Genomic DNA, 112,705 nt, shown 5'->3' with positions numbered 1-112,705 from the left:
TGTTCAAACAGTACGAGTTCAAACGCTGGCTGGCAGACGTGGAAGCCGGCGTCTGGCTGGAACACAAGAAAGGCGCGGGTGCGAAAGCTGCCGGCGCCGCCAAACCGGCTGCCGCCGTGGAAGCGCCGAAAGCCTTGGCGGAAGCCAAGCTGTCCCAGGATGGGTATGTCACTATCCTGGACGAAGCGACCTTTACCGACTGGCTGGCGCGGCTGAAAAAGGCTGACGTATTTGCCTTTGATACCGAAACCGACGGTCTGGATACCCTGACCGCCAACCTGATCGGCCTGTCCTTCGCGATCGCGCCGGGCGAAGCGGCTTATTTGCCGGTGGCGCACGATTATCTGGATGCGCCGGCGCAGCTGGATCGCGCTTATGTGCTGGAAGCGCTCAAGCCGCTGCTGGAGGACGAGAAGGCGCTCAAGGTCGGGCAAAACCTGAAGTTCGACATGAGCCTGCTGGCGCGCTACGGCATCGAGATGCGCGGCATCGCCTACGACACCATGCTGGAGTCCTATGTGCTGGACAGCGTCGGCGGCCGTCACGATATGGACAGCCTGGCCGATCGTTATCTGGGCCACAAAACCATCACCTTTGAAGAGATCGCCGGCAAGGGCAAAAACCAGCTGACGTTCAACCAGATCGCGCTGGAGCAGGCGGCGCCTTACGCCGCTGAAGACGCCGATGTCACGCTGCAGCTGCACCTGGCGATGTGGCCGCAGCTGAAACAGAGCGCGGAACTGCTGACGGTATTCAATGAGATTGAAATGCCGCTGCTGCCGGTGCTGTCGCATATCGAACGCACCGGGGTGCTGATCGATCCGGCCATTTTGTCGGCCCACTCCCAAGAGCTGGCCAAGCGTCTGGCTGAGCTGGAAGCGCAGGCCCACGAGCTGGCGGAAGAGCCGTTCAACCTGGCCTCGACCAAGCAACTGCAGGCGATCCTGTACGAAAAACAAAAGCTGCCGGTGCTGAAGAAAACCCCGGGCGGGGCGCCGTCCACTAACGAAGAGGTGCTGGCCGAGCTGGCGCTGGACTACCCGCTGCCGAAGGTGATCCTGGAATACCGCGGCCTGGCGAAGCTGAAGACCACCTATACCGACAAGCTGCCGCTGATGATCAATCCGGTCAGCGGGCGGGTGCATACCTCGTACCATCAGGCGGTGACCGCCACCGGCCGCCTCTCCTCGAGCGATCCGAACCTGCAGAACATCCCGGTGCGCAACGAAGAAGGGCGGCGCATTCGCCAGGCCTTTATTGCGCCGGAAGGTTACCGCATCGTCGCGGCCGACTACTCGCAGATCGAGCTGCGCATCATGGCGCATCTGTCACAGGATGAAGGGCTGCTGAAGGCCTTTGCCGAAGGGAAAGACATTCACCGCGCCACGGCGTCGGAAGTCTTCGGCGTGCCGCTGGATAAAGTGACCGGCGAGCAGCGCCGCAGCGCCAAGGCGATTAACTTTGGTTTGATTTACGGCATGAGCGCTTTCGGACTGGCGCGTCAGCTGGGGATCCCGCGTGGGGAAGCCCAGCGCTATATGGATCTCTACTTCGAGCGTTACCCGGGCGTGCTGGATTACATGGAGCGCACCCGTCAGCAGGCTTCCGAACAGGGCTATGTCAGCACGCTGGACGGCCGCCGTCTGTATCTGCCGGACGTCCGCTCCAGCAACGCCATGCGCCGCAAGGCGGCCGAGCGCGCCGCCATCAACGCCCCGATGCAGGGCACGGCGGCCGATATCATCAAGCGTGCGATGATCGAGGTCGACGCCTGGCTGCAGGGGCAGGAGAAGCCGTTGGTGCGCGCGATCATGCAGGTGCACGATGAATTGGTGTTCGAGGTGCATGAATCGGTGATCGACGAAGCCAGCCAGCGCATCCGCCAACTGATGGAAGGCAGCATGACGCTGGCGGTGCCGCTGAAGGTCGATGTGGGCGTCGGCATGAACTGGGATGAGGCGCACTGATCGCCGGGTTATCGCCGTATGCGCTAACTGGCGATAACCTAAGCACTTTTCGTAATTAAGCTACAAGATGCGGCGATAGTTTCCCCAACTTCGCCATTCTTGCGCCGCAAATTGTGTAAGTAAACTACAAAAAATTCTTTTGCCCTGCGAAAAAATGATGTAGAGTTACAGGCGTAGGGTACAGAGGTAAGATGTTCTATCTTTCAGACCTTTTACTTCACGTAATCGGATTTGGCTGAATATTTAGCCGCCCCAGTCAGTATTGACTGGGGCGTTTTTTATTGTAAAAACAGCAGCAAACCATACGTTTTTCCTATCGCTCGGCCCCGCTTTTCATTTCAGCTTCCGCTCCCTCAATCCGCGTAATTCGGCGAGACAAGCCCGTTTTGGCAATAAGTCTTTATGATGGCTTTATTTCAAAAATGTAATTAGATAACGAAAAATCCCGCCTGCGGCCGATCTGCGGGCATAAAAAAGCCGATGCGGCGAGGCATCGGCTCAAACGTGCGATCAGGGCTTATTCGCCGATGTCCTCTTCCGGCAGCACTTCCGGCGGGATCTCGTTAAACCAGGTGTCCAGCTTCTGGCGCAGCTTGTCGACGCCGATCTTTTTCAGCGATGAGAAGGCTTCGACCTGGATATCCCCCATAAACGGCAGCACCGCTTCACGCACCATGTTGAGCTGCGCCTTGCGTGCGCCGGAGGCCAGCTTGTCGGCCTTGGTCAGCAACACCAGCACCGGCGTGCCGACGTCGACCGCCCACTGGATCATCTGCTGGTCGAGATCTTTCAGCGGATGGCGGATATCCATCAGCACCACCAGCCCTTTCAGGCTGTTGCGCATCTGCAGGTATTCGCCCAGCGCGCGTTGCCATTTGCGCTTCATTTCTTCCGGCACTTCGGCGTAGCCATAACCCGGCAGGTCGACCAGACGAATGCCGTCTTCCACTTCGAACAGGTTGATCAGCTGGGTGCGCCCCGGCGTCTTACTGGTGCGCGCCAAGCTTTTTTGATTGGTCAGCGTATTCAGCGCGCTGGATTTACCGGCGTTGGAACGGCCGGCAAAGGCGACTTCAATTCCTGCATCCCCCGGCAGATGGCGAATATCGGGTGCGCTGGTGACGAAATGGGTCACATGATAGTTGTAGTTCTTGCTGGTCAAAATTTTTCGTCTCCGTGAGGATGGCTAACTGGTTGGCGATTATAACTGCATCAGCGGTAAAAATGGCGTGTTTCTCCGTTTTTAAGCGGCGGGGCGCGATAAAACGGCAGTTATGCCGACCGTACGTTGTGAGACATTTGCCATTCGAATCGCGGGTAATGTCGCTTTATTCGAAAGCGATATTTCTGTTTCTATTTTAAAAACAATGTGTTGTTTTTTCGTTGTGTGGAAATGTCAGTCAAATCGGCGTCAGGTGCCTTGAGCCTTCGCAACAATAACGTAAAGTACTCGTTAACGCAGGGTTGCGCAGGATTAGGGAACATCCGGGAAGGATGACAAATCTTAGGGAATGCACAGGGCGTGCAATGAGTGCCAGGATGAACGCAAAAGGAAGTGACCCTTTCGCACCGGAATAGGCGGCAGGCACATCGGATGGTGAAGTATCGGCAGTTTGGATGCCCGCAGGAAGCACGCTCGGGAAGAGCGGATGCGAATGGATTGCGCCATGGACGATTTTCCTTTCAGGATGAAGGACGTAGTGGCAGGGAATGCGGTTATAGCAGAAGGAAAAACCGGGATGTTGCATGTACGCAAGGAGCGCGTAACAGGAATACCCTTCGCAAGAAGGTGCGAAATAGGCGGCAGGTTTAACCTGCCGCCTTTTTTCTTTGTCCGCTTTCTGCTAGATTCCGCCGCAATTCTATACTGAATCTACATACCTAAGAGCACACGCTATGAACCAGCCATCAAAAGCACCTCGCGGCAGCGCGGCGAAGTCAAAAACGAAAAAGAAAAGCCGTATGGAGCTCGATCAGGAAGCGCGCGAGCGCAAACGCCTGAAAAAGCGCCGCGGCCACGCTTCCGGTTCACGCACCCAGGTTGAGTCCGGCAGCCAAAAAAACAAATCGGCGGCGGAAGCCAAAGATCCGCGTATCGGCAGTAAAGTGCCGGTTGCGCTGGTGGTCGACGAAACCAAAGTGAAGGCCAAACCGCAGCCGAAGCCAAAGGCCGAAGCGAAACCGCGCCTGTCGCCGGAAGAAGAGCTGGCGAAGCTCGAAAATGACGAACGCCTGAACGCGCTGCTGGATCGCATCGACGATGGCGAAACGCTGAACGCGCAAGAACAGGCGTATGTCGATAAGACGCTGGATCGTATCGATGTGCTGATGGACGTGCTGGGCATCGAGCTGGGCGATGAAGACGACGAGGAAGAAGAAGAGAAGCAGGAAGATATTCTGAAGCTGCTGAAAGGCGGCAACCCGAAAGACGCCTTTTAACGCGCCATGTGGCTGATCCCGACAATAGCCCTACTCTTGATGTGTTATCTGCTGTGGTTATTCGGTAAACTATGGCGGCTGTCTAAGCGCAAAGCGCGTTTTCGCAGCGCTTCCGTGGCCAGACAGCGCAGACAACCGCCCCTCTCCCGGCCCGGTAGAAAAAGATATCGGAAGGAGTGAGCATGTCAGAGCAGACGATTGTCTGGGATTTGGCCCTGATCCAAAAATATAACTACTCAGGGCCGCGTTATACCTCATACCCCACGGCGCTGGAGTTTAACCAGCGCTACGACGAAGCGGCGTTTCAACGCGCCGCGGCGCGCTACCCTGAGCGGCCGCTGTCGCTGTACGTGCATATCCCTTTCTGCCATAAGCTTTGCTATTTCTGCGGCTGCAACAAGCTGGTGACGCGCCAGACGCACAAGGCCGACGAATACCTGAACGTTTTGGCGCAAGAGATCGCCAGCCGTGCGCCGCTGTTCGCCGGCCGCAAGGTTGGCCAGATGCACTGGGGCGGCGGTACGCCAACCTACCTGGACAAAGCGCAAATCAGCCGGCTGGTGGCGCTGCTGCGCGAACATTTTGATTTTCTGCCCGATGCGGAGATGTCGATCGAAGTCGATCCGCGCGAGATAGAGCTGGATGTGCTCGATCATTTACGCGCCGAAGGCTTTAACCGTTTGAGCATGGGGGTGCAGGATTTCAACAAGCAGGTGCAGCAGTTGGTCAACCGCGAGCAGGACGAAGCCTTCATCTTCGCTCTGATCGAACGGGCCAAAGCGCTGGGCTTTCGCTCGACCAATATCGATCTGATCTACGGCCTGCCGAAACAGACGCCGGAAAGCTTCGCTTTCACGCTGCAGCGGGTGGCCGAACTGAATCCCGATCGCCTCAGCGTGTTCAACTACGCGCATATGCCGAATTTGTTCGCCGCCCAGCGCAAAATCAAAGACGCCGATCTGCCCAGCGCTCAGCAGAAGTTGGATATCTTGCAGCAGAGCATCGCGTTCCTGACTGACGCCGGCTATCAGTTCATCGGTATGGATCACTTTGCACATCCGGACGATGAGCTGGCGATCGCCCAACGCGAAGGCAAACTGCACCGCAATTTCCAGGGCTACACCACTCAGGGCGACAGCGATCTGCTGGGGCTGGGCGTGTCGGCCATCAGCATGCTCGGCGACAGCTATGCGCAGAACCAGAAAGAGCTGAAGCATTACTATGACAGCGTATCTGCGCAGGGCAACGCCCTGTGGCGCGGGCTGGCGCTGACGGATGACGATTGCTTGCGGCGCGATCTGATCAAAACGCTGATCTGCAACTTCCGGTTGGCGTATCAGCCGCTTGAACGGCAATACGGCATCGATTTCACCGCCTATTTCGCCGAAGACCTGCAGCTGCTGGCGCCGTTTGAACGCGATGGGCTGGTGGAGCGCGATGAGCAAGGCATTCGCGTTACGCCGCGCGGGCGCCTGCTGATCCGCAATATCTGCATGTGTTTCGACCGCTATCTGCGGCAACAGGCGCGCAGCCAGCAGTTCTCTCGGGTGATCTGAGGATGAAAAAACAGCCGCTGATGCGGCTGTTTTTTTAACTGAAGAAGTTAATCAGCGCGGCGCACAGCACCGCGGCGACCGCCGCCTGCGGAGTGTGGCTGGCGGCGGAGCCCAGCTCCGCGCCCTGAGAAATGAATGCGATGAATGAGTCCAGCATCGTCAACCTCCAGAGTGTGCGACACGATCATACTGCGCCCGCACCGGCTGTAAAGCCTGCGGTTGGCGTTTTTTTGTGCGCCGGACTGCGTTTTTCATCATCCATCCCCGTTCCTATTCCATGCCCAGCTCTTTAAGCTTGCGGGTGAGGGTATTGCGCCCCCAGCCCAGCAGGCGCGCGGCTTCCTGTTTGTGCCCCTGGGTGTGGCGCAGGGCGGTGGTGAGCAGCGTGCGCTCCATTTCCGGCTGGGCTTCCGATAGCAGGTTTTGATGACCGGAACGCAGCGCGCGATCGGCCCACTGCGCCAGCAGCGTGGCCCAGCTGTCCGGCAGACTGTGGCTGGGGCTCTCCGGCGCGGCGGTTTCGAACAGCTCACCCGGCAGATCCTGAATCAGCACTTCCTGGCCGGCGGCCATCACCGTCAGCCAGCGGCAGGTGTTCTCCAACTGGCGCACGTTGCCCGGCCAGGGCAGGCGAGTCAGCGCAGTTTCGGTTTCCGGATGCAGGTTCTTGGCCTCGACGCCCAGCTCTTTGGCGGCGATCTGCAGGAAGTGGCGCGCCAGCCGCGGGATGTCTTCACGGCGCTCGCGCAGCGGCGGCAGGTGTACGCGGATCACGTTCAGGCGGTGGAACAGATCCTCGCGGAACTTGCCTTCCTGTACCCGCAGCTCCAGGTTCTGGTGCGTGGCGGCGATGATGCGCACGTCGACCTTCACCGGCGCATAGCCGCCGACCCGGTAGAACTGGCCGTCCGCCAGCACCCGCAGCAGGCGCGTTTGCACGTCGAGCGGCATATCGCCGATCTCGTCGAGGAACAGCGTGCCGCCGTCGGCCTGTTCAAAGCGCCCCTGGCGGATTTGGTTCGCGCCGGTGAAGGCGCCTTTCTCGTGGCCGAACAGCTCGGACTCGATCAGATCCTTGGGAATAGCGGCCATGTTCAGGGCGATGAACGGTGATTTGGCGCGCGGGCTGTGGCGGTGCAGCGCATGCGCCACCAGCTCTTTACCGGTGCCGGATTCGCCGTTGATCAGCACGCTGATCGACGAACGCGAGAGCCGGCCGATGATGCGAAACACGTCCTGCATCGCCGGCGCCTCGCCGATGATGTCCGCCGCCGGATCGCTGGCCGGCTGGCTGCGCACCGGCTGCTGCTGTTCCTGATAATGGCTGATGGCGCGATCGACCAGCGCCACCGCTTCGTCGATGTCGAACGGCTTCGGCAGGTAGTCGAAGGCCCCTTGCTGGTAAGCGCTGACGGCGGCGTCCAAATCCGAATGCGCGGTCATGATGATCACCGGCAGCATCGGGTGACGCTGTTTGATCTGCTTGAGCAGCGCCAGACCATCAATGCCCGGCATGCGGATATCGGACAGCAGCACGTCGGGAGTTTGCGTGGCCAAGGCTTCCAGCACGTCATTGCCGCCTTCGAAGGTGGCGCAGCTCAGGCCCGCGCCGGTGAGCGCGCGCTCAAGCACCCAGCGGATGGAGCTATCGTCATCGACGATCCAGACTATCCCTCGTTGCATTGCAAACCTCACTGACGAATGGGCAGGTAGACCGAGAATTCGGTATGACCTGGCCAACTGTTGAATTCAATTTTTCCGCAATGCTGATCGATCAGATTGCGGGCGATGGATAATCCCAGGCCGGTACCGCCTTCACGGCCGCTGACCATCGGGTAGAACAGCGTGTCCTGCAGCTGCGCCGGCACGCCGGGGCCGTCGTCTTCGACGTCGATGCGCGCCGCCAGTCGGTAGCGGGTGCCGTGCAACGTAATCTGAAACGCGGTGCGGGTGCGCAGCGTGATGGTGCCGCCCGCCTCGCCCAACGCCTGCAGCGCATTGCGGGTGATGTTCAGCAGCACCTGTTCTATCTGATCCGGATCGTGGGCCATTTCCGGCAGGCTCGGATCGTAGTCGCGCACCAGCGTGACGTTATCCGGCATTTCCAGCGACACCAGTTGGCAGACGCGCTCCGCGACCTGATGGATGCTTTGGGTGATGTGCTGGCCGGGCCGTTGCGGCCCGAGCAGGCGATCCACCAGATTGCGCAGCCGATCGGCCTGCTCAATGATCACCTTGGTGTATTCGGTCAGCGCCGGATCGGGCAGCGCCTTGGCCAGCAGCTGCGCCGCGCCCCGCAGGCCGCCCAGCGGGTTTTTGATTTCGTGCGCCAAACCGCGCACCAGATCGCGGGCCGCCACCTGTTGGGCATGCTGCAGCTGTTCCTGGCTCAGGCGGCGCTGATTGTCCATCGGCGCCAGTTCGACCAGGATATAGCCTTCCGGCAGCGCCTGAGCGGTCAGGGAAAGGATATGCGCGCGGCCGTCGACCACCAGGGTCACTTCGTTATCGGTGAAGCCCTGCCCGGCGCGCAGGCTTTCGCGCATCAAAGAGACGTTCAGCGAAAAATAACCGAGCAAATCGGGCAGCGGCGTACCGAACAGCTTGCGGGAGCTTTGCGCCAGCAGCTGCTGTGCCGCCGGGTTGGCGTAGTGAACCGCCAGTGAGTCATCCAACAGCAGGATGCTGTTGATGAGTGAATTGAGGATCTGCCCAGCATCGGGCAGCTTGCCAGTTGCCATACAGCAGACTCCTGCACCTTTTTAGTGCATCTATCCTACTCCATCCGGGATCGACACGGTATGGAATAGTTTTGCAGAAAATACGGTGGAGAAAAAAACCCATCCGAAGATGGGCTGAAAGTTTCCACGGCAACAAAAAAGCGATAACAAAAATTGTGGGCGCCATCCGCCAGGGCAGACGGCGCGGGTAGAACTTAGACGCTGTAGTACAGTTCGAACTCGACCGGGTGTGGCGTCATGCGAATGCGGTCCATCTCTTCTTTGCGCAGTTCGATGTAGGCATCGATCGCATCGTCGGTGAACACGCCGCCGCGGGTCAGGAACTCGCGGTCTTCGTTCAGTGCGGCCATCGCCTCGTCCAGCGAGCCGGCCACTTTTGGGATCTCGGCTTCTTCTTCCGGCGGCAGGTCGTACAGGTTTTTGTCCATGGCGTCGCCAGGGTGGATCTTGTTGATGATGCCGTCCAGGCCGGCCATCAGCAGCGCGGCGAAGCACAGGTATGGGTTAGCCGCCGGATCCGGGAAGCGGGCTTCGATGCGGCGCGCTTTCGGGCTGGCGACCACCGGGATACGGATGGACGCGGAGCGGTTACGGGCGGAGTAAGCCAGCATCACCGGCGCTTCGTAGCCCGGCACCAGACGTTTGTACGAGTTGGTGGTCGGGTTGGCCAGCGCGTTGATCGCCTTGGCGTGCTTGATGATGCCGCCGATGTAGAACAGCGCGGTTTCAGACAGGCCGCCGTATTTGTCGCCGGCGAACAGGTTGGTACCGTTCTTGGACAGCGACATATGGCAGTGCATGCCGGAACCGTTGTCGCCGAACATAGGCTTCGGCATGAAGGTCGCGGTTTTACCGAAGGCGTGCGCCACGTTGTGCACTACGTACTTGTAGATCTGAATTTCGTCGGCTTTCTTGGTCATGGTGTTGAAGCGGGTCGCCACTTCGTTCTGACCGGCGGTCGCCACTTCGTGGTGGTGCGCTTCAACCACCAGGCCCATCTCTTCCATGGTCAGACACATGGTGGAACGCAGATCCTGCGAAGAGTCGACCGGTGGAACCGGGAAGTAACCGCCTTTCACCGCCGGACGGTGGCCTTTGTTGCCGCCGTCGTATTTTGTGCCGGAGTTCCAGGCGCCTTCGATATCGTCGATCGCCACGTGGGAACCGCGGATGCTGCTGCCGAAGCGGATGTCGTCGAACAGGAAGAACTCAGGCTCTGGCCCGAACAGCACGGTGTCCGCGATGCCGGAGGAGCGCAGGAAGTCTTCGGCGCGTTTGGAAATGGAGCGCGGGTCGCGATCATAGCCTTGCATGGTGCCCGGCTCGAGAATGTCGCAGCGAATGATCAGCGTAGGTTCTTCGAAGAATGGATCCAGAACCGCCGTGCTGGCGTCCGGCATCAGCACCATGTCAGATTCGTTGATGCCCTTCCAACCACCGATAGAGGAGCCGTCAAACATTTTACCTTCTTCGAAGAAGTCGGCGTTTACCTGGTGAGCCGGGATAGTCACGTGCTGTTCCTTACCCTTGGTGTCAGTGAAACGCAGGTCTACGAATTTCACTTCATGCTCATTCAGCATCGTCAAAACGTGTTCAGCGGACATACTTAACTCTCCCGGTTTATCATTGTCGTCGTCGTGGAACGAATCTGTGGAACTGGCTTTTTTCGCCTTGAAAAGACTAAAGCGAAAAGCGTGCCAACTTTTAAAAAAGGCTTTCATCGCCTTTCTGCGCGGGTTTTACCCAACCCCAGTATGCACCATCAGTGATAAATTGCACCGAAATGGTGCAGTTGGAGTGAGCGAGGGCACTGAAATGGTGCAAAAGTGCAACGATTGCGGCTTTTTGCACCGTGAAAGGGATCACAAACTGACCGGTACGCGGTTGTTTATAAGAGATGGTTGTGATCTTGTTTAGTCCCTCGCTTAATACGTGTACAATAGCGCGCTATTTCTAATGCCCGAGGCAAAGCTGTGATCGAAAATTTGCGTAACATCGCCATTATTGCCCACGTTGACCATGGTAAAACCACCCTGGTTGATAAGCTGCTGCAACAATCCGGTACTTTCGGAGAGCGTGCGGAAGCCACCGAACGCGTAATGGACTCCAACGATTTGGAGAAAGAGCGTGGGATTACCATCCTCGCAAAAAACACCGCCATTAATTGGAACGGTTACCGTATCAACATCGTGGATACCCCAGGACACGCCGACTTCGGCGGCGAGGTAGAGCGCGTGATGTCGATGGTTGACTCGGTGCTGCTGGTTGTGGATGCAATGGATGGCCCTATGCCGCAAACCCGCTTCGTGACCAAGAAGGCCTTCGCCAATGGTCTGAAGCCGATCGTGGTCATCAACAAGGTTGACCGTCCTGGCGCGCGCCCTGACTGGGTTGTGGATCAGGTGTTCGACCTGTTCGTGAACCTCGACGCGACCGACGAGCAGCTCGACTTCCCGATCATCTACGCTTCTGCGCTGAACGGCATCGCCGGCGTCGACCACACCGACATGGCGGAAGACATGACCCCGCTGTATCAGGCGATCGTCGACCACGTGTCTGCGCCGCAGGTTGAGCTGGAAGCGCCATTCCAGATGCAGATCTCCCAGTTGGACTACAACAACTACCTGGGCGTTATCGGCATCGGCCGCATCAAGCGCGGTAAAGTGAAGCCGAACCAGCAGGTCACCATCATCGACAGCGAAGGCAAAACTCGCAACGGTAAAGTGGGTAAAGTGCTGGGTCACCTGGGTCTGGAGCGTATCGACAGCACCCTGGCGGAAGCGGGCGACATCATCGCCATCACCGGCCTGGGCGAGCTGAACATCTCCGACACCATCTGCGACACCAACGCCGTAGAAGCGCTGCCGGCGCTGTCCGTCGACGAACCGACCGTCACCATGTTCTTCAACGTCAACACCTCGCCGTTCTGCGGTAAAGAAGGCAAGTACGTGACGTCGCGTCAGATCCTTGACCGTCTGAACAAAGAGCTGGTACACAACGTGGCGCTGCGCGTTGAAGAAACCGACGATGCGGATGCCTTCCGCGTATCCGGTCGTGGCGAGCTGCACCTGTCGGTGCTGATCGAAAACATGCGCCGTGAAGGTTTCGAACTGGCGGTTTCCCGTCCGAAAGTTATCTTCCGCGAAATCGATGGCCGCAAGCAGGAGCCATTCGAGAACGTGACGCTGGATATCGAAGAGCAGCATCAGGGTTCCGTGATGCAGGCGATGGGCGAGCGTAAAGCCGACCTGAAAAACATGGATCCGGACGGTAAGGGCCGCGTGCGTCTCGACTACGTGATCCCAAGCCGCGGTCTGATCGGCTTCCGTAACGAATTCATGACCATGACTTCGGGTACCGGTCTGCTGTACTCCACCTTCAGCCACTACGACGACGTGCGTCCGGGCGAAGTGGGCCAGCGTCAGAACGGCGTGCTGATCTCCAACGGCCAGGGCAAAGCGGTCGCGTTCGCGCTGTTCGGCCTGCAGGATCGCGGCAAGCTGTTCCTGGGCCACGGTGCGGAAGTGTATGAAGGCCAGATCATCGGTATTCACTCACGTTCCAACGACCTGACCGTAAACTGCCTGACCGGTAAGAAGCTGACCAACATGCGTGCTTCCGGTACTGACGAAGCGACTACCCTGGTTCCGGCCATCAAAATGACCCTGGAGCAAGCTCTGGAGTTCATCGATGACGACGAACTGGTAGAAGTGACGCCAACCTCGATCCGTATCCGTAAGCGTCACCTGACGGAAAACGATCGTAAGCGTGCCAGCCGCGGTCCAAAAGACGCTTAATCGCTGATTGAGTGTCTCATGCTTAGGGCGCGGTTCTCGCGCCCTGAGTTTTTTCCTCTGTTGTTCCCCGTTTGTGCGGCGCGCTATGCGCTTTTCCGTTCGCTCCCTGTTCAGCTGTTCCTTTTCCCGCTACAGTGAAATCTCACCGGCCCATCAGGAGAGGACTATGCTGTATATCTTTGATTTAGGTAATGTGATCGTCGATATCGATTTCAAGCGTGTGCTGGGCGTGTGGAGCAATTTGAGCGGCACGCCGTTGGCGGTGCTGTCCGATCGTTTCGCCATGGGTGAGGTGTTCCAGCAACATGAGCGCGGTGAAATCAGCGACGAAGACTTCGCCGGCAAGCTGTGCGATGAAATGGGCATCGCGCTCAGCTTCGAACAATTCGCCACCGGCTGGCAGGCGGTATTCGTCGCGCTGCGTCCGGAAGTGATCGACATCATGCAGCGCCTGCGCAACGAAGGCCACCGGGTGGTGGTGCTGTCGAACACCAACCGTCTGCACTGCAACTACTGGCCGCAGCACTATCCTGAAGTGGCCGCCGCCGCCGATCATCTCTATTTGTCGCAAGATCTCGGCATGCGCAAGCCGGAGGCCGATATCTATCAACATGTGCTGGCCGCGGAAAACACCGCCGCCGCCGACGCGGTGTTCTTCGACGATCACCCGGCGAACGTCCTCGCCGCGCAGGCGCTGGGGATCAAGACGGTGCACGTCACCGATCGCGACGTGGTGCCGGCCTATTTTGCCCAATGAGCGCAGGGCGCGTTAAGCTTAAGGCGTATCAACGGACATCAAGGAGTGACCATGTCGTTTTTCCGCCGCAAGAAGCTGCCCCCTGCGATTAAGCCCGGCGTTACTTTTGGGCGTTTGCTGTACCAGCGCATCGACAACGATGGCCTGACGATGCTGGCGGGCCATCTCGCCTATGTTTCTCTGCTGTCGCTGGTGCCGTTGGTCACCGTGGTGTTCGCGCTGTTCGCCGCTTTCCCGATGTTTGCCGACATCAGCGAACAGCTGAAGCGCTTTGTTTTTGCCAATTTCGTGCCGGCCGCCGGCAATGTGATCCAGAACTACCTGGAGCAGTTCGTCGCCAACTCCAACAAGATGACCGCCGTCGGCACCTGCGGGCTGATTGTTACCGCGCTGTTGCTGATCTCCTCGGTGGACAGCGTGCTGAACACCATCTGGCGCAGCAAGAACAAACGGCCGATCGTCTTCTCCTTCGCCGTGTACTGGATGGTGCTGACGTTGGGGCCGCTGCTGGTGGGCGCCAGCATGGCCATCAGCTCCTACCTGCTGTCGCTCAACTGGCTGGCGCAGACCGGGGTTAACGGGCTGGTGGATCAGGTGCTGCGCATTTTCCCGCTGATTTTGTCGTGCATCTCCTTCTGGTTGCTGTATTGCATCGTGCCGACGGTGCGCGTGCCGCCCAAAGACGCGCTGATCGGCGCGGTGGTGGCCGGATTGCTGTTCGAGCTGGGCAAGAAGGGATTCGCGCTGTACGTCACCATGTTCCCTTCCTATCAGCTGATTTACGGCGTGCTGGCGGTGATCCCGATTTTATTCCTGTGGGTCTACTGGAGCTGGTGTATCGTGTTACTCGGCGCGGAAATCACCGTGACCATCGGCGAATACCGCGACTACCGCCGGCAGAAGGCGGAGCAACAGGAACCAAAACCAGAAGGGCAGCAGGAATGATTGCGTTGATTCAACGGGTGTTAAACGCCAGCGTCACGGTGGGTGGCGAGACGGTAGGCAAGATTGGCCCCGGTTTGTTAGTGTTATTGGGCGTGGAGCAGGGCGATAACGAGCAAAAAGCGCAGCGCTTGTGCGAACGCGTGTTGGGATACCGCATTTTCGGCGACGAGAACGACAAGATGAACCTCAACGTCCAGCAGGCCGGGGGCAGCGTGCTGGTCGTTTCGCAGTTCACCCTGGCGGCGGACACCCAGAAGGGCATGCGGCCCAGCTTCTCGCGCGGCGCCGCGCCTTTGGTCGCCGATCGGTTGTATCAATATTTTGTTGGCCAATGCCGCGAACGCGGCGTAGAGACCCAGACCGGCGAGTTCGCCGCCGACATGCAGGTGGCGCTGGTCAACGATGGTCCGGTGACATTCTGGCTACAGGTCTAAGCATTCGGAGAACAGGCGTCTATGTATCACCTACGAGTACCCGTAACAGAGCAAGAACTGAAGGAATATTACCAGTTTCGCTGGGAAATGCTGCGCAAGCCGCTGCACCAGCCGGTGGGTTCGGAAAAGGATGCCTATGACGCCATGGCCCATCACCAAATGGTGGTGGACGAGGCCGGTAAAATCGTCGCCATCGGGCGGCTGTACATCAATGCCGACAACGAGGCGGCGATCCGTTTTCTGGCGGTAGACCCGACGTTGCAGGATAAAGGGCTCGGGACGCTGGTAGCGATAACGCTGGAGTCCGTCGCGCGGCAGGAAGGCGTGAAGCGGGTAGTGTGCAGCGCCCGTGAAGACGCGGTGGATTTCTTCGCCAAGCTGGGGTTCGTCAATCAGGGCGAGATCACCGCGCCGCAGACCACCCCGATCCGTCACTTCTTGATGATTAAACCGGTGGCGACGCTGGACGATATCCTGCATCGCCCCGACTGGTGCGGCCAATTGCAGCAGGCCTGGTATGAACATATCCCGCTGAGCGAAAAGATGGGCGTGCGCATCAGCCAATACACCGGCCAGCGCTTCGTCACCACCATGCCGGAGATCGGCAACCAGAATCCGCACCATACGCTGTTTGCCGGCAGCCTGTTCTCACTGGCGACGCTGACCGCTTGGGGGCTGATTTGGCTGCTGTTGCGCGAGCGCCATCTCGGCGGCACCATCATTCTGGCGGACGCGCACATTCGCTACAGCAAACCGATCACCGGCAGGCCGCGGGCGGTGGCGGATCTCGGTTCGCTGAGCGGTGATTTGGCGCGTCTGGCGCGCGGCCGCCGCGCGCGCGTGCACGCCGAAGTGCATCTGTTCGGCGATGAGGATAAGGGCGCGGTGTTCGAAGGCACTTACATGGTGCTGCCGGCCGAGCCGGATGTACCGCTGGATCAGGGCGGCTCTGAAGCGCTGGAGGAGTAAGGCGGCGGCCCTGCCTGAGGGCGGGCCGCGCAGTGCATTACGGCAGCTGTTGGTTCACCGTCTGGCCGTCGCCGGCGGTGGCTTGCAGAGTCCCCTTCAATGAAGCTTTGAACGGCCCGTCGCTGTTCAGCAGCCCTTTCAACTGCAGCTCAAGGTTGCCGTCGCCCGTCAGCGGCACCGGCTGCCATCCCCATTGCTGCAAGGTATTGAGCGGTACCGAGCGGCCGTGCAGCATCAGCTGGAACGGCTTGCCCGGCAACTGATCGACGGTCGCTTTGGCCTCAAGCAACCCATTAGGCATGAAGGCGCTGAGTTCGGTGACGGCGATCTGGCTGGCGTCGGCGTTCAGCGCCAGCGAAGGGCGCCGCACGTCGATCTTGTTGAAGGTCGCCTCGCTGCCGTTCAGGTTCAGCGAACCGGACCATATGCCCCACTGGTGGTCGCGCGCCAGCAGCAGGTTGCTGCCATAACCGTCCAGCGCGGTGATCTGGAACGGGAACGCCGGGTTGATGTCGATGATCAGATTGCGGTTGGTGGTCAGCTTGGTGACGTACACCTCGGCCAGCCAGTCCGGCAGCGGTTTCAGCCACAGCTCGCGCCAGTCGATAGGCAGGGTGTACTCCAGCGCCGCCATGGCCACTTCATCCAGCTGCAGGCGTTTGCCGGCGCGCAGCCAATTGCCGGAGGTGCGCAGCAGCCCGCCTTCCCAACGGGTGGTGAACTGCTGAATGGCGATGCCGGCGGAGGAGAGGCGCAGGGTGGCGATCGGGTCGATCAGGTGGAAACCGCCGTTGATCACATCACTGGCATTGGCGTTGAGCGAGCCGTCTTCGCTGCGCCAGTCGCCTTTTTCGATGCTGACGTTTTGCAGCGACAGATCGAGATCGTTAAACGCCCACGCCTTGCCTTCCAGGCGCGCGTCGATCAGATCGAAACGCTTGAGGGTGACCGGCGGCAGGGCGGTAAAGCGCCGCATGAATTCCGCCAACGTCATCGGGGTCTGCAGGCGCACGCCGCTCAGCCGCAGGCGATCCACCTGCCAACTGCCGTCGGTGGCGCGGCTGGCTACGCCGGTCAGGTCGCCCTGCGCCAGATCGGCGCCGAAATTGTTCAACAGCAGCTGACCCTGCTTTTGCTCCCCCTGCACCAACACCTTCGAAGCGGGGATGCCGTTCAGCGTCATCGAACCGGCGCTGAACTGGAACTGATTGTTGTCCCCCAGCAGATGGCCGGCCAGCGGGCGCCACGGCGTGATGCCGGCATTGACCTGCTGCGCGTTGAGCTGCCACGCGTTATCGTTGGATTGCAGCGCCATGTTGCTCAGTTGCAGCACGTCGGCCTGTACAGGCAGCGCCGCAGTCTGCGGCTGCACGTTCAGCGTGCCGTCACGCAGCGTGACGCTGTGGAAATAGCGCGGTTCGGTGATTTGGCGCAGGCTGAGGCCGAGATCGACGCGTTTGGCGGCCAGCGCCTGCGGCTGGCCGCTGCGCGCCAGGTGCACGTCTTCCAGAGCGATCTGGTCCGGTTGGCGCCACGAATGGGTGATTTTTCCTATCGACAGGCGGTATTCGCTGTTGTCGCTGATCCAGGCGCTCAGGCGGCCTGCCGCCCAGCGGGTTTGCCCGACCAGGTACAGCAGCACCACCGCCAGCACGATCAGCAGCAGCAACGTCAGCAACAGCTTTCCGATAAATTTCATCGTCTACATCCGCATCGGTCAAAAAAGATACCCTGTTTATGCCGCAATTGGCTGGGCATCTCAAGGGCAATGGTCTGATAGACAATAAAAAACGGCCGCAAGCGGCCGTTTGAACGCCAATGGGCGGGTTACTTTTTCTCGTGTTCCTGCGGGAACACCAGGTTCAGCACGATGGCGGTAATGCCGCCGGCGGCGATGCCGGAAGAGAGCAGGGTTTTCAGCCAGTCCGGCGCGAACTGCAGGATCAGCGGCTGCTGGGAGACGCCCATGCCGACGGCCAGCGACAGCGCCATGATCATGATGGCGCGGCGGTTCAGGCGCTCGCGCGACACGATGCGCACGCCGGAGGCGGCGATGGTGCCGAACATCACGATGGTCGCGCCGCCCAGTACCGGCTCGGGGATGTGCTGCACGAAGCCGGCCACCGCCGGGAACAGCCCCAGCGCGATCAGCATCAGCGCCACCACGAAGCCGACATAGCGGCTGGCGACGCCGGTCAGCTGGATCACGCCGTTGTTCTGGCCGAAGCAGGAGTTGGGGAAGGTGTTGAATACCGCCGACAGCATCGAGTTCAGGCCGTTGGCCAGTACGCCGCCCTTCAGGCGCTTCATGTACAGCGGCCCGCTGACAGGCTGCTCGGAGACGTCGGAAGTGGCGGTGATGTCGCCGATGGTTTCCAGCGAGGTGACCATAAAGATCAGCATCAGCGGCAGCAGCAGGTTCCAGTCGAAGCCCAGGCCGTAATAGAGCGGCGTGGGGATGGTGATCGCCGCCGTTGGAGCTGCCGGTGCGTCGGCGGGCAGCATGTCCATCGCCCAGGCCAACAGATAACCGACCGCCATGGCGATCACCAGCGAAGCGACGCGCAGGTAAGGGTTGCGCTGGCGGTTCAGCAGGATGATGACCGCCAGCACCGCGCCGGCCAGCAGCAGGTTTTTCGGTGAGCCGAAGCTGTGATCGTTCATCGCGGCATAACCGCCGCCGATCGAGGTCAGACCGACCTGAATCAGCGACAGGCCAATGATCATCACCACGATGCCGGAAACCAGCGGGGTGATGATGCGGCGCGCCAGATGCAGCACGCGCGACAGTAAAATTTCGGTGCAAGAAGCGACCATCAGGGTGCCGAACAGCGCGGCCATCATGGTCGGCACGTCGGCGCCGCCGTTTTTCAGCGCCAGGCCACCCATGATCAATGGCGAAACGAAGTTGAAGCTGGTGCCCTGAATCGACAACAGCCCGGAGCCCACCGGCCCCCAGGTTTTGATTTGCAGAATGGAAGCCAGACCGGAAGCGAACAGCGACATGCTGATGATGTGTTGGGTATCCTGCGCCGGCAGACCCAGCGCCTGGCAGATCAGCAGCGCCGGAGTGATCACCGCAACGAACATCGCCAACAGGTGCTGGCCGGCGGCAAACAGCGTTTGCGGCAGCGGCGGGCGGTCTTCGAGGCGATAAATCAGTTCGCTGGCGCGGGGTTCAGAGGCGGTTTGGCGTGCGGCATCAAGCTCGGAGGATGACATGCTCATGGTGTGGCGTTTCCAGATACGGCAAAGCAGGCATTTTAATGCGCCGCCCCGCAAAAGCAAACGGTTGCGCCTAAATATTATGTTGCCGGCTTTCTCGTTTATGTCGCATTTTCATTCATTTTTTCTTGTCATCTCAGCGTTTTTTACTTCTAATCCTGCACTCATCAAGTTTAAAAACTAAGTGGTTTTCTATAACTTATTATTTTTATTTGGATCTTTTCCCTTACATGGAGTACCTGGATGTTTCATCTTGATACTTATGGCACGTTAGTCGCGGCGACGCTGGTTTTGCTTCTCGGAGGCAAGTGCGTCAGAAGCATTCCCCTGCTGCGAAAATATACCATTCCCGCTCCCGTCGCCGGCGGTTTGCTGGTGGCCCTCCTGCTGTTAGCCCTGAAAAAGTTCGCCAACTGGGAAATCAGCTTTGACATGTCGCTGAAGGATCCGCTGATGCTGGCCTTCTTCGCCACCATCGGCCTGAACGCCAACCTGGCGCGGTTGCGCGCCGGCGGCAAGGCGCTGATGGTATTCCTGTTCGTGGTGCTGGGGCTGCTGCTGGTGCAGAACGCCATCGGCATCGGCATGGCGAAAATGCTGGGGTTGGATCCGCTGATGGGCCTGATCGCCGGGTCGATCACCCTGTCGGGCGGCCACGGCACCGGGGCGGCCTGGAGCAAGCTGTTCATCGAGCGCTACGGCTTTGAAAACGCGACGGAAGTCGCCATGGCCTGCGCCACCTTCGGCCTGGTGCTGGGCGGCCTGATCGGCGGCCCGGTGGCGCGCTATCTGGTCAAACACTCCTCTACGCCGGAAGGCACCCCGGAAGACAGCGTGCAGCCGAGCGGTTTCGAGAAGCCGGAAAGCGGTCGCCTGATCACCTCGCTGGTGATGATCGAAACCATCGCCATGATCGCCATCTGTCTGAGCCTGGGGCAGCTGATTGCCGGCCTGCTGAACGGTACGGTGTTTGAGCTGCCTAACTTCGTTTGCGTGCTGTTCGTCGGGGTGATCCTCAGCAACACCCTGGCCTTCACCGGTTTCTATACCGTGTTCGAACGTGCGGTATCGGTGCTGGGTAATGTCAGCCTGTCGCTGTTCCTGGCGATGGCGTTGATGAGCCTGCGCCTGTGGGAGCTGGCTTCGCTGGCGTTGCCGATGCTGGCGATCCTGGCGGTGCAGACGCTGGTGATGGCGCTGTACGCGATCTTTGTTACTTACCGGGTGATGGGCAAGAACTACGACGCGGCGGTGCTGGCCGCCGGCCACTGCGGCTTCGGCATGGGCGCCACGCCGACGGCGATCGCCAACATGCAGGCGATCACCGATCGCTTCGGCCCGTCGCATCTGGCGTTTCTGGTGGTGCCGATGGTGGGGGCGTTCTTTATCGATATCGCCAACGCCATCGTCATCAAGCTGTATCTGCTGCTGCCGGTGTTCCCGGCGGTGGGGTGATATCGCGAGTCATCACGAAAAGGGCGCCGCAGGCGCCCTTTTTTATGCGTTGGAGTAGCGCGCCTTCTCCGGCAGCCAGCGTTCGATCAGCGCCTGGGCGTGTTCCGGATAGTGCTGATGGAGATGGCGAGCGACGCGCTGCACTTCGGGGATCATCGCCTGGTCGCGCAGCAGATCCGCCACCTTGAATTCGGCGCTGCCGGTCTGGCGGGTGCCCAGCAGCTCGCCCGGGCCGCGGATCTCCAGATCGCGCTGCGCGATGACGAAGCCGTCGTTGCTGTCGCGCAGCACTTGCAGGCGTGTTTGCGCGGTTTTGCTCAGCGGCGTTTTGTACAGCAACACGCAGTGTGAGGCCACGGCGCCGCGTCCTACGCGGCCGCGCAGCTGGTGCAGCTGCGCCAGGCCCAGCCGTTCCGGGTTTTCGATGATCATCAGGCTGGCGTTCGGCACGTCGACGCCGACTTCGATCACCGTGGTGGCGACCAACAGCTGCAGCTCGCCCTGTTTAAACGCCTGCATCACCGCCTGCTTTTCCTGCGCTTTCATGCGGCCGTGCACCAGCGCTACCTTCAGCTCCGGCAGCGCGGTTTTCAATTCTTCCCAAGTGGCTTCCGCCGCCTGCGCTTCCAGCAGCTCGGACTCTTCGATCAGCGTGCACACCCAGTAAGCCTGTCGCCCCTCTTCCAGACAGGCGCTTTTCACCCGCTGAATGATGTCGGCGCGGCGGGTATCGGGAATGGCGACAGTGGTCACCGGCGTACGGCCCGGCGGCAGCTCGTCGATGACCGAGGTATCGAGATCGGCGTAGGCGGTCATTGCCAGCGTGCGCGGGATCGGCGTGGCGGTCATGATCAGCTGATGGGCGTGGAAGCCTTGCTCTTCGCCTTTCTCCCACAGCGCCAGCCGCTGATGCACCCCGAAGCGGTGCTGCTCATCGATGATCACCAGCGCCAGGCCGTTGAACTGCACCTGCTCCTGGAAGATGGCGTGGGTGCCGACCACCATCGACACCTGGCCGCTGGCGATGGCTTCCTGCTGTGCAATGCGCGCCTTGCCTTTCTGCTTGCCGGCCAGCCAGCCGACTTCCAACCCCAGCGGTTCGAACCACTGGCGGAAGTTGTTGGCATGCTGTTCGGCCAGCAGCTCGGTCGGCGCCATCAGCGCCACCTGCTTGCCGTGCGCGATGGCGCGAAGCGCCGCCAGCGCCGCCACCAGCGTTTTGCCGGAGCCGACGTCGCCCTGCACCAGCCGCATCATCGGGAAGTCTTTTTGCATATCGGCTTCGATGTCGGCCACCACGCGCGTTTGCGCGCCGGTCGGCGAGAACGGCAACTGGGCGAGAAAACGGTTTTTCAGCCGATCGTCCGGCAGCAGCGGCTGCGCCTGATAGCTCTGCGCGCCGGCGCGCACCGCCAGCATGCTGAGGTTATGCGCCAGCAGCTCTTCGAGGATCAGACGCTTTTGCGCCGGGTGTTTGCCCAGCTCCAGATCCGCCAGCTGGATGTCCGGCGGCGGGCGGTGCAGGGTGTGCAGCGCCTGCGGCAGGCTCATCAGGCCGCCGCTCAGCTCCGGCGGCAGCAGCTCGGCGATGGCGCAGGTATCCAGCAGCGCCAGCGCCTGATCGGTCAGCTTGCGCAGCGTGGCCTGCCGCACCCCTTCGGTGGTGGGGTAAACCGGCGTCAGCGACTCCTGCAGCTCAACCTCGCTGGTTTCGCCCTGAATACGGTATTCCGGATGGATGATCTCCGCGCCGTGGTTGCCGCGTTTGATCTCGCCGTAGGCGGTCACGCGGCGGCCGGTGGCCAGGCTGTTTTTCATTGCGGCGTTGAAGTTGAAGAACCGCATGGTGAGGATGCCGGTGCCGTCGCTGATCTGGCAGGTCAGCATGCGGCGGCGGCCGAAGCTGATGTCGCTGCGCAGCACTTCCCCTTCTACCGTGGCGTAGATGCCCGGCAGCAGATCGTTGATCGGGTAGAGGCGGGTGCGGTCTTCGTAGCGCAGCGGCAGGTGCAGCAGCAGATCCTGAATGGTGTCGAGGCCAAGCTTGGCCAGTTTGCCCGCCTGGCTGGCGCCAACCCCGGAAAGCGTGGTGAGTGGGACAGCATCCAGCAGGCGGCCTTTCATTTGCGCACCGTCGCCTGCATGGCCGCCCACCATTCGGCGCTGGCGACCACCTGGCCCTGTTCGTCGATCTGCGGACGCGGCAGCCCCTTGCGCTTGGCCACGTTGGCCAGCACCGGATAGCCGCCTTCGAACAGCAGACGCTGCTGCTCTTCTTCGTCCAACATGCTGTTGTCGCGGCGGTACAGGCCGGCGTTTTGCCGCTGGCGCTGCGCCTCATACAGGATCAGCGCCGAAGCCACGGAGACGTTGAGCGATTGCACCATGCCGATCATCGGAATGACGATGTCTTGATCGGCGAGCGCCAGCGCTTCTTCGGTGATGCCGGTTTTTTCCTGGCCGAGCAGCACGCAGGTTGGCCGGGTGTAGTCCACCTCGCGGAAATCGACCGCGCGCGCAGACAGGTTGGTGGCCAGAATTTGCATGCCCTGCGCTTTCAGGTGACCGACCGCGTCGCCGATGGTGGGATGGGTTTTAACGCTGACCCAGCTGTTGCTGCCGGCGGCGGAGGAAACCAGGGTGCGCATGCGGGTGGTGGGCCACACGGCGTGGACCTGATGCACGCCGACGGCGTCGGCGGTGCGGATAATGGCGGAGACGTTATGCGGCTTGTGCACCTGCTCCAGGCAGACCGTCAGATCCGGCTGCCGGGTCGCAAGCATTTCACAAATCCGCGCATAGCGTTCAGGACTCATAAGCGCTAGTTTCGGTTGCGGTTAACTTTGATCACATCCGGCATGATACGGATTTTACGCATAATGTTTGCCAAATGGATGCGATCGCGGGTGGTCAAGCGGATAAAGGCGCTATAAACCCGACCGTCTTTCTCTTCGGTGTTCAGGCTCTGAATATTGGACTCGGCCGCGTTGATCGCCGCCGTCAGGTTGGCCAGCGCGCCCTGGTGGTTAAACATATCCACCTTGATCTCGGCGATGAACTCCTGCTCGGTCTCTTTATCCCACTCAACCGCCATGAACTTCTCAGGCTCTTTCTGATAGCCGCGAATATTGCGGCAAGATTCATGGTGGATCACCAGCCCTTTGCCCGGACTGACGTGAGCGATAATCGGGTCGCCCGGAATCGGACGGCAGCACTTGGCGAAGGTGATCAACACGCCGTCGGCGCCCTTGATGGCCAGGTTACGCACGCCGGAGGTGGTGCCTAGGCTGGACTGATCGCCCTGCAGATTCTTCGCCACCACCACGCTCATGGCGTTGCCGAGGCCGATTTCCGCCAGCAGATCGTCCAGCGTTGCCAGCTTCATGCGGTCCAGCTCGTGCTGAATGTTTTCCTGCGGGATTTCGGCCAGCTTGCGGCTGCCGCCCAACGCATGGTTGAGCAGACGGCGGCCGAGGCCAACGGAGTCATCGCGCTTGAGGTTCTTCAACATCTGGCGAATTTTGGCGCGTGCTTTCGAGCTGACCACGAAGTTCAGCCAGGCGGCGTTGGGCCGCGCGCCCGGTGCGGTGATGATCTCGACGGTCTGGCCGCTGGTCAGCGACTGTGACAGCGGGTATGGCTGACGATCGACGCGCGCGCCGACGCAGGCATGGCCGATATCGGTATGCACCGCATAGGCGAAGTCGACCGGCGTGGCGCCGGCGGGCAGCTCGACGATGCGGCCTTCCGGGGTGAAAACGTAAATCTCATCCGGGAACAGATCGGATTTGACGCTCTCGATAAATTCAAACGAACTGCCGGCGCTTTGCTGCAGCTCCAGCAGGCTTTGCATCCAGCGTTGGGCGCGGATCTGCGCCGTGGTGCCGGTTTCGCCCTGTTCTCTTTCCTTGTAAGCCCAGTGCGCGGCCACCCCCATCTCAGCCATCTGGTCCATGTCTTCGGTGCGGATCTGCACTTCGACCGGTACGCCGTGCGGGCCGATCAGCGAGGTATGCAGCGATTGATAGCCGTTGGCCTTGGGAATGGCGATGTAATCTTTCACCCGCCCCGGGCGCGGTTTATACAGGCTGTGCACCTGGCCGAGTACGCGGTAGCAGGTATCGACCTCTTTCACGATCACCCGGAACGCGTAGATATCCATGATGGAATGGAAACGCTGTTCTTTCAGGTGCATCTTGAGGTAGATGGAGTAGAGGTGTTTTTCCCTTCCGCTGACGCGGCAGGCGATGCCGGCCTCGGTCAGCCGCCCTTCGATCTCGGAGAGGATTTTTTGAATCATCTCTTTGCGATTGCCGCGCGCGGCTTTCACCACTTCCTTGATCACGCGATAGCGGTTTGGGTACAGCGCCTCGAAGCCCAGCTCTTCCAACTCGGTTTTCAGGTGATGAATACCCAGACGGTGGGCGAGGGGGCTGTAGATTTCCAGGGTTTCACGCGCGATGCGCCGGCGTTTGTCGGGGCGCAGCGAACCGAGGGTGCGCATGTTGTGCGTACGGTCGGCCAGCTTGATCAGCACGACGCGGATATCCTGCACCATCGCCATGATCATCTTGCGGAAGTTTTCCGCCTGCGCTTCTTTCTTGTCCTGGAACTTCAGTTTGTCGAGCTTGGAGACGCCCTCAACCAGTTCGGCGACGCTCTTGCCGAACAGCTGTTCCATATCTTGATAGGTGGCCGGGGTGTCTTCGATGACGTCGTGCAACAACGCCGCCATCAGCGTCTCGTGGTCGAGACGCATTTCCGCCAGGATGCAGGCCACGGCGACCGGGTGAGTAATGTAGGGCTCACCGCTGGAGCGTGTCTGGCCCTCGTGCGCGTCGCGCGCGACGAGGTATGCCTGTTTGAGGCGCTTAATCTGCTCCTCGGGCAGGTAACGTTGAATCAGCAGATTCAGGCTTTCAAACAGGTACAAGGCGGACTCGCTGTCTAATTAACGACGACCTTCAGCAATCGCGGTAACCGCTTGAATCTCTGCGGCTTCCTGCTCTTGCTGCTCCTGGCGCTCACGCACGTCGAGGATCTGGCTGGTGATCAGGCCTTCTTCGATTTCGCGCAGGGCGATAACGGTGTACTTGTCGTTCTCTTCCGGAACCAGTGCATCTTTGCCGCCGGTCTGGATCTGACGCGCCCGACGAGCAGCGACCAACACCAGGTCAAAACGGTTACCAATTTTCTCTACAGCGTCTTGAACAGTTACGCGTGCCATATTTGTGCTACTCCACAGGTGACGAAAAGACTGGGCATGATACTGAAACTGCCTTCAGTCTGCCAATAGTTTGCTGATTAAAGCGTCATGCCGCAGCAACTGGCGGCCCAAACGCAGGCGTTCGGCGCGAATGATGGTCTTCAGATCGGACAGCGCCAGATCGAAGTCATCGTTCACGATCAGGTAATCGTACTCCGCGTAATGCGTCATTTCCGCCACGGCCTGAGCCATGCGTTTGGCGATCACCTCTTCGGAGTCCTGCCCGCGCCCGCGCAGGCGACGGCCCAGTTCCTCCTTCGACGGCGGCAGAATGAAGATGCTGCGCGCCTGCGGCATTTTGGCGCGGATTTGCTGCGCGCCCTGCCAGTCGATATCCAGAAACACATCCACGCCGGTCGACAAGACTTGTTCGATGGCGGCGCGCGAGGTGCCGTAATAGTTGCCGAACACTTCGGCGTGCTCAAGAAACGCATCCTGCTCGATCATCCGGCGGAATTCGTCTTTCGAGACGAAGAAATAGTGCTCGCCGTGATTTTCACCCGGGCGGCTGTCGCGCGTGGTGTGCGAAACCGAAACCTGCGTGTCGTACAGCGGTTGCGTCTTTAACAAAGCCTGAATCAGACTTGATTTACCTGCGCCACTGGGAGCAGAGACAATATAAAGCGTGCCTTGAGCCATGATGATGTTCGTTGATAACGGTTGATATGCCAAAAACAGCGGATGTGTATTTTCTCCGCACAGTATACACGGCTAACGCGCCGGGTGCAGCGTTAGCTCGCATTTTGCCCGCGGCTTTGCGTGGAAAAAGCGTCGAATGAGCGAATATGCGCGCTGAAGAGCGACATTTTTGCAGTTTTGGCCTCGGCGGCGGCGCGTTGCCGCCCCGAGATCAGTGATCCGGATGCTGGTAGTTGAACACCGGCAGGCCGAGGCGGAAGCGCAGGGCGATCAGACGCGCGCTCAGGCCGGCGACCAGCGTGAGGATCACCACCAGATTGTGCGGCAGGCTGAGGTGCTGCAGGCCGATATACAGCCAGGCGGCGCTGAAGGAGATGCCGGCGTAGATCTCTTTCTGGAAAACCAGCGGGATGCGGTTGCAGAACATATCGCGCAGCACCCCGCCGAAGACGCCGGTGATCACTGCGGCGATGGCGGCGATAATCGCGCTGTGCCCCATATCCAGCGCCACCTGGGCGCCGATGATCGAGAAAACGATCAGTCCGACGGCGTCGAGCACCAGGAACAGGCGGCGCAGATGGCGCATCAGGGGAGCCACCCAGGTGGTGACGATCGCCGCTATCGCGACGATGACGATGTATTCCGGGTGTTTGACCCAGCCCAATGGAAAATGCCCGAGCAACATATCGCGCACCGACCCGCCGCCGATTGCGGTGACAGAGGCGATGATGATCACGCCGAACATGTCCATTTGGCGGCGGCCGGCCGCCAGCGCGCCGGTCATGGCTTCGGCGGTGATGCCGATGATATAAAGGATGCTCAGTAACATAAGGGGTTCACAGCGTACTTGCGTCAGAATGATGGCCGGCAGGGTAATCGCCGCCGAGGACGCGCGCCACTGAGTTTTTTTCACCGATGGCGTTTCGGATTAATATAGCTAATCCAAACTCCGTTTTTATTGCCGATAACCAGCCTTTTTTAACATCTGGCTGTTAATGAAAGCATTAGAAATTTCGCGCTAATTTCCATCGCTGACTATGATTTTTGCAGCGAATTCTTCAACCGAAAAATCGAGATTGCAGATGAAAAACTCCCCGAGACTGGCCGCCGGCGCCGTGGTGGCCGCCCTGCTGCTGAGCGGCTGCGTGGCGCCAGGCCACCAGGCAACGTCACCCGCCCCGGTTTGCCGCACCGGTGATCCGCTGGTGCAAACAACGCTCTACTTCGGCCTGAACCGCCCTGCGGGGCCGGCGATCACCGCCGCCGAGTGGCAAACCTTCGTCGATAGCCAGGTGACGCCGCGCTTTAAAGACGGGCTGACGGTGTTTGATGCCAAAGGCCAGTGGCTGGGCCACGACGGCAAACTGGCGCGCGAGAACAGCAAGGCGCTGCTGTTGATCCATGCGCCGGGCAAAGAGAGCGAGGCGAATATCGAGGCGCTGCGCAGCGGCTATAAGCAGCAGTTTGCGCAGGATTCGGTAATGCGGGTGGATGCGCCGGTGTGCGTGGCGTTTTAAAGCGAACTCCCGGCCCTGTGGCCGGGAGTGGGGATTACAGCACCAGGCCGGCGATGGCCGCCGACAACAGGCTCACCAGCGTCGAGCCGTAAACCAGCTTCAGGCCAAAACGGGAAACCACGTTGCCTTGCTGCTCGTTCAGCCCCTTGATGGCGCCGGCGACGATGCCGATGGAGGCGAAGTTGGCGAACGACACCAGGAACACCGACAGAATGCCCAACCCGCGCGGCGACAGCTCCGCCGCGATCTTCTTCAGCTCAATCATCGCCACGAATTCGTTGGCCACCAGTTTGGTCGCCATGATGCTGCCCGCCTTCAGGGCCTCCTCCGCCGGGATGCCGATCAGCCAGGCCAGCGGATAGAACACGTAGCCGAGGATTTGCTGGAAGCTGATGCCGAGCACTGCCGAGAACAGCGCATTGACGGCGGAGATCAGCGCGATAAAGCCGATCAGCATCGCCGCGATGATCATCGCAATTTTGAAGCCGGCCAGAATGTACTCGCCCAACATTTCGAAGAAGCTCTGATCTTCGTGCAGCTTGTTCAGCTTCAGCTCCGGCTCGTCTTCGACCTGATACGGGTTGATGATCGACAGGATGATGAAGGTGCTGAACATATTAAGGATCAACGCCGCTACCACGTACTGCGCGTCGATCATCGACATGTAGGCGCCGACGATGGAGAGCGATACCGTCGACATGGCGGTCGCGGCCATGGTGTACATGCGGCGCGGCGAGATGTCGCCGATGATGCCCTTGTAGGCGATGAAGTTCTCCGACTGCCCCAGCACCAGCGTGCTGACGGCGTTGAACGATTCCAGCTTGCCCATGCCGTTGACCTTGGACAGCAGGGTGCCCACCAGACGGATGATCAGCGGCAGGATGCGGAAATGCTGCAAAATGCCGATCAGGGCGGAAATAAAGATGATAGGGCACAAAACGCCGAGGAAGATAAACGCCAGGCCATCTTTGCTCATGCCGCCGAACACGAACTCCGACCCTTGGGCGGCGTAGGCGAGCAGGGTGTCGAAGAAGCCGGCGACGTGCTTGATCACGCTGAGCCCGCTGGCGGAGTGCAGGAAGAAATAGGCCAGCGCGCCTTCGATCACCAACAGCTGGATGATATAGCGCAGGCGGATTTTCTTGCGATTATTGCTGACCAGCAGCGCTAGGGCGACGATCACCACCAGGGCCATAATAAATTGCAGAATTTGTGGCATAAACGGTCCGTACGGTTCACGGGCAGGAAAAAAACACATTTAGCCACAGCATCGCCGTCCTTTCATTACCTTGCGTGATAATTAGAACAAAATACTTATGGCATGCGGGATATCTTGCCGATTGTCATCCGCACGCGCTGCTCGGCAGTTTTTCATAAGCCCCCGACGTTCCTTAGTGGGCTGTCTTCCATGATGCCTGCCGGCTCGCAGCCTGATGCAACCACCGTCCCGCACGTTCAGGCGCCCGGAATCTGGCTCGCAATGGGCGATTTTTCCCGGCGCAAAGCGTGGTTTTCTCGGCTAAGGCGGAGAAACATGTTTGGGCAAGGCGCCGCGACCGGCGCGCATTTTATCGAACAAGGAGGCGAACGATGAATACCGGTATGTTGCTCAGGGCGCTGGCCAACGGCGTTAATCCCGACACCGGCGAGCTGTTGAAACCGGCTTCAGCGGCCTGCGCGCCGGAGGCTATCCGGCTGCTGTTCGCATTGGCCAGCGAGTTCGACGGCGAATCCGAACTGCAGAAAAAAGCCAGGTTGACGCCGGAGGAGAAGCGGCAGATGAATCTGGCCGAGGGCCGGCCGGCCAATGCCTGCTTCCCCTGGTCGGAAGAAGAAAAACTGCGGCTGCGTGAGAGCCATGCGGCTGGGGCGACGCTGGAAGCGCTGAGTGATGAGTTTGAGCGCTCAACCTGGAGCATTGCGGTGCAGCTGCAGAAAATGGGGCTGATGGAGGAAGAGCAGGCGGCCGCCTATCGCTGATCTGCAGCCATAAAAAAGCCCGCTTGGCGCGGGCTTGATGGCGTGCGGAGCGGGATCACTCGATGTTCTGGATCTGCTCGCGCATTTGCTCGATCAACACCTTCAGCTCGATGGCGGAGGCGGTGACGTCGGCATTGATTGACTTGGAGGCCAGGGTGTTCGATTCGCGGTTGAACTCCTGCATCATAAAGTCGAGGCGGCGGCCGACGGCTTCTTTCTTCTTCAGGATGTTGTGCGTCTCTTTCACGTGCGCTTCCAGACGATCCAGTTCTTCGGCGACGTCGATGCGCTGCGCCATCAGCACCAGCTCTTGCTCCAGGCGGGTGTTTTCCAGCTGCACCTGCGCCTCTTCCAGCTTGCTGACCAGGCGCTCGCGCTGCCATTGCAGGATGTTCGGCATCTGGGCGCGCACTTTGACCACTTCGGCGCTGACGCCGTCGAGGCGCTGTTCGATCAGCGTTTTCAGCGCGGCGCCTTCGCTTTCGCGTGCGACGATAAAGTCATCCAGCGCGCCGTCCAGCGCCTGCATCAGCTCGGCGCTGATGGCGTCCAGATCCTGCTCCTGCGCGGACATCACGCCCGGCCAGCGCAGCACGTCGATCGGGTTGATTTCCCCTTCGTCGCTCTGCATTTTCACCCAGTTGGCGGCTTCGACCAGCTGTTTGGCCAGTTTTTCGTTCAGGATCAGCGAGCTTTGCGCGCTTGGATCCAGTTCGAAACGTAGGTTGCATTCGACTTTGCCGCGGGTCAGGCGGCCACGGATACGTTCACGGATCACCGGCTCCAGGCTGCGGAATTGTTCCGGCAGGCGGATGTAGGTTTCTAAGTAGCGCTGGTTAACGGAACGCAGCTCCCAGGCTGCGCTGCCCCATTCACCCTTGATTTCACGCCGGGCGTAGGCGGTCATGCTGCGGATCATTGATGCGTACCCGTAATAGGAAAAGATGAGGCGATTATAGCGTCGCGGCTGCGGGCAGGATAGGCATTACGTCACGAAGCCCGTATAATGCGCAGCCAATAGTTGATTTGAAGCCGGAGAGAGCCCATGCGTCCTGCAGGCAGAGCACCACAGCAAGTTCGCCCCTTGACACTGACCCGTCACTATACCAAACACGCTGAAGGTTCAGTGCTGGTTGAGTTTGGCGATACCAAAGTCTTGTGCACCGCCACGGTAGAAGAGGGCGTTCCGCGCTTCCTGAAAGGCCAGGGGCAAGGTTGGATCACCGCCGAGTACGGCATGCTGCCGCGCTCCACCCACAGCCGCAACGCCCGTGAAGCCGCCAAAGGCAAACAGGGTGGCCGCACGCTGGAGATCCAGCGCCTGATCGCTCGCTCGCTGCGCGCCGCGGTGGATCTGAAAAAGCTCGGTGAATTCACCATCACCCTCGACTGCGACGTACTGCAGGCCGACGGCGGCACCCGCACCGCTTCCATCTCCGGCGCCTGCGTGGCGCTGGCCGACGCGCTGAACACGCTGGTGGCCAACGGCAAGCTGAAAGCCAATCCGATGAAGGGCATGGTGGCGGCGGTTTCCGTCGGCATCGTCAATGGCGAAGCGCTGTGCGATCTGGAGTATGTGGAAGATTCCGCGGCGGAAACCGACATGAACGTAGTGATGATGGAAGACGGCCGCATGATTGAAGTGCAGGGCACCGCCGAAGGCGAGCCGTTCAGCCACGATGAGCTGTTGGCGCTGTTGGCGCTGGCCCGAGGGGGCATCGAAACCATCTTCCAGGCGCAGAAAGCGGCGCTGGCGGACTGATTTTTCAAGGCGACTGAGAAGTCGCCTTTTTTATGCCCGGCGATCGGGCGGCAGTAATGACAAGACCCAAGCAGATTCAGACGAGGAGAAGCAGTAATGAAAGCCTATCAGCGCCAGTTTATCGAGTTCGCGCTTAACAAGCAGGTATTGAAATTCGGCGAGTTCACCCTGAAATCCGGCCGCACCAGCCCGTATTTCTTCAACGCCGGCCTGTTTAATACCGGGCGCGATCTTGCGCTGTTGGGGCGCTTCTACGCTGAAGCCCTGATGGATTCCGGCATCGATTTCGATCTGCTGTTTGGCCCGGCCTATAAAGGCATTCCTATCGCCACCACCACGGCGGTGGCGCTGGCGGAACACCATGAGCGCGACGTGCCTTACTGCTTTAACCGCAAGGAGGCCAAGACTCACGGCGAAGGCGGTTCGCTGGTGGGCAGCCCGCTGCAGGGGCGCGTGATGCTGGTGGACGATGTGATCACCGCCGGCACCGCGATCCGCGAGTCGATGGAAATCATCGGTGCCAGCGGCGCTTCGCTGGCGGGCGTGCTGATCTCCCTCGACCGTCAGGAACGCGGCCGCGCGGATATCTCCGCCATTCAGGAAGTGGAACGCGACTATCACTGCAAGGTGATTTCAATCGTCACGCTGAAGGATCTGATCGCCTATCTGGAAGAGAAACCGGAGATGGCGGACCACCTGGCGGCGGTACGCGCTTACCGCGAGCAGTACGGGGTATAAATAACAACGCCGGGCATGCCCGGCGTGTTCGTTATTGCAGCTGTGCCGCCAACAGCGGCCAGCGGGCGTCGAATTCCTGTGTGGGGCGATAGCGGAATTCCGAACGCACATAGCGCGACAACATGCCTTCGCAGAAGGCCAGCAACTGGCTGGCCAACAGCGTTTCATCGACGATAAAGCCTTTGCCTTCGCGCAATTTGCGCTCTTTCAGCACCTGACGCAGCTGCGCCTCGATGCGTTCGAACAGCTGGTTGATGCGGCCCTGCAGGCGATCCTGTTCAAACATCAGCGCGTGGCCGGTCATGATGCGCGTCAGCCCCGGGTTGCGTTCCGCAAAGCCCAGAATCAGCAGTAAAATCAGGCGCAGACGATTGAACGTCTCTTTCTCGTCCTGCAAGATCAGGTTGATGCGGGTGATCAGGCTGTCTTCGATAAACTCGATCAGACTGTCGAACATCCGTGTCTTGCTGGGGAAATGCCGGTACAGCGCAGCTTCAGAAACACCCACGTTTGCGGCGAGCTTGGCGGTGGTGATGCGTTGGCTGCCGTCGCTGGATTCCAGCATCTGGGCTAACGCCTGCAATATTTCCTCGCGCCGATTCCTTTTCGTATTTTCTTTTTCTGCCATGTCTGATTAGACCCTTGCTAAAACTTAACTGACGGAAACCCGGGCACCGGCCGCTGCAGAGCAGGCTCTGTGCGGCTTATGTGATAGCTTTTTTACGATGCTGGGGTCAGCGGCCTTAACGGCCTTTTTCCGCGCTGCCTGGTGTGCGCTGCAATTGTCGCGGTAAAACCTTGCCGCAGAGACATCCCTCTCCCCGGAAAGCAAGGTTCAGGCGACGTTTCCCTGCCGGCCCTCGTGCATTGGGTGGCGCTTAGTGGCGCCCCGAGTGGCCGAAGCCGCCTTCGCCGCGTTCGCTGCTGTCGAACTCTTCTACCAGGTTGAATTCGGCCTGCACCACCGGCACGAAGACCATCTGCGCGATGCGTTCGCCCGGCTCGATGGTGAAGTGCTTCTGGCCGCGGTTCCAAACGGACACCATCAGCTGGCCCTGATAATCGGAGTCGATCAGGCCGACCAGGTTGCCCAGCACGACGCCGTGCTTATGGCCGAGGCCTGAGCGCGGCAGGATCACCGCCGCCAGGCCGGCGTCGGCGATGTGGATCGCGAGGCCGGTAGGCAGCAGCGTGGTTTCACCCGGCGCCAGCTCTACCGCGCTATCCAGGCAGGCGCGCAGGTCGAGACCGGCGGAGCCCGGCGTAGCGTAGGTCGGTAGCGGGAAATCCTGACCGATGCGCGGGTCGAGGATCTTAACGTCGATTTTTTTCATCATAACGGCTGACTATCTCGTCTATTAAACGTTGGCCAAGGAGTGCCTTGTCGCTCAGCGCCAGGCGCTTTTCTCCATCCTGCCAAAAAAGGTGCAGGGCATTGGTGTCGCTGTTGAACCCGTGCTCTGCAAGCGAAACATCGTTAGCGCAAATCAAATCCAGCTTCTTACGCGCCAGTTTTTGCCGCGCGTATTCTTCCACATTCTGGGTTTCGGCGGCAAACCCCACGACAAACGGTCGATTTTTGGTCATCGCCGCCACGCCGGCGACGATATCGGGGTTTTTTACCATCTTGAGGACGATTTCATCACCCTGTTTTTTTATTTTTTCATCGGCGATCCGCTCGGGACGGTAGTCAGCCACGGCGGCGCAGGAGATGAAAATCTGCTGCTGCGCGGCGCGCTGTTGCACCGCCTGTTCCATCTCCAGCGCGCTGGTGACGTCCACGCGGGTGACCGATGGCGGCGTCGGCAGGCTCACCGGCCCGGCGATCAGCGTCACCTGCGCGCCGCGGGCGGCGGCGGCGCGGGCGATGGCGAAACCCATTTTGCCGGAGCTGTGATTGCTGATGAAACGCACCGGATCCAGCGCTTCGCGCGTTGGGCCGGCGGTGATCATAACCTGCAAATGTTGCAGATCCTGCGGGGCGGAGAAATGACCGTTCGCCAGCTCGACGATGTCCAGCGGATCCAGCATGCGGCCCGGGCCTACGTCGCCGCAGGCCTGGCTGCCGCTGTCCGGCCCCCAGAGCAGCATGCCGCGCGCCTGCAGCGTTTGCAGGTTGGCCTGCGTGGCGGCGGCGCGATACATCTGCTGGTTCATGGCGGGGGCGGCGGCGATAGGGGCGTCGGTCGCCAGGCAGACGGTCGTCAACAGATCGTTGGCCATGCCGGCGGCGACGCGCGCCAGCAGATCGGCGGTTGCCGGCGCCAGAATCACCAGATCCGCCCATTTGCCGAGTTCGATGTGGCCCATGGCGGCTTCGGCGGCGGGATCCAACAGATCGTCGGACACCGGGTGGCCGGAAACGGCCTGCAGCGTCAGCGGCGTAATGAACGCCTTGGCGGCGTGGGTCATCACCACGCGCACTTCTGCGCCCCTGTCGCGCAGGCGGCGCACCAGCTCTGGGCATTTGTAGGCGGCGATGCCGCCGCTGATGCCAAGCACAATATGTTTGCCGGAAAGTCCCGTCATCATCATTGTCCGATTGAAAGCCGAAAGATGCGCCATTTTAGCATATCCGCCGTTCAGGTGAGTGATTCCGCAATGGCTGCAGGGCGTTACATTGTGCTTTGCGAAACACTTCGCAATGTTATCAAACACCTGTCGAACGCGCCGGGCGGCGCGTGGCATGCTGTAGCCCTTTCAGGGAGGAACACGATGAGCAACCCGACTGTGGCGTGCTGGCCGGGCGCGCTGGCGCCGCGTGAAAAGCTGTTGATGCAGGGGGCCGCGGCGCTGTCCGACGCGGAGCTGTTGGCCATTTTCTTGCGCACCGGGTTGCCCGGCGTGCACGTGATGCAGCTGGCGGAGCAGCTGCTGCGCCGGTTCGGCTCGCTTTACCACCTGATGTCGGCCGATCATCAGGCGTTTTGCAGTCAAAAAGGCCTGGGCGACGCCAGCTATACGCAGCTGCAGGCGATTGCCGAGCTGGCGCTGCGCTTCTTTTCCAGCCATTTGTCGCAGGAAAACGCCATGCTCAATCCGCGCGTCACCCAGCATTATCTGCAAAGCCTGCTGGCGCATCGCGAGCGAGAGGTCTTTTTGGTATTGTTTTTAGACAATCAGCACCGGGTTATTCGCCATCAGGAGATGTTTGCTGGTACCATCAGCAGCGTCGTCGTCTACCCGAGAGAAATTGTGCGTGAAGCGTTGAAGGCTAATGCCGCCGCGCTGATTCTCGCGCATAATCACCCTTCGGGTAAGGCTGAACCCAGTCATGCCGACCGTTTAATAACGGAACAGGTGGTGAAAGCCTGTCAGTTATTGGAGATCCGAGTGCTTGATCATTTGGTGATCGGTCGGGGTGAATGCGTCTCTTTTGCCGAGCGCGGATGGCTTTAAGCGATTTTTTCGCGATCCTTGTGGGATCTTTAGCTGTTCGGGACTTGAGCACTTACGCTTCAGAGCGTATACTACGCCACCTTTGAGAATCTTGGGTTTGGCGCAAGAGCCTATCTCAGCAGGTTTCTGACCTGATGTGTGGTTTCTACCTGATGACGAGAGTCTCCTCAGTATGAAGTTTGCTGAGATGGGCTCTAAAAGCCTGACGAGGCGGCCATACCCTATACGAAGCTCGAGCTGATTTGATTTTTGGAGAATAGACATGTCCCGAGTCTGCCAAGTTACTGGCAAGCGCCCGGTGAGCGGTAACAACCGTTCCCACGCAATGAACGCGACCAAACGCCGTTTTCTGCCTAACCTGCACTCACACCGTTTTTGGGTTGAGGCTGAGAAGCGCTTTGTAACTCTGCGTGTATCTGCTAAAGGTATGCGTGTTATCGATAAGAAGGGTATTGAGACGGTTCTGGCCGATCTGCGTGCCCGTGGTGAGAAGTATTAAGGAACTGAATCATGGCTAAAGGTGTTCGCGAGAAGATCAAGCTGGTTTCTTCTGCTGGTACTGGTCACTTCTATACCACCACGAAGAACAAGCGTACTAAGCCGGAAAAATTGGAACTGAAGAAATTCGATCCAGTTGTCCGTCAGCACGTAGTATACAAAGAAGCTAAAATTAAATAATTTTAGTGGATTAATGAAAAACCCGGCCTTGGCCGGGTTTTTTGTTTTATAAAGGGTAGAAAACGTCGGAGGGGAAGCCAGATGCCTGAATTACCGGAAGTTGAGACGAGCAGACGCGGTATAGAGCCTTATCTTGTCGGCCACAGCATTCAGTATGCGGTGGTGCGCAACGCGCGCCTGCGCTGGCCGGTTTCCGAACAGATCCTGACGCTGAGCGATCGGCCGGTGCTCAGCGTGCAGCGCCGGGCCAAATACCTGCTGATCGAGCTGGAGAACGGTTGGATTATCGTGCACCTGGGCATGTCGGGCAGCCTGCGAATGCTGCGCGAGGAAAACGAAGACGAGGCCGGCAAACACGACCACGTCGATCTGGTGATCAGCAACGGCATGATCCTGCGCTATACCGATCCGCGCCGTTTCGGCGCCTGGCTGTGGTGCGAAGACCTGGCGACCAGCAGCGTGTTGGCGCATCTGGGGCCGGAACCGCTGAGCGAAGCGTTCAACGGCGACTACCTGTATGAAAAATCACGCAATAAGCGCACGCTGATCAAACCGTGGCTGATGGATAACAAGCTGGTGGTCGGCGTCGGTAACATTTACGCCAGCGAATCGCTGTTCAGCGCCGGGATCCTGCCCGATCGTCCGGCGGGCTCGTTGAGCAAAGCCGAAGCGGAACTGCTGGCGAAGACCATCAAGGCGGTGTTGCAGCGCTCTATCGAGCAGGGTGGCACGACATTGCGCGACTTTTTGCAGTCGGACGGCAAACCGGGGTATTTCGCGCAGGAGTTGCAGGTTTACGGGCGGGCGGGAGAACCTTGCCGCGCGTGCGGCACGCCGATCGAATCCGCCAAGCACGGGCAGCGCAGCACCTTCTTTTGCCGGCGCTGCCAGCGCTGAGCATCACTCGGCGGCGAGCTTCGCCATCAGCGCTTGCGTCACCACATCAGGCAGGAAAGGCGCAATATCGCCGCCGTGACGCGCGACCTCCTTCACCAGTGAGGAGGAGATGAACGACCACTCTTCTGAAGGCATCAGGAACACGCTTTCCAGCGTCGGCATCAAATGGCGGTTCATGTTCGCCAGCTGCAGTTCGTATTCAAAGTCAGACACCGCACGCAGGCCGCGCACCAGGATGTTGGCATTCTGGTGAGCGGCAAAATGCGCCATCAGCTCGCTGAAGCCCAGTACTTCCACATTGTCCAGATGCGAGGTGACCTGCGTCGCCAACGCCACGCGCTCATCCAGGCTAAACAGCGGCTTTTTGCTTGGGCTGGCGGCGATGGCCAGAATCACGTGATCGAACATCAGCGACGCGCGCGTCACTAAATCCAGGTGGCCGTTGGTCATGGGATCGAACGTCCCGGGATAGATGGCTTTGCTGGTCATGATTCACTTCTCTGAGTAGTTGCGGCCCAATGCCCATAATGCGGCATATTTATTGAAGGTATATTGCGCGTTGACCACCGCCAACAGCAACCCCTGTTTGCCATCCAGGAAGCCGGCGCGCAGCAGCCAGGTTTTGACGAAGGCGCCGAGTGTGTGGGTCAGGATAGACAGATAGCCGCAACGCTTGCCGGCTCGATGACGCTGTGTGGCCCACTCTTCGGCATAGCGCAGCTGTTTGCGCTGGAAGGCGAAGAAGTCGCGGCAGGTCAGGTGTAGCATATCGCCGCTGAGGGGGATGACTTTAGCGTCGCCGATGTTCAGCGACTCGTGCACCAGATCGTCGTTATAGCGATAGCGTGGGTTGGCGTACAGGCGGTTGACGCGGTCGGGATACCAGCCGCTGTGGCGCATGAAGCGGCCAAGGAACAGGTTGCGCCGCGCACAGCTGTAGACGGCGCCGTCGTCCGGTGCGTTCAACACCCGTTCGATGGATTGCCGCAGTTCGGGCGTGACGCGTTCGTCGGCGTCGATCATCAAAACGTAGTCATGGCTGGCGTAGCTTTGCGCCAGCTGACGCTGCTTGCCGAATCCTTGCCAGTCGGTGTGCGTGAAGACTTTGGCGCCCAGGCTTTCGGCGACGGCGACGCTGTCGTCCTCGCTGCCGGAGTCCAGCACGATGATTTCATCGGCCCACTCGACCGAGCGCAGACAGTCCGGCAACAGCCCGGCTTCATTTTTGGCGATCATCACCACCGACAGGCTTTTGCGGCTGCTCATTCAGTGGCTCCGGGGCGGCAGATGCGGTTCAAGCAGCTGCAGCAGGCGCTGCAACGCTCCCTGATTCTGATACAGCACTTCCACCGCATGGCGGCCGTAGTAGCGACGGTAATCTTCGTCAGTCAACAGGGTTTCCACTTCCTTCACCAGCGAATCCACGTCGGCCACGGTGATCAGGCCTTCGGCCTGCGAGAGCTTGGCGCAGATGTCTTTAAAGTTGAAGGTATGCGGGCCCATCAGCACCGGGATGGCGTGCGCGGCGGCTTCCAGCGGGTTGTGCCCGCCGCGTTCCACCAGGCTGCCGCCGACAAAGGCCAGATCGGCGATGCCGTACAGCAGCATCAGTTCGCCCATGGTATCGCCGATCACCACTTGGGTGCTGCCAGACGGGATTTCGCCGCTGCTGCGCAGGGTGTAGCTGAAGCCGGCTTTCTGCACCAGCTCCTTGGCGGTCGGGAAGCGTTCCGGGTGACGCGGCACCAGGATCAGCAGCAGGTCGGGGTGTTTTTCCAGCAGCTTGCGGTGCGCTTCCAGCAGGATGGTTTCTTCACCGTCATGGGTGCTGGTGGCGATCCACACCGGGCGGCGCGGCGCCCATTGGCGGCGCAGCGTAACGGCGCGGGCGGCCAGTTCCGGGGTGACGGAGATATCGAATTTCAGGCTGCCGGTTACGGCCAGCTGCGAGCGTTTCAGGCCCAGTTCGATAAACCGATCGCCGTCTTCCTGGTTCTGTGCGGCGATCAGCGTAATGCGGCGCAGCATATCGCGCATGAATCCGCCAATTTTCTTATAGCCGGCGGCGGAGCGGGCCGACAGGCGCGCATTGGCGATCACCAGGGGGATTTGCCGCTGATGCAGCGCGTTGATCAGGTTAGGCCACAGCTCGGTTTCCATGATGATCACCAGCTTGGGATTCACCTGGTCGAGGAAGCGGTTCATGGAACCGGGCAGATCGTAGGGCAGATAGACATGATGCACGTCTTTGCCGAAAGCGGACTGGACGCGTTCTGAACCTGTAGGGGTCATTGTGGTCACAGTTATCGGCAAAGCGGGGTAACGGTGGCGCAGCGCCCGCACCAGCGGGATGGCCGCCAGCGTTTCGCCGACGGAGACGGAATGCAGCATGATGCCGCCCGGCACGACTTTCCCGGCGCAGAAGCCATAGCGTTCCGCCCAGCGTTTACGGTAGGCTGGAGCTTTGCGGCTGCGCAGCAGTAAGCGGAGCCAGATCAGGGGTTGGATGAGGTAGAGTAGTACCTGATATAAACGCAGCAACATTCTATCAATTTCATTTATATGGGTTATTCGGAATAGTACCATAACTGGAAGGGAAAGGCGCTAATTTGGTAACCTTGGGTGTCAGTTTCAGACAACCGGCGAGCGATTTCGCCGATAGGCTCGGAATGAAGAATATTTTAATTATTCGCCGCGACAACATCGGCGATCTTGTTTGCACCACGCCTCTGATTGAAGGGGTGAAAATTGCCTATCCAGACGCAAAAGTTTATCTGCTGATCAATAAAGTCAGCCAGGACGTTGTTAAAAACAACCCTCATCTCGAGAAAGTCTTTGTCTATAAAAAGGCCAAGCACAAGGCGAAAAATGAAACGACGTTGGGCGTTTATTTCGAACGTCTGATGATCTTCCTGAAGCTGCGCAAAATAAAGTTCGATGCGGTCATTCTGGCCAACCCGGTGCCATGCAAATACAGCCTGCGTTTAGCGAAAATGGCCGGCGCCACCCATATCATCGGCGCCGATCTGGGCACGAAAGATATTCATCGCCCGTTCCGCAAGGACGATTTCCGCGGCCTCCATCAGGTCGAACACACCTACAGCTATTTATCGGCGATCACCGATCAATCCATTCCGATCCCGCCGGTGCGGGTATTCCTGACGCCTGAAGAGCGGCAATTGGCGGCGCAGCGGCTGCAGGAACGTCTGCCGTCGGTCGAACGGGTATGCGCCGTGCATATCAGCAGCCGCAGCCCGAAAAGACGCTGGCCGGTTGAACGCTATGCCGAAATCATCAACCGTCTGACCGCCGATCCCCACACCGGCGTGCTGATCTTTTGGTCGCCGCAGGGCACGCTGGCGCCGGACGACGTCGGCGATCAGCAGCGCGCCGAACAGCTGCTGGCGCTGTGCCAAAACGAACGCGTCGCGCTTTATCCGACGGCGTCGGTGCGCGAGCTGTTGGGCGGGTTTGATTTATGCGACCGGGTGCTGTGCAGCGACGGTGGGCAGATGCATCTTGCCGCTGCGTTGAATAAGGACATGGTGGTGTTCTTTGGCGATACCGATAAAACGTCCTGGCATCCATGGACCGGCCGTCATCATATTTTGCAGAGCGAGTCGGGGCACTGTGAAGATGTTTCTGTCGATGAGGTTTGGCAGAAAATGCAGGCGCTCAACTAACGAAGAAAATAAGGCAGGCATCCCCTGCCTTATTTATTTTTTTATTATTTTTCTTTCAGCTCAATATATTGATGGCAAATAGGCTCAAGCCCGTAGCTCAGCAATTGCTGTTGATTTATCTGTGGCGGGTTGGCGTAAATTTCCGCCATTTTTTCTGCCAGCGACGCTTCGTTTAATTCCGCCAACGCGTTAGCCATGCCGGCTTTTTCCAGAATTTCCGCAGGGCCGCCCGGACAGCGGGTGCTGACCACCGGCGTGTCGCACAACAGCGATTCTACCAGCACATTGCCAAACCCTTCGCTATCGGAACTGAGCACCAACAGCGAGGCATGGCGGATAAACGGATAGGGATTGGTCTGGAAACCGAGGAACAGCACGCGCTCTGCGATGCCCAAGTCTGCCGCCAGACGCTTGACCTCGGCGACGCGGGCGTCATCCCCGGTGCCGATCAAGGCCAGCGGCGCCTGAATGCCGGAGAGCGCATAGGCTTTCAGCAGGCGGTCATGCCGCTTGGTGGCGTGAAAGCGGCCGACGTGCACCAGATAGTCCTGGCCGGCCAGTTCGCAAGGCGCCGCCGCCTGTTGCCGGATGGCGTCGAGGTCGAACGGATTGTTGATGACCGCCAGGCGGCGCGGGCGGATCGGCAAGTTCCGCTGCAGATCGTCGCCGACCGCCTGTGAAACGGCGACGATATTTCTCCCCTGGTAAACGTTGGCGATTTTGCGTTGCTTCAGCCAGCGATCCAGACCCTTGCGGTGGCCGAGGTAGGAGGTGGAGAGAATGCCGTGAATGCAGAACCACAGACGGTCCGAAGCCAGCCGCTTGCTGCGGCTGACGATGCGATCGGTTTTATGCAGGTTGGAGAACACCAGATCGAACGCGCCGCGTTGGCGCTCGTGTTCGGCTATCGCGCGATCCAGCTCGGCGGCGCGGCGCGGCAGCTCGGTCAGCTTGCGCCAGGGGGCACGGCTGCGATCGGCTACCACCTGATAATCAATGCCTGACGGGATAGGGTAATTGCAGACGTCGCGCAGCGAGATCAGACTGACGTCATGCCCCTGTTGCTGCATGCCCTGACACAGGGTCAGCACCACTTTTTCCGCGCCGCCGCCCGGCAGACCATCGATGATCATCAGAATACGCATAGCTAATCCAGTAACCGGTTATAGAGGGAAATGAGCTGTTCGGACAGATGCGCCGGCGTAGCCGTCATAATGCGCAATCTCGCCGCTTCGCCCATGGATGAGCCCAGCGCCTGGCGCGGCAGTGCCCGAATAGCCTCCGTGATGGCCGGTACATCGAGCGCGTCGGTCACGAAGCCGTTCTGGCCTGGGGTGATAAACTCGGCGCCGCCGCAGGTGGTGCTGGTGATAACCGGCAGGCCGCATGACATGGCTTCCAGAATCACATTCGGGAATGGATCGTACAGCGTCGGCAGCAGCAGCGCGTCCGCGGCCTGATAGAACGGCAGGGTCTGCTTCTGCACGCCCATAAAGTGAATGCGATCGCCGCAGCCCAGCGACTGCGCCAGCGCCCGATAGCGTTTTTCGGCTTTGTCTTTACCGACCACCAGGAGGTGGCTGTCGGTCGCTGCCACGGCGCGGATGGCGGCGGCCAGCCCTTTGCGCTCAAAGCCGGAGCCGACGAAGATCAGGCAGTGCGCCTGTTGCGGGATCTGATATTGCTCGCGCAGACGTTGACGCTGGGCCTCGTCGGCGGGCGGGAATTTTTGATTGTCGATGGCGTTATAGATCACCGTGATCTTGTCGGCGGGCACGCCAAAGTCGGCGATGATTTCCTGCTTGATCATCTCGGCGTTGCAGATGACGGCTTTCAGCTCGGGCGCGGCGTACATGGCGCGTTCGGCGCACATCACATAGCGGTGATAGCGATTGGAGAACAGCCACTTGCGGCGCCATTCCGGCAGCAGCCGCGCGCGTTGCAGCAGCCAGCGGCGGTGTACGCCGTCGCCGGCGCGATAGATGTCGCAGCCGGGAATGCGCTCGTGGCTTTGCACCAGATCGAAGCGCTCTTTCTGCCACAGCGCTCTGGCCGCCACGGCGAAGCCCCGTTCGCGGCTGATGCGGCCGAGCTTTAATGGATTGCACAGGTGGATATGCCAGTTGGGATTGGCGTCACCCTGCCATTCGCGAGTGATGACGTTCAGATCGAGATCCTGTTGCTCCAGCGCTTCCAGGGCGCGGGAAACGAAACGTTCGGCTCCGCCGTCCGGGCGGTATTTTTGGCGAACGATCGCCAAACGAAATGCTTTCATGCCAGCGTGCTCCGCGCGGCTGCAATCACCGCGTCTGTAGGAATAAGGTCGAGATACCGTTCGTCGGTGCCGGTATCGATGGCGTCCGGATCGGGCAGTTCGCCGAAGTCGCCGGCCCAGATCACGGCGCCGGTAGCTTGCCACGGCCGCCAGAAAGTCAGCTTGGAAGGGCCGAACAGCGCCACGCACGGCGTTTGCAGCGCGGCGGCCATGTGCATAGGCACTGAATCCACGCCGATAAACAGTTTGGCGTGGTCGATCAGGGCGGCCAGTTGGCGCAGCGTCAGCTGGCCGGCCAACGAGATCACACCCTGTGGCGGGCAGAGCGCCAAAATGCGCTCGACCATGGCTTGTTCTCTGGCGTCGGGGCCGGAGGTGATCACCAACTGGTGGCCGTCGGCCTGCAAGGCGGTGAGGGTGGCGGCCATTTTCTCTTCGCTCCAGCATTTGAAGAACCAGCGCGAGGTGGGCTGCACCACAATATAACCGCCGGCGACGCCCTGTTTCTGCAACCGTTGCTCACAAGCCTGCCAATCCTGCGGATCGTAACTCATGGTCACATGTTCATTGAGCGCGGGCAGGTTCAGCGGCGCCAGCAGCGAAAGATTCTGTTCGACGGTATGCAGGTGGGCGTGATTGTCGACCGGCACCAGCTGCGTATGGCAATGGCGCCACAGGAAGCCGCGGCGTTTGGGGAAATCGAAGCCCAGACGGATACGCGCACCGGTCAGGCGCGTGAGGATGGCGCTGCGCCACTGATCGGCCAGGTTGACCACCAGATCGTAGCGTTGCGCCTTCAGGCGACGCAGCAGCGCCAGTTCGTGCCCCAGATGCGCGCGGGCGCCCTGTTTTTTCCATTGACGGTCGATGGCGAACAGCGTCGACAGTTCCGGATTACTGGCCAGCATCTCCTGCGTTTCCTGATACAGCAGCACATCGATCTGCGCCTGCGGGTAGTTTTGCCGCAGGCTGCTGATGACCGGCGTGACCAGCAGCATATCGCCGTGATGGCGCAGTTTTATGATCAAAATACGCTGTACGGATGGGGCGGAAGTTGGGGCTGGCGCGTCGTTCATCATGGGTCGCTTTCTGGGAAACCAATCTTTGATTCTAAATGACACGATCGCATGTGGCTACTGTTGCAAGGTTTTCTTGCCTGGTCGTAAAAAAATCGCCGAGCCGGGGACGAATGCGCTTCAACGTTGTCCAAACCAGGCAGCAAAGTCGTTTGCCCTGGCGAAACGGCCTGCGTAACATAGTGCATTCTGTTGATATCAGGCTCGATATTCATGACTAAACCGGCGTTTCTCATCACCATTGATACCGAAGGCGATAATCTGTGGCAAAACCACGATCGCATCGCGACCGAAAACACGCGTTTCTTGCCGCGCTTTCAGGCATTGTGCGAAAAATACGCCTTCAAACCGGTTTATCTCACCAACTATGAAATGGCGGTGGACCCGGCTTATGTCGAGTTCGCGCGCGACGTGATCGCTCGTGGCACGGGTGAAGTGGGCATGCACCTGCATGCCTGGAACAGCCCGCCGCTAGCGCCGCTCACCGACGACGACTGGCGCCACAAGCCTTATTTGATCGAGTATCCCGCCGATCAGATCCGCGCCAAGGTCGATCACATGACCAAGCTGCTGGAAGACGCCTTCCAGACCAAAATGCTCAGTCATCGCGCCGGCCGTTGGGCGTTCAACGAATATTATGCCTCGCTGCTGCTGGAATACGGCTATCAGGTGGACTGTTCGGTGACGCCGCGGGTCAACTGGCAGTTTTCGCCGGGCAATCCGCAGGGCGACGGCGGCACAGATTACAGCCGGTTCCCGTCGCAGGCCTATTTCATCGATCCGCAGAACATCGCCAAACCGGGCGCTTCGTCGCTGCTGGAAGTGCCGATGAGTATCCAGTACAAGCATTCGGCGCTGATGAATGCCTTCAAGCAGGGCTATGACCGGCTGCGCGGCAAGCGGCGTTCGCCGTCCGTCAACTGGCTGCGGCCGAGTGGCGGCAATGTGGCCAAGATGATAAGCGTGGCTGAGGCATCGCTGGCGCAGGGGCATGACTACGTTGAATTCATGCTGCACTCCTCCGAATTTATGCCGGGCGGCAGCCCGACGTTCAAAACCGAGCAGGATATCGAAGGGCTGTACCGCGATCTGGAGCAGCTGTTTGACTGGCTGCAGCAGCGCACGGTGGGCATGACGCTGGCCGAGTATTATCAACTTAAAGCGAATTAAACCAATATGTCGAAACAATGGAAAGTCAAGCTGGCTAACGCTTGTCTCCGGTTTTATACGAAGTTTGGCGGTAACTACAAAGATAAGCGCTCGTTTGATAAAAATCGCGATTTTGAGCGCATTGCTATTTTTTCGACAACCGCGTTGGGCGATTTGATGTTCAATACCCCGGCGATCCGTGCGATCCGTGAACGTTATCCCCGCGCCAAACTCACGTTGGTATCCAGCTACAAGAATGGCGGTTTAGTCGGAACCAGCAGCTATTTTTCCGACGTCATTTATTGGGATCACAAAGCCAAGGATATGCTCGGTGTCATCCGTCGATTGAAAAAGAATCGCCCGCAGTTGGCGGTGATACTGCATTCGAAAGCGCCCTATGATGTTATCACGGCGATCTGTTCCGGCTGCGAGTACTTATTTAAAGATGTCTATAAAAACGATTTGAGCGGTATGGAGCAGTGGTTGACCGGCATCAGCATTCGCGATCGAGGCCACCTGATTCAACGCAAGCTGGATCTGGTTAGCCAATTGGGATGCGATGCGCAGAATCGGGAAATGTTTATTCCGGTGGATTTTCCTCAACAGCCGAAACCATTGGGCAAGGTGGTGATTGGTTTTCAAATGGGGGCTTCTGAGCCCTTGCGTTGTTGGCCGGTTAGCCACTTTATCGGCCTGGCGAAAATGTTGCTGGCGCATTCGACGGAGTATCAAATTACCTTGATCGGTGCACCAAAAGAGCAAGTGATAGAGCGTGAATTTATGGCGGGTTTAACGGCGGAAGAACAGAGTCGGGTGGCCAGTTATATTGGCAAAACGACGTTGCCGCAATTGTTGGGGGTGATGGACAATATGGATGTGCTGGTTACCGGTGATACCGGGCCATTGCATTTGGCCATTGCGCTGAAAACCAAAACTGTCAGCCTGTTCGTGACCGCCGATCCGAAACAAACGGGTCCTTATCAGAACCCTGAGCTGCATCAGGTCATGCACGTACCAACGGAGACGCAGCAACTGAGCGATATACAGCGCCGGCAACCTTTAAGCATTATCACCAGTCAGAAGGTAATGGAGAAGGTCATGTTGAGTCTCGGTGCCGCATAAGATTGCTGAAAATCCGGGGCGGCCTATAGAACCGCCCCGGGCAGTTAACCGGCGTTGGCTTTCACTCTGGTCGTCATGATCACCGCCAACGGGAACCAGAATAAGTACCAGGATTCAGACGGATTACCTACCACGAACATCCCCTGCGATGTGTAAAACAGCAGAATAAAGATAAACAGCGCGGCTTCCAGACGCATGCCGTCGCGCAGGCGCCGCAGGGCCAGCAAGCCGCTATAGCTCAATACCGCCATGAACAGTGCCAGACCCACGATACCGCCTTTCAGTAACGCCCCCCAATAGAGACTGTGGGTGGTGCGTATATACTCACCGGAATAATTGGTGAAAGACAGCTCATAGTTGAATCCATAACCAAAGTAAGGACTTTGGCCGACCAGCTCGAAAATATGGTGCCAGATGCTCAGGCGAAGGGAGCTTTGGGTATACATTTCTTCGAAACGGGTCAGCAGCAATTGCCCTATTTCTGAAGATAAAATAACTGCACTAACCGCGACCAGCGCGATGAGAAAATAAGCGGCGTGCTTCAGTTTTAAGTGCCTATAGGATTGCGTGACCAGCAAGGCAATAAGCAGGGAAATCATCGGTCCGCGACTTTGGGTCAGCAGCATGGTGCCGAGCAGAATGGGTATGACGGCCAGAATAACCAGGCGCCGCTTCTCGCGAAATACGATCAGGCTGAGGAAGATGCCGATCCCTGCCATTCCCGCTAAATCAATGACGTTTCCGGGACCCGGATTGCTTTTCGAGACCTGCCGGCTGACTAGAATTTCTTGGTGATCAAAAACGAGCGAATACAGGCACAGGAGAGTGAGCCCCAGCGTGATGACGGTAAACAGCAAATCGCGTTTTGCGCCGTTAAGCACGCTGATCAGCATGGACAGATAAAGCAGCAGGTAAACGCTGTGCGTCAGGGTTGATTCGATATTGGCCGGATCGTTAGACCAAAGATTGCTGAAAGCGAAGTAGCATAACATCGCTGCAATCAGACCCAGCCCGCGGCGGACTTCATGATTCAGCGAAAAGATTAGCCGAAGATCTGCATTGCGATACAGCGCGATCGTGAAAAAAATTGCGGCAAGGTGAAACAGATTATTCACTTTTGTATAGCCACAAAAAATAGCGCTGAAAAAAGAAAACAGAAACAGGAACACGACATAAAGTTGCCGTGGCTGAAAAGCGTTATTTGAAAATTTCATCGGGATTGATCTTGTCGAAAATGTCATTGCTGACTGCGCTGGCGACAGAAAGGTTCTTTACCATGATGTTCTTGGCTTTCATCATTTTGCTGGCATGGCTCAGCGACGGCATGATCAGACTGGTGATCTTGTCCTCCAACTCGGTTGGCAGCTTATTTTCCGCTGCTTCATAAAAACGGGGTTGGTGAAAGTTGTTCATATCCAACCCAATGATATACACCTGTTCGAAACCCAAGAACGTTAGAATTTGCAGCGCCCAGTAGGCGACAGTGCCAGCATCGAAGACGCCGTGGCGAATGTCGTGGCTAAAAGCGATATCCTGTCTGTCGGCGGCAAACGTGACGTTATTGTTATCGTGATAGGCCGCCCACAGTTCTTTGTTGACTATTCTGGCTTGGTAGATTTTAAAGGCGGCATCTTCAATCACTGCCAAACGGCACTTCACTTTCTCCAGGCTGAATCTGTCGATGATTTTAGCCACGCCGTGCACCGTCGTGAAAAGCGTCAGGCGAGAGTCGGTGATGATATCGCCGATTATTTCCGCCTTTTTATCGATAAAACCCATATCAACAATGACATAGAATCTAAAATCTACCTGATCATGCAGATAATAGGCGCCGTTAACGCCCATGGCAGGCATGGCCGGGAATTTTTCCAGGTGGAGATTCTTCACCGAGGGGCCGGTGGCAGTCAGCAATATATCGCCAGAGAAACGCGCTTTCAGATCGGCCAATTGCACGAGCGGCACGCGCTGCCGACGGTAATTCAACTCGACGATCTCTCCGCTGGCGGCACGTTTTATCTTGACGTAAGGCCAGAGGTTTTCGTTATGCCTATAAGGGCGCGCATGCGTATAACGATATATTTGCTTGAAGAATGTTCCCATTATACCGGCACCCTGTCGTGAATCAGCGTCATCACCTTCTGAGCGGAAATGTCTGCCATGCTGTTGCTCTGCTCTGGCCGACAGGCGTATTGATTTTGCCCGTAGCCGCCGATCAGACCGGGATCGGTCGGCCCGAACAGCGTGATGTTCGGTTTGTCGAGCGCGGCGGTCAAATGGCTGAGCCCGGTGTCGACCGAGACCACGCCCCTGGCACCGGCCAGCACCTCGGCCACCTGCTGCAGGCTGAGCTTCGGCAGCACTTCGACATGTGAAAAACCTTCCGCCAAGCGCAGCGCGCGCTGATGTTCATGCTCTGCTCCCCACGGCAGTTTGATCTTCAGCCCGCTGTCCGCTGTCAGTGAGATCAGCTCACGCCAGTTTTGCTCCGGCCAATGCTTATCGTCACGGGTTGTCGCGTGCAAAAACACCAAATACTGCCCGGCATCGGCCGGCGGGCGGCTGAGAAAGCGTGCGGCGATGGCGTAATCGCCGTAGCTGCCTGGCTTGTCGTAGCCAAGGCTTTTGGCGAACAGTTCGCGCGTGCGCTCCACCGCGTGCTGCTGCTTGTCTATCTCATGGCGCACATTGTAGAACCAGCTGGCGAACGGTTCGCGCGCGCTCTTGCAGTCCGGGCCATGTTTGTTGCCTTTGGCGATGCGCGTGATTAGCGCGGCGCTTTTGATCAGGCCCTGCGCGTCGATCACCACGTCGTAACGGCGTTCTTGCAGCGCGCGTTTGAAGTCGCAGCGCTGTTGCCGAGTGTCGTTGCCGAACCAATTTTTTCGCCAGCGGCGAATGGCCACCGGGATCACGCGATCTACCGCCGGGTGCCAGGTGGGGATTTGGCTGAAGCCTTCTTCCACCACCCAGTCGAAGCGGATATCGGGAATGGCCTGCAGCGCGTCGGTCAGGGCGGGCAGTGTATGCAGCACGTCCCCCATCGAGGAGGTTTTTACAATTAACACCTGCATGATTATTCCTCGCTGGCGACAAGTAACGGCGTCAGCGCGTCCAACACTTGCTGCGGCTGAATATCGATCAAACTTTGGTGGTATCCCTGCTCGGCATCGCCCTTACGCACCTTGTGGTAGCCGCTGATCAAGCGAATCACCCGCGCCTCGTCGGAAAGCGGCGGCGTGAAGTCGGGGCTGCTTGGGCCGTACAAGGCTATCAGCGGTTTGTTCAACGCTGCGGCAACGTGCATTAAACCGGAGTCGTTACTGACCACCGCCCGACAGGCTGCGATCAGGATAACTGCTTGCTCCAGCTGGGTTTTTCCGGCCAGGTTAAGGCAGAAATCGCGGGCGTCTTCCTGCAGCGCGGCGCGGATCTGTTCGCCGGCCTCATGGTCTTTCGCCGAACCGAACAGCGCGATTTGATAGCCGCTCTCGATCAGCCGTTGTGCCAGCGCCGCGTAGTGATAGTGCGGCCAGCGCTTGGCGGGACCGAATTCTGCGCCCGGGCAGAAGCCGACGATCGGGCGGCTGTCGGTCAGGTTGAAGGCCGCGGTGGTGTCGGCGATCTCTTCGTCGCTCACCTGCAGCCGTGGCCACAGCAGCGGCTGCGGCAGATCGTCGGCGCGCTGAATGCGCCCTTTGTCATAGGCCAGCGCCACATAGCGTTGCACCATCAGCGGGAAGGCGGCCTTGTCGAGCACGCGGACATCGTTCAGCAGGCCGTAACGCATTTCGCCCCGCCAACCGGTGCGCTGCGGGATATCGGCGAAGAAGGGCACCAGCGCGGATTTGAACGAGTTGGGCAGAACGTAAGCGCGATCGTAACGGTTGGCGCGCAGAGCACGCCCCAGGCGGCGGCGCTCGCCGAGCCCCAGCGCGCCGTGGCCCAGCGGCATCGCCAGCGCCTGATTGACTTCCGGCATGCGCGCCAGCAACGGGCGGCACCAGGCCGGTGCCATCACATCGATCTCCGCCGACGGGTATTCGGCCTTCAGGGTGCGATAGAGACTTTGCGACATCATCATGTCGCCAACCCAAGAAGGGCCGATAACCAGTATTTTCATACCCAGCGTTAATTCCTTCAGCTTATGCGGTGCGGTTCAACCAGGCCATGTACTCTTTCACGCCTTCGGCGACCGTTTTGAACGGTGCGTCGTAGCCGGCGGCGCGCAGCTTGGTCAGATCGGCCTGGGTGTACGCCTGATAGCGGCCTTTCAGCTTCTCCGGGAACTCGATGTATTCCACAGCGCCTTTCTGGTGGAAGTCCACCACCGCGTCGGCTACCGCCTGGAAGGTTTCCGCTCGGCCGGTGCCGCAGTTGAAGATGCCGGATTTGCCGGTTTCCCAGAACCACAGGTTAACCGCCGCCACGTCGCCGACGTAGATGAAGTCACGCTTGAAGTTTTCGCTGCCGGCGAACAGTTTCGGGTTTTCGCCGCGGTTGATCTGGGTATTCAGGTGGAAGGCGACGCTGGCCATGCTGCCTTTGTGCCCTTCGCGCGGGCCATAAACGTTGAAGTAGCGGAAGCCGCAGATCTGCGAGTCCGCTTCCGGCAGGATCTCGCGCACGTACTGATCGAACAGGAATTTGGAGTAGCCGTACACGTTGAGCGGCGCTTCATACTCACGCTCTTCGATGAACTCTTCGCGGCCGCCGTAAGTGGCGGCGGAGGAGGCATACAAGAACGGGATTTCGCGATCCAGGCAGTAATGCAGCAGGTCTTTGGAGTACTGATAGTTATTGTCCATCATGTACTTGCCGTCCCACTCGGTGGTCGCGGAGCAGGCGCCTTCGTGGAACACCGCTTCGATATCGCCCAGATCGTCGCCGGCCACGATGCTGGCGATAAAGTCTTCTTTATCGATATAGTCGGCGATGTCCAGATCGACCAGGTTGACGAACTTGGTGCCGTCTTTCAGGTTATCCACCACCAGGATATCGCGATATCCCTTGTCGTTCAGTGCCTTAATGATGTTGCTGCCGATCATGCCGGCGCCGCCTGTGACGATAATCATTGGGTTACCCCTGCTAAGCTGCCTGGCGGGGCACAATGCCCCACGCTCAATGGCGGTTATAATAGCATTTCATGCCGCGGCAAACAGCGGAAGGGCTCCGAATATCCCGCATTGCCATTGAAGTCCGCCGTTTGCCGTGATATCTGCTGCAATTTTAATATTCTCTCCCGCGCATTCTCGTCAGTTTGGTTACAAATCAGTAAAATATGCCGCAAATAGCCCAATCCTGGAGATAACCGAATGTCAGCGTCTTTTTATCAGCAGTTGGAACAACAGCTTGCCGCCACGCGCAGTGAAGGGCTGTTCAAGGAAGAACGCATCATCACCTCCGCGCAACAGGCGGATATCGCCGTCGCCGACGGCAGCCATGTGATCAACTTCTGCGCCAATAACTACCTGGGCCTGGCCAACCACCCGGCGCTGATCGCCGCCGCCAAGTCTGGCATGGACAGCCACGGTTTCGGCATGGCGTCGGTGCGCTTCATCTGCGGCACCCAGGACAGCCACAAGCAGCTGGAACAGAAACTGGCGACCTTTTTGGGCATGGAAGACGCGATCCTGTACTCCTCTTGCTTCGACGCCAACGGCGGGCTGTTCGAAACCCTGCTCGGCCCGGAAGACGCCATTATCTCCGATGCGCTGAACCACGCGTCGATCATCGACGGCGTGCGCCTGTGCAAGGCCAAGCGCTATCGCTATGCCAATAACGACATGACCGAGCTGGCCGCGCAGCTGAAGCAGGCCAAAGCCGACGGCGCGCGTCACATCCTGATCGCCACTGACGGCGTCTTCTCGATGGACGGCGTGATCGCCAACCTGAAAGGGGTTTGCGATCTGGCGGACGAATACCAGGCGCTGGTGATGGTGGATGACTCTCACGCGGTGGGCTTTGTCGGCGCCAACGGGCGCGGCACCCATGAATACTGCGAAGTGATGGGCCGCGTCGATATCATCACCGGTACGTTAGGCAAAGCGCTGGGCGGCGCGTCCGGCGGCTACACCGCCGCCAAGAAAGAAGTGGTGGAGTGGCTGCGCCAGCGTTCGCGCCCGTACCTGTTCTCCAACTCGCTGGCGCCGGCGATCGTCGCCGCGTCGATCAAAGTGCTGGAACTGCTGGAAGAGGGCGATGCCCTGCGCGATCGCCTGTGGGCCAACGCGCGTCTGTTCCGCGAAAAAATGACCGCCGCCGGCTTCACGTTGGCCGGCGCCGATCATGCCATCATCCCGGTGATGCTGGGTGAGGCGAAGCTGGCGCAGGAATTCGCCAATGCGTTGCTCAAGGAAGGCATCTATGTGACCGGTTTCTTCTATCCGGTGGTGCCGAAAGGCCAGGCGCGCATCCGTACCCAGATGTCCGCTGACCACACCCCGGAGCAAATCGAACGCGCAGTGGCGGCGTTTACACGTATCGGTAAGGATCTTGGCGTTATTGCATAAGGTAAAACCATGAAAGCACTGTCAAAACTGAAAGCGGAAGAAGGGATTTGGATGACCGACGTGCCTCAGCCGGAGCTGGGCCACAACGACATCATGATCAAAATCCGCAAAACCGCGATCTGCGGCACCGATGTGCATATCTACAACTGGGACGAGTGGTCGCAAAAAACCATTCCGGTTCCGATGGTGGTCGGCCATGAATATGTGGGCGAAGTGGTGGCGATCGGTCAGGAAGTCAAAGGCTTCAGCATCGGCGATCGCGTGTCCGGCGAAGGCCACATCACCTGCGGGCACTGCCGCAACTGCCGCGGCGGCCGCACGCACCTGTGCCGCAACACCGTCGGCGTGGGCGTGAACCGTCCGGGCAGCTTCGCGGAATACCTGGTGATCCCGGCGTTCAACGCCTTCAAGATCCCGGATAACATCTCCGACGAGCTGGCTTCGATCTTCGATCCGTTCGGTAACGCGGTGCACACCGCACTGTCGTTCGATCTGGTCGGGGAAGACGTGCTGGTGTCCGGCGCCGGCCCGATCGGCATCATGGCGGCGGCGGTGTGCAAACACGTCGGCGCTCGCCATGTGGTGATCACCGATGTTAACGAATACCGCCTGGAACTGGCGCGCAAGATGGGTGTGACCCGTGCGGTGAACGTCAGCAAGGAAAACCTCAGCGACGTGATGGCCGAGCTGGGCATGACCGAAGGGTTCGACGTCGGTTTGGAAATGTCCGGCGCGCCGCCGGCGTTCCGCACGCTGCTTAATGCGATGAACCACGGCGGGCGTATCGCCATGCTGGGCATTCCGCCTTCGGATATGTCGATCGACTGGAATCAGGTCATCTTCAAGGGGCTGTTTATCAAAGGGATTTACGGCCGTGAAATGTTCGAAACCTGGTACAAGATGGCGGCGCTGATCCAGTCCGGTCTGGATTTGACCCCGATCATCACCCACCGTTTCTCGATCGACGAGTTCCAGCAGGGCTTCGACGCCATGCGCTCCGGCAAGTCGGGCAAAGTGGTGCTGAGCTGGGATTAATCTCGGCAAATGTGAAAAGGGCCGGAATTCCGGCCCTTTTTTATGCTTGCGGTTTGGCTTGCGTCCAGTGTTGCCAATGACGCTTGATGAAGTTCACCGGCGGCGAGGTGGCAATGCTGTCGGCGATAACGCCCAGCGCGGTGCCGGCGTTGGTTTTTTCCTTCGGCGGTTTGACCTTGCACTGCTTGATGCCGCCGCTGAACGGATTCTTCGGCTGCGGTTTTTGCGGTTTGACCGGCGGCGGGACGTAGCTGCCACCGCCGTTGCCCTGCGGTTCGTTCAGCAGCGCGCTCGGTTTGACCAGCACGATATCGGCGGGCAGCGACGGCAGCATCTGCTGCAGCACCTTCACCGTCGCCGGGCGCGGGTGGCCGATGGCGATGGCGGATCCGTTGCGCCGCGCCAATTCGACCGCGCGGTTGAACTGGCGGCGGATGTCGGCTTCGTTCGCGGTATCGTCGAGGAACACCCTGCGTTTGATCACCTTCACGCCGGTGCCGGCCGCGGCGCGGGTCGCCTGGCTGCTGCCGATGGTCATGCTGTCGAGGAAGTACAGGCGGTAGCTTTCGAGCGCCTGCATCACTTTCTGCATGCCCGGCAGGCTGGAGGTCATGGCGCTGCCCATGTGGTTGTTCATGCCGACCGCGTAGGGCACGTTGTTCACTGCGTTGCGGATGATGCGCTGGATCTCGTCGCTGCTCATGGCAGGCTGCAGGGTATCGCGCTCCAGCGGCTGCTTGCTGAGCGGCGCCATCGGCATGTGGATCAAGACTTCGCGGCCCTGGCTGTGGGCGCGGGTGGCCATCAGGCGGGCATGCGGCGCGTTGGGCAAGACTGCGACCGAGATCGCCGTCGGCATTTGCAGCACCGCGTTTTCTTCGTGAGGGCGGTAGCCCACGTCATCGATGACGATGGAGAGTTTTCCTGCCTGCGCAGCGTAAACCTGCAGCAGACAGCCGATTAACAAAGCTGTACGGGTTTTGACATAACGCAAATCTATCTTCCCAACCACGGCAGTGGGTTAACCGCCTGTCCCTGACGACGGATTTCGAAATAGAGCGACGGCGTTCCCTGGCCGCCGCTGGTGCCGACCAGCGCGATCGGCTGGCCGGCGCGCACCTGCGCCCCGACGTTGACCAACGCGCTTTGGTTGTAGCCGTACACGCTCATGTCGCCTTTACCGTGTTCGACCACCACCATCAGGCCATAGCCTTGCAGCCAGTCGGCCAGCAGCACGCGGCCATCGGCGACGGCTTTCACTTCGCTGCCTTCGCGGGCTTCGATCACCATGCCTTTCCAGCGTAGCTCGCCCTGCTGCTGCTCGCCAAAGCCGTGCAGCGTGCGGCCGCGCACCGGCCACATCAGCTGGCCGGCCGGACGGCCGAGGCCGCCGGTTCGCGCCATCAGCGAGCGATCGGCTTCGCTAGGTTTGTAGGTGGTGCCGGTTTTCTTCGCCTGCTGTTCCTTGATGCGCACCTGTTCGCGCACTTTGGCCGCTTCACGCGCTTCGCGTTCGGCGCGCGCACGGGCTTCGCGCTCCGCCCGAGCGATCTTGTCGCGCATGCGGGCTTCGTTTTGGCGCAGTTCCACCAGGCGTTGTTGGTCTTTTTCCAGCGAAGCTTCCAGCGCGGTCAGCGTTTTCTTGCGGGCGCCGCGCGCCTGCTCCAGCTTCTGCTGCTGTGTCTGTTGTTCGCTCAGTAAGGATTTTTGCTGGCCCTGTTTAGCCACCAGCGTGGTTTTTTGCTTCGCCAGCTCGGCGCGGGTCTGTTTCAACTCTTCGATGGTTTTCTGGCGCGCTTCATTCAGATAGCCGAAATAGGCCAGAATACGTTCGCTGCGCTGGCTTTCTTCACCGCTGAGGATCAGCTGAACGGCGCTGTGCTGCCCTTGTCGGAAGGCGGCGTCGAGCTGTTTGGCGAGGAGGTTTTGCTGGGTCGATTGCTGCTTTTGCAGTTTGGCTATCGAGGCGTTCAGGCCGGAAATGTCCTTGCCCAACTGGGTGAGCGTGCCCTGGGTGTCGCGCAACTGGCGGCTGGCCTGGGCGATGGTTTTTTCCTGTTGACGCAGCTGATCCTGCAGCGAGCTGCGTTGCTGCTGCTGCTGCTTCACCGCTTTTTCTTTCTCGGCGATGCTCTGCTGGATGTCTTTCAACTGGGATTTATTGTCTTCCGCCGCCTGGCCGGCGAGCGGCAACAGCAAGACGCCAGCGCAAAATACGCTGGCGCACATGGCGGTGAACGTCCTTGGCGCGGTGCGTTCAGGCAGCGGCCGGCTGCCTGCGTTTGCGCTTCGGGTTACCCTTGATAGTGCAAAAAACGCCTTCTCCCTCATGGAGAAGGATTATTCCACGATGAACAGCGGCTTACCAGTCATCTCTTGCGGGATTTCCATTCCCATCAGCGTTAACAGGGTTGGCGCGATGTCCGAAAGCTTGCCGCCTTCGACCGCGCGCGCCGGTTTGCCGACGTAAATCAGCGGCACCGGCAGGCTGGTGTGGGCGGTGTGCGCCTGGCCGGTGGCCGGATCGCGCATCTGCTCGGCGTTGCCGTGATCGGCGGTGATCAGCAGCTGACCGTCGACGTCGCGCACCGCGTCAACCACCTGAGCGATGCAGGCGTCCAGCGTTTCCACCGCTTTGACCGCCGCGTCATACACGCCGGTATGCCCCACCATGTCGCCGTTCGGGTAGTTGCAGATGATGGCGTCGTATTTGCCGCTGCGAATGGCGCTCAACAGTTTGTCGGTCAGCTCGGCGGCGCTCATCTCAGGCTGCAAATCGTAGGTGGCGACCTTCGGCGAATTGACCAGCACGCGGTCTTCCCCTTTGAATGGCGCTTCCACGCCGCCGTTATAGAAGAAGGTGACGTGGGCATATTTTTCGGTTTCCGAGATGCGCAGCTGGGTTTTGTCGTGCTTCATCAGCCATTCGCCGAAGGTGTTGGCCAGCGGCGCCGGCGGATAGGCGCAGGCGGTCGCGATGTCGGCGGCGTACTCGGTCAGCATCACGAAATCGCCGAACTGCACCTGTTTGGCGCGCGGGAAACCGTCGAAATCCGCGTTCACGAAGGCGCGGGTGATCTGGCGCGCGCGGTCAGCGCGGAAGTTCATGAAGATCAACGCGTCGCCGTCCTGCATCGCGGCATCGGCCTCGCCGGCGGCGCGGATCACGGTCGGTCTGACGAACTCGTCGTTTTCACCGCGCTGATAAGCGGCCTGCAGGCCGGCGACCGCATCGTCGGCCACGGAGTCGCCTTTGGCCGCGGTCAGCAGGTCATAGGCCAGCTGCACGCGATCCCAACGGTTGTCGCGATCCATGGCGTAGTAGCGCCCAATGAGTGAAGCGATGCGCCCGACGCCCAGCGTGGCGAAGGCCTCGCGGCAGCGCTGCAACGGGGCTTCGGCGCTGCGCGGCGGCGTGTCGCGCCCGTCGAGGAAGGCATGCAGATAAATGGCTTTGGCGCCGCGCTGAGCGGCCAGTTTAATCATGGCCAGGATGTGCTCGTCATGGCTGTGCACGCCGCCCGGCGACAGCAGGCCCATGATATGCACCGCCTTGCCAGCCGCCACGGCCTTATCCACGGCGGCGGTCAGCACCGGGTTGGCGAAGAAGTCGCCGTCGGCGATCGCTTTGTCCAACCGGGTCAGATCCTGGTACACGATGCGCCCGGCGCCCAGATTGACGTGGCCGACTTCGGAGTTGCCCATTTGCCCATCGGGCAGGCCGACATCCAGCCCGGAGGCGGCGATCAGCGTATGCGGCTGCTCCCGCCACAGGCGATCCATCACCGGGGTGCTGGCGTTCAGGATCGCGTTGTCCTGCCGCTCTTCACGGTGGCCGTAACCGTCCAGGATCACCAGTACCATCGGTTTTTTGTTGTTCGACATTGCATTGACCTCTTATGAACTTTTTAAGCTGCGAATAGCCATGCGCCCGCCGCAAGCATGGCTATTCGCCCTCGAAAAACCGGCTGATTTTACATCGCCACCGGCGAGAAATAGCCCAAAGAGATCAAGGTTGCGGCGAATCGCGCGGGCTTTTATGCTCTGACCTCGGGAATTTCTCAGCGCAGCCCGCAGTTTCTACAATCGCGCTTGCTTATTGGCTGTATTTGCCGCACTCGGCAGGTATACTCTGGAACCTTGACTTATTTATCCCTTAACTGACGGGAGTTGTTACACCCCATGCTGCAAGAAATTATGCCATTCGTAAGCAGACACCCGATTCTGAGCCTGGCTTGGATCGCTCTGCTGGTCGCCGTGATCGTCATGACTTTCAAAAGCCGTTTCTCCAAGGTCAAAGAGATCGCCCGCGGTGAAGCTATCCGCCTGATCAACAAAGAAGAAGCCGTGGTGGTCGACACCCGCAGCCGCGACGATTTCCGCCGTGGTCACCTGGCCAGCGCCATTAACCTGACCGCCAGCGAAATCAAAAGCGGCAGCCTGGGCGAGCTGGAAAAACACAAAGCGCAGCCGATCATCGTCGTATGCGCCAACGGCACCGCCTCCCGCGAGCCGGCGGAGAACCTGAGCAAGGCCGGTTTTGAAAAGGTGACGATGCTGAAAGACGGTATCGCCGGCTGGAGCGGAGAAAACCTGCCGCTGGTGCGCGGTAAGTAACCGTTTAACCTATTTGAGGTGGCAATCCATGGCTAACATTGATATCTACACCAAAGCGACCTGTCCGTTCTGCCATCGCGCCAAGGCGCTGTTGAACAGCAAGGGCGCGGCGTTTAACGAGATCGCCATCGACGGCGATAACGCCAAGCGCGAAGTGATGATCGAGCGCAGCGGGCGCACTACCGTGCCGCAGATTTTCATCGACGGCCGGCATATCGGCGGCTGTGATGATTTATATGAACTCGATGCTCGCGGCGGCCTGGATCCGCTGCTTTAAGCAGCTTGCCGGTTCACCGAGTGTCAATAAGGACGTTTAACCAAGGGTATTACTCACATGTCAGAACAAAACAGCACCGAAATGGCTTTCCAGATCCAACGTATCTATACCAAGGATATCTCCTTCGAAGCGCCGAACGCGCCGCAGGTTTTCCAGCAGGAATGGCAGCCGGAAGTTAAACTTGATCTGGATACCGCGTCCAGCCAGCTGGCTGACGAAGTGTATGAAGTGGTACTGCGCGTAACCGTGACGGCGACCCTGGGCGAAGAGACGGCGTTCCTGTGCGAAGTGCAACAGGCGGGCATCTTCTCGGTAGCAGGCATCGAAGGCACGCAGCTGGCGCATTGCCTGGGCGCATACTGCCCGAACATCCTGTTCCCGTATGCGCGCGAGTGCATCACCAGCCTGGTTTCCCGCGGCACCTTCCCGCAGCTGAATCTGGCACCGGTCAACTTTGACGCGCTGTTCATGAACTATCTGCAGCAGCAGGCGGAAGGCGAAGGTGCCGCACCACATCAGGATGCCTGATGAACACCGTCAATGCTTCAATGACTGTTATCGGTGCCGGCTCGTACGGCACCGCATTGGCCATTACGCTGGCGCGTAACGGCCATTCCGTAGTGCTGTGGGGGCACAACCCCGCGCAAATTCAAACGTTGCAGCACGATCGCTGCAATCAGGCGTTTCTGCCCGACGTTCCCTTCCCCGATACCCTGCTGCTTGAAGCCGATTTGGCGCGTGCGCTGGCCGCCAGCCGCGACGTGCTGGTGGTGGTGCCGAGCCACGTGTTCGGCGACGTGCTGCGCCAGCTGAAGCCGCATCTGCGCCCGGACGCCCGCATCGTGTGGGCCACCAAGGGATTGGAAGCGGAAACCGGTCGGTTGCTGCAGGACGTGGCGCGTGAGGCGCTGGGCGAGACGATCCCGCTGGCGGTGCTCTCCGGGCCGACGTTCGCCAAAGAGCTGGCCGCCGGCCTGCCGACGGCGATCGCGCTGGCGGCGACCGATGCGCAGTTCGCCGACGATCTGCAACAGCTGCTGCACTGCGGCAAGAGCTTCCGCGTCTACAGCAATCCCGACTTCATCGGCGTGCAGCTTGGCGGCGCGGTGAAGAACGTGATCGCCATCGGCGCCGGCATGTCCGACGGCATCGGTTTCGGCGCCAACGCCCGTACCGCGTTGATTACACGCGGGCTGGCGGAAATGAGCCGTCTGGGTTCTGCGCTGGGCGCCGATCCTTCGACGTTCATGGGCATGGCGGGGCTGGGGGATCTGGTGCTAACCTGCACGGACAACCAGTCGCGCAACCGTCGCTTCGGCATTATGCTGGGGCAGGGTAAAGGCGTGCAGGAAGCGCAGGACAGTATCGGTCAGGTGGTCGAGGGCTATCGCAATACCAAAGAGGTGTTGGCGTTGGCGCAGCGGCACGGTGTGGAAATGCCGATCACCGAACAGATTTATCAGGTGCTTTACTGCCACAAGGACGCCCGCGAAGCGGCGCTGAGCCTGCTGGGGCGAGCCCGAAAGGACGAAAAACCCAGCGCGTGACATAAAACGATATGTCGGGGCAGCTGAATGCTGACCCCGCAAATGACCTGGGCCGCTTCGCGCTACCGTGTGAAGCGGCCCGTTTGGCAAGGTAAAGGGGTATGTGATGTCGTCAGAAGAGTTGGAACAGGTCTGGAACAGCATTAAATCAGAAGCGCGAGCACTGGCTGATTGTGAACCGATGCTGGCCAGCTTTTTCCATGCGACGTTGCTCAAGCACGAGAATCTGGGCAGCGCGCTCAGCTATATGCTGGCCAACAAGCTGGCCACGCCGATCATGCCCGCCATCGCGGTGCGCGAGGTGGTGGAAGAGGCCTACAAGTCTGACAACCAGATGATCGTTTCGGCGGCGCGCGATATCCTCGCGGTGCGCCTGCGCGACCCGGCGGTCGATAAATACTCCACGCCGCTGCTTTACCTGAAGGGGTTCCATGCGCTGCAGGCTTACCGCATCGGTCACTGGCTGTGGCAGCAAGGGCGGCAGGCGCTGGCGATCTACCTGCAAAATCAAATTTCCGTCGCCTTCGGCGTGGACATCCACCCGGCGGCGACCATCGGTTGCGGCATCATGCTCGACCACGCCACCGGCATCGTGATCGGTGAAACGGCGGTGGTGGAGAACAATGTCTCTATCCTGCAGTCGGTCACCCTGGGCGGTACCGGTAAAACCAGCGGCGACCGTCATCCGAAAATCCGTGAAGGGGTGATGATTGGCGCAGGCGCCAAAATTCTCGGCAATATCGAAGTGGGCAAGGGCGCGAAGATCGGCGCGGGCTCGGTGGTCTTGCAGGCGATACCGCCGCACACCACCGCCGCCGGCGTGCCGGCGCGCATCGTCGGGCGGCCGGAGAGCGATACGCCGTCGATGGATATGGACCAATACTTCAACGGCACCAATCACGGCTTCGAGTACGGCGACGGCATTTGAACGCCGTTTGCGTATCCATTCAGGGGGAGCTTCGGCTCCCCCTGTGTTTTTCAGGCGGCGGTCAGCCCTGCTTAGGGAAGTTGGTGATATCGGTAACGATGTCGTCGATCGCCGCCTTGACGTCATCCGCCGTGACCGGCGTGCTGTCGTTGTTGACGGTTTTACCGTAGGCCTTGCGTACCACTTCCAGCACCGTTTTACCGGTATCCTGGTCGATCAACTCGCCTTCGATATACAGCGCGGTATTTTGCGTCCGGTGCCCGGTAGCCGCCATAGTGCTGGCAACCACCGCCGCGACCGGCACCACCTCATAGAACTTCATGTCTTCGTTTTCGGCCGAAACGGCGGTGATGGCGAGTTTGGCCACCAGAACGCGCGAGCCCGTCGGGCTTGGCAGAATGGTAAAGCGGTTCTGCAGCGCGGTTTTGATTCGCTGGGTCGCGTAGGCCTTAATCTTGTTCAGCGTGTCCTGGCTGACGCGCGCCGTGGGTTTCTCCGCCGGGAAATAGACTACCGGTTGGAAATAGATGCCGCGATAGTTGGATTCCTTGTAGCTTGGATCTACCCAGCGCAGCGTTTTATGACCGCTTGGTGAGGTGGTTTCCTGCAGTTTGCTGTAATCGGACAAGAAGCCCGAATATTGCGACGTTTGGGTGACTTTGGACGAACAGCCCGCCAGCAACAGGCCCGCTGCCAGAACGGCCATGGCAACGCTCAAGCGTTGTTTTTTCATGTGGTTTCCTATGATGAGTGGTGATTACCCTTACAAAACATAGCGCATTATCTGCGCCTCATCGGGCATTTTCGGGGCCGGGCGTGCCCTGCTGCGGCCTTTTTTCAGGATCGTGATGCGCCGCCGGTTTTCGCCGCCAGTGCCGGTGATAAGGCGGCGAGCAAGGCGTCCGCTCTGACCAGCGCCTGGCGTTGCTCAGCTTGCCACCGGGGCAACAAGGGCCAGAGATCCGCCTGATGTTCTGCCTGCAGGCACCAGATCTCCCGATCGTGCCAGTCACCGAGGGCGTTTTGCGCCGCTTTCAGGCTCGCCATCGCGGCGGGAGAGAGGGGAAGGTGCTGCGGATAGGCTTCAGCCGCGTAACGCAGGCGTTTTATCAGCAGCCGCAGGCGATGGCGATCGTAGCCGGTATCGGCCAATGCCCGGCGCAATTGCCGCTGCTGGCGCTGCAGGCGTCTATTCAGGCGGTGTTTGGCGCCGCGCCGCGCGGTGCGGCGAAAGCGGCGCGGCCAGGCGTGCAAAAGCGAGGGAAAGCCAATGAGCTGCGGATGAGCGAGCAGTTGACGGCAGCGGGCCCGAAGTTCGCTCTGGCGCGCGTTGGCCTGCCAGTCGAGGCGATGACGCGCCAGCTCGGCGATCAGCACCTCGAGATCGCGCAGCGGCGTCGTGAGCTTGCCTAATTCGGCGGCGTCCCGATCGAGCCGGGTTGCGCCGGGGCAGCCGCGCAACGGACGCAGCAGGCTGCGAATGCGGCGCAGGCAGACGCGCAAGTCGTGCAGCGCTTCGCTGTCTTGCGCCTGTTGCAGCCGCAACAGCGCCTCGTTCAGCGCCGGTTCGAGCCGGCGAAACTGGGTGACAATCTCTGCGACGAAAGCCATGTGCCGTGCCTGGAAGGGGTTAACCTTTCCAGTATGGCGCGACGTCGCGAATTACGCCTTGATCAGCGCACCGGCATAGTCCAGCTGCCGCCAGGCTTCATACACCACTACCGATACGGCATTCGACAGGTTCATGCTGCGGCTTTGCGCCTGCATCGGGATGCGGATTTTTTGCTGCGCAGGCAGCGCATCGAGGATGTCGGCAGGCAACCCGCGCGTTTCCGGGCCGAACAGCAGGTAGTCGCCGGCCTGGTAGCTGACGGCGCTGTGCGCCGGCGTGCCCTTGGTGGTGAGGGCAAACAGCCGCTGCGGGTTTTCGGCGGCGAGAAAGGCGGCGTAATCGGCATGACGGCTAACGCGGGTGAACTCATGATAGTCCAGCCCGGCGCGGCGCAGGCGCTTGTCGTCCCACGGGAAACCCAGCGGTTCGATCAGGTGCAGATTAAAGCCGGTATTGGCGCACAGGCGGATGATATTGCCGGTATTGGGTGGAATTTCGGGTTCAAATAAAACGATGTTCAGCATGTTGCAGGCCCCTCGTGAACGAGGGGCGCAGGATAGCAAACTCTTACTGTTCTGTCTTAGACGATAGGCGTTGATGATGCAGCGGCAGCCACAGCACCAGCCGCAGACCGCCAAGCGGGCTGTCTTCGGCCTTCACCCAGCCGCGATGCTGATTGACCGCCGCCTCGACGATAGCCAGGCCAAGGCCGGTGCCGCCGGACTCACGGTCGCGCGCCTCATCGGTGCGGTAGAACGGACGGAAGATCTGCTCGCGATCTTCGGCGCTGACGCCCGGGCCGTCGTCGTCAACCTGGATGGTCACGCCCTGATTGTCGGCGCTGAACGCCACGGCAATGCGGGTGTGTGAATACCGCAGGGCGTTGCGCACGATGTTTTCCAACGCGCTGTCCAGCGCGCTCGCGTTGCCGAACAGCGTCCACGGGCCGGGCGGCGCAGCGATCTCCAACTGTTTGCCCATCTGTTCGGCTTCGAAACGGGCGTTATCCAGCACGTCGGCCCACAGTTCGTTGGCCTTCAACTGCTCGCGCGCCAGCTCGCCCTTTTGCTGCCCGCGCGACAGCGCCAGCAGATCGTTGATCATCGAATCCAGCCGTTGCGCTTCGGTTTCGATGCGCGCCAGCTCGTGGCCTTCGCCGTGGCGGCGGCGCATCAGCGCGGTGGCCAGCTGCAGGCGAGTCAGCGGCGTGCGCAGCTCGTGCGAGATGTCCGAGATCAACCGTTGCTGGGCGTTCATCATGCGTTCCAGCGCGCTGACCATCTGGTTGAAGCTGGCGCCGGTGGCCAGGAACTCCTGCGGTCCGGCCTCCAGTTCCGGATGCTGCTTCAGGTTGCCGCGCGCCACGTCATCGGCGGCGTTCTTCAGCTTGCGTGCCGGTTTCGCCAGGCTCCAGGCCAGCCACAGCAGCAGCGGGGCGCTGATCAGCATGGTGACGATCAGCAGCAGCAGCGGCCGGTCGAACATCAGGTTGATGAAATCGGATTGCGGGCTGTTGGCGGGACGGATCAGGTACAGCTGGTAGTTGTCTTCGCCGTCGCGCACCGCGAACGGCCCGACCAGCTCGACGCGGCCGTACTTTTTCTTCTTGGGATGATCGGAGTTGTCGGATTGGCCGATGAAGTTGCGGACGATCTGCATTTCGTTGCGCTGCGCGCCGATCACCCGGCCTTCGCTGGTGACCAGCAGCAGGCGCTGGCCCGGCGGCGCCCATTTGTCGATGGCGCGGAACAGGCGGCGCCACCACATCAGATCGTTGGCCGGATCGTTTTGCAACTCGGCCTCGACGTGCTGTTCCAGCATCAACCCCTGCCGCTGCTCGCTGTCGAGCAATGAGGTCATCTGGCGGGAGTCGAGCTTGGGCACCATCAGCACCAGCATTAGCACCAGGGCTAACGTGAACCAGAAAATGGCGAAGATGCGTGCCGTCAAACTGTTGATCATGTTGCAGATACCATCAAATAACCACGCCCGCGCAGGGTTTTGAACCACGGATGCCCGTCTTTGCGATCCGGCAGCTTACGCCGCAGGTTGGAGATATGCATGTCGATGGCGCGATCGAACGGGGTCAGGCGTTTGCCCAGCACTTCCTGGCTCAGCAGTTCGCGCGATACCACCTGGCCGAGATGCTGCGCCAGCAGATACAGCAGGGTGAACTCGGTGCCGGTCAGATCCAGCACCTGGCCGTCGAAGCTGGCCTCCTGGCGGCCGGGGTTCAGCTGCAGGCCATCGACATCCAGCGTCGGGGCGCCGCTGTCGACCTGCTGCTGCTGTTCGCTCCAGTTGGAACGGCGCAGAATGGCGCGAATGCGCGCGACCAGTTCGCGATCGTTGAAGGGTTTCGGCAGGTAATCATCGGCGCCCAGCTCCAGGCCCAACACGCGGTCCAGTTCGCTGCCGCGCGCGGTCAGCATGATGACCGGCGTCTGGTGATGTTGGCGCAGTTCTTTCAACGTATCGATGCCGTTTTTCTTCGGCATCATGATGTCGAGCAGCAGCAGATCGACGGAGCTGTCCAGCAGCGACAACGCCTGCTCGCCATCGTGCGCGACGACGATATTAAAACCTTCCATTTCAAGCAGTTCTTTTAACAGCGAGGTCAACTCGCGGTCGTCGTCAACTAACAGAATCTTGTTCATTATGATTTACCTCCAGACGCAAAATACGTCATCAACTGTTGCCATTCCATGACTTTACGTAGTTTTACATGCACTGACGCAGGTTTTCAGGTGTGGCGGTACACTGCTCCTCGTTGATTCGCAAAGTGAGAAAGCTTGAGGAGTTGAAATGCGTAAGGTGACCGCATTAGTTATGGCATCACTGCTGGCAATTGGTTCGACCGCTGCCTTCGCTGCCGACACTATACCGGACACAGCTCAACCTCCCGGCAACGACGCGATGACCCGAGTACCCGGCCAGCACCATATGTTCGACGGTGTCAGCCTCAGCGAACAGCAGCGCCAGCAAATGCGCGATTTGATGCGCCAGGCCCGGCACGATCTGCCTGGTGTCAATGTAGCTGAAATGGAAGCCATGCATAAACTGGTGACCGCAGAGAAATTTGACGAAGCCGCCGTGTATGCCCAGGCGGAAAAGATGGCCCAACAGCAGGTCAAGCGCCAGGTCGAAATGGCTCGGGTGCGCAACCAAATGTATAACCTGCTGACGCCAGAGCAAAAAAGTGTTTTAGACCAGAAACATCAGCAGCGCATGCAGCAGATGGAGCAGCAAATTTCTGGTTTGCAGCAAGCTTCTGCCCAGAAGTGAAGTACGACTGAGTAGTCCCCTGTTTTTCCTTGCCATAGACACCATCCCTGTCTTCCCCGCCATGATGGCGGGGTTTTTTTTATCCGACATTTCGCTATATTGAGCGCCATACCTTTTGACCGGGATCCCTCAATGGAACAGCGCTATGCACGCCTGGTAAAGTCCGCTGCGTTGGCCGCTACCGCGCTGGCGTCGTCGCTGTTGTTGATCAAAATCGTCGCCTGGTACCACACCGGTTCTGTCAGTCTGCTGGCGGCGCTGGTGGATTCGCTGGTCGATATCGCGGCATCGCTGACCAACCTTCTGGTGGTGCGCTATTCGCTGCAGCCGGCCGATGCCGAGCACACCTTCGGCCACGGCAAAGCGGAGTCGCTGGCGGCGCTGGCGCAAAGCATGTTTATTTCCGGTTCCGCCCTGTTTCTGTTTCTCACCGGCTTCCAGCATCTGTATGCGCCGCAAACGCTGCGCGATCCCGGCGTTGGGGTCGTCGTGACGGTGATCGCGTTAGTCAGCACCCTGATGCTGGTCACCTATCAACGCTGGGTGGTCAGAAAAACGCGCAGCCAGGCCGTGCGCGCAGATATGCTGCATTATCAGTCAGATGTCATGATGAATGGTGCTATTCTTATCGCTCTTGGGCTAAGCTGGTACGGCTTCCAGCGGGCGGATGCGCTGTTTGCGCTGGGCATCGGCGTTTACATCCTGTATAGCGCGCTGCGCATGGGCTACGAAGCGGTGCAGTCGCTGTTGGATCGGGCGTTGCCGGATGACGAGCACCAGGCGATTATCGCCGTGGTTTCCTCCTGGCCCGGGGTGAAAGGCGCGCACGATCTGCGCACGCGGCAGTCAGGGCCGACGCGTTTTATCCAACTGCATCTTGAGATGGACGACACGCTGCCGCTGCGCGAGGCGCATCGGTTGGCCGATCAGGTGGAACAGGCGTTGCGGCACCGTTTTGCGGGGGCGGACGTCATCATTCACCTGGATCCATGCTCCGTGGTGCCGCCGGGTAGGCAGGGGCATTGGGAGCTATAATCAGATAGAGGCACAGATCGAAGTATTATCATGAATATCTGAGTTAGCTCAGCGTGCCATGCGGTGTTTTAACCGTTATATTGCGTGACTTGAATCAATTCAGCTGGGTGTTTTTGATATAATATCCAGCAATAAGCCATAAAGCTGGTTTTCTGCAGCCGGAGAGGTTTCAAGACGATCGGCGGAGACAGAATTCTTAAGAAATTGCATCTACACAGTTCAGAGGTAGTCATGATCAAGAAAATCGGTGTACTGACGAGCGGCGGTGATTCGCCGGGTATGAACGCTGCAATCCGCGGCGTTGTGCGTTCTGCGCTTTCAGAAGGTCTGGAAGTTTTTGGTATTTACGATGGCTACCTTGGCTTGTACGAAGATCGCATGGAGCAGCTGGACCGTTATAGCGTGTCCGACATGATCAACCGCGGCGGCACCTTCCTCGGCTCGGCCCGCTTCCCGGAATTCAGGGATGAAAACGTGCGCGCCAAGGCGATTGAAAACCTGAAGAATCGCGGCATCGACGCGCTGGTGGTGATCGGCGGCGACGGTTCCTACATGGGCGCCAAACGCCTGACGGAAGAAGGCTTCCCGTGCATCGGTCTGCCGGGCACCATCGATAACGATGTCGCCGGTACCGACTACACCATCGGTTACTTCACCGCGCTGGAAACCGTGGTGGAAGCGATCGACCGCCTGCGCGATACCTCCTCGTCGCACCAGCGTATCTCTATCGTGGAAGTGATGGGCCGTTACTGCGGCGATCTGACGCTGGCGGCGGCGATTGCCGGCGGCTGCGAGTTCATCGTGCTGCCTGAAATCGAATTCAACCGCGAAGATCTGGTGTGCGAAATCAAGGCCGGTATCGCCAAAGGCAAAAAACACGCCATCGTGGCGATCACCGAGCACATCTGCGACATCGATGAGCTGGCGCGCCACATTGAGCAGGAAACCAAGCGTGAAACCCGCGCCACCGTGCTGGGCCACATTCAGCGCGGCGGTTCGCCGGTCGCCTATGACCGCATCCTGGCCTCGCGCATGGGCGCCTACGCCATCGAACTGCTGCTGCAGGGGTACGGCGGCCGCTGCGTCGGTATCCAGAACGAAAAAATGGTGCACCACGACATCATCGACGCGATCGAAAACATGAAGCGTCCGTTCAAGGGCGACTGGCTGGAAACGGCGAAAAAGCTGTACTGATACGCCGCTCACCGCACGACAAAAAAGCCTCCGCTCCCGGGGGCTTTTTTATGCTCGCCGGTGACATATTCCAGAATCATCTATCCCAAAATTTTTTATTCTTTAGTTGCCGGGAAAGTTTCTGGCAGGCTCTGATGCTAAATCAACCGATTGAGGTTGCGCTTAATTTTCTGGGAGAGCCTGTCGATGCGTAAATGGGGTGTAGGTCTGACATTGGTGCTGTTGGCGTCCGGCGCCATGGCGAAGGATATTCAGTTGCTGAACGTGTCATACGATCCGACGCGTGAGTTCTATCAGGCTTACAACACGGCGTTCAGCAAGCACTACCAGGCGGAAACCGGCGACAAGGTGACGGTGCGCCAGTCGCACGGCGGTTCCGGCAAACAGGCGACCTCGGTGATCAACGGCATCGAGGCTGACGTGGTGACGCTGGCGCTGGCCTATGACGTCGACGCTATCGCCGAACGCGGCCGCATCGAGAAAGACTGGATCAAACGCCTGCCGGACAACTCGGCGCCTTACACCTCGACCATCGTCTTCCTAGTGCGCAAAGGCAACCCGAAACAGATTCATGACTGGCCTGATTTAATCAAGCCGGGCGTGTCGGTGATCACTCCGAATCCGAAAACTTCCGGCGGCGCCCGCTGGAACTACCTGGCCGCCTGGGGCTACGCGTTGCATCACAATAACAACGATAAGGCCAAGGCGCAGGACTTCGTCAAAAACCTGTACAAGAACGTTGAGGTGCTGGATTCCGGCGCGCGCGGCTCGACCAACACCTTCGTTGAGCGCGGCATCGGCGACGTGTTGATCGCCTGGGAAAACGAAGCGCTGCTGGCGGAGAAAGAGCTGGGCAAAGACAAGTTCGAGATTATTACGCCGAGCGAATCAATCCTGGCCGAACCGACGGTGTCGGTGGTGGATAAGGTGGTCGATAAACGCGGTACCCGCGAGGTGGCGACCGCCTACTTGAAGTATCTGTATTCACCGGAAGGGCAGACTATTGCGGCGCAGAACTATTATCGCCCGCGCGATGCGGCGGTGGCGGCCAAGTTCGCCGGGCAGTTCCCGCAGCTGAAGTTGTTCACCGTGGATGACACTTTCGGCGGCTGGACCGAAGCGCAGAAGGTGCACTTCGCCACCGGCGGCGTATTCGACGAAATCAGCAAACGTTGATGCCGTTTAAGCGGCAATAAAAAACCCCGGCAAGCCGGGGTTTTTTTATGGCAAGCCTAGGGCAATCAGGCTTTTTTCGCTGCTGCGGCGGCTTTGACGATCACGGCGAAAGCGTCGGCTTTCAGCGAGGCGCCGCCAACCAGCGCGCCATCGATGTCCGGCTGGGAGAACAGCTCTGCGGCGTTCTTGTCGTTCACCGAACCGCCGTACTGGATGATGATTTCAGCGGCAACCGCGGCATCGTGCTTGGCGATGTGATCGCGGATAAATTTGTGCACGGCCTGCGCCTGCGCAGGGGTGGCGGATTTGCCGGTACCGATGGCCCAGACCGGCTCATAGGCGATCACGGTGCCTTTCATCGCCGGTGCGCCCAGCGTTTTCAGCACGGCGTCGATCTGGCGCGCGCACACTTCTTCAGTTTTGCCCGCGGCGTTTTCCGCTTCGGTTTCACCGATGCACAGCACCGGGATCAGGCCGGCTTCTTTCAGCACGGCGAATTTCTCGGCGATGACTTCGTCGCTTTCTTTGTGGTAGGTGCGACGCTCGGAGTGGCCGATGATGATGTACTGGGCGCCGACGTCTTTCAGCATGTTGGCGGAAACTTCACCGGTGAAGGCGCCGGACAGGTTAACGTCCACGTTCTGCGCGCCCAGCGCGATGCGGCTGCCGGCCAGCGCGTGCTTGGCCTGATCCAGATACATCACCGGCGGGGCGATGGCGACGCCACAGCCGTCAACGCTGCTCAGCTCATTGCGCAGACCGGCGATCAGTTCGTTGACCATGTGAGTGCTGCCGTTAAGCTTCCAGTTACCCATAACTAATGGATGACGCATGTTTTTTCCTCCAACTAGGGAACGCGAGAGTCGAAATGACAACTGCCGGACCGGCAGTTTACCTGCCCAACAGTATAGAGATCATTAAGCGCGAAGGCTTTGCTTTTCGTCATTAAATGCCGCGCCGTTACGGCTCGGAAAGCGCCAGCTTAATCGGTTCAACCGCGAAGGTTACGCCTTTATCACCGTTGTCCGAGACGACATAGCGAATGGCGCCGACCTGCTGTTGGTAAAAGCGCGATCCTTTGCCTTTTTCCAGCAGGCTGTTCACCTTGTTCTGACTCTGTTCCACCGTCAGCGCCGGTTCGAACTGACGCATCAGCGCCGCCATGTAGTTGATGGCGATGGCGCGCGCGGCTTTTTCTTCATTGGCCTGCTGCAGCGGCAGATGTGTGATCTGCAACGTTTTGATTTTACCGGTACCTTTCTCCAGTGCGGTGGAGGCGTACAGGTTTTCGTTGAGTTTGCTGGCGGCGCGCGTCAGCAGCGGCGAATCGTCTTCGGCAGCGGGAATGGCGCGGAATTCGCCAATCGGCAGCTTCGGGTTGTCGCGATTGTATTTTTCGCGGAATTTGACCACCGTCAGATCGAACGTCGGCGCGCCGGCCAGCAGGTAAGGTGCGGCGGGCGTTGCATCGGCGGGCGGCGGATTGGCCCAGGCGCTGGCGGCGGCCTGCAACAGACAGGCAATGACGAGGGTTTTTCTCAGCATGGCGTATGGCATCAAGGACAAAGATGGCTCCGATTAAAGCGATAACTCGCGGGCCTTGTCAAAGATCCCGCGCCATTATCGGTTCGCTGACGAGAAAGCTGTGCGGCGCACCGCGTTATGCAAGGCGGAAAACTCGGCCCGGCAGCGCCTATGTTACACTGCGGCGCAGAATATGGGCAGGCTTAGAGCGCAGGAATCGATGACGTTACAACAGTGGTGTTTTTCTTTTAAGGGCCGCATCGGGCGGCGCGACTTCTGGATCTGGATGGGGCTGTGGCTGGTGCTGATGGCGGCGGCGTTTACGCTGGCCAATTATCAATTGATCGCCATCCAATCCATCGCCTTCTTTATCGTGGCGCTGCTGTGGCCGACGGCGGCGGTGCTGGTCAAACGTCTGCACGATCGCAACAAGGCTGGCTGGTGGGCGCTGCTGCTGATCCTGGCGTGGATGCTGGCGGCGGGCAACTGGCAAATGCTGGCGCCGATCTGGCAATGGGGCGTCGGGCGTTTCATCCCGACGCTGATTATCGTGATGATGATGATCGATCTGGGCGCCTTCGTCGGCACGCCGGGAGACAATCGGTTCGGCCCGGAAGCCGAACCGGTGAAGTTCCGCTGATCCCCTTTGGGTTACCAGTAGTGTTCGCTGGTGATGTGGCCCGGTTTGCGGCGCAGGTGTTTGCGCATCTGGCGATGGTCTTTCAGCGTTTGCTGGGTGTCCCGCACCATCTGCGGGTTGCCGCACAGCATCACGTGGCTGGTTTCGGCGTCGATGGTCAAGCCGATCGCCGCTTCCAGCCGGCCGTCCTCGATCAGCGCCGGCACGCGGCCGGTCAGTGAACCGGGCGTTTCTTCGCGGCTGACGACGGTCTGGATGCGCAGCTTGCCGTTGTAGCGTTGCTGCAATTGCTGCATCAGCGGCAGGTAGCTCAGATCGCGCGCAAAACGCGCGGCGTGCACCAGCACCAGGTTGTTAAAGCGTTCCAGGCCGACGCCTTGCTGCAGAATCGATAAATAGGGGCCGATGGCGGTGCCGGTCGCCAGCATCCACAGCGTGTCGCAGTCGGGCACCTCATCCAGCACGAAGAAGCCGGCCGCTTCTTTGGTCACCATGACATCCGACCCTGGCCGCAGCTGATTGAGGCGTGGGCTCAGTTTGCCTTCCGGCACCGTCACCAGATAGAACTCCAGGTTGGCGTCATCGGGGGCATTGACGTAGGAGTAAGCGCGTTGCACTCGTTCGCCGTCGATCTCCAGCGCCAGTTTGGCGAATTGCCCGGCGGTGAAAGGATCGATGGGGGCATTGACCACCAGGCTGAACAGCCCGTCGGTCCATTGTTTTACCTGCGTAACCTTGCCGTTTACCCATTCAGCCATACTCTAAAGCTCCCGTGGTCGAATCAAATAAGCACAATGTCGTGAGCCGGAAATGGCGTGCGTGGTGCGCTCTATCCGGTAGTCGTTGCCGAACAGGCGGTGAAACAGCTGCAGCTCGGAATTGCACAGGCTGCTGCAGTTGGAACCGGCCACGCCGATCGGACAGTGGTTTTCCACCAACAGCGCACCGTGCGGATGATCGAGCAATTCGGCCATGTAACCGTCATGTTGCCGCAGACGCACCAATCGGGCTAACCGCTCTTGGTGGCTGCGCTCGGCGGACAGCTCTTCGGCATAACGCAGATAAAGCTGCTCTTCGCGCGCGCTCAGCAACGGTTCCACGCCGGCGCCGCCAAACAGCCGCAGCGCGGATGCCCGCAGCCGTTCCTGATCGGCGGCCGCAAAAGCGTGCCCTCGCGCTGTCAGCGACCAGTAGCGCGTCGGGCGGCCGACCTTGCTGCGCGCTTCTTCGTAACAAACCAACTCACGTTTTTCCAGGGATTGCAGATGTTGTCGGATGCCCATCGGCGTGATGTCCAGACGCTCCGCCAGCATTTTGGCCGAGTGCGGGCCGAGAGCCTTTAACTGCAATAAAATCAGCTCAGGTGTTTTCATGAACCAAATCCCTATGGTGTTATTTTATTTCAAGTTGATGAAAATAATTATCGATTAAATGCTAAAGCGCAGCTACTGCAAACGCGCTAATTTTTACCCCCAAAGCGTTAGACGTACAGTTTAATTTACGAGCCTGGTCGGGTTTGCTGCCAGTGTGACCTGGATCAATATTTGTCTGAAACTCGCTAAAAAAATCAGATTTGATTAGCTTATGCCGCCATAGAGGGCTGCTCGCCGTTCTGGCTGCTGCAACGGCCATACCGGGACGCTGTGACGAGTTGAAACGTTAACGAAGATAATGAGAAAACTAGAGAATTTTCACCTGCTGGTGATGCTTATCCTGTTGGTCGCCGTCGGCCAGATGGCGCAAACCATTTATGTTCCCGTGATTGCTGATATCGCCCACGATCTGTCGGTTCGCACCGGCGCTGTGCAACGGGTGATGGCGGCGTATCTGCTGACCTACGGTTTCTCCCAGCTGATTTACGGGCCGATATCGGATCGTATCGGGCGTCGCCCGGTGATCCTGACCGGCATGATGATCTTCCTGGTCGGTGCGCTGGGCGCACTGCTGTCCACCAACCTGACGATGCTGGTTGCCGCCAGCGCGATTCAGGGCATGGGCACCGGCGTGGCGGGCGTGATGGCGCGCACCATGCCGCGCGATCTGTATGCCGGCACCGCACTGCGCTACGCCAACAGCCTGTTGAACATGGGGATTTTGGTCAGCCCGCTGCTGGCGCCGGTGATCGGCGGCGCATTGGCGATGGTGTTCGGCTGGCGCGCCTGCTACGCCTTCCTGCTGGGGCTGTGCGCCTGCGTCGCCTTCGCCATGTTCCGCTGGCTGCCGGAAACCCGTCCGGTGCAAACGGAAAAACGTCGCATGCTGGCCAGTTTCCGCCAGCTGCTGGGTGACAGCACCTTCAGCTGCTATCTGGTGATGCTGATCGGCGCGCTGGCGGGGATTGCGGTATTCGAGGCCAGCTGCGGCGTGTTGATGGGCGGCGTGTTGGGACTGAGTGGGCTGACCGTCAGCATCCTGTTCATTCTGCCGATCCCGGCGGCGTTTTTCGGCGCCTGGTACGCCGGGCGCGACGGCAAGACCTTCCACACGCTGATGTGGCATTCGGTGATTAGCTGCCTGCTGGCGGGGGCGATGATGTGGATCCCGGGCTGGTTCGGCGTGATGAACATCTGGACGCTGATCGTGCCGGCCGCATTGTTCTTCTTCGGCGCCGGCATGCTGTTCCCGCTGGCGACCACCGGGGCGATGGAGCCGTTCCCTTACCTGGCCGGCGCGGCGGGCGCATTGGTGGGCGGCATGCAGAACATGGGGTCCGGTCTGGCGACCTGGCTTTCCGCCATGCTGCCGCAAACCGGGCAGTTCAGCCTCGGCTTGCTGATGTTCGCGATGGCGCTGCTGATCCTGCTGTGCTGGTGGCCGCTGTCCAATCGTATGCAGCATCAAGGACATACCGCATAACGACAGGGCGCCATTCGGCGCCCTGTTTCGTTACAGCAGAAACTCGTGCAGCGCCGGGTCTTTGCGATCCAGATAGTGGGTCGAACGGATACGGCGGATGGTGCGCGACTTGCCGCGGATCAGCAACGTTTCGGTGGTGGCCATGTTGCCCTGGCGGCTGATGCCTTCCAGCAAATCGCCCTTGGTGATGCCGGTGGCGGAGAAGATCACGTTGTCGTTGCGCGCCATCTGATCCAGACGCAGCGCCTGGCCGGCTTCGATACCCATCTCCCGGCAGCGGGCCAACTCTTGTTCGCCGATGCGGCGGTTTTCGGCGTTGTCGCCTTTCACCTCATGACGCGGCAGCAAACGCGCCTGCATGTCGCCGTCCAGCGCGCGGATCACCGCGGCTGAGATCACCCCTTCCGGCGCGCCGCCGATGCCGTACATCACATCGACCTCGCTTTCGGGCATGCAGGTGAGAATGGAGGCCGCCACGTCGCCGTCAGGAATGGCGAATACTCGCACGCCCAACTGTTGCATCTGCGCGATGACGCCGTCGTGGCGCGGTTTGGCCAATACGATCACCGTCAGCTGCGACAGCGGTTTGCCCAGTCGTTCGGCGACGTTCTGCAGGTTCTCCGCCAGCGGCCGGTTGAGATCGATGGCGCCGCGCGCCGCCGGGCCGACTACCAGCTTCTCCATGTACATGTCCGGCGCGTGCAGGAAGGTGCCGCGATCGCCCACCGCCAATACCGCCAGCGCGTTGGACTGGCCCATGGCGGTCATGCGGGTGCCTTCGATCGGATCGACCGCGATGTCGACCGCGTCGCCTTGGCCGGTACCGACCTGCTCGCCGATATATAACATCGGCGCTTCGTCGATCTCGCCTTCGCCGATCACAATGCGCCCATCGATATCCACTTTGTTGAGCATGATGCGCATGGCGTGGACCGCCGCGCCGTCGGCGGCGTTCTTGTCGCCGCGCCCCAGCCATTTGTAGCCCGCCAGCGCGGCGGCTTCGGTAACGCGGGAGAATTCGATGGCTAATTCACGTTTCATGGCAAACCTGTCTGTGAGAAAGGGAAGAAAATATCGACAAAGTCTATCACAGCGCGGTGGCGGCAGGGCGGGGCAAAAAAAAGCGCCGCCCGCAGGCAGCGCTTGTTGGCGAAACGGCAACTTCGGAATTACTCGTGATCTTCCCATGCCTGAGCGCGAGCCACCGCTTTTTTCCAGCCGCTGTAGCGGTAGTTGCGTTCGGTGGTTTCGATGCTTGGGCGGAATTCACGCTCAACCACCGCTTTGCTCTTCACTTCATCCAGATCGTTCCAGTAGCCGATGGCCAGGCCCGCCAGGAACGCCGCGCCCAGCGCCGTCGATTCACGCACTTCAGGGCGTTCTACGCGGGTGCCGAGAATATCGGATTGGAACTGCATCAGGAAGTTGTTGGCGACCGCGCCGCCGTCCACGCGCAGCGATTGCAGGCGGGTGTTGGCGTCGGCCTGCATGGCGTCCAGCACGTCACGGGTCTGGAAGGCGATGGATTCCAGCGTGGCGCGGATGATGTGGTTGCTGTTGGCGCCGCGGGTCAGGCCGAAAATGGCGCCGCGAGCATACGGATCCCAGTAAGGCGCACCCAGGCCGGTGAAGGCCGGCACCACATAGACGCCGTTGCTGTCTTTCACCTTGGTGGCGAAGTATTCGGAGTCGGCGGCGTCGCTGATCAGTTTCAGCTCGTCGCGCAGCCACTGGATAGACGCGCCGCCGATGAACACCGCGCCTTCCAGCGCATAGTTCACTTCACCGCGCGGGCCGCAGGCGATGGTGGTCAGCAGACCGTTTTTCGACCGTACCGCTTCTTTGCCGGTGTTCATCAGCAGGAAGCAGCCGGTGCCGTAGGTGTTCTTCGCCATGCCCGGTTGAACGCACAGCTGGCCGTACAGCGCCGCCTGCTGGTCACCGGCGATACCGGCGATAGGAATACGCGTGCCGCCCTTGCCGCCGATGTTGGTCTGGCCGTATACCTCGGAGGAAGGACGGACTTTCGGCAGCATAGCGCGCGGAATGTCCAGCACTTCCAGCATGCGTTCGTCCCAGTCCAGCTCGTGGATGTTGAACATCATGGTGCGTGAGGCGTTAGTGTAATCGGTGACGTGTACGCGGCCCTGGGTCATCTTCCACACCAGCCAGGTGTCGACGGTGCCGAACAGCAGTTCGCCGCGTTTGGCGCGCTCGCGGGCGCCTTCGACGTTGTCCAGGATCCATTTCACCTTGGTGCCGGAGAAGTACGGGTCAACCACCAGGCCGGTGTTGTGACGGATGTACTCTTCCAGGCCGTCGCGCTTGAGCTTCTCGCAGATGTCGGCGGTGCGGCGGCACTGCCAAACGATGGCGTTGTAAATCGGCTTGCCGGTCTCTTTTTCCCAGACGATGGTGGTTTCGCGCTGGTTGGTGATGCCGATGCCGGCGATCTGATCGGAATTGATGTCGGCTTTCGCCAGCACTTCTACCAGCGTCGAACTTTGCGACGCCCAGATCTCCATCGGGTCGTGCTCAACCCAGCCGGCCTTTGGATAGATCTGCGGGAATTCGCGCTGCGATACCGCAACGATGTTGGCGTCGTGATCGAGCACGACGGCGCGTGAGCTGGTGGTCCCTTGGTCGAGTGCGACAATGTATTTTTTTTCTACAGTCATGGTAATTATCCTGCTGTTGTTAACCGTTTAAAACTGCACCCATCATGCTTTACGCTGCTGGGTCTTGGCGTCGGGCTCTTCCTCCGTCACGCAGACGTCGCACGGCAGGTGGCGGCCAATCAGCGCGCGGTAACCGAAAGCGCCCAGGCCACAGCCGACGATAGGGGCGAAGATCGGCACCAGGAAGTACGGGATATCGCGTGCGCCGGTGAAGGCGACTTTGCCCCAGCCGGCCAGGTAGGCGAACAGTTTCGGCCCGAAGTCACGCGCCGGGTTCAACGCAAAGCCGGTCAATGGTCCCATGGAGGCGCCGATCACGGCAATCAGAATACCGATCAGCAGCGGCGCCAGCGGGCCGCGCGGAATGCCGTTGCCGTCGTCGGTCAGCGCCAGGATCAGGCACATCAGGATTGCAGCGATCACCATTTCTACCAGGAAGGCCTGACCGACGGAGATGTGCGCGTTAGGGTAAGTCGAGAAGATGCCGGCCAGTTCGAGGCTTTCGTTGCTGCCGCGCACCATGTGGTGGGCCGCTTCGAAGTCGAAGAACAGGTTGTAGTACAGCCCGTAGACCAAGGCCGCTGCGCAGAAGGCGCCGGCGACCTGCGCAATGATGTAAGGCACCACTTTGCGCCCGTCGAAGCAGGCGAACAGCCACAGTGCGAGGGTGACCGCCGGGTTGAGATGCGCACCGGAAATGGCGGCGGTCAGATAGATGGCCATGGCGACGCCCAGGCCCCAAATGATGCTGATTTCCCACTGGCCGAAGCTGGCGCCCGCCAGTTTCAGCGCGGCAACGCAGCCTACGCCAAAGAAGATCAGCAGCGCCGTGCCGAGGAACTCGGCGATGCACTGGCCTTTTAATGTCGGACTGGTGGTTTGGCTCATAATGTTGTTGTCCTGCAAAACGGCGGTTGTTGGTTTATAGGCTCAGTTGGGTAGAGATCTGGCCTATGGGCACAGTTTTTTTCATCTCGTCCAATTATTGAATAAGGACGTGATGTAAATTTATCGTTAACGAACATAAACGAGAAATAGCGAAATCAAAATGTGTGTGGCGCGTCATAAAATTGAGCGATTTCGCGTCGTTTAGTGTTCTTTCTGAGCCATAAAAGTGTGATCTGACCAGTGGTTTGCTGAGGGTTGTTAACAACTCGCGGCGGCGGCGATGGGGATTTTCAGTTTTTGCTGATGGCGGGGGCAGGAAAATTGCAACAGACTGCGCGATGATCCGGTATGTTGCTAGACAGGCGGAGACTGGCTACTTACAATCGTTTTTAACGAATCGAGACCGGCGCGCCTTTCGTAACGGCGCGCGTCACTGAGCGCGATGCAATATTCGCAGTAGCTGCAGCCGATGTTGCGGCCGCTACTTATAGATGTACGCCTTGCTATCATGAGGGGACTGAAGCATGTCATTTGAAGTATTTGAGAAACTGGAAGCAAAAGTACAGCAGGCGATTGATACCATCACCTTGTTGCAGATGGAAATTGAAGAGCTGAAAGACAAAAACAACTCTCTGTCGCAGGAAGTTCAGGCTGCCTCCGGCAACCACGAAGCGTTGGTGCGCGAAAACCAACAGCTGAAAGAAGAACAGCACGTATGGCAAGATCGCCTGCGCGCGCTGCTGGGCAAAATGGAAGAGGTCTGATCCTCACGCCATGCAGCAACGAAAAGGGCGCCTCAGGCGCCCTTTTTCATGACCGGAAATCACTCGATGTCGAGCGGGTCCTCGGAGAGGATGATACCGGTGTTGTCGGCATACAGGTGGTCGCCGGAGAAGAAGGTGACGCCACCGAAGTTGACGCGGATATCGCTTTCGCCCACGCCTTCGCTCACGGCACCCGCCGGGATCGCCGCCATCGCCTGAATGCCGATGTCGAGTTCTTCCAGATCGTCCACCTGGCGCACCGCGCCGTACACCACGATGCCTTCCCATTCGTTCTGGGCGGCCAAGCGTGCCAGTTCGGCGTTGATCAGCGCCCGGCGTACCGAACCGCCGCCGTCGACCAACAGCACGCGGCCGCGGCCGTTTTCTTCAAGCAGATCGAACAACAGGCCGTTATCCTCGAAGCATTTCACCGTGGTGATCTGCCCGCCAAATGAAGTACGCCCGCCAAAATTGGAGAACAGAGGTTCAACAACGTTCACCTCTTCATGATAGATGTCGCAAAGTTCGGAAGTATCGTATTTCATAGGATTTTACGTCTGTTTGCCGCTGGAATGTTCAGTATATCCCTTTATTCGCCCTGTTGGCAAAATCATCAGTTTTTAACTGAGCGCCACGCCGATGGCGAACAGCAGGTTGGCCAGCAACGCCGCTTTGACCATGTGTTCCAGCATCGGCCGCATGCCGACCGGCGTCGGATCGCGCAGCACGCGCAGGCCGTGGCGCGTCAGCAGCGGGATCGCCAACACGAACAGCCAACCCCACGGGCTGTGCAGGTTGAACAGCGTAAACAGCGCGAAACACAGCACTGCGCCGCCGAGCAGCAGGGCATGGTAAATGCGCGCCTTGTGCGGGCCGAGACGCACCGCCAGCGTGTTCTTGCCGTTTTCGCGATCGCTCTCGATATCGCGCAGATTGTTGATGTTGAGCACCGCCGTCGCCAGCAGGCCGCAGGCGGTGGCAGGCAGCATCACCACGCTGTCGAAGGTGTGCGTTTGCAGATAGTAGGTGCCGGCCACGCTCAGCCAGCCGAAGAACACCAGTACCGAGATGTCGCCCAACCCCAAATATCCGTAGGGCTTGTTGCCGACGGTATAGGTGATGGCTGCCACGATAGACAGCCCGCCCAGCACCAGAAAGCCCACCACGTCGCTGGGTTGCTCGCAGGCGACGGCGATCAGCGAACAGCCGGCGAGGGCGATCAGCACTACCGTCACCACCAGTGCCCGTTTCATCTGCGCCTGGGTGATCATGCCTTTCTGCATGCCGCGCAATGGCCCGATGCGATCTTCTTTGTCGCTGCCTTTGACCGCATCGCCGTAGTCGTTCGCCAGGTTGGAGAGGATCTGCAGCAGGCCGGCGGTCAACAGCGCCAGCAGCGCCACTTCAGGTTTCAGGCTGCCGTGCCAGGCGGCGATTGCCGAGCCGACCACAATGGAGGCAAAGGCCAGCGGCAGGGTGCGGGGGCGTAGACTTTCCAGCCAGGCGGAGATCGGGGTGGTGGGGGTTGATGAGCTCATGTTTCGCTTCTGTGTCCGTTAGAAATAATAGTGGGAGGCAATGCCTCCCACACAGATGACTGACAAGACAATGATTGAGCGATTATAGGATAAAACGACTCAAATCTTCATCCGCCACCAGTTCATCCAGATGACTGCGCACGTAATCCGCATCAATTGTAATGGATTGGCCATTAATTTCACTCGCATCGTAGGAAATATCTTCCATCAGACGCTCCAGCACGGTGTGCAGACGACGCGCGCCGATGTTCTCGGTGCTTTCGTTGACCTGCCACGCGGCTTCGGCGATGCGGCGGATGCCGTCGGCGGTGAACTCGATATTGACGCCTTCGGTGCCCATCAGCGCTTTGTACTGTTCGGTCAGCGACGCGCTCGGCTCGGTCAGGATGCGCTCGAAATCTTCGGTGGTCAGCGCCTGCAGCTCAACGCGGATCGGCAGACGGCCCTGCAGTTCCGGGATCAGATCCGACGGATTGGCGGTCTGGAACGCGCCGGAGGCGATGAACAGGATGTGGTCTGTCTTCACCATACCGTGCTTGGTGGACACGGTGCAGCCTTCCACCAGCGGCAGCAGATCGCGCTGTACGCCTTCGCGGGAAACGTCCGGGCCGGAGCTTTGGCCGCCGCGCTTACAGATTTTGTCGATCTCATCGATAAACACGATGCCGTGCTGCTCAACCGCTTCGATCGCCTGCTCTTTCAGTTCTTCCGGGTTTACCAGCTTGGCGGCTTCTTCTTCCACCAGCAGCTTGAAGGCTTCTTTGATCTTCAGCTTGCGTGGTTTTTGCTTTTGGCCGCCGAGGTTCTGGAACATCGACTGCAGCTGGTTGGTCATCTCTTCCATGCCCGGAGGTGCCATGATTTCCACGCCCATCGGCGCGGCGGCCAGATCGATTTCGATCTCTTTGTCATCCAGTTGGCCTTCGCGCAGTTTCTTGCGGAATGCCTGGCGGGCGGCGGACGGTTCCTGATTTTCTTCCGGCTGGCCCCAGTTGTTCTTGGCCGGCGGGATCAGCACGTCGAGAATGCGCTCTTCGGCCAACTCTTCGGCGCGGGTGCGGTTTTTCTCGATCGACTGCATGCGCACCATTTTGATGGCGGCATCGGTCAGATCGCGGATGATGGAGTCCACTTCTTTGCCCACATAGCCCACTTCGGTGAACTTGGTGGCTTCAACCTTGATGAACGGCGCGTTGGCCAGCTTCGCCAGACGACGGGCGATTTCGGTTTTACCGACGCCGGTCGGGCCGATCATCAGAATGTTTTTCGGGGTCACTTCGTGACGCAGCATCTCGTTGAGCTGCATCCGGCGCCAGCGGTTGCGCAGGGCAATGGCGACAGCGCGTTTGGCCTTGTTTTGGCCAATGATATAGCTGTCCAGTTCGCTGACGATCTCGCGCGGGGTCATTTCAGACATGGTATTCGATCCTTACGCTTTGGAAGGCAATTCTTCAATGGTGTGGAAATGGTTGGTGTAAATACAGATGTCGCCGGCGATGTTGAGGGATTTCTCAACGATGTCGCGGGCGCTCAGCTCGGTATTTTCCAACATGGCGCGGGCGGCGGCCTGGGCGTACGGGCCGCCGGAGCCGATGGCGATCAGATCGTTTTCCGGCTGCACCACATCGCCGTTGCCGGTGATGATCAGCGAGGCGGTTTCATCGGCGACCGCCAGCAGCGCTTCGAGCTTGCGCAGCATGCGGTCGGTGCGCCAGTCTTTCGCCAGTTCGACGGCGGCTTTCACCAGGTGGCCCTGATGCATTTCCAGTTTGCGTTCAAACAGTTCAAACAGCGTGAAGGCGTCAGCGGTGCCACCGGCGAAACCGGCGATCACTTTGTCGTTATACAGGCGACGCACTTTCTTGACGTTACCCTTCATCACCGTATTACCCAGGGTTGCCTGGCCATCACCACCGATGACGACCTGGCCGTTGCGGCGTACGCTTACAATTGTTGTCACGAGCAGACCCTCGTTAAAGACGGAAAGAAGTCCCCGCAGCGCCTGCTTTCGCAGACGCTACGAGGCATATTGAGAGTATAGATGGGGGGGGATTGACGCTTTTCAACCCCCAACGGAGAGGGGAATGCAACTCGACATGCCGACGCCCTTCAGGCGTGAAAGGGTTTTATCCGCTGCGGCGCGGCTGCTGTAGGGGCCGAGCACCACGCGATTCCAACCGCCGCCGGCGGTGATGCGGCTCTCGATGCCTTCGAACGCCAGGCGCGCGCGCACGGATTCAGCCTGATCGGTGGCGCGGAACGAACCGCATTGCACCATCCACTTCTGTTTCGATTCCGGCTTGGTGTCCTGCTTGGCCGTGTCCTGTTTCACTTCCGGTTTCGGCTCCGGCTTCGGTTGCGGCTTCGGCTCAGGCTGTTTCACCTGCACCGGCGGTGAGGTGACCGGCTTCGGCTGCTGGTGCTGCTGCACCGGCGCGGTGGCGGCCCCGTTGTTGAATGGGTTGCGCGGCGCCTGGGTAACCTGCTGCTGTTGCTGTACCGGCTGCTGCTGCATTTGCTGTTGTTGCATCTGTTGCTGCTGGCGGTTGCTGCGCGCGTTGGCCTGGCCCGGATCGTTATACGGCACTTCGTTCAACTGCGTCGGGCGCTGCTGCATGTCGGCCTGCATTTGTTCCAGCAACTGCCGCTGTTCGGCGGTCAACTGAGTTTTGGAATTGAGCTCGCCGCCGGCCGTCGGTTCGGTCGGGGTTTGCACGCCGATCTGCCGGTTTTCCAGCTCTTTGATGTAGCGCCAACGCTCTTCCGGCTTCGGCGGCAGGCCGTTGCCTGGGCGCGTGGTGTGCGCAGGCAACAACGGCGCGTCTTCCGGCTTGTTGTGCGTAATGAAATAGAGGCCACCGACAAAGACAACCAGCAACGCGGCGGCTAACGCCAGCACGGTTTTGGAAACCTTCGGAGAACTGCGTTTTTTACGGCTGGGGGTTTTACGCTTAGCTCCTGCTGCGCGCCCACGGCTTACATAGTCTTTTTGTGCCACTATTATTCCGCTGTGTCCTGATGAGAGGATAAGTCCGTCATGTTACTGAACCCTAAAATATTTGACTAGCGTTTCGGGGCAGCGGTGCTGCCTCTGATAATCAATTCACTGTCCAATAGCCGGGAGCCGCTGGCCACCGTCTGGCCGTTCAACTGCTCCAACAGCAATAACATCGCCTGTTGGCCTATCTGGAAACGCGGCTGCGCCACCGTGGTCAGTGGCGGATCGCAATACTGCGCCAGCTTGAGGTCGTCAAAGCCGACGATCGACAGATCCTGCGGTACCCGCAGCCCCATTTTCTTCGCCTGGGACAGCACGCCGATAGCCATGACGTCGCTGTGGCAGAACACCGCCGTCGGCGGTTTCGGCTGAGCCATCAGCGCCGTCAGCGCTTGCGCGCCGGCTTCGTAGGTAAAATCACCCCGGGTAATATAGCTGCTTTCGACGGTAATGCCATTACGACGTAGCGCTTGAACGTAACCCTGCAGCCGATAATGGCTCAGCGGCATCTGTTCCGGCCCGGCGACGCAGGCGATCTGCCGGTGGCCCAATTGATGCAAATAATGCACGGCTTCAAAGGCGGCGGTCAGGTTATCGATGTGCACCGTCGGCAGTTCCAGCTCGGGGGCAAACTCGTTGGCCATCACCATCGGCGGCAGGTTGCGCTGCTCTTCCTTGCTGGCGTCAAACGGCAGGTTGGAGCCCAGCAGCAGCATGCCGTCGATCTGTTTGGTGATGATCAGATTGACGAAGGTGCGCTCTTGCTGATTTTGCTGCGCGCAGTCGCCGATCAGCACCAGATAACCTTGTTGGGCCGCGGTCTGTTCGATCCCCTGGATCACATCGGCGAAAAACGGATCGCAGATGTCGGGCACGATCACCAGGATGGTGCGGGATTCGTTGCGTTTGATATTGCGTGACAGAGCATGAGGAGAATAACCCACGGCCAGCACGGCCTGTTCCACTTTCTGGCGCGTTGGCGTTGACACCTTTTCCGGGTTCATCAGCGCACGCGATACGGTAGCCGTTGAAACGCCCGCCATTTCGGCGACGTCTTTCATGGTCGCCATGGATAACTCTTTCTTGTGTTCCAACGCCTTTCTCCTTGCGTCAGCCCCATGCCGACGCCACTACTGCTGTTTGCTCACAATGTCCGGCATGCGGTGGCGGGATTGTTGTCATTGAGCGCCACTCGCGTTCGGGCACTCCGTCGCGCTGCGATGTGGCGACAAAATTTGCCCTCGCAGACATTCTAAACAGAATACGCCCCGCCTTTGTTACCTAATTTGCATAAAAAATGTGACCTGAGAAGGTTTTTTAGCGTTCGCTCGCAATTTCAAGGGTAAACGTTTGCACTGCGGCAGCTAAATCGGACTTTTCCGGGATCAGCTGTCGATCGGATCGACATCCAGCGTCCATTTCACCTTGCGCGTTTGCGGCAGGGTGCCGATCAGCGGCAGCGAGCTTTTCATCAGCTGTTGCAGGACGCGCCGCGTCGGGTGCTGCAGCAGCAGCTGCCAGCGGAAACGGCCGCCGCGTTTTGATTGCAGCGCCGGCACCGGGCCCATCACCCACAGCGAGTCGTCCTTCAGCGGGCTGGCTTCCAACAGATTGCGCAGCTGCTGCAAGAACAACGGGGCCTGCTGGTTGTCGTGATCTTCGGCGCGCACGATGATGTGGCTGGTGTAAGGCGGCAGAAACACGCTGTTGCGCTCCGCCAGCGTCTGTTTGGCGAAGGCGTCGTAACCCTGTTGCAGCAGCACCTGCAGCAGCGGGTGCTCCGGATGGTGGGTTTGCAGCAGCACTTCACCCTGTTTGCCCGCTCGGCCCGCCCGGCCGGAGACCTGGGTATACAGCTGAGCGAAACGCTCGGCGGAGCGGAAGTCGGCGGAGAACAACGCGCCGTCCACGTCCAGCAACGCCACCAGCGTGACGTCGGGAAAATGGTGGCCTTTGGCGAGCATCTGCGTGCCGATCAGAATGCGCGCTTCGCCGCGATGAATATCCGCCAGGTGTTGCTCCAGCGCCCCTTTGCGGCTGGTGGTGTCGCGATCGATGCGGGTGATCGGCGTGTCGGGGAACAGCGGCGCCAGCTCCTGTTCCAGCTGTTCGGTGCCGACGCCGACCGATACCAGGTGGGTGGAGCCGCACTGCGGGCACTGGTGCGGCACCGGTCGCTGGCTGTCGCAGTGGTGGCAGCGCAGCTGGCGCTGATGCTGGTGGAAGGTGTAGTAGTGATCGCAGCGCTGGCACTCGGCGATCCAACCGCACTCGTGGCACAGCAGCGCCGGAGCGTAACCGCGGCGGTTGAGGAACAGCATCACCTGGTTGCCGGCTTTTAAATGGTGCTGCATGCTTTTCAAAAGCGGTTGCGACAGGCCGACCTTCAGCGGCAGCCCTTTCAGATCGATCAGATGCTGCGCCGCCGGTTTGGCGTTGCCCGCGCGCTGGGTGAGCTTCAACTGGCGATATTTGCCCAGTTGCACGTTGTGCAGCGTTTCCAGTGCCGGCGTGGCGGAGCCCATCACCATCGGGATGTCTTCTTCCCGGGCGCGGAACACCGCCAGATCGCGGGCATGGTAGCGCCAGCCTTCCTGCTGTTTATAAGAGCTGTCGTGCTCTTCGTCGATGATGATTACGCCCAACTGCCGGAACGGCGTGAACAGCGCCGAGCGGGTGCCGATGACGATGGCGGCTTCGCCGCTGCGCGCGCGCAGCCAAACCGCCAGCCGTTCGCTGTCGTTCAGCCCGGAGTGCAGCACGTCCACCGGCGCGTTGAAGCGCTCGCGAAAGCGGGCGATGGTTTGCGGCGTCAGGCCGATTTCCGGCACCAGCACCAGCGCCTGCCGGCCTTTGGCCAACACGTTCTCCAGCACGCTGAGATACACCTCGGTCTTGCCGGAGCCGGTGACCCCGGCCAGCAGCCAGGCGGCAAACTGCTCATCCTCGCTTCTGATCGCCCCGACGGCGGTGGCCTGTTCGGTATTCAGCCGCAGCCGCTCGCCCAGCACCGCGAAGTTGGGGCGCCAGTCCTGGGTGGCCGCGACCTGAGCGCGCAGGTCGATCAGCCCTTTGGCGCGCAGCGCCTGCAGAGCGCTTTCCGTCAGCTCAAGCTGGCTGACCTGATGGCGATAGACCGGGCGTTGCAGCAGCGCCGCCAGCGCCTGCTGCTGTTTCGGCGCGCGTTTCAGGCTTTCGGGCGGGGTGGCGCGCCCCTCTTCGGTGGCGAACCACTGCCACAGCGGCGCGGCCTCGGCCGGTTTGCCTTGGCGCAGCAGGATCGGCAGCGCATGGAACAGCACTTCACCGATGGGGTAGTGATAGTAATCGCTGGCCCAGCGCAGGATGCGCCACAGGCTGGGAGAGAACAGCGACTCGGTGTCGATCACGCTGTCGATCGGCTTGAGCTTGTCCAGCGGCAGTTCGCTGGTGTCGCTGCAGCCGGTGACGATGCCGATTGCATGCTGCCTGCCCCAGGGCACGCCCACGCGCGCGCCGGCCACCGGCTGCATGCCGGGCGGCAGCAGATAGTCGAAGGTGCGGGCGAGGGGGACCGGCAAAGCAACGTGTACGACGGGCATGATCTCATCCAAATTGAAAAAAAGTGGGCATCAGTTTACACGGCGCATCGGCAAATGTACGGTTCCGATTGCGCGCCCCGACTAATGCTGTATAATTTGCCGCCTTTGGTATAATTCGATACCAAAATTCTATTATCAACCACGTGTGGTGTCTGGCGAAACAGGGCTGGATAGCGACACGGCCTTAACTGAGGTTTCCCATGAAACAAGGTATCCACCCAAAATACGAAGAAGTTACTGCTAACTGCTCTTGCGGTAACGTGATGAAGATCCGCTCCACCGTGGGCCACGATCTGAACCTGGACGTTTGTGGCGCATGCCACCCGTTCTACACTGGCAAGCAGCGTGACGTTGCTACCGGTGGCCGCGTTGACCGCTTCAACAAGCGTTTCAGCGTACCAGGCGCTAAGAAATAAGATTTCTTATCGACCGATGAAAAAGGCGCCCTGGGCGCCTTTTTTCTTTTCTGCCGCCGGCGTTCGCCGGGCGGTTCTCAATATTCCCAGGTATCGGGATCGACACCCAGTTCGCGCATCAACGCTTTTGCGGCTTCCGGGATTTCATCGCTGCGCTCTTTGCGCAGGTCTTCATCGTTCGGCAGCGGCTGGCCGGTAAAGGCATGCAGAAACGCTTCGCACAGAAGTTCGCTGTTGGTGGCGTGGCGCAGGTTGTTCACCTGGCGACGGGTCCGTTCGTCGGTGAGGATTTTCAGGACCTTCAGCGGAATGGATACCGTGATCTTTTTGACTTGCTCGCTTTTTTTACCGTGTTCAGCGTAAGGGCTGACATACTCGCCGTTCCACTCAGCCATGGGACACCTTAACTTTGTCAGAAAAATTACAAAATTCTAAAAACCGGCCAATTATGCCCGATCTTCACTGTTCTCACTAAATAAATGTCAATTTTACGCGACCAGGGTCACTGAATGCCCCGCTTCGGCCAGGCATTGCCGCTTAACATCTTATCGTCATGTCATATCGGCATAATTTTAGCGGGTATTGTGTCATTGCTCAATCTATACGCAAAGAAGTTTAGATGTCCAGATGTATTGACGTCTATCAATCCTGCGATTACTCTTTAGGCCTCATCCACCGAACCGAGAGCCGAGCGAGCCCATGACGCGTAAACCAGCCACGATTGCCGTACGCAGCGGCCTGAACGACGACGAACAGTACGGCTGCGTTGTCCCGCCGATTCATCTTTCCAGCACCTATAACTTTACCGACTTCAACCAACCCCGGGCCCATGACTACTCGCGACGCGGCAACCCGACGCGCGACGTGGTGCAGCGCGCGTTGGCGGAGCTGGAAGGCGGCGCCGGCGCGGTGATGACCGGCAGCGGGATGTCGGCGATCCATCTGGTGACCACCGTGTTGTTGAAGCCCGGCGATCTGCTGGTGGCGCCGCACGACTGCTACGGCGGCAGCTATCGGCTGTTCGACAGCCTGAGCAAGCGCGGCGCCTATCGCGTGCTGTTCGTCGATCAGGGTAATGAAGAAGCCCTGCAGCAGGCGCTGGCGCAAAAGCCGAAGCTGGTGCTGATAGAAAGCCCCAGCAATCCGCTGCTGCGGGTGGTGGACATCGCGGCGATCTGCGCTGCCGCGCATGCGGCGGGCGCGTTGACGGTGGTGGACAACACCTTCCTCAGCCCGGCCCTGCAACAGCCGATCGAACTCGGTGCCGATCTGGTGGTCCATTCTTGCACCAAATACCTGAACGGGCATTCGGACGTGGTGGCCGGGGCGGTGATTGCCAAAGATCCCGAGCTGGCGGTCGAGCTGGCCTGGTGGGCGAACAACATTGGCGTGACCGGCGGCGCGTTCGACAGTTATCTGTTGCTGCGCGGCATGCGCACGCTGTCGCCGCGCATCAAGGCGGCGCAACAAAATGCTGAAGCGATTGTTGACTATTTACAGCAGCAACCGCTGGTGAAAAAGCTGTATCATCCCTCCCTGCCGGAGAATCCGGGGCATGAGATCGCCCGCCGTCAGCAGCGCGGTTTCGGCGCGATGCTGAGTTTTGAACTGGACGGCGATGAAGCGGTGCTGCGCCGTTTTCTCTCTGCCCTTGAGCTGTTTACTCTGGCAGAATCGTTGGGCGGCGTAGAAAGCCTGATCTCGCATGCAGCGACCATGACTCACGCCGGCATGGCGGCGGAGGCGCGGGCAGCGGCCGGCATCTCCGAGAGCCTGCTGCGCATTTCCGTGGGTATTGAAGACAGTGAAGATTTGATTGCCGATCTGGAACGCGCTTTCCAGGCGGCGGCAACGAGGTAAGCATGAATGCAATTGCTGTAGCAGGGCCGGTGAGCGGGCGTCAACTGCACAAGTTTGGCGGCAGCAGTCTGGCGGATGTGAAGTGTTATCTGCGTGTGGCCGGGATTATGGCGGAATACAGCCAGCCGGGCGACATGATGGTGGTATCGGCCGCCGGCAGTACCACCAACCAGTTGATCAACTGGCTGAAGCTCAGCCAGAGCGATCGCCTGTCTGCGCACCAGGTGCAGCAGACGTTGCGTCGCTATCACAGCGATCTTATCAGCGGCCTGTTGCCGCCGGAAAGCGCCGAGCCGCTGATCGCCGAGTTCATTCAGGATCTGGAACGTCTGGCGGCGCTGCTGGACGGCAACGTCGACGACGTGTGCTATGCCGAAGTGGTCGGGCACGGCGAGATCTGGTCGGCGCGCCTGATGGCGGCGGTGCTCAACCATCTGGATATGCAGGCGGCCTGGCTGGACGCGCGTGATTTCCTGCGCGCCGAGCGCGCCGCGCAGCCGCAGGTGGATGAAGGCCGTTCTTACCCATTGCTGCAGCAATTGTTGGCCCAACATCCGGGCAAACGCCTGGTGGTGACCGGGTTCATTTCGCGCAATGACGCCGGGGAAACCGTGCTGTTGGGGCGTAACGGCAGCGACTACTCCGCCACTCAGGTCGGCGCGTTGGCCGGCGCTGCTCGCGTCACCATCTGGAGCGACGTGGCCGGGGTATACAGCGCCGATCCGCGCAAGGTGAAAGACGCCTGCCTGCTGCCGCTGCTGCGTCTGGACGAAGCCAGCGAGCTGGCGCGTCTGGCGGCGCCGGTGTTGCACACCCGTACTCTGCAGCCGGTCTCCGGCAGCGATATCGATCTTCAGCTGCGCTGCAGCTATCAGCCGGAGCAGGGCTCGACGCGCATCGAGCGCGTATTGGCATCCGGCACCGGCGCCAAGATTGTCACCAGCCACGATGACGTGTGCCTGATTGAACTGCACGTCGCCGCTCAGCATGACTTCAAACTGGCGCAGAAAGAGTTGGATCTGGTGCTCAAGCGCGCGCAGATCAAACCGCTGGCGGTGGGCATCCACCCTGACCGCAATCGGGTGCAGCTGTGCTACACCTCCGAGGTGGTCAACAGCGCGCTGGTGACGCTGCAGGCCGCGGCGCTGCCAGGCGAGCTGCGCCTGCGCGAAGGGTTGGCGCTGGTGGCGATGGTCGGCGCCGGGGTATGCAAGAATCCGCTGCACAGCCACCGTTTCTATCAGCAGTTGAAAGATCAGCCGGTCGAGTTTATCTGGCAGGCGGAAGATGGCATCAGCCTGGTGGCGGTATTGCGCCAGGGGCCGACCGCGCTGCTGATCCAGGGGCTGCACCAAAGCCTGTTCCGCGCCGAGAAGCGCATCGGCCTGGTGTTGTTCGGCAAGGGTAACATCGGCTCCCGCTGGCTGGAGCTGTTCGCCCGCGAGCAGACCCATATTTCCGCGCGCAGCGGCTTCGAATTCATCCTGGCGGGGGTGGTGGACAGCCGCCGCAGCCTGCTGAACTACGACGGGCTGGATGCCAGCCGCGCGCTGGCGTTCTTTGAGGATGAGGCGCAGGCGCTGGACGAAGAATCGCTGTTCCTGTGGATGCGCGCGCACCCGTTCGACGATCTGGTGGTGCTTGACGTGACCGCCAGCGAAGAGCTGGCCGGGCAGTATCTGGATTTCGCCAGCCACGGTTTCCACGTGATCAGCGCCAACAAGTTGGCGGGGGCCTCGTGCAGCGACAGCTATCGCCAAATTCGCGACGCCTTCGCCAAAACCGGCCGCCACTGGCTGTACAACGCCACCGTCGGCGCCGGCCTGCCGGTCAACCACACGGTGCGCGATCTGCGCGACAGCGGCGACAGCATTCTGGCGATCAGCGGCATCTTCTCCGGCACGCTCTCCTGGCTGTTCTTGCAGTATGACGGCACGGTGCCGTTTACCGAGCTGGTGGATCAGGCCTGGCAGCAGGGGCTCACCGAACCGGATCCGCGGGTCGATCTCTCCGGCCAGGACGTGATGCGCAAGCTGGTGATCCTGGCGCGTGAGGCGGGCTACGACATCGAACCGAACCAGGTGCGGGTCGAGTCACTGGTGCCGGCGGGCTGCGAACTGGGCTCCGTCGATCAGTTCTTCGAGAACGGCGAGGCGCTGAATCAGCAGATGCAACAGCGCTTTGAGGCCGCCAGCGAAATGGGCCTGGTGCTGCGTCACGTGGCGCGTTTCGACGCCAACGGCAAGGCGCGGGTCGGCGTGGAGGCAGTGCGCCCTGAGCATCCTCTGGCCTCGCTGCTGCCGTGCGACAACGTGTTCGCCATCGAGAGCCGCTGGTATCGCGATAATCCGCTGGTGATCCGCGGGCCGGGCGCCGGCCGCGATGTGACCGCCGGCGCGATCCAGTCAGACCTTAACCGATTGGCGCAGCTGCTTTAATCCTCTGCGGGCGCGGGTTCACCGCGCCCCTTTGCTTTTCCTGCCATACTTATCCCTGCCGCTGTCATGAAATTTCCTCTTTGAGCGGGTGAGGATTAATCATCTTATTCCCCTCATTTTCCTGTTGACTCTTTAGCCAACATGCGGCATTTTCTATCTAGACGTCTAAACGTATAGACGCTCATCAAGATGAAATAAAAACAGTGATCGAGAAGAGGTGAGCAGGGTATGAGTTTTTTCCACGCAAACCAGCGGGAAGCGCTGAATCAGAGTCTGGCGGAGTTGAACGGCCAGATTAACGTATCATTCGAGTTCTTCCCGCCACGCACCAGCGAGATGGAAGAGACCCTGTGGCAGTCGATCGATCGTCTGAGCATCCTCAAACCTAAATTCGTTTCAGTCACCTACGGCGCCAACTCCGGCGAGCGCGATCGCACCCACAGCATCATCAAGGGGATCAAGGAGCGCACCGGCCTGGAGGCTGCGCCGCACCTGACCTGCATCGACGCCAGCCCGGCGCAGTTGCGCGACATCGCGACCGACTACTGGAACAGCGGCATCCGCCATATCGTGGCGCTGCGCGGCGATCTGCCGCCGGGCGGCGGCAAGCCGGACATGTACGCGACCGATCTGGTGGCGCTGTTGAAAGACGTGGGCGACTTCGACATTTCCGTCGCCGCCTACCCGGAAGTGCACCCGGAGGCGAAGAGCGCCCAGGCCGATTTGATTAACCTGAAACGCAAGATCGACGCCGGCGCCAGTCGCGCCATCACCCAGTTCTTCTTCGACGTTGAGAGCTACCTGCGCTTCCGCGACCGTTGCGTCGCCGCCGGTATCGACGTGGAAATCGTGCCGGGCATTCTGCCGGTGTCCAACTTCAAGCAGCTGCAGCGCTTCGCCACCATGACCAATGTGCGGGTGCCAAGCTGGATGACCAGCATGTTCGAAGGGCTGGACGACGATGCGGAGACCCGCAAAATGGTCGGCGCCAACATCGCCATGGACATGGTGAAGATCCTCAGCCGCGAAGGGGTGAAAGATTTCCACTTCTATACGCTGAACCGCGCCGAGATGAGCTACGCCATCTGCCACACGCTGGGCGTGCGTCCGGTGGCCGCCGCCTGACGGGTCTGTTCCATTTAAAAGGGCGCCGCTTTACCGCGGCGCCCTTTTTTTGTGGGGGAAGGCATAAAAAAACGGCCCCGATAAACGGGGCCGCGATGAGGCGCACTAGCCGGTGTTGCGCATCCCGGCGGCGACGCCGGCGATGGTGACCATCAGAGCCTGCTCTACGCGGGCGTCCGGCTGCTCCTGCTGGCGCGAACGGTGCAGCAATTCGGCCTGCAAGACGTTCAACGGGTCGGTATAAACGTTGCGCAGTGCGATGGATTCGGCGATCCACGGCAGGTCTTCCATCAGGTGCGCATCGTTGGCGATGGTCAGCACCACCTTGATGTCGCTTTCCAGCTGATCGCGCAGCTGTTGGCCCAGCGGCCACAGCGATTTATCCACCAGGCGCTGATCGTAGTATTCCGCCAGCCACAGGTCGGCCTTGGCGAACACCATTTCCAGCATGGCGATACGGGTGGAGAAGAATGGCCAGTCGCGGCACATCGCCTCCAGCTCCGCCTGTTTGCCGGCTTTCACCGCTTCCTGCAATCCGGCGCCGGCGCCGAGCCAGGCCGGCAGCATCAGGCGGTTCTGCGTCCAGGCGAAAATCCACGGAATGGCGCGCAGGCTCTCCACGCCGCCGTTCGGCTTGCGCTTGGCCGGGCGTGAGCCCAGCGGCAGTTTGCCCAGCTCCAGCTCCGGCGTGGCCGCGCGGAAGTAAGGCACGAAGTCCGGGTTTTCACGCACGTAGCCGCGATACATCCGGCAGGAGGTCTCGGACAGGTCGTCCATCAGCGCCCGCCATTCTTTCTTCGGTTCCGGCGGCGGCAGCAGGTTGGCCTCGAGGATCGCGCCGGCATACAGCGCCAGGCTGCTGATGGTGACTTCCGGCAGGCCGAACTTGAAGCGGATCATCTCGCCCTGTTCGGTGACGCGCAGGCCGCCCTTCAGGCTGCCCGGCGGCTGCGACAGCAGCGCCGCATGCGCCGGAGCGCCGCCGCGGCCGATGGAACCGCCGCGGCCGTGGAACAGCGTCAGCGCCACGCCGGCCTTTTCACAGGTTTTGATCAGCGCGTCCTGCGCGCGGTACTGCGCCCAGGAAGCGGCCATCACGCCGGCGTCTTTCGCCGAGTCGGAATAGCCGATCATCACCATCTGTTTGCCCTGGATGAAGCCGCGATACCAGTCGATGTTCAGCAACTGGGTCATCACGTCGTCGGCGTTGTTCAGGTCGTCGAGGGTTTCGAACAGCGGGGCGACCGGCAGCGCGAACGGGCAGCCGGCCTCTTTCAGCAGCAGGTGCACCGCCAGCACGTCGGAAGGCGTGCGCGCCATCGAAATCACATAGGCGGCGATCGAGCCCTGCGGCGCTTCGGCGATCACCCGGCAGGTTTCCAGCACTTCCTGCGTGTCGGCGCTCGGTTGCCATTTCAGCGGCACCAGCGGGCGTTTGGAGTTCAGCTCGCGGATCAGGAACGCCTGTTTATCGGCTTCCGACCAGCTTTCATAGTCGCCCAGCCCCAGATAGCGGGTCAGCTCGGCGATGGCTTCGGTATGGCGGGTGCTCTCCTGACGCACGTCGATGCGCACCAGCGGCACGCCGAAGCAGCGCACGCGGCGCAGGGTATCCAGCAGTTGACCGTTGGCGATGATGCCCATGCCGCAGGCCTGCAGCGACTGGTAGCAGGCATACAGCGGCTCCCACAGCTGCTCGTTGTTCACCAGCAGGTCGTGCGGTTTCAGCACGCGCTCGCCCTTCAGGCGGCCTTCAAGATAAGCCTGGGAACTCATTAGCTGGCTGCGCAGCTGCTTCATGATTTCGCGGTACGGTTCCTGCACCTCATCGCCGCCGGCGCGGGCGCGCAGCTCCGGGGTGCATTCGGTCATCGACAGCTCAGAGACCAGCACCTGGATATCGCGGGTGAACAGGTCGCAGGCTTTCCAGCGGCTGAGCAGCAGCACATGGCGGGTAATTTCGGCGGTCACGTTCGGGTTGCCGTCACGATCGCCGCCCATCCAGGAGGTAAAGCGCACCGGCACCGCTTCCACCGGCAGGCTGTAATCGATGGAGTTTTCCAGCTGTTCGTTGAATTCGCGCAGGAACGCCGGCACGCCTTCCCACAGGCTGTTTTCCACCACCGCAAAGCCCCATTTGGCTTCGTCGATCGGGGAAGGGCGGTGTTTGCGAATTTCATCGGTGTGCCACGACTGGGCCACCAGCTGACGCAGGCGGCGCATGATCTTGTTGCGCTCGTAGTCGGCCAGATCGTTGTGATCGAGCTGGCTGAGGCAGGTGTTGACCTCCACCAGCTTGTGGATCAGGGTGCGGCGGGTGATCTCCGTCGGGTGCGCCGTCAGCACCAGCTCGATGGAGAGTTGCGATACCGCGTGCTGCAGCTCTTTGTCGCTGAGCTTTTTGTCTTTGAGACGGCTGAACAGTTGAGCCAGCGCTTCCGGGTTGCTGGCGGCCTCGCCGTTGGGCGAAATGCTGTGGTACTGCTCGGCGACGTTGGTCAGGTTGAGGAACTGGCTGAAGGCGCGCGCCACCGGCAGCAGCTCGTCGTTGGACAAGTTCTGCAGGGTGGAGAGCAGCTCCTGGCGATGCGCTTCGTTGCCGGCGCGTGAGGATTTGGAAAGCTTACGGATGGTCTCAACGCGATCGAGAATATGCTCACCCAGCGCTTCTTTGATGGTATCGCCGAGCAATTTGCCGAGCATACTGACATTACTGCGCATTGCCGAATATTGTTCGTTCATATAACCCCTGACCCAGTTCTGTATGATTTTTATCTTGTAAATAAATTTCACGCGTCAGGCGCAGACCGCCTGCCTGATCACATCGCGTTCCTGTCCAATCGTCAATTGACACTATTTTTAGCAAAAAAACATCAAAATCGGCGCATTTTCTGAAATTTAATTACGGCGCGTCGGTTATCAGCACGGCTTATTTCGCCGTTTTCTACTTATTTTGAGTTAGGGGAAAGCATAAAGCATTTCCCCTGCTAAATGTCGGGTTTATTGCCGGCAAAAGTGATTGACCAGTTGGCCCAGCAGTTTGCGCGTCGGTTCGATAAACGCGGTGTCGATGTACTCGTCCGGCTGGTGGGCCTGATCGATGGAACCGGGGCCGAGCACCAGGGTCGGGCAGACCTGCTGCACGAACGGCGCTTCGGTGCAGTAGTTGACCACCTGCGTGCGGGTGCCCAGCAGCTCCTCGATCACCGCCACCATGCGGTGGTCGGTCGGGCACTCGTAGCCCGGCACCGACGCATGCAGCTCTTCGATGGTCAGGCGGCCCGGCCAGCGTTGGCTCACCGGCTCCAGCGCCTGATGCATCAGTTCGTTAATGTTGTCGAGCGTCATGCCGGGCAGCGGGCGGATGTCCAGGTGCAGCTCGCAGCAGGCGCAGATGCGGTTGGCCGCGTCGCCGCCGCTGATATGGCCGAAGTTCATGGTGGGATAAGGCACGGCGAACGCCGGGTTGTTGTAGCGCTCCTGCAGGGTTTTGCGCAGCTCCATCAGGCGGCCGATGGATTCGTGCATCAGATCGATGGCGTTGACGCCGCGCGCCGGATCGCTGGAGTGGCCGGACTGGCCGACGATGCGAATGGCGTTGGCCATGTGGCCCTTGTGCGCGCGCACCGGCTGCAGCGAGGTCGGTTCGCCGATGATGGCGAAATCCGGCCGAATGGCGGTGGAGGCGGCGAAATAACGTGCGCCGGCCATCGTCGTTTCTTCATCTGCGGTCGCCAGAATGTACAGCGGCTTGGTCAGTTTGCTCGCGTCGATGTCGCGCACCGCGTCCAGAATAAAGGCGAAGAAGCCTTTCATGTCGGCGGTGCCCAACCCGTAGAGCTTGTTGTCGTGCTCGGTCAGGGTGAAGGGATCGCGCGTCCAGCGGCCTTCGTCGTAAGGCACCGTATCGGTGTGGCCGGCCAGCAGCAGGCCGCCGCTGCCTTCGCCGATGCTGGCCAGCAGGTTGAATTTGTGGCGCGATTCCGGCACCGGCTGTACGTCGACGCGAAAGCCCAGGTCGGCAAACCATCCGGCCAGCAAGTTGATTAACGCCTCATTGCTCTGATCGAGGCCGGCATCGGTGGCGCTGATCGACGGAGTGGCGATCAACGCCCGGTACAGCTCAATAAATGGAGGTAATTTCATCTTCACTGTTGACAGCCTTTGGTTAGGATAGTATCAATATTCATGCATTTATTTTGAATAAAAATACAGTAAGCCGAAGCGTAAGGGAACCCGATACCCGGATGTTTATAAAAGCATCAACGCCTGGCTCCGTGGGTGAACGGCGCAACAACGCTGGCTAGCCCTGTTACCTGGGTCGCAAGCGACCGCACGTCAGTTTAGAAGGTGAAAGGCCACATGTTGAATACGCTGATCGTTGGTGCCAGCGGTTACGCCGGAGCGGAGCTCACGGCTTACCTGAATCGCCACCCACACATGAACATAACCGCTTTAGCGGTTTCAGCGCAAAGTGCAGATGCAGGAAAGTTGCTTTCCGATCTCCATCCCCAGTTGAAAGGCATCGTCGATCTGCCGCTGCAGCCGTTGACCGACGTCGCCAAGGCGGCGCAGGGCATCGACGTGGTGTTCCTCGCCACCGCTCATGAAGTCAGCCACGATATCGCCCCGGCCTTCCTGGCGGCAGGCTGCGTGGTGTTCGATCTGTCCGGCGCCTTCCGCGTGCAGGATGCCGGTTTCTATAGCCAGTATTACGGTTTCGAACATCAGCATGGCGCCCTGCTGGAGCAGGCGGTGTACGGCCTGGCGGAGTGGCAGAGCGACAAGATCAAACAGGCGCAGCTGATCGCCGTGCCGGGCTGTTACCCGACGGCGGCGCAGCTGGCGCTGAAACCGTTAATCGAAAAACAGTTGCTGAATCTGGATCAGTGGCCGGTGATCAACGCCACCAGCGGCGTCAGCGGCGCCGGGCGCAAGGCCAGCATGACCACCAGTTTCTGCGAAGTGAGCCTGCAGCCGTACGGCATTTTCACTCACCGGCACCAGCCGGAGATCGCCGCGCACCTGGGCGTGCCGGTTATCTTTACCCCGCATCTGGGCAACTTCCCACGCGGCATCCTTGAAACCATCACCTGCCGCCTGAAAGCCGGCGTGACCGCGCAGGACGTGGCCGCCGCCTATCACGCCGCGTATGACGACAAGCCGCTGGTGCGGTTGTACGACCAGGGCGTGCCGGCGCTGAAAGCGGTGGTGGGGCTGCCGTTCTGCGACATCGGCTTTGCGGTGCAGGGCGAGCATCTGATCGCCGTGGCGGCGGAAGACAACCTGCTGAAAGGCGCGGCGGCGCAGGCGGTGCAATGCCTGAATATCCGTTTCGGCTTCCCGGAAACCCAATCACTCCTTTAAACCAGCGTGAGTAAACAGCAATGAACCCGTTAATTATCAAGTTAGGTGGCGTGTTATTAGACAGTGAAGAAGCGCTGGAGCGTCTGTTTACCGCATTGGACAGCTATCGGCAGCAGCACCAGCGCCCGTTGGTGATCGTCCACGGCGGCGGCTGCGTGGTGGACGAACTGATGAAGCAGCTCGCTTTGCCGGTGGTGAAAAAGAACGGCCTGCGGGTCACGCCGGCCGATCAGATCGACATCATCACCGGCGCGCTGGCCGGCACCGCCAACAAAACGCTGCTGGCGTGGGCGATTAAACACCAAATCAACGCCGTCGGCCTGAGCCTGGCGGACGGCGGCAGCGCGGTCGTGACCCCGCTCGATCCGGCATTGGGCCACGTCGGCAACGCGCAGCCCGGCTCGCCCGCGCTGCTCAATACCCTGCTGGGCGCCGGCTACCTGCCGGTTATCAGCTCCATCGGCATCACCGCCGAAGGGCAGTTAATGAACGTGAACGCCGATCAGGCGGCGACGGCGCTGGCGGCGACGCTGGGGGCGGATCTGATCCTGCTGTCGGACGTCAGCGGCATCCTCGACGGCAAGGGGCAACGCATTGCGGAAATGACGGCACAAAAAGCGGAACAACTGATCGCGCAAGGCATCATCACCGATGGTATGGTGGTGAAGGTGAATGCGGCGCTCGACGCCGCCCGCACCCTCGGCCGCCCGGTGGATATCGCCAGCTGGCGCCATGCCGATCAGCTTCCTGCTTTGTTTAACGGCGTGTCGATTGGCACCCGGATCCTCGCTTAATTTTAGAATTAGAAAGGAATAGATCATGCAAAACCAAGGCATCAAAAAAATCGTTCTGGCGTACTCCGGCGGCCTGGATACCTCGGCCATCATTCCATGGCTGAAAGAGAACTACGGCGGCTGTGAAGTGGTGGCGTTCGTGGCGGACATCGGCCAGGAGCGCAGCGATCTGGAAGGCGTGGAGCAAAAAGCCCTGCAGTCCGGTGCCTCTGAATGCCACGTGGTCGATCTGCGTGAAGAATTTATCCGCGATTACGTTTATCCGGTGCTGCAGACCGGCGCCCTGTACGAGGGCAGCTACCTGCTGGGCACCTCGATGGCGCGGCCGATCATCGCCAAGGCGCAGGTCGAGCTGGCGTTGAAAGTGGGCGCCGACGCGCTGTGCCACGGCGCAACCGGTAAAGGCAACGATCAGGTGCGTTTCGAAACCACCTACACCGCGCTGGCGCCGCAGTTGAAAGTGGTGGCGCCGTGGCGTGAGTGGAACCTGCGTTCCCGTGAAGCGCTGCTGGATTACCTGAAAGAGCGCAATATCCCGACCACCGCATCGCTGGAGAAAATCTACAGCCGCGATGAGAACGCCTGGCACATCTCCACCGAAGGCGGCGTGCTGGAAAGCCCGTGGAACGCGCCAAATAAGGATTGCTGGGTATGGACCGTCGATCCGCAGGAAGCGCCGGACCAGCCTGAGCAGGTGACCGTTACCGTCGAGAAAGGCCGCGTCGTGGCGGTTAACGGTAAAGCGCTGTCGCCGTACCAGTGCCTGGAAACCCTGAACGCGCTGGGCGCCAAGCACGGCGTCGGCCGGATCGACATCGTGGAAAACCGTCTGGTGGGCATCAAATCCCGCGGCTGCTATGAGACCCCGGGGGGCACCATCATGGTGGCGGCGCTGCGCGCCATCGAGCAGCTGGTGCTGGATCGCGACAGCTTCAAATGGCGCGAGCAGCTGGGCCTGGAGATGTCCTATGTGGTATACGACGGCCGTTGGTTCGCGCCGCTGCGCCGTTCGCTGCAGGCCTCTGCCGAAGCATTGGCTGAAGAGGTGAACGGTGAAGTGGTGCTGCAGCTGTACAAAGGCCAGGTGACGGCGACCCAGAAAAAATCCGCCAACAGCCTGTACTCCGAAGAGTTCGCCACCTTCGGCGAAGACGAAGTTTACGATCACAGCCACGCGGGCGGCTTTATCCGTCTGTTCTCTCTGTCTTCACGCATTCGCGCGTTGAACGAGAAAAAGAATAAATAATCGATTGGCGTGACTCTGCAAGGGCGCAGCATGCTGCGCCCTTTCGCATAAAAATTCAGGAGTAAGATATGGCACTTTGGGGCGGACGGTTCACTCAGGCGGCGGATCAGCGGTTCAAACAACTCAATGATTCGCTGCGGTTCGATTATCGCCTGGCGGAGCAGGATATCGTGGGCTCGGTGGCCTGGTCGAAGGCGCTGGTGACCGTTAACGTGTTGACCGCAGCGGAGCAACAGCAGCTGGAGCAGGCGCTGAATGCGCTACTGAAGGAAGTCCAGGCCGATCCTTTGGCGATCGTCCAAAGCGATGCGGAAGACATCCACAGCTGGGTAGAGCAGAAGCTGATCGAGAAGGTCGGCGACTTGGGCAAGAAGCTGCACACCGGCCGCAGCCGCAACGATCAGGTCGCGACCGATCTGAAGCTGTGGTGCAAACAGCAGATCGGCGATCTGCATCAGGCGATCGTCCAACTGCAGCAGGCGCTGGTGGAGACCGCCGAAGCCAACCAGGATGCGGTGATGCCGGGGTATACGCACCTGCAACGCGCGCAGCCGGTGACTTTCGCGCACTGGTGCCTGGCCTATGTCGAGATGCTGGCGCGCGATGAGAGCCGTCTGCAGGATACCCTGAAACGGCTGGACGTCAGCCCGCTGGGCAGCGGCGCGCTGGCCGGCACCGCTTATCCTATCGATCGCGAGCAGCTGGCCGGCTGGCTGGGCTTTGCCTCGGCGACCCGCAACAGCCTGGACAGCGTCTCCGATCGCGATCACGTGCTGGAGCTGCTGTCCAACGCCGCCATCAGCATGGTTCACCTGTCGCGCTTCGCCGAAGATCTGATCTTCTTCAACAGCGGCGAGGCGGCGTTTGTCGAGCTGTCTGACCGCGTGACCTCCGGCTCTTCGCTGATGCCGCAGAAGAAAAACCCGGACGCGCTGGAGCTGATCCGCGGCAAGTGCGGCCGCGTACAGGGCGCGCTGACCGGCATGATGATGACGCTGAAAGGCCTGCCGCTGGCGTACAACAAAGACATGCAGGAAGACAAAGAAGGGCTGTTCGACGCGCTCGACACCTGGATGGACTGCCTGCAGATGGCGGCGCTGGTGCTGGACGGCATTCAGGTGAAGCGCCCGCGCTGCCGGGAAGCGGCGGAGCAGGGTTATGCGAATGCCACCGAGCTGGCGGACTACCTGGTCGCCAAAGGCGTGCCGTTCCGCGAAGCGCACCATATCGTCGGTGAGGCGGTGGTAGAAGCCATTCGCCAGGGAAAACCGCTGGAAGCGCTGCCGCTGGCGGATTTGCAGCAGTTCAGCGCGACGATCGGCGACGACGTCTATCCGATCCTGGCGTTGCAATCCTGCCTGGACAAACGTGCGGCCAAAGGCGGCGTCGCGCCGCAGCAGGTGGCCGCGGCAATCGCCGCAGCGAAACAGCGTTTGGCTTGACGACGAGGGCGGCCTGGCGCCGCCCTTGAACCTTTACCCCGCCAGGCGTGCGCAGAGATAACGGTTCAGGCTCACGCCTTCTTCCATCGCGCCGATCGCCAGCCGGCGATGCTGTTCCGGCGTCATGCGCAGCACCAGTTTGCCGCTGAAATTTTTCTCCGCCAACGCCTGCGGCGGCGTTTCGCCTTGCGCCAGTATGTCGGCGATCGTTTCGCTCACCACTTTCTCGATACCCTCCAATGCGCCGGTACGCGTGGCGGCCAGCCAGGACAACGAGGGGAATTCGGCGCACAGCCCGACATATTCACGGTCTTGCGCTGACCAAGTGATGCGATAGGTATAGTGTTCATGCTTTTCCATGTTCTTCCTCCATTCTGGCTTCGCCCTTCAATTTAGTGTCATTATTGATATCACTTCAATATCGAAGCATAAAAAATGAGCGTAGGAGGGCAGTGAGGCAAGAGGAGGGAGGAAAATCTGGAAAGCGCTGCGCAAAAAAAAAACCGGGCCTGAAGGCCCGGTAGGTGTGAACGGATAAGGGGCGTTATTCGCCCGGACAGCGCTGACAGCGCTCGATTTCGGCCGTGCCGAGTTTGAGCTTCGCCTGCAGGTCGCGCAGCGCAGTGCGCAAGCCTTCTTCGATCACCGGATGATAGAACGGCATGTCCAGCATCTGGTCGACGGTCATCTGCTGCTGGTGCGCCCAGGCCAGCAGGTGCGCGATGTGTTCGGCGTCCGGGCCGATCATTTCCGCGCCGAGGAAACGGCCGGTGCCTTGCTCGCCGTAGACGTGCAGAATGCCTTTGTTGCGCAGCATCACCCGCGAGCGGCCCTGATTCTCAAACGAGACGTTGCCCACTTCAAAGCAGCCGCAGGCGCTGAACTTCTCGCTCAGCTCGCGGAAGGTTGAGCCGACCATGGCGATCTGCGGATCGGAGAACACCACCGAAATCGCGCTGCGGCGCAGACCCGGATTGATCTCCGGGAAGCTGCCGGCGTTGGCGCCGGCGATGCGCGCCTGATCGCTGGCCTCGTGCAGCAGCGGTAGTTGGTTGCTGGCGTCGCCGGCAATGAAAATATGCGGCACGCTGGTTTGCATCGTCAGGCGGTCGGCCAGCGGCACGCCTCGGGCGTCGAGCTGCAAGCCGGTATTTTCGAGGCCTAACCGATCGACGTTGGGGCGGCGGCCGGTGGCGGCCAGCACGTAGTCCACCAGGATCTCCTGCGGTTGGCCCTGCAGATCCTGATAGCGGATAAATACGCGGTCGCCTTCGCGCTGCATCATCTCTACCTTCACGTCGGCGTCGAGGTTGAACTCTTCCCCCAGCGCTTTGGCGGCGTAATCGCGTACGGCGCTGTCGGTCAGCGGCCCGACGGCGCCGCCGATGCCGAATACCTTGGTGTCGACGCCGAGGCGGTGCAGCGCTTGCCCCAGCTCCAGCCCGATGACACCGGGGCCGAATACCGCTACGGATTGCGGCAAGTCATCCCAGTTGAACACGTCGTCGTTGACGATCAGGCGATCGCCCAGTTCGTTCCACGGCGCCGGCCAGCTGGGGCGGGAACCAGTGGCGATCACGATACGCTGCGCCACGATGCGCGTATGGTCATCGACCTGCAGCGTGTTGTCGTCGATAAAGCGGGCATAGCCCTGAATTTTGTCGGCGGCCGGGATCTCGTCCACGCCTTCCAGCACGAAGCCGACGAAACGATCGCGTTCGCGTTTGACGCGCGCCATCACCTCGCGTCCGTCGATACGCGTTTTGCCGGTTGGGTGCACGCCAAAGCCCGGTGCACGTTCGATTTGATGCACCGCTTCGGCGGCGGCGATCAATAATTTGGATGGCATGCAGCCAACGCGCGCACAGGTGGTGCCATAAGGCCCGCCTTCAATCATCACCACGCTGGGGGTAGACAGTTTGGCCGCGCGGTAGGCGCCGAGCCCTGCGGTGCCGCCGCCGATGACCGCGACATCAACGTTCAACAGTTTCATATCCGCTCCTGAAAGGTAAAAAAAGGGCGGGCCGTAGCCCGCCAAAGTTCACGTTGGCTTTGTTATTACTTATTAAGCTGACAGGAAGGTTTCCAGATCGTCGCTGCCGCCGATGTGACGACCGCCGATGAATACTTGCGGCACCGTGGCGCGGCCGCTGACGGCGCGCAGGCTGACGGTGGTGGCGTCTTTGCCCAGCACGATCTCTTCATACTGAATGCCACGCTCTTGCAGCATCTGCTTGGCTTTGGCGCAGAATGGGCAGCCCGGTTTGGTGAACAGAGAGACCGATTCCTGCACTTTGAATTCCGGCGCCAGGTATTTCAGCATGGTGTCGGCGTCGGACACTTCAAACGGGTCGCCCGGCTTGTTCGGCTCGACAAACATTTTCTCGACCACGCCGTTGCGTACCAGCATCGAGTAGCGCCATGAGCGAGGGCCAAAGCCCAGATCCGCTTTCTCGACCAGCATGTTCATGCCTTTGGTGAATTCACCGTTGCCGTCCGGTACGAAGGTGATGTTTTCCGCATGTTGGTCAGCTTTCCAGGCGTTCATGACGAAGGTGTCGTTCACGGAGACGCAAAGAATGCTGTCGACGCCGTGCTGCTTGAATACGCTGGACAGTTCGTTGTAGCGCGGCAGGTGGCTCGAAGAACAGGTCGGCGTGAACGCGCCCGGCAGCGAGAAAACAATGACGGTTTTGTTTTTGAACAGGTCATCAGTGGTCACATCAATCCATTGGTCGCCCTGACGGGTGTGGAAAGTAACCTGAGGAACTTTCTTGCCTTCTTGACTGGTAAACATTGATTAACCCCTTAATTAGGAAAAGTAATTTTTAGCATTTAGCGCGATATCGCTTCGTTGGGACACATTATTGTCGCTGGGGCTTGATAGATCTAATCGCTCATTGCTATCTTATCTATCGCCATGAGCTATCATGGAATGGAGGGAAACAATGAATATTCGTGATTTAGAGTATCTGGTCGCCTTGGCCGAGCACCGGCACTTCCGCCGCGCGGCCGATTCATGCCATGTAAGCCAACCCACGCTGAGCGGGCAGATCCGCAAGCTGGAAGACGAGTTGGGCGTCATGCTGCTCGAGCGCACCAGCCGCAAGGTGCTGTTCACCCAGGCGGGTCTGTTGCTGGTGGAGCAGGCGCGTACCGTGCTGCGCGAAGTGAAAGTGTTGAAGGAGATGGCCAGCCAGCAGGGCGAAGCCATGTCCGGGCCGCTGCACATCGGCCTGATCCCGACCGTGGGGCCTTATCTGCTGCCGCAGATCATACCGACACTGCACAAAACCTTCCCGAAACTGGAAATGTACCTGCACGAAGCGCAAACCCACCAACTGCTGGCGCAACTCGACAGCGGCAAACTGGACTGCGCCATTCTGGCGTTGGTGAAGGAAACCGAGGCGTTTATCGAAGTGCCTCTGTTCGATGAACCGATGAAGCTGGCGGTGTATTCCGATCACCCGTGGGCGCAGCGCGAGCGCGTGGCGATGCCGGATTTGGCGGGAGAGAAGCTGCTGATGCTGGAAGATGGCCACTGCCTGCGCGATCAGGCGATGGGCTTCTGCTTCCAGGCTGGCGCGGACGAAGATACTCACTTCCGCGCCACCAGTCTGGAAACGTTGCGCAATATGGTCGCTGCCGGCAGCGGCATTACCCTGCTGCCGTCACTGGCGGTGCCGCCGCAGCGCGAACGCGACGGCGTGTGCTATCTGGATTGCTACAAGCCGGAGCCGAAGCGCACCATCGCGCTGGTGTACCGCCCTGGCTCCCCTTTGCGCAGCCGTTATGAGCAACTGGCCGAGGCGATCCGCGAACACATGCAGGGCTACATCGACAGCGCGTTAAAACAGGCGGTTTAAGCCGTTTAGCGCCGCCACCCGGTAGGCTTCGGCCATGGTCGGATAGTTGAAGGTCGTATTAACGAAATACTCGATAGTATTGCCTTCACCTTTCTGTTCCATGATCGCCTGGCCGATGTGGATGATCTCCGCCGCACGCTCGCCGAAGCAGTGGATCCCAAGGATCTGCAGGGTGTCGCGATGGAACAGGATCTTCAGGCTGCCGACGTTCATCCCGGCGATCTGCGCGCGCGCCAGATGCTTGAACTGGGCGCGGCCCACTTCATACGGCACCTTCATCGCGGTCAGTTCCTGCTCGGTTTTGCCGACGGAGCTGATTTCCGGAATGGTGTAGATGCCGGTCGGGATATCTTCGATTAAGTGACCGCTGGCTTCGCCGGAGGCGATCGCTTGCGCGGCGATGCGGCCCTGATCGTAGGCGGCGGAAGCCAGGCTCGGATAGCCGATCACGTCACCGACCGCATAAATGTGCGACAGCGCGGTTTGATACATGCTGTTCACTTTCAGCAGCCCGCGGCTGTCCGACTCCAGGCCGACGTTCTCCAACCCCAGCGAATCGGTGTTGCCGGTACGGCCGTTGGCGTACAGCAGGCAGTCCGCTTTCACCTTCTTGCCGGACTTCAGGTGCACGATCACGCCGTCTTCGGTGCCTTCGATCTTCTCGAATTCTTCGTTGTGGCGGATCACCACCCCGTTGTTCCAGAAATGGTAAGAGAGCGAATCCGACATCTCCTGATCGAGGAACGCCAGCAGACGATCGCGGGTGTTGATCAGATCGACCTTGACGTTCAGGCCGCGGAAGATGGACGCATACTCGCAGCCGATCACCCCGGCGCCGTAAATGATCACGTGGCGCGGCTCATGGCTCAGCTCGAGAATGGAATCGCTGTCGTAGATGCGCGGATGGTTGAAGTCGACGCTGGCCGGATGGTAAGGGCGCGAGCCGCAGGCGATCACGATGTGATCGGCGCGGATGGTGTCCTGGGTGCCGTCCATGTAGCTGACGCTGACGGTGTTGGCGTCGATGAAGCGCGCGTCGCCGGCGAACAGTTTGCACTGGTTCCGCTCATAGAACCCTTGGCGCATTCGGGTCTGCTGGCTGATGACGTTATCGGCGTGGCGTAAAATGTCAGGGAAGGTCGCGCTGAGCGTGCGCGAGTTGTTGTAAAGCGGGTTCTGGTTGAATTCGATAATGCGGCTGACGGCGTGGCGGAGGGCTTTGGAGGGGATGGTGCCCCAATGGGTACATCCGCCGCCTACGTTATTGTACCGTTCGATAACGGCCACGCGGGCGCCTTGTTTCACCAGCCCCATGGCGGCACCTTCACCACCAGGGCCCGAGCCAATCACAATGGCATCAAATTGATAGTGCTGTTGCATGTAGGAGAGACCTGTTTTTTTATACAAGATTACAACGGTATCTTAACATCATAGCGCTGCTCACCCAATCACCATTAGGCTTTTTGAGTCAAAGCACAATCGGCTCAGAGCGGAAGTGTGATAGAGCGCGTTAGTATAAATGCTGTTGCAATAAAATTTGCTATATTGCCGAGTCTAGGGCGTTAGACTGAGAGAATGGAACCTATCCGGATATGCATATGGGCGTCAGAGCACAACAAAAAGAACGGACTCGTCGTTCCCTGATCGAAGCCGCATTCAGCCAGCTGAGCGCCGAACGCAGTTTCGCCAGCCTGAGCCTGCGGGAAGTTTCACGCGAGGCGGGCATCGCGCCCACGTCGTTTTACCGCCATTTCCGCGACGTGGATGAGCTGGGGCTGACCATGGTGGACGAAAGCGGCCTGATGCTGCGTCAGTTGATGCGCCAGGCGCGCCAACGCATCGCCAAGGGCGGCAGCGTGATCCGCACCTCGGTGTCCACCTTTATGGAATTTATCGGCAACAACCCGAACGCCTTCCGCCTGCTGCTGCGCGAGCGCTCCGGCACGTCGGCGGCATTCCGTGCGGCGGTGGCGCGCGAGATCCAGCATTTCATCGCCGAACTGGCGGACTACCTCGAGTTGGAAAACCATATGCCGCGCAGCTTTACCGAAGCGCAGGCGGAGGCGATGGTCACCATCGTGTTCAGCGCCGGCGCGGAAGCGCTGGATATCGACGTCGAGCAGCGGCAGCAGCTGGAAGAGCGGCTGGTGCTGCAATTGCGTATGATCTCCAAAGGGGCGTATTACTGGTATCGTCGCGAACAAGAAAAAGCTTCTGTGTCCCACGTATAAAAAAGGTAAACAATGATGGAAAAACCAGGCCGTGAAAATGGCACCTTACTGCTGGCGTTGATTGCTGGCCTTTCGATCAACGGTTCCTTTGCCGCGCTGTTCAGCTCGGTGGTGCCGTTTTCGATCTTCCCGCTGATTGCGTTGGTGCTGGCGGTGTACTGTCTGCATCAGCGTTACCTGAACCGCGCCATGCCGGACGGCATGCCGAAGCTGGCGGCGGCCTGCTTCCTGCTGGGGCTGCTGATGTACAGCGCCATCGTGCGCGCCGAATACCCGCAGATCGGTTCCAACTTCCTGCCGTCGGTAGTGTGTGTGGCGCTGGTGCTGTGGATTGGGGTCAAGCTGAAGGCGCGCAAGACGCTGGATGCGCCGACTCAAGAGCCGTAATGAAACGGGGCGCCATGTGGCGCCCCTGTCGTATCAGCGGTGTTTTTCCAGCAACACGCCGCATTCCATGTGATGGGTATACGGGAACTGATCGAACAGCGCCAGACGGCTGACCCGGTGGGTGGCCTGCAGCGTTTCCAGGTTGGCGCACAACGTTTCCGGATTGCATGAAATATACAGAATGCGCGGGTAAGCCTGCACCATCTTCACCGTTTCATCGTCCAGCCCGCTGCGCGGCGGATCGACGAAAATCGTCTCGCAGTTGTAGCCGCTCAGATCGATGCCTTTCAACCGGTTGAATTCGCGTACTCCGTTCATCGCCTGGGTGAAGTCTTCCGCCGCCATGCGGATGATCTGCACGTTGTCGATATGGTTGGCGGCGATGTTGTACTGCGCCGCCGCCACCGACGGCTTGGCGATCTCGGTCGCCAGCACGCGCTCGAAATTGCGCGCCAACGCCAGCGAGAAGTTGCCGTTGCCGCAGTACAGCTCCAGTAAATCGCCTTTGGAACCGGCGGTGACCGCCAGCGCCCATTCCAGCATCTGCACGTTCATGGCCGCGTTGGGTTGAGTAAAGCTGTTTTCCACCTGGCGGTAGATCATATCGCGGCCGGCGACCGGCAGCACTTCGTCAACATAATCCTGGTCGAGCATGATTTTGGTCTTCGACGCCCGGCCGATCAACTGCAGGTCAAAACCCTGCGCGCGCAGCTCGTCGCGCAGTTGCTCGGCGCGCTGCTGCCAAGCGTCATCCAGCTTGCGGTGGTACAGCAGCGAGGCGATGATTTTACCGCTTTGCGTCGACAGATAATCGATCTGGAACAGCTTGTGACGCAGGATCGGCTCCGGTTTCAGCGCGGCGATCAGGGCGCTCATCAGGCGGTTGATCAGTTCGCTGGCGGCCGGGAATTGATCGACGCGAATACGCTGCTTGGTCTGCTGATCGAACATGATGTGATACATGTCGTCCGCGTCGTGCCAGATGCGGAACTCGGCGCGCATGCGGTAGTGGTCGACTGGCGAGCGGAACACTTCCGGCTCGGGCGCCGCGAACGGTGACATCAACGTCTTCAGGCGGGCGACTTTCTCCGCCAGTTGGTCATCGTAACGTTCAATAGGCAAATTCTCGGGCGTCATGTGTGTCTTCTCGTCAGGCAAATTTGATCAGCGGGGATTGTAGGGAATCAGCCCGTGAAGTCCAGTTTTGTCGCGTTTATTATTTGTAACATTAATAGCAGTCTAGACATCTATTTGCATTGATCGTAGCATTGCCGTCCGGCCTCAAGCAGCGAGTGAAAAGGGAATCCGGTGTGAATCCGGAGCTGACGCGCAGCGGTAAGGGGAAGTCACGGCGATAGCGTTTCGACGCAGACACTGTCCATTGCAGGATGGGAAGTCATCGCCCGTTGCCGGTCGCGCCCCGCGGCCCGCAAATCCCAAGCCCGAAGACCTGCCGGTGTTACGTCGCAATGTCCGTGGCCGTCGCGAACTACCGGCCATGATCCTGCGGCATCCGCCAATTAAGTTTGGATGCTTTTCTCATGACAATTACAAAAAATACGCTGCTGGCGGTGGTCTCCTCCGTCACGGCTTTTTCTGGATGGGCGCAAGACAACACCACAGCCACGAATGGCGATAACCTGGTGGTGACCGCCAACCGCTTCCCGCAGCCGGTTTCTTCCGTATTGGCGCCGACCTCCGTCGTCACCCGTAACGATATCGATCGCTGGCAGGCCAAGAGCCTGACCGATGTGATGCGCCGTTTGCCGGGCGTGGACGTTGGCCAAAACGGCGGGTTGGGGCAAAAGAGCTCGCTGTTTATTCGCGGCACCAACTCCAGCCACGTGCTGGTGCTAATTGACGGCATTCGCCTTAATCAGGCGGGCGTCAGCGGCTCTTCCGATCTCAGCCAAATCCCGATTTCTCTGGTGCAGAAAGTCGAATACATTCGCGGCCCGCGTTCGGCGGTATACGGTTCCGACGCCATCGGCGGCGTAGTCAACATCATTACCACGCGTGAAAAGAACGGTACTACGCTCTCAGCCGGCGTCGGCTCCAACGGCTATCAATCCTATGACGCGTCGACTCAACAGCCGTTGGGCGACAGCACCGTGGCGACGGTAGCGGGTGACTACACCTACACCAAAGGGTATGACGTGGTGGCCTACGGCAGCACCGGCATGCAAAGCCAGCAGGATCGCGATGGCTTTATGAGTAAGTCGCTGTATGGTGCGCTTGAGCACCAGTTCAGCGAATCGGTCAGCGGTTTTGTGCGCGGGTATGGTTACGACAACCGCACGGCGTATGATAGTTATTATTCCTCACCGACCAGCCCTCTGCTGGATACGCGCAAACTGTATAGCCAAACCTGGGATACCGGATTGCGCTATAAAGAAGGCATTTACGCAACACAAGTGATTGGCAGCTACAGCCATAGCAAGGATTACGATTACGATCCTCGCCTCGGCATGCATGACAGCTCGGCCAGCCTGGTGGATTCCGAACAGTACAACCTGCAGTGGGGCAATACGCTGCAGGTTGGACAGGGTACCGTAAGCTCTGGCGTCGACTGGCAGCAACAGAAAATCAAACCGGATTCCACCACCGTGAAGGGTGAAAAAAGCCAACGTGATGCAGGCATCTACCTGACCGCGCAGCAACTGGTTGGCCCGGTAACGCTGGAAGGCGCGGTTCGAGGTGACGATCATTCCGAGTTTGGCTGGCATGGCACCTGGCAAACCAGCGCGGCCTGGGAATTCGTCGAGGGATACCGTTTTATCGCGTCGTATGGCACGGCGTTCAAAGCACCGAATATGAGCCAGCTATACGGCAACTTCGGTAACAACACCGATCTGAAACCGGAAGAAAGCAAGCAGTGGGAAGGTGGCTTTGAAGGGCTGACCGGCCCGGTGACCTGGCGCATCTCCGGTTATCGCAACGACATCGACAATTTGATCGATTCCACGGGGGAAACCAACTACGTCTATTACAACGTGGGTAAGGCGACCATCAAAGGGATTGAAGCTACGGCCTCGTTTGATACCGGCCCGTTGACGCATCAGATTGGTTATGACTATGTCGATCCTCGCAACGCCAAGACCAATGAAGTGCTGCTGCGGCGCGCCAAGCAGCAGGTGAAATATGAGCTGGACTGGCAGCTGTATGACTTTGACTGGGCGGTGACTTATCAATATCTGGGTCAACGTTATGACAAGGATTACAGTACCTATCCGGAACAAAGCGTTAAACTTGGCGGCGTGAGCCTGTGGGATCTCGCAGTTTCGTATCCGGTCACATCTCATCTGACAGTTCGTGGTAGAATTGCCAACCTGTTTGATAAAGATTATGAGACGGCCTATGGCTACGCTACTCCAGGAAGAGAATACTACCTCACTGGAAGCTATACCTTCTAACAGTACCGCCACACCTCGCCCGACGGTGCTGGTTTTCGATTCCGGCGTCGGCGGGCTGTCGGTGTATCAGGAGATTCGGCAGTTGCTGCCGGATCTCCACTATATATACGCTTTCGACAACGTGGCGTTCCCCTACGGCGAGAAGTCCGAAGAGTTTATCGTTGAGCGCGTGCTGGAGATTGTCGGCGCGGTGCAGCAGCGTCATCCTCTGGCGATTGTCGTCATTGCCTGCAACACCGCCAGCACCGTTTCCTTGCCGGCCTTGCGCGAGCGTTTCAGTTTCCCTGTCGTGGGCGTGGTGCCCGCCATCAAACCGGCGGCCCGTCTTACCGTCAACGGCATTGTCGGCCTGTTGGCGACCCGCGGCACCGTACAGCGCAGCTACACCCACGAACTGATTTCCCGTTTCGCCACCGACTGCAAGATTGAACTGCTGGGCTCTTCAGAGCTGGTGGAGCTGGCGGAGGCCAAGCTCCACGGCGAAGCCGTGCCGCTGCCGGTGCTGAAGAAGATCCTGCATCCGTGGCTGAGCATGCGCGAGCCGCCGGATACCGTCGTGCTGGGCTGCACCCATTTTCCTCTGTTAGCTGAAGAGCTGATGCAGGTGTTGCCGGAAGGCACCCGATTGGTGGATTCCGGCGCGGCGATTGCCCGCCGCACAGCCTGGCTCATCTCTACGCAGGAAAGCCTGGTCTCGAGCCAGGAAGAGAATCTGGCGTATTGCATGGCGTTAAATGAAGATACTGACGCTTTATTGCCCGTTTTGCAGGGCTACGGCTTTAAATCGTTGAAAAAATTGCCGCTTTAACGGTGTTTTGGTCAAACATTCAACGGTTGGAAAAAATATTGAAAATAGGGGTTGCGGCCTGCCGAGAACTCCCTATAATGCGCCTCCACTGACCGGGAACAACGACTGACAAGCCGCCGGGTCAGCGAGAAGAAAGCGAAATAAACGCTTGACTCTCCGGGCGA

The 112,705-nt window shown here is 59.7% G+C and carries 107 protein-coding genes and 1 riboswitch (1 of these 108 cut by a window edge); of the genes, 48 read left to right on the top strand and 59 right to left on the bottom strand.

Annotated elements, in window-relative coordinates; all coding sequences use genetic code 11:
• On the top strand, positions 1–1,967 hold the 3' portion of the coding sequence (polA, locus tag ACJ8KE_RS23080; RefSeq protein ID WP_016929638.1) for a DNA polymerase I. 832 nt of this gene lie to the left of the window's left edge; the window shows 1,967 of its 2,799 coding nt (coding positions 833–2,799); the start codon falls outside the window, past its left edge; the stop codon is at positions 1,965–1,967.
• 191 nt (positions 1,968–2,158) lie between these two features.
• On the top strand, positions 2,159–2,206 hold the full coding sequence (locus ACJ8KE_RS23075) for a spot 42 RNA, inhibition of DNA synthesis (RefSeq protein WP_071892919.1): 48 nt from the start codon (positions 2,159–2,161) through the stop codon (positions 2,204–2,206).
• A 278-nt stretch (positions 2,207–2,484) separates the two neighbouring features.
• Here ACJ8KE_RS23075 and yihA read toward each other — a convergent pair whose 3' ends face one another.
• A complete protein-coding gene (gene yihA, locus ACJ8KE_RS23070) occupies positions 2,485–3,129 on the bottom strand; it encodes a ribosome biogenesis GTP-binding protein YihA/YsxC (RefSeq protein ID WP_004931258.1) in 645 nt (214 codons plus the stop codon).
• Between the two features lie 734 nt (positions 3,130–3,863).
• Here yihA and yihI point away from each other — a divergent pair.
• Together yihI and hemN are read left to right on the top strand one after the other, a co-directional pair.
• Positions 3,864–4,406 (top strand): Der GTPase-activating protein YihI, encoded by a 543-nt coding sequence (yihI, locus tag ACJ8KE_RS23065; RefSeq protein WP_015379455.1) that lies wholly within the window; start codon positions 3,864–3,866, stop codon positions 4,404–4,406.
• A gap of 182 nt (positions 4,407–4,588) precedes the next feature.
• Complete coding sequence (gene hemN, locus ACJ8KE_RS23060; protein ID WP_049299559.1) at positions 4,589–5,962, top strand: oxygen-independent coproporphyrinogen III oxidase; 1,374 nt, start codon at positions 4,589–4,591, stop codon at positions 5,960–5,962.
• Positions 5,963–5,996: 34 nt separating this feature from the next.
• Here hemN and ACJ8KE_RS23055 read toward each other — a convergent pair whose 3' ends face one another.
• The 4 genes from ACJ8KE_RS23055 to glnA all read right to left on the bottom strand — a co-directional run bounded on the left by ACJ8KE_RS23055 (position 5,997) and on the right by glnA (position 10,307).
• On the bottom strand, positions 5,997–6,119 hold the full coding sequence (locus ACJ8KE_RS23055; RefSeq protein WP_004931250.1) for a YshB family small membrane protein: 123 nt from the start codon (positions 6,117–6,119) through the stop codon (positions 5,997–5,999).
• Positions 6,120–6,232: 113 nt separating this feature from the next.
• A complete protein-coding gene (glnG, locus tag ACJ8KE_RS23050) occupies positions 6,233–7,645 on the bottom strand; it encodes a nitrogen regulation protein NR(I) (RefSeq protein WP_141971886.1) in 1,413 nt (470 codons plus the stop codon).
• A gap of 8 nt (positions 7,646–7,653) precedes the next feature.
• Positions 7,654–8,703 carry a nitrogen regulation protein NR(II) gene (glnL, locus tag ACJ8KE_RS23045; RefSeq protein ID WP_004931246.1) on the bottom strand — a complete coding sequence of 350 codons (1,050 nt, stop codon included), beginning with the start codon at positions 8,701–8,703 and terminating at the stop codon, positions 7,654–7,656.
• Between the two features lie 194 nt (positions 8,704–8,897).
• On the bottom strand, positions 8,898–10,307 hold the full coding sequence (gene glnA, locus ACJ8KE_RS23040; protein WP_004931244.1) for a glutamate--ammonia ligase: 1,410 nt from the start codon (positions 10,305–10,307) through the stop codon (positions 8,898–8,900).
• Positions 10,308–10,676: 369 nt separating this feature from the next.
• Between glnA and typA the strand changes: the two genes are divergently transcribed.
• From typA to fabY, 5 genes are all read left to right on the top strand, one after another.
• Entirely contained in the window at positions 10,677–12,500 is a 1,824-nt protein-coding gene (typA, locus tag ACJ8KE_RS23035; protein WP_004931243.1) for a ribosome-dependent GTPase TypA, read from the top strand.
• A gap of 166 nt (positions 12,501–12,666) precedes the next feature.
• Positions 12,667–13,257, top strand: coding sequence for a glucose-1-phosphatase (gene yihX, locus ACJ8KE_RS23030; RefSeq protein ID WP_004931242.1), 591 nt, complete (start codon positions 12,667–12,669; stop codon positions 13,255–13,257).
• A 51-nt stretch (positions 13,258–13,308) separates the two neighbouring features.
• Positions 13,309–14,202, top strand: a complete 894-nt coding sequence (locus tag ACJ8KE_RS23025) for a virulence factor BrkB family protein (RefSeq protein ID WP_016929643.1) — start codon at positions 13,309–13,311, stop codon at positions 14,200–14,202.
• Positions 14,199–14,636 carry a D-aminoacyl-tRNA deacylase gene (dtd, locus tag ACJ8KE_RS23020; RefSeq protein WP_016929644.1) on the top strand — a complete coding sequence of 146 codons (438 nt, stop codon included), beginning with the start codon at positions 14,199–14,201 and terminating at the stop codon, positions 14,634–14,636. The genes ACJ8KE_RS23025 and dtd overlap by 4 nt, the downstream gene beginning before the upstream one ends.
• A 21-nt stretch (positions 14,637–14,657) precedes the next feature.
• Entirely contained in the window at positions 14,658–15,605 is a 948-nt protein-coding gene (gene fabY, locus ACJ8KE_RS23015) for a fatty acid biosynthesis protein FabY (RefSeq protein WP_025304711.1), read from the top strand.
• Positions 15,606–15,642: 37 nt separating this feature from the next.
• Here the strand turns inward: fabY and ACJ8KE_RS23010 are convergent, their stop codons facing one another.
• Positions 15,643–17,304, bottom strand: coding sequence for an AsmA family protein (locus ACJ8KE_RS23010; protein ID WP_442517378.1), 1,662 nt, complete (start codon positions 17,302–17,304; stop codon positions 15,643–15,645).
• A 128-nt stretch (positions 17,305–17,432) separates the two neighbouring features.
• Positions 17,433–18,833, bottom strand: a complete 1,401-nt coding sequence (locus ACJ8KE_RS23005; RefSeq protein ID WP_033645176.1) for a nucleobase:cation symporter-2 family protein — start codon at positions 18,831–18,833, stop codon at positions 17,433–17,435.
• Positions 18,834–19,073: 240 nt separating this feature from the next.
• Between ACJ8KE_RS23005 and gltS the strand changes: the two genes are divergently transcribed.
• Complete coding sequence (gltS, locus tag ACJ8KE_RS23000; protein ID WP_025304708.1) at positions 19,074–20,285, top strand: sodium/glutamate symporter; 1,212 nt, start codon at positions 19,074–19,076, stop codon at positions 20,283–20,285.
• Between the two features lie 42 nt (positions 20,286–20,327).
• On the opposite strand, the gene recG is transcribed toward gltS, so the two are convergent.
• From recG to ACJ8KE_RS22970, 6 genes are all read right to left on the bottom strand, one after another.
• Positions 20,328–22,409 carry an ATP-dependent DNA helicase RecG gene (gene recG, locus ACJ8KE_RS22995; RefSeq protein ID WP_115436657.1) on the bottom strand — a complete coding sequence of 694 codons (2,082 nt, stop codon included), beginning with the start codon at positions 22,407–22,409 and terminating at the stop codon, positions 20,328–20,330.
• A complete protein-coding gene (gene trmH, locus ACJ8KE_RS22990) occupies positions 22,406–23,101 on the bottom strand; it encodes a tRNA (guanosine(18)-2'-O)-methyltransferase TrmH (RefSeq protein WP_033639122.1) in 696 nt (231 codons plus the stop codon). Before trmH ends, recG begins: the two co-directional genes overlap by 4 nt.
• 5 nt (positions 23,102–23,106) lie before the next feature.
• Positions 23,107–25,218 (bottom strand): bifunctional GTP diphosphokinase/guanosine-3',5'-bis pyrophosphate 3'-pyrophosphohydrolase, encoded by a 2,112-nt coding sequence (spoT, locus tag ACJ8KE_RS22985; RefSeq protein WP_015379445.1) that lies wholly within the window; start codon positions 25,216–25,218, stop codon positions 23,107–23,109.
• An 18-nt stretch (positions 25,219–25,236) separates the two neighbouring features.
• Complete coding sequence (gene rpoZ / locus ACJ8KE_RS22980; protein ID WP_004931221.1) at positions 25,237–25,512, bottom strand: DNA-directed RNA polymerase subunit omega; 276 nt, start codon at positions 25,510–25,512, stop codon at positions 25,237–25,239.
• Between the two features lie 54 nt (positions 25,513–25,566).
• Positions 25,567–26,190, bottom strand: a complete 624-nt coding sequence (gene gmk / locus ACJ8KE_RS22975; RefSeq protein WP_033636481.1) for a guanylate kinase — start codon at positions 26,188–26,190, stop codon at positions 25,567–25,569.
• Between the two features lie 211 nt (positions 26,191–26,401).
• Positions 26,402–27,019, bottom strand: coding sequence for a trimeric intracellular cation channel family protein (locus ACJ8KE_RS22970; RefSeq protein WP_025304704.1), 618 nt, complete (start codon positions 27,017–27,019; stop codon positions 26,402–26,404).
• 253 nt (positions 27,020–27,272) lie between these two features.
• Between ACJ8KE_RS22970 and ACJ8KE_RS22965 the strand changes: the two genes are divergently transcribed.
• Positions 27,273–27,707 (top strand): DUF3574 domain-containing protein, encoded by a 435-nt coding sequence (locus tag ACJ8KE_RS22965; RefSeq protein WP_049299565.1) that lies wholly within the window; start codon positions 27,273–27,275, stop codon positions 27,705–27,707.
• Positions 27,708–27,741: 34 nt separating this feature from the next.
• Here ACJ8KE_RS22965 and ACJ8KE_RS22960 read toward each other — a convergent pair whose 3' ends face one another.
• Positions 27,742–28,926 carry a NupC/NupG family nucleoside CNT transporter gene (locus tag ACJ8KE_RS22960; RefSeq protein WP_028128070.1) on the bottom strand — a complete coding sequence of 395 codons (1,185 nt, stop codon included), beginning with the start codon at positions 28,924–28,926 and terminating at the stop codon, positions 27,742–27,744.
• A gap of 371 nt (positions 28,927–29,297) precedes the next feature.
• Between ACJ8KE_RS22960 and ACJ8KE_RS22955 the strand changes: the two genes are divergently transcribed.
• Positions 29,298–29,687 (top strand): hypothetical protein, encoded by a 390-nt coding sequence (locus tag ACJ8KE_RS22955; protein ID WP_016929655.1) that lies wholly within the window; start codon positions 29,298–29,300, stop codon positions 29,685–29,687.
• Positions 29,688–29,742: 55 nt separating this feature from the next.
• Here ACJ8KE_RS22955 and ACJ8KE_RS22950 read toward each other — a convergent pair whose 3' ends face one another.
• Positions 29,743–30,606 carry a YicC/YloC family endoribonuclease gene (locus ACJ8KE_RS22950; RefSeq protein ID WP_015379441.1) on the bottom strand — a complete coding sequence of 288 codons (864 nt, stop codon included), beginning with the start codon at positions 30,604–30,606 and terminating at the stop codon, positions 29,743–29,745.
• A gap of 126 nt (positions 30,607–30,732) precedes the next feature.
• Between ACJ8KE_RS22950 and rph the strand changes: the two genes are divergently transcribed.
• Both rph and pyrE read left to right on the top strand, forming a co-directional pair.
• A complete protein-coding gene (gene rph, locus ACJ8KE_RS22945) occupies positions 30,733–31,449 on the top strand; it encodes a ribonuclease PH (RefSeq protein WP_025160305.1) in 717 nt (238 codons plus the stop codon).
• Positions 31,450–31,545: 96 nt separating this feature from the next.
• Complete coding sequence (gene pyrE, locus ACJ8KE_RS22940) at positions 31,546–32,187, top strand: orotate phosphoribosyltransferase (protein WP_004931204.1); 642 nt, start codon at positions 31,546–31,548, stop codon at positions 32,185–32,187.
• A 31-nt stretch (positions 32,188–32,218) separates the two neighbouring features.
• Here the strand turns inward: pyrE and slmA are convergent, their stop codons facing one another.
• The 3 genes from slmA to coaBC all read right to left on the bottom strand — a co-directional run bounded on the left by slmA (position 32,219) and on the right by coaBC (position 34,719).
• Positions 32,219–32,815: a nucleoid occlusion factor SlmA gene (gene slmA, locus ACJ8KE_RS22935; RefSeq protein ID WP_025304700.1), complete on the bottom strand. Its 597-nt coding sequence runs from the start codon at positions 32,813–32,815 to the stop codon at positions 32,219–32,221.
• Between the two features lie 250 nt (positions 32,816–33,065).
• Positions 33,066–33,524 (bottom strand): dUTP diphosphatase, encoded by a 459-nt coding sequence (gene dut, locus ACJ8KE_RS22930; protein WP_016929680.1) that lies wholly within the window; start codon positions 33,522–33,524, stop codon positions 33,066–33,068.
• Entirely contained in the window at positions 33,502–34,719 is a 1,218-nt protein-coding gene (gene coaBC, locus ACJ8KE_RS22925; protein WP_079450593.1) for a bifunctional phosphopantothenoylcysteine decarboxylase/phosphopantothenate--cysteine ligase CoaBC, read from the bottom strand. The genes dut and coaBC overlap by 23 nt, the downstream gene beginning before the upstream one ends.
• Before the next feature lie 183 nt (positions 34,720–34,902).
• On the opposite strand from coaBC, the gene radC reads away from it, so the two are divergent.
• From radC to mutM, 4 genes are all read left to right on the top strand, one after another.
• The gene (gene radC, locus ACJ8KE_RS22920; protein ID WP_016929682.1) at positions 34,903–35,586 is read left to right on the top strand and encodes a RadC family protein; all 684 of its coding nucleotides are present in this window, start codon (positions 34,903–34,905) and stop codon (positions 35,584–35,586) included.
• 262 nt (positions 35,587–35,848) lie between these two features.
• Positions 35,849–36,085 (top strand): 50S ribosomal protein L28, encoded by a 237-nt coding sequence (gene rpmB, locus ACJ8KE_RS22915; RefSeq protein WP_004931195.1) that lies wholly within the window; start codon positions 35,849–35,851, stop codon positions 36,083–36,085.
• Positions 36,086–36,096: 11 nt separating this feature from the next.
• On the top strand, positions 36,097–36,264 hold the full coding sequence (rpmG, locus tag ACJ8KE_RS22910; protein WP_002442576.1) for a 50S ribosomal protein L33: 168 nt from the start codon (positions 36,097–36,099) through the stop codon (positions 36,262–36,264).
• 81 nt (positions 36,265–36,345) lie between these two features.
• On the top strand, positions 36,346–37,161 hold the full coding sequence (mutM, locus tag ACJ8KE_RS22905) for a bifunctional DNA-formamidopyrimidine glycosylase/DNA-(apurinic or apyrimidinic site) lyase (RefSeq protein WP_028128080.1): 816 nt from the start codon (positions 36,346–36,348) through the stop codon (positions 37,159–37,161).
• 3 nt (positions 37,162–37,164) lie between these two features.
• Here the strand turns inward: mutM and coaD are convergent, their stop codons facing one another.
• Genes coaD through waaA form a run of 3 tightly spaced genes read right to left on the bottom strand, consistent with a single transcriptional unit; the run spans position 37,165 to position 39,705 of the window.
• The gene (gene coaD / locus ACJ8KE_RS22900; protein WP_004931181.1) at positions 37,165–37,650 is read right to left on the bottom strand and encodes a pantetheine-phosphate adenylyltransferase; all 486 of its coding nucleotides are present in this window, start codon (positions 37,648–37,650) and stop codon (positions 37,165–37,167) included.
• A 3-nt stretch (positions 37,651–37,653) separates the two neighbouring features.
• Complete coding sequence (locus tag ACJ8KE_RS22895; RefSeq protein WP_016929684.1) at positions 37,654–38,427, bottom strand: glycosyltransferase family 2 protein; 774 nt, start codon at positions 38,425–38,427, stop codon at positions 37,654–37,656.
• The gene (waaA, locus tag ACJ8KE_RS22890) at positions 38,428–39,705 is read right to left on the bottom strand and encodes a lipid IV(A) 3-deoxy-D-manno-octulosonic acid transferase (protein ID WP_016929685.1); all 1,278 of its coding nucleotides are present in this window, start codon (positions 39,703–39,705) and stop codon (positions 38,428–38,430) included.
• A 125-nt stretch (positions 39,706–39,830) separates the two neighbouring features.
• Between waaA and ACJ8KE_RS22885 the strand changes: the two genes are divergently transcribed.
• Positions 39,831–40,844, top strand: coding sequence for a glycosyltransferase family 9 protein (locus ACJ8KE_RS22885; RefSeq protein WP_016929686.1), 1,014 nt, complete (start codon positions 39,831–39,833; stop codon positions 40,842–40,844).
• Between the two features lie 44 nt (positions 40,845–40,888).
• Here ACJ8KE_RS22885 and ACJ8KE_RS22880 read toward each other — a convergent pair whose 3' ends face one another.
• Genes ACJ8KE_RS22880 through rfaQ form a run of 3 tightly spaced genes read right to left on the bottom strand, consistent with a single transcriptional unit; the run spans position 40,889 to position 44,198 of the window.
• Positions 40,889–41,989 (bottom strand): glycosyltransferase, encoded by a 1,101-nt coding sequence (locus ACJ8KE_RS22880; protein ID WP_016929687.1) that lies wholly within the window; start codon positions 41,987–41,989, stop codon positions 40,889–40,891.
• Between the two features lie 2 nt (positions 41,990–41,991).
• Positions 41,992–43,119 carry a glycosyltransferase family 4 protein gene (locus tag ACJ8KE_RS22875; protein ID WP_016929688.1) on the bottom strand — a complete coding sequence of 376 codons (1,128 nt, stop codon included), beginning with the start codon at positions 43,117–43,119 and terminating at the stop codon, positions 41,992–41,994.
• Positions 43,116–44,198: a putative lipopolysaccharide heptosyltransferase III gene (gene rfaQ / locus ACJ8KE_RS22870; protein WP_049299568.1), complete on the bottom strand. Its 1,083-nt coding sequence runs from the start codon at positions 44,196–44,198 to the stop codon at positions 43,116–43,118. Before rfaQ ends, ACJ8KE_RS22875 begins: the two co-directional genes overlap by 4 nt.
• Before the next feature lie 210 nt (positions 44,199–44,408).
• On the opposite strand from rfaQ, the gene ACJ8KE_RS22865 reads away from it, so the two are divergent.
• Positions 44,409–45,365: a polysaccharide deacetylase family protein gene (locus tag ACJ8KE_RS22865; RefSeq protein ID WP_016929690.1), complete on the top strand. Its 957-nt coding sequence runs from the start codon at positions 44,409–44,411 to the stop codon at positions 45,363–45,365.
• A 6-nt stretch (positions 45,366–45,371) separates the two neighbouring features.
• Positions 45,372–46,466, top strand: coding sequence for a glycosyltransferase family 9 protein (locus tag ACJ8KE_RS22860; RefSeq protein ID WP_049299569.1), 1,095 nt, complete (start codon positions 45,372–45,374; stop codon positions 46,464–46,466).
• A gap of 44 nt (positions 46,467–46,510) precedes the next feature.
• On the opposite strand, the gene ACJ8KE_RS22855 is transcribed toward ACJ8KE_RS22860, so the two are convergent.
• The 5 genes from ACJ8KE_RS22855 to rfaD are packed head-to-tail and all read right to left on the bottom strand — an operon-like array spanning position 46,511 to position 51,538.
• Positions 46,511–47,680: an O-antigen ligase family protein gene (locus tag ACJ8KE_RS22855; RefSeq protein ID WP_234213334.1), complete on the bottom strand. Its 1,170-nt coding sequence runs from the start codon at positions 47,678–47,680 to the stop codon at positions 46,511–46,513.
• Positions 47,664–48,566 carry a sugar glycosyltransferase gene (locus ACJ8KE_RS22850; protein WP_028128083.1) on the bottom strand — a complete coding sequence of 301 codons (903 nt, stop codon included), beginning with the start codon at positions 48,564–48,566 and terminating at the stop codon, positions 47,664–47,666. The genes ACJ8KE_RS22855 and ACJ8KE_RS22850 overlap by 17 nt, the downstream gene beginning before the upstream one ends.
• Positions 48,566–49,537 carry a lipopolysaccharide heptosyltransferase RfaC gene (gene rfaC / locus ACJ8KE_RS22845; RefSeq protein ID WP_016929694.1) on the bottom strand — a complete coding sequence of 324 codons (972 nt, stop codon included), beginning with the start codon at positions 49,535–49,537 and terminating at the stop codon, positions 48,566–48,568. The genes ACJ8KE_RS22850 and rfaC overlap by 1 nt, the downstream gene beginning before the upstream one ends.
• Before the next feature lie 2 nt (positions 49,538–49,539).
• Complete coding sequence (gene rfaF, locus ACJ8KE_RS22840; RefSeq protein WP_116404162.1) at positions 49,540–50,586, bottom strand: ADP-heptose--LPS heptosyltransferase RfaF; 1,047 nt, start codon at positions 50,584–50,586, stop codon at positions 49,540–49,542.
• Positions 50,587–50,608: 22 nt separating this feature from the next.
• On the bottom strand, positions 50,609–51,538 hold the full coding sequence (gene rfaD / locus ACJ8KE_RS22835) for an ADP-glyceromanno-heptose 6-epimerase (protein WP_016929696.1): 930 nt from the start codon (positions 51,536–51,538) through the stop codon (positions 50,609–50,611).
• 240 nt (positions 51,539–51,778) lie between these two features.
• Between rfaD and kbl the strand changes: the two genes are divergently transcribed.
• On the top strand, positions 51,779–52,975 hold the full coding sequence (gene kbl, locus ACJ8KE_RS22830; protein ID WP_116404161.1) for a glycine C-acetyltransferase: 1,197 nt from the start codon (positions 51,779–51,781) through the stop codon (positions 52,973–52,975).
• Between the two features lie 9 nt (positions 52,976–52,984).
• Entirely contained in the window at positions 52,985–54,010 is a 1,026-nt protein-coding gene (gene tdh / locus ACJ8KE_RS22825; RefSeq protein ID WP_016929697.1) for an L-threonine 3-dehydrogenase, read from the top strand.
• Positions 54,011–54,050: 40 nt separating this feature from the next.
• Here the strand turns inward: tdh and ACJ8KE_RS22820 are convergent, their stop codons facing one another.
• Genes ACJ8KE_RS22820 through gpmM form a run of 3 tightly spaced genes read right to left on the bottom strand, consistent with a single transcriptional unit; the run spans position 54,051 to position 57,895 of the window.
• Positions 54,051–55,004, bottom strand: a complete 954-nt coding sequence (locus tag ACJ8KE_RS22820; RefSeq protein ID WP_016929698.1) for a divergent polysaccharide deacetylase family protein — start codon at positions 55,002–55,004, stop codon at positions 54,051–54,053.
• Between the two features lie 2 nt (positions 55,005–55,006).
• A complete protein-coding gene (gene envC, locus ACJ8KE_RS22815) occupies positions 55,007–56,341 on the bottom strand; it encodes a murein hydrolase activator EnvC (protein WP_028128084.1) in 1,335 nt (444 codons plus the stop codon).
• 9 nt (positions 56,342–56,350) lie between these two features.
• Positions 56,351–57,895, bottom strand: coding sequence for a 2,3-bisphosphoglycerate-independent phosphoglycerate mutase (gene gpmM, locus ACJ8KE_RS22810; RefSeq protein WP_397609314.1), 1,545 nt, complete (start codon positions 57,893–57,895; stop codon positions 56,351–56,353).
• A gap of 297 nt (positions 57,896–58,192) precedes the next feature.
• On the opposite strand from gpmM, the gene ACJ8KE_RS22805 reads away from it, so the two are divergent.
• From ACJ8KE_RS22805 to cysE, 5 genes are all read left to right on the top strand, one after another.
• Complete coding sequence (locus tag ACJ8KE_RS22805) at positions 58,193–58,627, top strand: rhodanese-like domain-containing protein (RefSeq protein WP_016929700.1); 435 nt, start codon at positions 58,193–58,195, stop codon at positions 58,625–58,627.
• A gap of 28 nt (positions 58,628–58,655) precedes the next feature.
• Positions 58,656–58,904, top strand: coding sequence for a glutaredoxin 3 (gene grxC / locus ACJ8KE_RS22800; protein ID WP_004931142.1), 249 nt, complete (start codon positions 58,656–58,658; stop codon positions 58,902–58,904).
• 57 nt (positions 58,905–58,961) lie between these two features.
• The gene (gene secB / locus ACJ8KE_RS22795) at positions 58,962–59,432 is read left to right on the top strand and encodes a protein-export chaperone SecB (protein WP_004931139.1); all 471 of its coding nucleotides are present in this window, start codon (positions 58,962–58,964) and stop codon (positions 59,430–59,432) included.
• Positions 59,432–60,451, top strand: a complete 1,020-nt coding sequence (gpsA, locus tag ACJ8KE_RS22790; protein WP_016929701.1) for an NAD(P)H-dependent glycerol-3-phosphate dehydrogenase — start codon at positions 59,432–59,434, stop codon at positions 60,449–60,451. Before secB ends, gpsA begins: the two co-directional genes overlap by 1 nt.
• Before the next feature lie 106 nt (positions 60,452–60,557).
• Positions 60,558–61,379 carry a serine O-acetyltransferase gene (cysE, locus tag ACJ8KE_RS22785; protein WP_004931135.1) on the top strand — a complete coding sequence of 274 codons (822 nt, stop codon included), beginning with the start codon at positions 60,558–60,560 and terminating at the stop codon, positions 61,377–61,379.
• Between the two features lie 61 nt (positions 61,380–61,440).
• Here the strand turns inward: cysE and ACJ8KE_RS22780 are convergent, their stop codons facing one another.
• The 5 genes from ACJ8KE_RS22780 to cpxR form a co-directional block, all read right to left on the bottom strand.
• Positions 61,441–62,112: a DUF3313 domain-containing protein gene (locus ACJ8KE_RS22780; RefSeq protein ID WP_097101192.1), complete on the bottom strand. Its 672-nt coding sequence runs from the start codon at positions 62,110–62,112 to the stop codon at positions 61,441–61,443.
• Positions 62,113–62,216: 104 nt separating this feature from the next.
• Complete coding sequence (locus ACJ8KE_RS22775) at positions 62,217–62,990, bottom strand: CHAD domain-containing protein (protein ID WP_097101194.1); 774 nt, start codon at positions 62,988–62,990, stop codon at positions 62,217–62,219.
• A 51-nt stretch (positions 62,991–63,041) separates the two neighbouring features.
• Positions 63,042–63,515: a tRNA (uridine(34)/cytosine(34)/5-carboxymethylaminomethyluridine(34)-2'-O)-methyltransferase TrmL gene (gene trmL / locus ACJ8KE_RS22770; protein ID WP_004931130.1), complete on the bottom strand. Its 474-nt coding sequence runs from the start codon at positions 63,513–63,515 to the stop codon at positions 63,042–63,044.
• A gap of 43 nt (positions 63,516–63,558) precedes the next feature.
• Entirely contained in the window at positions 63,559–64,953 is a 1,395-nt protein-coding gene (gene cpxA / locus ACJ8KE_RS22765) for an envelope stress sensor histidine kinase CpxA (protein ID WP_015379421.1), read from the bottom strand.
• Positions 64,950–65,648: an envelope stress response regulator transcription factor CpxR gene (cpxR, locus tag ACJ8KE_RS22760; protein ID WP_004931124.1), complete on the bottom strand. Its 699-nt coding sequence runs from the start codon at positions 65,646–65,648 to the stop codon at positions 64,950–64,952. The genes cpxA and cpxR overlap by 4 nt, the downstream gene beginning before the upstream one ends.
• A gap of 148 nt (positions 65,649–65,796) precedes the next feature.
• Between cpxR and cpxP the strand changes: the two genes are divergently transcribed.
• From cpxP to ACJ8KE_RS22740, 4 genes are all read left to right on the top strand, one after another.
• Entirely contained in the window at positions 65,797–66,276 is a 480-nt protein-coding gene (gene cpxP / locus ACJ8KE_RS22755) for a cell-envelope stress modulator CpxP (RefSeq protein ID WP_016929705.1), read from the top strand.
• Positions 66,277–66,408: 132 nt separating this feature from the next.
• Positions 66,409–67,311 carry a CDF family cation-efflux transporter FieF gene (gene fieF, locus ACJ8KE_RS22750; RefSeq protein WP_016929706.1) on the top strand — a complete coding sequence of 301 codons (903 nt, stop codon included), beginning with the start codon at positions 66,409–66,411 and terminating at the stop codon, positions 67,309–67,311.
• A 231-nt stretch (positions 67,312–67,542) separates the two neighbouring features.
• Positions 67,543–68,505, top strand: coding sequence for a 6-phosphofructokinase (pfkA, locus tag ACJ8KE_RS22745; RefSeq protein ID WP_004931116.1), 963 nt, complete (start codon positions 67,543–67,545; stop codon positions 68,503–68,505).
• A 186-nt stretch (positions 68,506–68,691) separates the two neighbouring features.
• On the top strand, positions 68,692–69,681 hold the full coding sequence (locus ACJ8KE_RS22740) for a sulfate ABC transporter substrate-binding protein (protein ID WP_028128085.1): 990 nt from the start codon (positions 68,692–68,694) through the stop codon (positions 69,679–69,681).
• A gap of 65 nt (positions 69,682–69,746) precedes the next feature.
• Here the strand turns inward: ACJ8KE_RS22740 and tpiA are convergent, their stop codons facing one another.
• Both tpiA and ACJ8KE_RS22730 read right to left on the bottom strand, forming a co-directional pair.
• A complete protein-coding gene (gene tpiA / locus ACJ8KE_RS22735) occupies positions 69,747–70,514 on the bottom strand; it encodes a triose-phosphate isomerase (RefSeq protein WP_004931113.1) in 768 nt (255 codons plus the stop codon).
• A gap of 127 nt (positions 70,515–70,641) precedes the next feature.
• Positions 70,642–71,226 (bottom strand): DUF1454 family protein, encoded by a 585-nt coding sequence (locus tag ACJ8KE_RS22730; protein WP_117287588.1) that lies wholly within the window; start codon positions 71,224–71,226, stop codon positions 70,642–70,644.
• Positions 71,227–71,425: 199 nt separating this feature from the next.
• On the opposite strand from ACJ8KE_RS22730, the gene ACJ8KE_RS22725 reads away from it, so the two are divergent.
• Positions 71,426–71,845, top strand: coding sequence for a DUF805 domain-containing protein (locus ACJ8KE_RS22725; RefSeq protein WP_016929710.1), 420 nt, complete (start codon positions 71,426–71,428; stop codon positions 71,843–71,845).
• A gap of 11 nt (positions 71,846–71,856) precedes the next feature.
• Here ACJ8KE_RS22725 and fpr read toward each other — a convergent pair whose 3' ends face one another.
• Both fpr and ACJ8KE_RS22715 read right to left on the bottom strand, forming a co-directional pair.
• A complete protein-coding gene (gene fpr, locus ACJ8KE_RS22720; RefSeq protein ID WP_004931107.1) occupies positions 71,857–72,603 on the bottom strand; it encodes a ferredoxin--NADP(+) reductase in 747 nt (248 codons plus the stop codon).
• A gap of 3 nt (positions 72,604–72,606) precedes the next feature.
• Entirely contained in the window at positions 72,607–73,218 is a 612-nt protein-coding gene (locus ACJ8KE_RS22715) for a helix-turn-helix transcriptional regulator (RefSeq protein ID WP_016929711.1), read from the bottom strand.
• Positions 73,219–73,516: 298 nt separating this feature from the next.
• On the opposite strand from ACJ8KE_RS22715, the gene emrD reads away from it, so the two are divergent.
• On the top strand, positions 73,517–74,701 hold the full coding sequence (gene emrD, locus ACJ8KE_RS22710) for a multidrug efflux MFS transporter EmrD (RefSeq protein WP_028128087.1): 1,185 nt from the start codon (positions 73,517–73,519) through the stop codon (positions 74,699–74,701).
• A 30-nt stretch (positions 74,702–74,731) separates the two neighbouring features.
• On the opposite strand, the gene glpX is transcribed toward emrD, so the two are convergent.
• The 3 genes from glpX to ACJ8KE_RS22695 form a co-directional block, all read right to left on the bottom strand.
• Positions 74,732–75,742 (bottom strand): class II fructose-bisphosphatase, encoded by a 1,011-nt coding sequence (glpX, locus tag ACJ8KE_RS22705; RefSeq protein ID WP_079450585.1) that lies wholly within the window; start codon positions 75,740–75,742, stop codon positions 74,732–74,734.
• Between the two features lie 128 nt (positions 75,743–75,870).
• A complete protein-coding gene (glpK, locus tag ACJ8KE_RS22700) occupies positions 75,871–77,379 on the bottom strand; it encodes a glycerol kinase GlpK (protein ID WP_004931097.1) in 1,509 nt (502 codons plus the stop codon).
• A 42-nt stretch (positions 77,380–77,421) separates the two neighbouring features.
• Positions 77,422–78,267 carry an MIP/aquaporin family protein gene (locus ACJ8KE_RS22695; RefSeq protein ID WP_015379417.1) on the bottom strand — a complete coding sequence of 282 codons (846 nt, stop codon included), beginning with the start codon at positions 78,265–78,267 and terminating at the stop codon, positions 77,422–77,424.
• Between the two features lie 524 nt (positions 78,268–78,791).
• Between ACJ8KE_RS22695 and zapB the strand changes: the two genes are divergently transcribed.
• Complete coding sequence (zapB, locus tag ACJ8KE_RS22690) at positions 78,792–79,031, top strand: septal ring assembly protein ZapB (RefSeq protein ID WP_004931092.1); 240 nt, start codon at positions 78,792–78,794, stop codon at positions 79,029–79,031.
• 59 nt (positions 79,032–79,090) lie between these two features.
• On the opposite strand, the gene rraA is transcribed toward zapB, so the two are convergent.
• The 7 genes from rraA to priA all read right to left on the bottom strand — a co-directional run bounded on the left by rraA (position 79,091) and on the right by priA (position 87,148).
• On the bottom strand, positions 79,091–79,576 hold the full coding sequence (gene rraA / locus ACJ8KE_RS22685; protein WP_004931090.1) for a ribonuclease E activity regulator RraA: 486 nt from the start codon (positions 79,574–79,576) through the stop codon (positions 79,091–79,093).
• 75 nt (positions 79,577–79,651) lie between these two features.
• A complete protein-coding gene (locus ACJ8KE_RS22680) occupies positions 79,652–80,569 on the bottom strand; it encodes a 1,4-dihydroxy-2-naphthoate polyprenyltransferase (RefSeq protein ID WP_016929715.1) in 918 nt (305 codons plus the stop codon).
• Between the two features lie 82 nt (positions 80,570–80,651).
• A complete protein-coding gene (gene hslU, locus ACJ8KE_RS22675; protein ID WP_004931086.1) occupies positions 80,652–81,986 on the bottom strand; it encodes an HslU--HslV peptidase ATPase subunit in 1,335 nt (444 codons plus the stop codon).
• 12 nt (positions 81,987–81,998) lie between these two features.
• Positions 81,999–82,529: an ATP-dependent protease subunit HslV gene (hslV, locus tag ACJ8KE_RS22670; RefSeq protein ID WP_004931085.1), complete on the bottom strand. Its 531-nt coding sequence runs from the start codon at positions 82,527–82,529 to the stop codon at positions 81,999–82,001.
• Positions 82,530–82,631: 102 nt separating this feature from the next.
• Entirely contained in the window at positions 82,632–83,567 is a 936-nt protein-coding gene (gene ftsN / locus ACJ8KE_RS22665; RefSeq protein ID WP_049299574.1) for a cell division protein FtsN, read from the bottom strand.
• A 65-nt stretch (positions 83,568–83,632) separates the two neighbouring features.
• Positions 83,633–84,661 carry a DNA-binding transcriptional regulator CytR gene (cytR, locus tag ACJ8KE_RS22660; RefSeq protein WP_004931082.1) on the bottom strand — a complete coding sequence of 343 codons (1,029 nt, stop codon included), beginning with the start codon at positions 84,659–84,661 and terminating at the stop codon, positions 83,633–83,635.
• Positions 84,662–84,952: 291 nt separating this feature from the next.
• Positions 84,953–87,148 carry a primosomal protein N' gene (gene priA / locus ACJ8KE_RS22655; protein WP_004931080.1) on the bottom strand — a complete coding sequence of 732 codons (2,196 nt, stop codon included), beginning with the start codon at positions 87,146–87,148 and terminating at the stop codon, positions 84,953–84,955.
• A 200-nt stretch (positions 87,149–87,348) separates the two neighbouring features.
• Here priA and rpmE point away from each other — a divergent pair, with 200 nt between their 5' ends.
• Positions 87,349–87,564 carry a 50S ribosomal protein L31 gene (rpmE, locus tag ACJ8KE_RS22650; RefSeq protein WP_004931078.1) on the top strand — a complete coding sequence of 72 codons (216 nt, stop codon included), beginning with the start codon at positions 87,349–87,351 and terminating at the stop codon, positions 87,562–87,564.
• A 77-nt stretch (positions 87,565–87,641) separates the two neighbouring features.
• On the opposite strand, the gene metJ is transcribed toward rpmE, so the two are convergent.
• Positions 87,642–87,959, bottom strand: coding sequence for a met regulon transcriptional regulator MetJ (gene metJ / locus ACJ8KE_RS22645; protein WP_004931076.1), 318 nt, complete (start codon positions 87,957–87,959; stop codon positions 87,642–87,644).
• Positions 87,960–88,263: 304 nt separating this feature from the next.
• On the opposite strand from metJ, the gene metB reads away from it, so the two are divergent.
• The 3 genes from metB (at position 88,264) to metF (ending at position 92,987) form a co-directional block, all read left to right on the top strand.
• Positions 88,264–89,424, top strand: coding sequence for a cystathionine gamma-synthase (metB, locus tag ACJ8KE_RS22640; protein WP_015379413.1), 1,161 nt, complete (start codon positions 88,264–88,266; stop codon positions 89,422–89,424).
• A 2-nt stretch (positions 89,425–89,426) separates the two neighbouring features.
• Positions 89,427–91,862 carry a bifunctional aspartate kinase/homoserine dehydrogenase II gene (locus ACJ8KE_RS22635; RefSeq protein WP_028128089.1) on the top strand — a complete coding sequence of 812 codons (2,436 nt, stop codon included), beginning with the start codon at positions 89,427–89,429 and terminating at the stop codon, positions 91,860–91,862.
• 228 nt (positions 91,863–92,090) lie between these two features.
• On the top strand, positions 92,091–92,987 hold the full coding sequence (gene metF, locus ACJ8KE_RS22630; RefSeq protein WP_004931071.1) for a methylenetetrahydrofolate reductase: 897 nt from the start codon (positions 92,091–92,093) through the stop codon (positions 92,985–92,987).
• Between the two features lie 105 nt (positions 92,988–93,092).
• Here the strand turns inward: metF and ppc are convergent, their stop codons facing one another.
• Complete coding sequence (gene ppc, locus ACJ8KE_RS22625; RefSeq protein WP_004931070.1) at positions 93,093–95,729, bottom strand: phosphoenolpyruvate carboxylase; 2,637 nt, start codon at positions 95,727–95,729, stop codon at positions 93,093–93,095.
• Between the two features lie 258 nt (positions 95,730–95,987).
• A complete protein-coding gene (argE, locus tag ACJ8KE_RS22620; protein WP_015379410.1) occupies positions 95,988–97,133 on the bottom strand; it encodes an acetylornithine deacetylase in 1,146 nt (381 codons plus the stop codon).
• Between the two features lie 216 nt (positions 97,134–97,349).
• Between argE and argC the strand changes: the two genes are divergently transcribed.
• The 4 genes from argC to argH all read left to right on the top strand — a co-directional run bounded on the left by argC (position 97,350) and on the right by argH (position 101,836).
• Positions 97,350–98,354: an N-acetyl-gamma-glutamyl-phosphate reductase gene (argC, locus tag ACJ8KE_RS22615; protein ID WP_015379409.1), complete on the top strand. Its 1,005-nt coding sequence runs from the start codon at positions 97,350–97,352 to the stop codon at positions 98,352–98,354.
• 20 nt (positions 98,355–98,374) lie between these two features.
• Positions 98,375–99,148 (top strand): acetylglutamate kinase, encoded by a 774-nt coding sequence (gene argB / locus ACJ8KE_RS22610; RefSeq protein WP_016929723.1) that lies wholly within the window; start codon positions 98,375–98,377, stop codon positions 99,146–99,148.
• Between the two features lie 25 nt (positions 99,149–99,173).
• Positions 99,174–100,394, top strand: a complete 1,221-nt coding sequence (locus tag ACJ8KE_RS22605) for an argininosuccinate synthase (protein ID WP_004931061.1) — start codon at positions 99,174–99,176, stop codon at positions 100,392–100,394.
• A gap of 68 nt (positions 100,395–100,462) precedes the next feature.
• On the top strand, positions 100,463–101,836 hold the full coding sequence (argH, locus tag ACJ8KE_RS22600) for an argininosuccinate lyase (protein ID WP_016929724.1): 1,374 nt from the start codon (positions 100,463–100,465) through the stop codon (positions 101,834–101,836).
• 33 nt (positions 101,837–101,869) lie between these two features.
• Here the strand turns inward: argH and ACJ8KE_RS22595 are convergent, their stop codons facing one another.
• From ACJ8KE_RS22595 to ACJ8KE_RS22585, 3 genes are all read right to left on the bottom strand, one after another.
• A complete protein-coding gene (locus ACJ8KE_RS22595) occupies positions 101,870–102,196 on the bottom strand; it encodes a type II toxin-antitoxin system HicB family antitoxin (RefSeq protein ID WP_079450589.1) in 327 nt (108 codons plus the stop codon).
• A gap of 184 nt (positions 102,197–102,380) precedes the next feature.
• Positions 102,381–103,829, bottom strand: coding sequence for a dihydrolipoyl dehydrogenase (locus tag ACJ8KE_RS22590; protein ID WP_317006151.1), 1,449 nt, complete (start codon positions 103,827–103,829; stop codon positions 102,381–102,383).
• A 72-nt stretch (positions 103,830–103,901) separates the two neighbouring features.
• Complete coding sequence (locus tag ACJ8KE_RS22585) at positions 103,902–104,633, bottom strand: glutathione peroxidase (protein ID WP_015379403.1); 732 nt, start codon at positions 104,631–104,633, stop codon at positions 103,902–103,904.
• 151 nt (positions 104,634–104,784) lie between these two features.
• On the opposite strand from ACJ8KE_RS22585, the gene oxyR reads away from it, so the two are divergent.
• The gene (gene oxyR, locus ACJ8KE_RS22580) at positions 104,785–105,702 is read left to right on the top strand and encodes a DNA-binding transcriptional regulator OxyR (protein ID WP_015379402.1); all 918 of its coding nucleotides are present in this window, start codon (positions 104,785–104,787) and stop codon (positions 105,700–105,702) included.
• Here oxyR and sthA read toward each other — a convergent pair.
• A complete protein-coding gene (sthA, locus tag ACJ8KE_RS22575) occupies positions 105,685–107,082 on the bottom strand; it encodes a Si-specific NAD(P)(+) transhydrogenase (RefSeq protein ID WP_004931047.1) in 1,398 nt (465 codons plus the stop codon). The two genes, oxyR and sthA, sit on opposite strands and share 18 nt — an antisense overlap.
• Before the next feature lie 218 nt (positions 107,083–107,300).
• Here sthA and fabR point away from each other — a divergent pair, with 218 nt between their 5' ends.
• Together fabR and ACJ8KE_RS22565 are read left to right on the top strand one after the other, a co-directional pair.
• The gene (gene fabR / locus ACJ8KE_RS22570) at positions 107,301–107,933 is read left to right on the top strand and encodes an HTH-type transcriptional repressor FabR (protein ID WP_004931044.1); all 633 of its coding nucleotides are present in this window, start codon (positions 107,301–107,303) and stop codon (positions 107,931–107,933) included.
• Positions 107,934–107,948: 15 nt separating this feature from the next.
• Positions 107,949–108,320, top strand: a complete 372-nt coding sequence (locus ACJ8KE_RS22565; RefSeq protein ID WP_016929728.1) for a YijD family membrane protein — start codon at positions 107,949–107,951, stop codon at positions 108,318–108,320.
• Positions 108,321–108,353: 33 nt separating this feature from the next.
• On the opposite strand, the gene trmA is transcribed toward ACJ8KE_RS22565, so the two are convergent.
• Positions 108,354–109,457 (bottom strand): tRNA (uridine(54)-C5)-methyltransferase TrmA, encoded by a 1,104-nt coding sequence (gene trmA, locus ACJ8KE_RS22560; RefSeq protein WP_442517377.1) that lies wholly within the window; start codon positions 109,455–109,457, stop codon positions 108,354–108,356.
• Between the two features lie 122 nt (positions 109,458–109,579).
• Positions 109,580–109,792, top strand: a riboswitch (cobalamin riboswitch).
• A 69-nt stretch (positions 109,793–109,861) separates the two neighbouring features.
• Here trmA and btuB point away from each other — a divergent pair.
• A complete protein-coding gene (gene btuB, locus ACJ8KE_RS22555; RefSeq protein ID WP_033639152.1) occupies positions 109,862–111,733 on the top strand; it encodes a TonB-dependent vitamin B12 receptor BtuB in 1,872 nt (623 codons plus the stop codon).
• Positions 111,678–112,541, top strand: a complete 864-nt coding sequence (gene murI / locus ACJ8KE_RS22550; protein ID WP_033631312.1) for a glutamate racemase — start codon at positions 111,678–111,680, stop codon at positions 112,539–112,541. Before btuB ends, murI begins: the two co-directional genes overlap by 56 nt.
• The last annotated feature ends 164 nt before the right edge of the window (positions 112,542–112,705 follow it).

This window comes from Serratia sp. CY56464, from assembly GCF_052168435.1.
Lineage (GTDB): Bacteria > Pseudomonadota > Gammaproteobacteria > Enterobacterales > Enterobacteriaceae > Serratia > Serratia marcescens.
This window is presented reverse-complemented; position numbering and strand designations above follow the sequence as displayed.

Coding starts and splice junctions, on each gene's coding strand:
- yihI (WP_015379455.1), top strand. CDS start 3,864: ATGAACCAGCCATCAAAAGCACCTCGCGGCAGCGCGGCGAAGTCAAAA.
- hemN (WP_049299559.1), top strand. CDS start 4,589: ATGTCAGAGCAGACGATTGTCTGGGATTTGGCCCTGATCCAAAAATAT.
- ACJ8KE_RS23055 (WP_004931250.1), bottom strand. CDS start 6,119: ATGCTGGACTCATTCATCGCATTCATTTCTCAGGGCGCGGAGCTGGGC.
- glnG (WP_141971886.1), bottom strand. CDS start 7,645: ATGCAACGAGGGATAGTCTGGATCGTCGATGACGATAGCTCCATCCGC.
- glnL (WP_004931246.1), bottom strand. CDS start 8,703: ATGGCAACTGGCAAGCTGCCCGATGCTGGGCAGATCCTCAATTCACTC.
- glnA (WP_004931244.1), bottom strand. CDS start 10,307: ATGTCCGCTGAACACGTTTTGACGATGCTGAATGAGCATGAAGTGAAA.
- yihX (WP_004931242.1), top strand. CDS start 12,667: ATGCTGTATATCTTTGATTTAGGTAATGTGATCGTCGATATCGATTTC.
- ACJ8KE_RS23025 (WP_016929643.1), top strand. CDS start 13,309: ATGTCGTTTTTCCGCCGCAAGAAGCTGCCCCCTGCGATTAAGCCCGGC.
- dtd (WP_016929644.1), top strand. CDS start 14,199: ATGATTGCGTTGATTCAACGGGTGTTAAACGCCAGCGTCACGGTGGGT.
- fabY (WP_025304711.1), top strand. CDS start 14,658: ATGTATCACCTACGAGTACCCGTAACAGAGCAAGAACTGAAGGAATAT.
- ACJ8KE_RS23010 (WP_442517378.1), bottom strand. CDS start 17,304: ATGAAATTTATCGGAAAGCTGTTGCTGACGTTGCTGCTGCTGATCGTG.
- ACJ8KE_RS23005 (WP_033645176.1), bottom strand. CDS start 18,833: ATGAGCATGTCATCCTCCGAGCTTGATGCCGCACGCCAAACCGCCTCT.
- gltS (WP_025304708.1), top strand. CDS start 19,074: ATGTTTCATCTTGATACTTATGGCACGTTAGTCGCGGCGACGCTGGTT.
- recG (WP_115436657.1), bottom strand. CDS start 22,409: ATGAAAGGCCGCCTGCTGGATGCTGTCCCACTCACCACGCTTTCCGGG.
- trmH (WP_033639122.1), bottom strand. CDS start 23,101: ATGAGTCCTGAACGCTATGCGCGGATTTGTGAAATGCTTGCGACCCGG.
- rpoZ (WP_004931221.1), bottom strand. CDS start 25,512: ATGGCACGCGTAACTGTTCAAGACGCTGTAGAGAAAATTGGTAACCGT.
- gmk (WP_033636481.1), bottom strand. CDS start 26,190: ATGGCTCAAGGCACGCTTTATATTGTCTCTGCTCCCAGTGGCGCAGGT.
- ACJ8KE_RS22970 (WP_025304704.1), bottom strand. CDS start 27,019: ATGTTACTGAGCATCCTTTATATCATCGGCATCACCGCCGAAGCCATG.
- ACJ8KE_RS22965 (WP_049299565.1), top strand. CDS start 27,273: ATGAAAAACTCCCCGAGACTGGCCGCCGGCGCCGTGGTGGCCGCCCTG.
- ACJ8KE_RS22960 (WP_028128070.1), bottom strand. CDS start 28,926: ATGCCACAAATTCTGCAATTTATTATGGCCCTGGTGGTGATCGTCGCC.
- ACJ8KE_RS22955 (WP_016929655.1), top strand. CDS start 29,298: ATGAATACCGGTATGTTGCTCAGGGCGCTGGCCAACGGCGTTAATCCC.
- ACJ8KE_RS22950 (WP_015379441.1), bottom strand. CDS start 30,606: ATGATCCGCAGCATGACCGCCTACGCCCGGCGTGAAATCAAGGGTGAA.
- rph (WP_025160305.1), top strand. CDS start 30,733: ATGCGTCCTGCAGGCAGAGCACCACAGCAAGTTCGCCCCTTGACACTG.
- pyrE (WP_004931204.1), top strand. CDS start 31,546: ATGAAAGCCTATCAGCGCCAGTTTATCGAGTTCGCGCTTAACAAGCAG.
- slmA (WP_025304700.1), bottom strand. CDS start 32,815: ATGGCAGAAAAAGAAAATACGAAAAGGAATCGGCGCGAGGAAATATTG.
- dut (WP_016929680.1), bottom strand. CDS start 33,524: ATGATGAAAAAAATCGACGTTAAGATCCTCGACCCGCGCATCGGTCAG.
- coaBC (WP_079450593.1), bottom strand. CDS start 34,719: ATGATGACGGGACTTTCCGGCAAACATATTGTGCTTGGCATCAGCGGC.
- radC (WP_016929682.1), top strand. CDS start 34,903: ATGAGCAACCCGACTGTGGCGTGCTGGCCGGGCGCGCTGGCGCCGCGT.
- rpmB (WP_004931195.1), top strand. CDS start 35,849: ATGTCCCGAGTCTGCCAAGTTACTGGCAAGCGCCCGGTGAGCGGTAAC.
- rpmG (WP_002442576.1), top strand. CDS start 36,097: ATGGCTAAAGGTGTTCGCGAGAAGATCAAGCTGGTTTCTTCTGCTGGT.
- mutM (WP_028128080.1), top strand. CDS start 36,346: ATGCCTGAATTACCGGAAGTTGAGACGAGCAGACGCGGTATAGAGCCT.
- coaD (WP_004931181.1), bottom strand. CDS start 37,650: ATGACCAGCAAAGCCATCTATCCCGGGACGTTCGATCCCATGACCAAC.
- ACJ8KE_RS22895 (WP_016929684.1), bottom strand. CDS start 38,427: ATGAGCAGCCGCAAAAGCCTGTCGGTGGTGATGATCGCCAAAAATGAA.
- waaA (WP_016929685.1), bottom strand. CDS start 39,705: ATGTTGCTGCGTTTATATCAGGTACTACTCTACCTCATCCAACCCCTG.
- ACJ8KE_RS22885 (WP_016929686.1), top strand. CDS start 39,831: ATGAAGAATATTTTAATTATTCGCCGCGACAACATCGGCGATCTTGTT.
- ACJ8KE_RS22880 (WP_016929687.1), bottom strand. CDS start 41,989: ATGCGTATTCTGATGATCATCGATGGTCTGCCGGGCGGCGGCGCGGAA.
- ACJ8KE_RS22875 (WP_016929688.1), bottom strand. CDS start 43,119: ATGAAAGCATTTCGTTTGGCGATCGTTCGCCAAAAATACCGCCCGGAC.
- rfaQ (WP_049299568.1), bottom strand. CDS start 44,198: ATGATGAACGACGCGCCAGCCCCAACTTCCGCCCCATCCGTACAGCGT.
- ACJ8KE_RS22865 (WP_016929690.1), top strand. CDS start 44,409: ATGACTAAACCGGCGTTTCTCATCACCATTGATACCGAAGGCGATAAT.
- ACJ8KE_RS22860 (WP_049299569.1), top strand. CDS start 45,372: ATGTCGAAACAATGGAAAGTCAAGCTGGCTAACGCTTGTCTCCGGTTT.
- ACJ8KE_RS22855 (WP_234213334.1), bottom strand. CDS start 47,680: ATGAAATTTTCAAATAACGCTTTTCAGCCACGGCAACTTTATGTCGTG.
- ACJ8KE_RS22850 (WP_028128083.1), bottom strand. CDS start 48,566: ATGGGAACATTCTTCAAGCAAATATATCGTTATACGCATGCGCGCCCT.
- rfaC (WP_016929694.1), bottom strand. CDS start 49,537: ATGCAGGTGTTAATTGTAAAAACCTCCTCGATGGGGGACGTGCTGCAT.
- rfaF (WP_116404162.1), bottom strand. CDS start 50,586: ATGAAAATACTGGTTATCGGCCCTTCTTGGGTTGGCGACATGATGATG.
- rfaD (WP_016929696.1), bottom strand. CDS start 51,538: ATGATTATCGTCACAGGCGGCGCCGGCATGATCGGCAGCAACATCATT.
- kbl (WP_116404161.1), top strand. CDS start 51,779: ATGTCAGCGTCTTTTTATCAGCAGTTGGAACAACAGCTTGCCGCCACG.
- tdh (WP_016929697.1), top strand. CDS start 52,985: ATGAAAGCACTGTCAAAACTGAAAGCGGAAGAAGGGATTTGGATGACC.
- envC (WP_028128084.1), bottom strand. CDS start 56,341: ATGAGGGAGAAGGCGTTTTTTGCACTATCAAGGGTAACCCGAAGCGCA.
- gpmM (WP_397609314.1), bottom strand. CDS start 57,895: ATGTCGAACAACAAAAAACCGATGGTACTGGTGATCCTGGACGGTTAC.
- ACJ8KE_RS22805 (WP_016929700.1), top strand. CDS start 58,193: ATGCTGCAAGAAATTATGCCATTCGTAAGCAGACACCCGATTCTGAGC.
- grxC (WP_004931142.1), top strand. CDS start 58,656: ATGGCTAACATTGATATCTACACCAAAGCGACCTGTCCGTTCTGCCAT.
- secB (WP_004931139.1), top strand. CDS start 58,962: ATGTCAGAACAAAACAGCACCGAAATGGCTTTCCAGATCCAACGTATC.
- gpsA (WP_016929701.1), top strand. CDS start 59,432: ATGAACACCGTCAATGCTTCAATGACTGTTATCGGTGCCGGCTCGTAC.
- cysE (WP_004931135.1), top strand. CDS start 60,558: ATGTCGTCAGAAGAGTTGGAACAGGTCTGGAACAGCATTAAATCAGAA.
- ACJ8KE_RS22780 (WP_097101192.1), bottom strand. CDS start 62,112: ATGAAAAAACAACGCTTGAGCGTTGCCATGGCCGTTCTGGCAGCGGGC.
- ACJ8KE_RS22775 (WP_097101194.1), bottom strand. CDS start 62,990: ATGGCTTTCGTCGCAGAGATTGTCACCCAGTTTCGCCGGCTCGAACCG.
- trmL (WP_004931130.1), bottom strand. CDS start 63,515: ATGCTGAACATCGTTTTATTTGAACCCGAAATTCCACCCAATACCGGC.
- cpxA (WP_015379421.1), bottom strand. CDS start 64,953: ATGATCAACAGTTTGACGGCACGCATCTTCGCCATTTTCTGGTTCACG.
- cpxR (WP_004931124.1), bottom strand. CDS start 65,648: ATGAACAAGATTCTGTTAGTTGACGACGACCGCGAGTTGACCTCGCTG.
- cpxP (WP_016929705.1), top strand. CDS start 65,797: ATGCGTAAGGTGACCGCATTAGTTATGGCATCACTGCTGGCAATTGGT.
- fieF (WP_016929706.1), top strand. CDS start 66,409: ATGGAACAGCGCTATGCACGCCTGGTAAAGTCCGCTGCGTTGGCCGCT.
- pfkA (WP_004931116.1), top strand. CDS start 67,543: ATGATCAAGAAAATCGGTGTACTGACGAGCGGCGGTGATTCGCCGGGT.
- ACJ8KE_RS22740 (WP_028128085.1), top strand. CDS start 68,692: ATGCGTAAATGGGGTGTAGGTCTGACATTGGTGCTGTTGGCGTCCGGC.
- tpiA (WP_004931113.1), bottom strand. CDS start 70,514: ATGCGTCATCCATTAGTTATGGGTAACTGGAAGCTTAACGGCAGCACT.
- ACJ8KE_RS22730 (WP_117287588.1), bottom strand. CDS start 71,226: ATGCTGAGAAAAACCCTCGTCATTGCCTGTCTGTTGCAGGCCGCCGCC.
- ACJ8KE_RS22725 (WP_016929710.1), top strand. CDS start 71,426: ATGACGTTACAACAGTGGTGTTTTTCTTTTAAGGGCCGCATCGGGCGG.
- fpr (WP_004931107.1), bottom strand. CDS start 72,603: ATGGCTGAATGGGTAAACGGCAAGGTTACGCAGGTAAAACAATGGACC.
- ACJ8KE_RS22715 (WP_016929711.1), bottom strand. CDS start 73,218: ATGAAAACACCTGAGCTGATTTTATTGCAGTTAAAGGCTCTCGGCCCG.
- emrD (WP_028128087.1), top strand. CDS start 73,517: ATGAGAAAACTAGAGAATTTTCACCTGCTGGTGATGCTTATCCTGTTG.
- glpX (WP_079450585.1), bottom strand. CDS start 75,742: ATGAAACGTGAATTAGCCATCGAATTCTCCCGCGTTACCGAAGCCGCC.
- glpK (WP_004931097.1), bottom strand. CDS start 77,379: ATGACTGTAGAAAAAAAATACATTGTCGCACTCGACCAAGGGACCACC.
- ACJ8KE_RS22695 (WP_015379417.1), bottom strand. CDS start 78,267: ATGAGCCAAACCACCAGTCCGACATTAAAAGGCCAGTGCATCGCCGAG.
- zapB (WP_004931092.1), top strand. CDS start 78,792: ATGTCATTTGAAGTATTTGAGAAACTGGAAGCAAAAGTACAGCAGGCG.
- rraA (WP_004931090.1), bottom strand. CDS start 79,576: ATGAAATACGATACTTCCGAACTTTGCGACATCTATCATGAAGAGGTG.
- ACJ8KE_RS22680 (WP_016929715.1), bottom strand. CDS start 80,569: ATGAGCTCATCAACCCCCACCACCCCGATCTCCGCCTGGCTGGAAAGT.
- hslU (WP_004931086.1), bottom strand. CDS start 81,986: ATGTCTGAAATGACCCCGCGCGAGATCGTCAGCGAACTGGACAGCTAT.
- priA (WP_004931080.1), bottom strand. CDS start 87,148: ATGCCCGTCGTACACGTTGCTTTGCCGGTCCCCCTCGCCCGCACCTTC.
- rpmE (WP_004931078.1), top strand. CDS start 87,349: ATGAAACAAGGTATCCACCCAAAATACGAAGAAGTTACTGCTAACTGC.
- metJ (WP_004931076.1), bottom strand. CDS start 87,959: ATGGCTGAGTGGAACGGCGAGTATGTCAGCCCTTACGCTGAACACGGT.
- metB (WP_015379413.1), top strand. CDS start 88,264: ATGACGCGTAAACCAGCCACGATTGCCGTACGCAGCGGCCTGAACGAC.
- ACJ8KE_RS22635 (WP_028128089.1), top strand. CDS start 89,427: ATGAATGCAATTGCTGTAGCAGGGCCGGTGAGCGGGCGTCAACTGCAC.
- metF (WP_004931071.1), top strand. CDS start 92,091: ATGAGTTTTTTCCACGCAAACCAGCGGGAAGCGCTGAATCAGAGTCTG.
- ppc (WP_004931070.1), bottom strand. CDS start 95,729: ATGAACGAACAATATTCGGCAATGCGCAGTAATGTCAGTATGCTCGGC.
- argE (WP_015379410.1), bottom strand. CDS start 97,133: ATGAAATTACCTCCATTTATTGAGCTGTACCGGGCGTTGATCGCCACT.
- argC (WP_015379409.1), top strand. CDS start 97,350: ATGTTGAATACGCTGATCGTTGGTGCCAGCGGTTACGCCGGAGCGGAG.
- argB (WP_016929723.1), top strand. CDS start 98,375: ATGAACCCGTTAATTATCAAGTTAGGTGGCGTGTTATTAGACAGTGAA.
- ACJ8KE_RS22605 (WP_004931061.1), top strand. CDS start 99,174: ATGCAAAACCAAGGCATCAAAAAAATCGTTCTGGCGTACTCCGGCGGC.
- argH (WP_016929724.1), top strand. CDS start 100,463: ATGGCACTTTGGGGCGGACGGTTCACTCAGGCGGCGGATCAGCGGTTC.
- ACJ8KE_RS22595 (WP_079450589.1), bottom strand. CDS start 102,196: ATGGAAAAGCATGAACACTATACCTATCGCATCACTTGGTCAGCGCAA.
- ACJ8KE_RS22590 (WP_317006151.1), bottom strand. CDS start 103,829: ATGAAACTGTTGAACGTTGATGTCGCGGTCATCGGCGGCGGCACCGCA.
- ACJ8KE_RS22585 (WP_015379403.1), bottom strand. CDS start 104,633: ATGTTTACCAGTCAAGAAGGCAAGAAAGTTCCTCAGGTTACTTTCCAC.
- oxyR (WP_015379402.1), top strand. CDS start 104,785: ATGAATATTCGTGATTTAGAGTATCTGGTCGCCTTGGCCGAGCACCGG.
- sthA (WP_004931047.1), bottom strand. CDS start 107,082: ATGCAACAGCACTATCAATTTGATGCCATTGTGATTGGCTCGGGCCCT.
- fabR (WP_004931044.1), top strand. CDS start 107,301: ATGGGCGTCAGAGCACAACAAAAAGAACGGACTCGTCGTTCCCTGATC.
- ACJ8KE_RS22565 (WP_016929728.1), top strand. CDS start 107,949: ATGGAAAAACCAGGCCGTGAAAATGGCACCTTACTGCTGGCGTTGATT.
- trmA (WP_442517377.1), bottom strand. CDS start 109,457: ATGACGCCCGAGAATTTGCCTATTGAACGTTACGATGACCAACTGGCG.
- btuB (WP_033639152.1), top strand. CDS start 109,862: ATGACAATTACAAAAAATACGCTGCTGGCGGTGGTCTCCTCCGTCACG.
- murI (WP_033631312.1), top strand. CDS start 111,678: ATGGCTACGCTACTCCAGGAAGAGAATACTACCTCACTGGAAGCTATA.